This is a genomic window from Dyella sp. C11 (assembly GCF_003121485.1).
Taxonomy (GTDB): Bacteria; Pseudomonadota; Gammaproteobacteria; order Xanthomonadales; family Rhodanobacteraceae; genus Dyella.
This window is the reverse complement of the sequence record NZ_QAVX01000010.1, coordinates 55921-152099: the sequence shown is the minus strand read 5'-3', so window position 1 is coordinate 152099 and position 96179 is coordinate 55921. Positions and strand designations below refer to the sequence as shown.

Below are 96179 nucleotides of genomic sequence, written 5' to 3'. Positions count from 1 at the left end.
CCACCCCCCTCCCCTGTGGGGAGCGGGAGCCAACGCGCCCCGGCTGACGTCACTTCCCCCCTCTCATCCATCCCCGACAGGCGGCCCCCCCTCACTTTCCGCTATTTTTCGATCCTTTACGCCAGCTGGCGCGACACGCCACCCCTTCGGGAGCCCGAGTGAGCATCAAATCCGACAAGTGGATCCGCCGCATGGCCGAGCAGCACGGCATGATCGAGCCGTTCGAGCCGGGTCAGGTCAAGACGCGCGACAACAGCAGGCTGGTGTCCTATGGCACCTCCAGCTATGGCTACGACGTGCGCTGCGCGCGCGAGTTCAAGATCTTCACCAACATCAACTCCACCATCGTCGATCCCAAGGCGTTCGATCCGACCAGCTTCGTCGACGTGGAAGCGGATGTCTGCATCATTCCTCCCAACTCCTTCGCGCTGGCGCGCACGGTCGAATACTTCCGCATTCCGCGCAAGGTGCTCACCATCTGCCTCGGCAAGAGCACGTACGCGCGTTGCGGCATCATCGTCAACGTGACGCCGCTGGAGCCGGAGTGGGAAGGCCACGTGACGCTGGAGTTCTCCAACACCACGCCGCTGCCCGCGAAAATCTATGCCAACGAAGGTGTGGCGCAGATGCTCTTCCTCGAATCCGACGAGGAATGCGAGACCAGCTACAAGGATCGTGGCGGCAAGTATCAGGGCCAGCAGGGCGTCACCTTGCCGCGCACCTGAACCCATCGTTCGCAGTCCCTTGCGACGTCCGTCACGTTCAGCTGAATGGTTGCCTTCCGGGCGCCATGCGTGAGACCGGGGCGGCGCTACACTCATACCGTTAACTTTCGATGCATTGCAGGAGATCCGCATGACCCGTTTTTCCACGCTGCTCACCCGCGCGGGTGCAGCCATCCTGCTGGGCAGCATGCTGGTGCTGGCCGGTTGCCACCGCGGCAGCTCCAAGGATGAAGTGCGCACCGCGGACATGAAGAGCCAGTTCGACGCGGTGATCCAGGCTTACAAGAGCGGCCAGTTCATCGTCGACGGCGCCGTGCTGTCTGCGCTGGATACCGGCAGCCACTTCGCTTACCTCAAGGACCAGGGCAAGCTGCCCAAGACGGTCCTGCTTGAGCCCAGCGACGACTCCAAGGTCCGCAAGCAGCACCTGCAGTACATGGCGCGCCTGCAGATCGACTACGGCTTCACCGTGTATTACGACGATGGCGGCACGCTGAAGAAGATCAGCGTGGTCGACACCAAGGCTCGCGACCTGGAAGACTACAAGGCACCGCCGAAGGCTGCCGATGCGCCTCCGCCGCAGCAGCACATGTAACTGGCGATCCAGACAAAAAGCCCGCGACCATCGCGGGCTTTTTGTTTGCGTTCAATGAGCCTGGTCGCTCAACCTGACAACGCGTCGTGCAGGCGTTGCCGCAACGACACCAGCTGTTCTTCCTCATAGGGCATCGCTGCACCGCTGCCCCAGACAGGTCCCGGCCACGCGGCGTCGCCTTCGCGTCGACCAACGACATGGATGTGCAACTGGCGGACGATGTTGCCGAGTGCTCCCAGGTTGAGCTTGTCGAAGGGAGCCAGCGAGCGGAGGGCTTCCGATGCCAGGGTGACTTCCCGCCACAGCATGGCCTGGTCACCCGGCAGGAGATCGCAGATTTCCGTCATGCCGGACATGCGGGGCACAAGAACCAGCCAGGGGAATCGCGCGTCGTTCATCAGCAACACGTCGCACAGCGACAGCGAGGCGACGTGTTTCGTGTCGTTCTGCAGGCGGGCATCAAGCGTGAAAGACGTATCGCTCATTCGCCGTGCGCCAGGTGCTTGTCGAAGAAGGCCAGCGTGCGTTCGTAGGCAAGTTTTGCGCTGGCCTCGTCGTACTGGTGGCCGACATCGCGATTGAAGGCGTGACCCGCTGGGTAGGTATGGACGTCCATGTGCGGGAGCATCTGGCGATGCTTTTCGACGGCTTCCGGTGGAATGCTCTTGTCCTGCTCGCCGAAATGGAACATCACGGGTGCGCGCAGCTTTTCGCCAAGGAAGGGCAGGTTGCGTGCGCCGTAATAGCTCACCGAGGGCAGGCCAAGTCGCAGCGCTGCAAGTAGTGCCACGGTGCCGCCCCAGCAGTAACCCACCGTGCCGATACGGCCCGACGAGGCAATGGCTTCGGCGGCGCTGGCGACATCTTCCACGGCTCTGTCGAGACCAAGCTCGGTGACCAGCTCCTTTCCCCGCGTCATGCCTTCTTCGTCGTAAGCGAGCTCGACGCCCGTCTCAAGATGGTCGAAGAATGCCGGTGCGATAGCCGTGTATCCCGCCTGGGCAAAGCCGTCCGCCACGCGGCGGATGTGATCGGTCACCCCGAAAATCTCCTGGATCACCACGACGCCGCCCTTGGGCTTGCCTTCCGGATGCACGAGATACGCGCTTATGCATTGCATCCGCGTGGTGTTGAGATTGATGGTCTGGCCCATGACTCGTGCTCCTGCGGCTGCAAAATCCCATTTTAGCCATTCAGGAAGTCAAGCCGGCGTCGCGCAAAGGTGTGGGATATAATGCTCTGTTTTCCGCATAGTTACGGTCACCACGCCATGTCGCAGGTCTCGCCCAAAGTCGGTTTCGTCAGTCTTGGTTGCCCCAAGGCGCTGGTGGATTCCGAACGCATCCTCACCCAGCTCAAGGTGGAGGGTTACGAGATCGTGCCCAGCTACGGCGCTGCCGATGCCGTGGTGGTGAATACCTGTGGCTTCATTGATGCCGCCGTGCAGGAGTCGCTGGATGCCATTGGCGAAGCGCTGCACGAGAACGGCAAGGTCATTGTTACCGGCTGCCTCGGCAAGCGATCGGAGCTCATTCGCGAAGCCTATCCGGACGTGCTGGCCATTACCGGTCCGCAGGATTACGCCAGCGTGATGCAGGCCGTGCATTCGGCGTTGCCGCCCAAGCGCAATCCGTTGCTCGACATTATCCCGGATACCGGCATCAAGCTGACGCCGAAGCATTACGCGTATCTCAAGATTTCCGAAGGCTGCAACCACCGTTGCAGCTTCTGCATCATCCCGTCGATGCGTGGCGACCTTGTGTCGCGTCCGGTGGACGAGGTGCTGCTGGAAGCCGAGCGCCTGGCGAAGGGCGGCGTGAAGGAGCTGCTGGTGATCTCGCAGGACACCAGCGCCTACGGCGTGGACGTGAAGTACGCCGAACGCCAGTGGCGCGACAAGAGCTATCGCACGCGCATGACCGAGCTGTGCGAAGGCTTGTCGGAGCTGGGTGTGTGGACGCGACTGCACTATGTCTACCCGTACCCGCACGTGGACGAAGTGATGCCGTTGATGGCGGAAGGAAAAATCCTTCCGTACCTGGACATTCCGTTCCAGCATGCGAGCCCGCGCATCCTCAAGCTGATGAAGCGCCCGGGCAACATCGACAAGACGCTGGAGCGCATCCGCAACTGGCGCAAGGTGGTGCCGGATCTGACCATCCGCAGTACGTTCATCGTCGGTTTCCCCGGCGAGACGGATGCCGAGTTCGAAGAGCTGCTCGACTTCCTGCGTGAAGCCGAACTCGACCGCGTTGGCGCGTTCGCCTATTCGCCGGTGGAGGGCGCCAAGGCGAACGAGCTGCCGGGCCAGGTCTCCGATGAACTGAAGGAAGATCGTCTTGAGCAGTTCATGGCGGTACAGGCGGAAATCTCCGCCGCCAAGCTGCAGCGCAAGATCGGCCGCACACTGAAGGTGCTGGTGGACGAGGCGGGCGCCAACGGCGCCGTGGCTCGTTCCGCTGCTGACGCGCCGGAAATCGACGGCGTGGTGCATATCGCCAACGGTCAGTTGCTCAAGCCGGGCCAGTTCGTGGATGTCGTCGTCGAAGACGCCGATGATCATGACTTGCACGCGCGCCTGGCTGGCTGATTCGCGGTGGCGTGATGCGTTACATCGCGCCTGCACGGGACAACGTGGAGCCCGGCGTGTTTTCCCGCTGGCCGTTGCGCGGCTGGCCGGAATACAACACATGGATGCAAGGCGAGCGTTGGCCATCCATCGATGAACTCAACGCGGCGCTGCCTGTGGGGCAGCGCGAGCGTTTCGTGGCGCAAACCACTTCCTTGCTGGATGACGGGCTTCACTACGAGCAACGCATCGCCGAGTGTGGCCGCATCGCCACGCGCGAGGCCAACTGGCACGACCTGTTCAATGCGTTCGCCTGGCTGCGTTATCCCTCGCTCAAGCGCGCGTTGAATGCGCGGCAGATGGAAGAGATCGCCATCATGGGGCCACGCGATCGTTCGCGTGCCCAATATGCGCTGACGCATTTCGACGAGGCGGGTGTCATCGTCACCCTGCGCGATCACGCGTTGCTCGCGCTCTGGGATGCCCACGACTGGTTCGACCTGTTCTGGCGCGAGCGATCAGCATGGTCAGATGGGCGAGCCGTGGTGCAGGTGTTTGGGCACGCATTGCTTGAACACGCGTTGTCGCCGGGAAAGTTGCTGGTGGGCAAGGCGCTGGTGTTTCTTGATGAACAAGACAGCGGCGACGTCGTCGCGCACTGCGCCCAGGCCATCCGCGATGGCGCTGCGCTGCAAGACCCGCTGGACCTGCGTCCGTTGCCGCTCTCCGGCTTGCCCGGCTGGCATGTGGACAGCGAAACCGAAGCGTTTCATCGTCACACCCCCTGCTACCAGCCACGCCGTGAAGGGCGTGCCTATCCGGTGCCGGTAGCGCTCCCGGCCGGCGTTACGAACCTGCAACAAATTGCGACAACGCCCCAATCGCGCTAAAACACCCCCAGCGGAGCACGGGGAGCGGGCATGGATATGGCTTGTCGGATGCGCTGTGGGCAGAGTCGGGCAGGGTGGCTTCGGGCCGTCTGGTTGGCCTGTCTACTGCTACCGATCCTGGCCACGCATGCTGACGAAGTCGTACCGCCGCCGGCAGGTACGCCCATTCACTTCGGCATTCTCCCCATCGGCAGCGCAGCCGAATCCCGCGAGCAGTGGCGTCCCCTGCTGGAAGACCTGGAACGTCGTCTCGGCCATCCGGTCACCACCGTGTCCGTCAGCAGCTATGCGGGACTTTCCGGCGCCATTGGCGACCAGCGCGTGGACATCGCCTTTCTGTCGGGGCGCCTCGCCATTGAAGCGGTCGAACACCAGCACATGAGCGTCGTCGCGCAATTCGTGCGCAACGACGGGGTGAAGGGCAACACCGCCATGCTGATCGTCCGCGCGGACAGCCCCATCCATTCGCTGAAAGACCTGCTCGGCAAGCCGGGACACTGGCGCTATGCGCGCGGGGAGACCTTGTCGGTCACCGGTTACGTGGCGCCTGAAGCGGAAGTGTTCGCGCCCCGGGGACTGAATTCCGATACGTTCTTCGCCAACGTGCGCGTCGGCAATCACCAGAACAACGCACTCGCGGTCGCCAATGGGGAAGTGGACGTGGCGGCCTGCAATAACCCGGACCTTGACCTGTTCCGGCGCAATTTCCCCGAGGAAGCAGGGCAGTTGCGCGTGATCTGGCGATCCACGCTGATTCCCTCCGGCGTGCTGGTGGTTCGCGATGGCCTGGCCGAGCCGTTGCGCACCCAGCTCATCGATTTCATGCGCGGCTATGGGCGGGCGCCGGGTGCGGCGGGGGAGCGTGAGCGCGCGAATCTTGCCCGGGGTCCTGACCTGGCCGGCTTTGCGGTGGCCGACAACGACGTGTTGCGGCCCTTCATCGACATGGAATTCCGGCTGATGCGCGAGCAGGCCGAGCACGGCCGCTGGGTGACGGATCAGGCGAAGGTCACGCGCCTCAAGCAGATCGATGTGGACTATCAGCACGCGCTGAAGCAACTTCTGCACGAATGAGGTGTCATTCAGACACCCTTGTGTACTGCCTTTTGCCGGCCTGACCGGCTCCGGAGATTGTCCATGTCTGTTTTCGACCGTTGCCTGTCCGCGTGCCGTGTGGCCGCTATCGCCCTGGTGCTCACCGTTGCGCCGCAGCTTCACGCACAGGCGGCGCCGCCGGGTCTGCCGGAGGCGGACAAGCAGCAGATCAAGGAATACACGCTGACGGATGACGTGTTTGGCCGTCTCGCCGCCGCCACGCGCGAGGCGCGCACCGCGGGCATCCAGCCGCAGGCGTCACCGGACGCCAGCAAGGTGCACAGCCTGAATGACCTTGCCAACCAGGCCATGGCGGCCGATCCACGCATTCCCGTGCTGGTGAAGAAATATGGCTTCACTCCACGCGAATTCATGCTCGCCAACATCGCGCTGATGAACGCCATCATGGCCGTGCAGGCGCGCAACGATCCCGCGTTGTCCGGCAATCTCAACCAGGCCTGGGTTAACGCGGACAACATCCGTTTCGTCGAGTCACACCAGAACGATGTGAAGGCGCTGATGAGCGGTCAGTAATCGACGGCGACGATGACGAAGCGGGTGCGGCCACCGGGCAGCTCCGCTTCGAATTCGTCGTCCAGTCGTGTTTTCAATACCGCGCGGGCCATGGGCGAATCGATGCTGATCCAGCCCAGCCGCGCGTCCGTTTCATCCGGTCCCACGATGCGATAGATCACGCTTTCGCCGGAATCGGTGTTCTCCAGCTCGATGCGGGCACCGAAGAACACGACCTCGCGGTCGGCGGGCGATCCCTCGGCCACCTTCAGCGAAGGAATGCGCTTGCTGAGATAACGCACGCGGCGATCGATCTCGCCAAGCTGCTTCTTGCGGTAGGTGTATTCGGCGTTCTCGGAACGATCGCCTTCGGCGGCCGCGGCTGCCAGCGCTTTCACCACTTCCGGTCGCAACGTGTGCCACAGGTGATCCAGCTCGGCCTTCAGCTTCTCGAAGCCCTCGCGGGTAATGATGGCGGTAGAAGAGGGCGAGGGTGGGCGCCAGCGGCTCATGCGGGAATCGTTCCGGTGCGTTGCAGGAGGCGTCGATTTTAGCGGGCTTGGGTGGCGCCTGCGCTTTTCTGCAGGCGTGACGCGAGTGCGACCAGGGCACGGTGCATGGGGTGCTCCGGCCACGCCGCGGCGAGCTTGCCGAGCAGTACCACGGCTTCCGCGCGCTGGCCAAGGCGTTCGGTCATCTGGTTCGCAGCAAGCAGCCCCATGCCCGGGCATTCAAGCGAACGTGGCCAACGACGCAGAAAACCCCGACAAAGCTTGAGCGATAGTTGCGTCATGCCTGCGCCGGCGGCCTGGTCGGCCAGCTCGACAACGATGTCGGGTGCGTCGGGGAAAAACTCGGCATCGATGTCCAGGCATTCGGTGAGCACGCCCAGTGCGCGTCGTGGCTCGCCCTGGGCCATGAGCGCCGCGATCCACAGGTGTCCGTGTTCGAGCAGGCCTTCCTTCAGGCCCTCTCTTTGCAGCAGGTCGCGATAGGCCTGGTGCAATGACGTGGGCGCACTGCGGCCCTGCATGCGTTCGACCAGCATGCCGATGGCGGCACGCCGATCGACGGTGGCCATCTCGCGCACGGCGATGAGCAGGCGCTCGTCCTCGTCCTGGCCGGCCTCGCGCATGAGGACGTCCGCTTCCGGTTGCAGGTCGAAGCGTTCGTGATGGCGGTGAATCATCACGCCCATCAGGTGCAGGTTGAATATGATCAGGTAGGTGTAGCCGAATGCGAACAGCGGCTGCGACAGGGTGTGAGCCATGCCGGCCTGCATCAGTGACGGCAGCATGATCAGCGCGCCGGTGATGACGTTGATCAGCACGGGAATGAAATATCCCGCGCCAAGTCGTCCTATCACGGCTTGCCATTTCAGGGGATTGAAGGCCGATGCGGTGTCGCCATCGAAGGCCAGCGACATGTCGATGGCGGGCAGTGTGAGCGCGAAGAACAGTACCGATGGCCAGAACATGGGCGGGTACAGGGCTTTGCATGCCACGCACAGGATGACGACAAGCATGTGCACCATCGTGAGCGACCAGCCCGCGGCGGCGTTCTCTTCCACGCCCACATCCGGTGGTTCCGCAAATCCGTTGGCGGTGTGCACCAGGCATGCTGCTGCGTAACGCCAGCGCGCCAGCCACAGCACGAAACTCAGGCCCGTGCCGATAACACCGGGCAGTAGGGTCAGGCACTGACCCACGGCCAATATCACGCAGACTGCCAGTGCTCCGCCGCGAAGTGGATACGTCAGGCCAGCGGCAAAGCGTTCGGAAAGCGGCACCTTGGACGACGTGGTTTGAATGCGTGGCATGCCGTCAGTGCATCGACGAATGGCATGTCATGAAGCCGTGGTTCTCAAGCCAGCCACCGCTGAAGTGACGGCAGAGCAGCCGTCCCGTGGAGCCGTTGGCATAAAGCAACATGAGTACCACCAGCACACCGACAAGAACGATCGCCACGACGCGTACATTGGACATCGGCTTCATGGCACTCAGCGCTTGCCGCCGAAGATGCTGCCCAATACACCGCGCACGATTTGCTGACCCAGCCGCGAGCCGACGGCACGACTGGCCGACTTGGCCATCGCCTCGATCATGCCCTGGCGACGGTTGGTGCCAAGCAGTGCATCGCGCACGCTGTCGGTCCAATCGGGACCTTCTTTCGCGGGAGCGCCTGCCGGGCTTTGCTTCGCGATCACCTGCGGATCGGCTGCTTTGTCGGAAGCGCGCCTGGCCAGGATTTCCGCCGCCGATTCACGATTGATCGCCGTGTCGTACTTGCCGCCTACCGGTGAGCGTTGGCGCACCGTCGCGCGCTCGGCATCGGTAATGGCGCCGATACGTGCCGTGGGCGTGCTGACCATGACGCGCTCGACCGGCGAGGGCACGCCACCATCGCGCAGCGTCGAGGCCAGCGCTTCGCCCACGGCCATCTGGGTGATGGCTTCGCTGACGTTGATCTTCGGGTTGGCCACGAAGGTTTCCGCCGCGGCTTTGACGGCTTTCTGGTCGCGCGGCGTGAATGCACGCAGCGCGTGCTGCACGCGGTTGCCGAGCTGGCCGAGGATATTGCCCGGCACGTCGTCCGGGTTCTGCGAGCAGAAGTAGACGCCCACGCCCTTGGAGCGAATCAGGCGAACCACTTGTTCCACGCGCTGCAGCAGTGCAGGCGGTGCATCATCGAACAACAAGTGCGCCTCGTCGAAGAAGAACACCAGCTTGGGTTGGTCCAGATCGCCCACTTCCGGCAATTGCTCGAACAGTTCCGACAGCAGCCACAACAGGAACGTGGAATACAGGCGCGGCTTGAGGATGAGCTGATCGGCGGCCAGCACGTTGATGACGCCGCGACCGCTCATGTCCTGGCGCATCAGGTCTGACAGCTCCAGCGCGGGCTCGCCGAAGAACTGGTCGGCGCCATCCTGTTCCAGCTTCAGCACGGCGCGCTGGATCGCTGCGATGCTCTGCGTGCTGATCAGGCCGTAATGCGTGGAAATATCCTTCGCGTTTTCGCTGGCGAAACCCAGCAGTGCGCGCAGGTCCGGCAGGTCGAGCAGCAGCCAGCCCTGGTCGTCGGCCACCTTGAAGATCACTTCGAGCACGCCTTCCTGCGTGTCGTTGAGCTCAAGGATGCGACCGAGCAGGGTAGGGCCCATCTCGCTGATGGTGGCGCGCACCGGATGACCGAGCTTGCCGTAGATATCCCAGAAGATCACCGGGTTCGCCTGCGGCTTCCAGTCGGTGAGCTTGAGCTTTTCCAGGCGCGCCTTGAGCTTGTCGCCGGGTTCCGCGGCGGCCATCGACAGACCGGCGAGATCGCCCTTCGCATCGGCGAGGAAGCAGGGCACGCCCAGCTTCGAAAAACCTTCGGCCAGCACCATCAGCGAGACCGATTTGCCCGTGCCGGTGGCGCCCGCAATCATGCCGTGCCGGTTGCCGTAGCGAGGGTCCAGGCTGACGCTGGTGCTGTCGTTGCGGCCGATGAGGATCTCAGTCATGGCGTTCCATCCGTTGGGTACGCGTTGATTGTAGCCAGCCCGCGTCTTCTTGCGTCTTCACATGAGCATGACGGTACAAGCCCTCACGCCGATGCGATTTTTCCGGTTGAGTCGATGCCATGACGCGCAGTAAGGTCGCCCTTTCGGTTTGGCAGTGACGTCGTCCATGGTTTTCCCCGCCGTTTCCCGTTCGCTCCGCCTCGCGCCGCTGGCCGGTGCCCTGCTCATGCTCGCCGCCTGCTCCAGTGGTGGCGGCACCAAACCCGGCACCGCCACGCCGCAGGCCAATCAGCTGTACGCGCAGCTGGACCAGGCCAGCAAGGGTTACGAAACGGCATTGGCGCAAGCGCGCGCGGGCAACACGCAGGCCTCGCAGCAGACGCTCACCACGGCGCTGGACCAGTTGAAGAATGCATCCGCGCATTGCCCCTCCACGCCGGGTTGCGATCCGCAACGTTTCTTCTCCGTCTTCGATCGCCTGTTGCGCCTGAAGGATGGCAACTTCGATCTGGGCGATGACATGGGCGCCAGCATGGGCGATGACCTGCCCGAAGGCAGCGACGCCGGCAAGACGGGCGCGGCCAGCCTGCCCGAGGCGCAGCGCAGCGTGACATTGCTGCGTGGCCAGCAGCTGTCGCAGCTGATCGCCATGAATGGCCCGGTGAAGGCCGCGCTGGAGATGTGGCTGACGCAATGGCGCGGCAACCTGATGGACGCCTACGTGAACTATCAGTTCCTGCGTTACCAGATGTGGCCTGAATACCAGAAGCAGGATCTGCCCGAGGCGTTGCTGTTCGGCATCCTCGCCAAGGAATCCGGCGGCAAGGTGCATGCGGTGTCGCGCTCGGGTGCCGCTGGCCCGCTGCAGTTCATGTACGCCACGGGCCTGCGTTTTGGGCTCAACACCGAGGACGGTTTCGACTCGCGCTTCGATCCCGCGGAATCCGCGCGAGCGAACGCGGAATACATGGACGAACAGCTCAAGGCGTTCAACAACAACCTGGAACTCACGCTTGCCGCCTACAACGGCGGTGAAGGCCGCATGCGCCGCCTGGTGGGCGACAACACGTCCGTGAGCCTGTACGACCCGACCATCTACAACCAGCTCTCGCAGGAAACGCGCGATTACGTGCCGTCCGTGCTGGCGGCAGCGTGGTTGTTCCTGCACCCGGAGAGCTACAACCTGCGCTTCCCGCACGTGGATGGTGCGCAGGGCAGCATCGTGCTGAAGCGTCCAGCATCGCTTACCGAGCTTACGGTGTGCCTTGGCTCCGCCGCCGGCATGCAGGATGGCTGGTTCCGCACGCTGCGCAATCTCAACCCGCGCCTCGATCCGCAGGTGAGCCAGCCGACCGGCGTTCGCATCATGGTGCCGAAGGTGCTGGAGAAGCCGTACGAGGCGCGTTGCACCAACGGTCCATGGCCGATTCTCGCGAACGACCTGCATACCGCCGTGATTCCGGTGGTGCCGCCGTCGCCGCCACCGCCGCCGGCCAGTTCGTCACGCAGTTCGTCGAGCTCGCGCACGCGCAACTACACGGTCAAGCGCGGCGACACGCTCACCAGCATCGTCAGCAAGGTGAGCTGTTCGTCGGTGCAGGAAGTGTCGGAGATGAACGACCTCAAGCATCACCAGATCAAGCCGGGACAGGTGCTCAAGCTGCCGACCTGTCGTTGACCGGACCCAGCCTGATACAAGAAACGAAAACGCCGCCCACAAGGCGGCGTTTTTTATTCGTCATTCCGGCGCAGGCCGGAGGCGTTTTTCAACGGCCGAAGGGCCGGTCATCCAGTAGCGATGGCGTTGGGCCATCGCGATGGACGTCAGCCGAATACTCAGAACTGCGTCGACTGGATTGCAGCTTGCGCCGCAATGACGGCGAAGAGATAAGCGGCTATTCGAAGGCTCGACCGATTAAGCGGCAGCCGGCGCCTGCATCCAGTCCCGCATCGGGTCGGCGCGGTGGTCTTCCTTCAACTCGCGCAGCAGGCGCATCAGGTCGCGGTGGTGCGGCTTGATGTTCTCGTGCGGCGTGTTCTTCGTTTCGTGGTACGCCACGGCCAACCACAAGGCGATGCCACGCATGGCGACCTCGGCGTTGTCCGAGCGTGCACGGGCGAGGCCGATGTCGGTGCCCTGGCCCCAGGGCAGGTAGCGCTCTTCGGGCGGCGTGCCGTACAGGTGCGGAAAGTCGGAGCGGCCGGCCTGGCCGATCTCGCGCAAGGCCATGGTGCCGAGGCGGGCGCGGCTGCGCTTGGGCAGGGCGTGGATCTGGCGCTCGATCTCGCGGAACTGCCTGGCGAGCTGGCGGCCGCGGTTCATGGCGATGAGTCGGGTGACGATGCGCATGGGCTTCCTCGGTCTGGCCTGGATATGGCGCTCGCACACGGCGCCGCCGGGCGAGGAGCATAGCCGCGCCCGGCGGGGGTGATGCGCCAAAAAGGTCACAAAACGACGAAACGCGTCACTCGCCGCGTCAAGATTTTGACGCAGCGACTCAGTGGGCCCGTTGCGTACCCAGGTGCTGGCCTACCTGCACGGGCTGTGCCGAGGCGAGCGCGTCCAGCTCGGTGGTGCCGTCCGGGAACAGCAGGATGACGGTGGAGCCCATGTTGAAGCGGGCCATTTCCGCGAAGCGGTCCAACGTAATGTTCTGGCCAGCGAAGGACTTGCGGCGGATGGACGACGCATAGGGCGGGATCACCAGCCCGTCCCACACGGTGGCCACACTGGAGACGAGGATGGCGCCGACCATCACCACCACGAAGGGTCCGTGCTCGCCGTCGAAGTGGCACACGAGGCGCTCGTTGCGCGCGAACAGGCGCGGAATGGCTTCCACCGCGAAGGGGGCCACGCTGAAGATGCGACCGGGCACGTGCACTGTTTCGCGCAGCGTTCCCTTCAGCGGCATGTGCACGCGGTGATAGTCGCGCGGGGACAGGTAGATGGTGGCGAACTGGCCGTTGCGGAACGGCACGGCGCTCGCCTCGTCGCCCAGCAGCTCGGCGGCGGTGTACTCCTGGCCCTTCGCCTGGAAGATGCGGCCGTCCACGATCTTGCCCATCTGGCTGATCTTGCCGTCCGCCGGGCAAAGCACGGCCTTCGGGTCCGGATCGGCACGGCGCGCATCGGCCCGCAGCTTGCGGGTGAAGAACGCATTGAAGTGCTGGTAGGCCAGCGGATCGGGCTGCGCCGCCTCGGCCATGTTGACCTGGTAGTTGCGCACGATCGTGGAGATCAGGAAGTTCTTCCACGGCTTGAACGTCCAGCGCGTGGCCCAGTAGACCACTCGCGACAGCGCGCGGTGGGGCAGGATGTATTGCAGGAGTACGTTGAAGGTCATCCGCCAAGTATGAATGAAGCGCGGGCCGATTACGCCCTGCGCTGCATCGTGGCCCTTTGCCGGCCTCCACGGTCCCAGCGGCTATACTGTGCGACCCCTCGACGCCCAAGTGCCCGCCGTGACCCACGAACTCGCCTCCATCATCGATTTCATCCGCTACGGCGCCAGCCGCTTTTCGGCGGCCGGGCTCACGTTCGGGCACAGCCACGACAACCCCATCGACGAAGCCACGCACCTGGTGCTGGCCAGCCTGCACCTGCCGCCGGATATTCCGCCGGCCTATGGCGCAGGCCGCCTGACGACGGAAGAGCGTGAGCGCGTGCTGGCGTTGATCGAGCGTCGCGTGAACGAGCGCCTGCCGGTGGCCTACCTGGTCGGTGAAACCTGGTTTGCCGGCCTGAAGTTCAAGAGCGACCGTCGCGCCCTGGTGCCGCGTTCGCCCATCGCCGAGCTGATCGAGTCGGGCTTCCAGCCATGGCTGGATCATCGCCATGTGGAGCGTGCGCTCGACCTTTGCACGGGCTCGGGCTGCATCGGCATCGCCATGGCGGAATACAACCCGGAATGGCAGGTCGACATCGTCGACATCAGTGACGACGCGCTGTCGCTGGCGCGCGAGAACATCGTGTTCCAGCACGTCGAAGGCCGCGTCGAGGCGGTGAAGTCGGATCTGTTCAACGGCCTGAAGGGACGTCGCTACGACCTCATCGTGTCGAACCCGCCATACGTCACAGAAGACGAATACGCCGCGCTGCCGGGCGAATACAGTCACGAGCCCAAGCTTGGCCTGACCTCCGGCGAAGACGGCCTGGACATCTGCGTGCGCATGCTCAATGAAGCCGCCGATTACCTTACCGAAGACGGCCTGATGATCGTCGAAGTGGGCGAGAGCGAGCGCCAGCTGGTCGAACTGCTGCCCGAAGTCCCGTTCGTGTGGATCGAGTTCAAGGTGGGCGCGATGGGCGTGTTCGCGCTGGAGCGTCGTGACCTGATCGAGCATGCGGACGCCATTCGCGCCGCTGCCGACGCACGCAAGGGCCGCTGAGTCGATGGAGCTGGCGACAGCGCGGTTGCGTCTCGATGCCTTGCGCGCGAGTGATGCGGCGGCGCTGTTTGCCTATCGCGCCGATCCCGATGTATCCCGGTATCAAGGCTGGCGTCCGGCTTCGCTGGATGAGGCTGAGAGTTTCATTCGCAACCAATCGCACGCAGCGGCGCCTTCGCACGGCCAGTGGTTCCAGCGCGCCATTCGTCGGCATGACGAAGATGCGCTGATCGGCGATCTTGGTTTCTGCCTGTCGGACGACGGCCAGGCGGAGTTCGGCATCACGCTGGCGCCTGGCGCGCAGGGCAACGGCTTTGCCCGTGAAGCGCTGCATAAGCTGTTCGATGAGCTGTTCGGCAGGCTAAACGTCCATCGCGTGCACGCCTCGGTCGATCCGCGCAACACGTCCAGCATGGCCTTGCTGAAGGCCCTGGGCATGCGCCAGGAAGCCCATTTCCGCGAGAGCCTGATTTTTCGCGGCGAATGGGTCGATGACGTGATTTTCGCCGTGCTGGCGCGCGAATGGCCGGAAATCGCCGGAATGGGCGCAGGAATTGCTGCGTCGCGGTAAGCTGTGACGGTTTTCCCGCAGACGACCGAGCCCTCGTGTCCAGCAACTCTTTCGGCAAACTCTTCACTGTCACCACGTTTGGCGAGAGCCACGGTCCGGCCATTGGCTGCGTGATTGATGGCTGCCCGCCGGGCTTGCCCATCGCGGTGGAGGAGTTCCGTGCCGACCTCGATCGTCGCGCCACCGGCAAAAGCCGTCACACCTCGCAGCGTCGTGAGGCGGACGAGGTGGAAATCCTCTCCGGCGTGTACGAGGGCAAGACCACGGGCACGCCCATCGCTTTGCTCATCCGCAACACCGATCAGCGCAGCAAGGACTACGGCAACATCGTCGAGACCTTCCGCCCCGGCCACGCCGATTACACCTATTGGCAGAAATACGGCATTCGCGACCCGCGCGGTGGTGGTCGTTCGTCAGCGCGCGAAACCACCATGCGCGTGGCCGCGGGCGTGATCGCCAAGAAATGGCTGGCCGAGCGTCACGGCGTGCGTGTGCGCGGCTACCTCGCGCAGATCGGCGACATCACGCCCGGCTCGTTCGACTGGAACGTGGTGGAGCAGAATCCGTTCTTCTGGCCGGACGCGCATGAAGTGGCCACGCTGGAGTCCTACATGGATGCGCTGCGCAAGTCCGGCGATTCCGTGGGTGCTCGCGTGAACGTGGTGGCCGACAACGTGCCGCCGGGTTGGGGCGAGCCGATCTACGGCAAGCTCGACGGCGACCTGGCGTCGGCGCTGATGTCCATCAATGCGGTAAAGGGCGTGGAGATCGGCGACGGCTTTGGTGTCGTCGAACAACACGGCAGCCAGCATCGCGATGAAATGTCGATGGACGGCTTTGCGTCCAATCATGCGGGCGGCATTCTCGGTGGCATCAGCACGGGGCAGCCCGTGGTGGCGTCCATCGCGCTCAAGCCGACCTCGAGCATCCTGATTCCCGGCCACAGCGTGAACCTGGCGGGTGAACCCGTCGATGTGGTGACCAAGGGTCGCCACGATCCCTGCGTCGGCATCCGCGCCACGCCCATTGCCGAGGCGATGATGGCGCTGGTGCTGATGGATCACGCGCTCCGCCATCGCGCCCAGTGCGGCGATGTCGGCGAAGTAAGTCCCCGCATTCCCTGATAACCGCCGGTCCGCCCGTCGGGCTGGCGCAAGACACGAAGTAGACGTTGATGACCGCCAAACCGAAAGTCTGGGTTTCCCGCCCGCTGTTTCCCGATGTGCTGGCCCGCCTCGCCGAATATTTCGATGTGGATGCGGAGGCCGTGGAGCGTCGCCACACGGCAGATGAGCTCAAGAACAAGCTGGCCGGTGTCGACGCTGCGCTGGTGGGCTTGGCCGATCGCATCGATGCGACGGTGCTGGAAGGCAATACGCGCCTGAAGATGGTGGCCAACCTGGGCGTGGGCTTCAACAACCTCGACCTGGATACGCTGACCCGCCACGGCATCCTGGCCAGCAATACGCCTGACGTGCTGACCGAGAGCGTGGCCGACTTTGCCTGGGCGCTGATGCTGGCGGCGGCCCGTCGCGTGGGTGCGTCCGAGCGTTGGCTGCGGGCGGGGCACTGGCCGGGCAGCAACCAGCGCTTCGACGACTGGCTGGGCCTGGACGTTCACGGCCGCACGCTGGGCATTCTTGGCATGGGCCGGATCGGGCAGGGCATTGCGCGACGCGCGGCCGGCTTCGACATGAACGTGCTCTATCACAACCGCTCGCGCCTGCCTGAGATGCTGGAACGCGAGTGCAAGGCCACCCTGGTGGGCAAGGACGAGCTGCTGCGACGGGCCGATTTCCTGGTGCTGGTGCTGCCGTTCACGCCCGAGAATCACCACGCCATCGGCGCGCCCGAACTGGCCCGGATGAAGCGCTCTGCCGTGTTGGTGAACATCGCCCGCGGCGGCATCGTGGACGACGCCGCGCTGGCGGCGGCGCTGCGCGAGGGCACCCTGGCCGCGGCCGGGCTGGACGTGTTCGAGGGCGAGCCGCAGGTGCATCCGGACCTGCTCGCGCTCGACAACGTGGTGCTGAGCCCGCACATTGCCAGCGCCAGCGAAGAAACCCGCCGCGCCATGGCCAACCTGGCAGCGGACAATGTGATCGCCGCCCTGGGCTTTGGCGAGGCGGCTGGCAACCCGCCGACGCCACTCAATCCGGCGGTATTGGCACGGTGGTCCGCACATAAAGCGTGATGACATTCACGCCCATGCGTGCCGCAGGTTGTTTTGCGCGCCGCCCCGGCTAGATTTCCGCTGATGCGGAGGCCGGAGCGGTTTTCCGACCCCTCCAACCGAAAAACGGGACATGAGCAAGAAGAGCAGCTACAAGGTGGCAATGGTCGGCGCAACGGGCGCCGTGGGTGAAACCCTGCTGGCCATCCTGGCCGAGCGTGATTTTCCCGTCAGCGAGCTTGTGCCGCTGGCGAGCGAGCGTTCGGCCGGTGAGAAAATCACCTTCGGCGGCAAACAGGTCACCGTACAAAACCTGGCCGACTACGACTTCACCGGTGTCGACATTGCGTTCTTCTCGGCCGGTGGCTCGGTGAGCCGCGAGCACGCGCCGCGCGCCGCCGCGGCAGGCGCCGTGGTGATCGACAACACCTCCGAATACCGCTACCAGGACGACATTCCGCTGGTGGTGAGCGAGGTGAATCCCCACGCCATCGCGCACTACACCACGCGCGGCATCATCGCCAACCCGAACTGCTCCACCATGCAGATGCTGGTGGCGCTGGCGCCGATCCATCGCGCGGTGGGCATCGAACGCATCAACGTGGCGACCTACCAGTCCGTCTCCGGTGCCGGCCGCAGCGGCATGGAGGAACTGGGCAAGCAGACCTCCGCGCTGCTCAGCTTCCAGGATGTGGAAACCAACAAATTCTCCAAGCAGATCGCGTTCAACGTGATTCCGCACATCGACGACTTCCAGCCCAACGGCTACACCAAGGAAGAAATGAAGATGGTGTGGGAGACGCGCAAGATCTTCGAAGACCGCACCATCCAGGTGAATCCCACCGCCGTGCGCGTGCCGGTGTTCTATGGCCACTCCGAGGCCGTGCACATCGAGACGCGCGAGAAGATCACCGCCGAGCAGGCGCGTGCGCTGCTGGAACAGGCCGAAGGCGTGGTGGTCATCGACGATCGCAAGCCGGGTGGCTATCCCACGCCGGTGACCGACGCTGCCGGCCAGGACCCTGTCTTCGTGGGCCGCATTCGCGAGGACATCTCGCACGAGCGCGGCCTGGACATGTGGATCGTGTCGGACAACATCCGAAAGGGCGCGGCGCTCAACGCCGTTCAAATCGCAGAACTTCTCATCAAGGATTATCTGTAATGAAGCATGTGCTGACCGGGTTGGTGATGTGTGCACTGGTGTTCGCTGTACCTGCCCGGGCGGCACAGCCGTCTGCAACACCGGCTTCGCAGGCCGCCGACCAGAAGCAGCTCGATCAGCAGATCGAGAAGCAGCAGGCGACCGTGAAGCAGCTGCAGGGCGACGTGGCGCGTGAAGAGGGCAAGTCCCACGACACCGACGCCAAGCTCAAGCAGCAGGACCAGGCCATTGCCGAGCTCCAGGCCCAGCTGAAGGCCCTGGGCGCGGCGCCCCAGCCGAAGGGGCATTGAGGTAGCAGGCGGTGACCGGGAGTCCATCCTGGTCGCCGTCCCACGAGAACAAGTTCCGGCAAGGTGCTGTAAATACTGATCAACGCTATTGTTGATTGGCTTGTATCTAACTAAAGTGACGCATCGTTCAGGTGCTGCCGTCATGCGGTGCACCGATAAGAAACGTCACGGGGTCGTTCGGGGGAAAACACGATGAATCGTTCGTTGAAGCTGTCGATGCTGTTGGCGCTTGCCCTCGGCAGCAGCCAGGCAGCCGCACTGGAACTGGGCCAGATCCAGGTGAAATCCGCCCTCGGGCAGCCGCTGCTGGCCGAAATCCCCGTCAACCCCGCCAGCCCGGAAGAGCTGCAGAACCTGACCGCCCGGCTGGCTTCCTCCGAAGACGCCGCCCAGGCCGGCGTGGCGGCAGGCCCGACCGTGCCGCTGCAGTTCGCCGTGGTGGACGGTGCCAACGGCAAGAAGGTGATCCGCATCACCAGCGCCGCTCCCGTCAACGATCCCTATCTGGACCTGCTGGTCGAAGTGAACAACGCCTCGGGCAAGAGCCTGCGCGAGTTCACCATCCTGCTCGATCCGCCGAACAGCGCCGCCAGCAGCGTGCCGACCACGCGCGCGCCGACGCAGTCCACCGGCAAGTCGTCGCGCCATGCGGCTGCCACGCCGCCGGCCGCCGCCAGCACCGAAACCACGGCCGCCGCACCGGCGCCTGCCGCCGAACCGAAGCCGGCCAAGCCCGCTCCGGCGCCGCGCGCTGCGGTCACCGGCTCCGTCACCGTGGAGCGTGGCCAGACGCTGTCGGCCATCGCCCATGAATCCGCGCCGCAGGGCGTGGACATGAACCAGATGCTGATCGCGCTGAAGACCGCCAACCCGGACGCCTTCTACCGCGACAACATCAACGCGCTGAAGAGCGGCGCCGTGCTGCGCGTGCCCTCCAAGGACGACGCCATGGCCATGGCCGTGGCCGCCGCTGCCGCCGAAGTGCATCGCCAGAACAGCGACTGGCGCTCGGGCGCTGCCCGCACGCCGACCACCGTGGCCGACGCCGGCACGCGCGCCAATGCATCCTCCGCACCGGCCACCGGTTCGACGGGTGGCGACCACCTTGCCATCGTTCCGTCGAAGGAAGGTTCCGACAACGCCGCGGGCCGTGGTGGCAGCAAGGCCGACAAGGCCGCCGCCGCGGCTGGCATGGCGGCGCTCCATCAGGATCTGCTGCGCAGCCAGGAAGCGCTCACCTCGCTGACCAAGCAGGGTGACGAGCTGAAGTCGCGCCTGAAAGACCTGGAAGACATCAACGGCAAGAACGAACGCCTGCTGTCGCTCAAGGACAACGAGATCGCCGAGCTGCAGAAGAAGCTCAGCGATGCCCGCAAGGCCTCCGGCCAGCCGGCAGCCGCAGCGACCGCAGCCATGGCTGCCGCCGCCAAGGCAGCTTCGGCGAAGACCGCCGAGCCCGAGACCGTGGTCAAGGCCAACGAGCCGGTTACTGCGCCCGCAGCTGCCGCCAGTGCGCCGGCGACCGCCGCCGTTACCCCGGCCGTGAGTGCCAGCGCCCCGGCGCATGCCAGCTCCGCACCGGTGGTTGCCGCCAAGCCGGCCCCGGCGAAGCCCGTTGCCATGCCAGTGACCAAGGCGGCTCCGGTGGCCGACGAAGAACCCTGGTTCATGCAGACGTGGGCATGGGGTGCCGGTGCAGCCGTCATCGTGCTCGGCCTGCTCGCTGCCATGCGTGGTCGCAACCGCAAGACCGCGGCGCCTGCCGCCGGCGCGGCCGGCGGTTCGTCGCTGGCAGATCGTTTCGGCACCATCCCCAACGATGGCGCCGGCAGCGCCGACCCGGACCAGGACGAGCTGCTCGACCAGCTTGCCGAACATCCGGATGACATCGGCCTGCACCTCGAACTGGTCAGCCTCTACTACAGCCGCCGCGACGTCGAACATTTCGAGGCTGCCGCTGAAGCCATGCATGCGCACGTTTCCGATCCGCAGCAGCCGGAATGGGTCGACGTGATGCACATGGGCGAGGACCTGGTGCCGGAGCATCCGCTGTTCTCCCATGGCGTGCCCCACGTGCACACTGGTGATGAGCACGAAGCGCTGGACCGTTTCGACCTCGACAGCTATGCGAACGATCACGACGGCATCCCGCCGATTCCGACGCCGGCCGTCTCGCACGCGCCCAAGGTCAGCGGCTACCACTTCGATTTCGACCTGACGCCACGCCCGAACCAGTCGTCCGCTGCCGCCCCGGATGCCCTGGTATCCAAGGAAGCGGAAGTGGAGCACGACGTCGAGGCATCGAGCTGGCACTTCGAAGAGCCGGAAGGCGAGGAAGTGACGGCGGAACAGCCGGCGCATCTTGATCATGGCAACAGCCACGGGCTGGAGCTCGAGCAGGGTCTTGGCCACGATTTGAGCCACGACCTGGGCGGCCATTTCACCGACGATCCGGTGGACACCAAGCTCGACCTGGCTCGCGCTTACCTGGACATGGGCGACCCGGATGGCGCGCACGCCATGCTGGAAGAGGTCATGCACGAAGGTACGCAGATGCAGAAGGACGTGGCCAAGCGCTTGCTCGAAAGCATCCGCTGATCCCGTTTTCCTGGGCATCTCCATCACACGGGCCGGCTTTTGCCGGCCCGTGTGCGTTTGGGGCCTGCTAACCTTTGCAGCTTCCGCTGGCTGCTTTTCCTGGTTTTCATGCGCATTGCTCTGGGTATCGAATACGACGGCACCGAGTTTTCCGGCTGGCAACGACTCAGCCATGGCGAAACCGTGCAGGGCGCGCTGGAGCGGGCGCTTTCCTTTGTGGCTGCCCATCCGGTGGAGGTGATCTGTGCCGGTCGCACCGATGCCGGCGTGCACGGGCGTTGCCAGGTGGTGCATTTCGACACCGAGGTGCAGCGCGACATGCGCAGCTGGGTGCTGGGTACCTGTTCCAATCTGCCGGGCACCGTGGCCGTGCTGTGGGCGCAGCCGGTCGAGCCAACGTTCCATGCGCGGTTTTCCGCGCGCAGCCGGCGTTATCGCTATCGCATCCTCAACCGCCAGGTGCGCGCAGCGCTGGATGCCCGCTACGTCACCTGGGAACGCTTGCCGCTCGATGCCGAACGCATGCACGAGGCGGCGCAGGCGCTGGTCGGTTTGCACGACTTCAGCGCCTTCCGCGCCATTTCCTGCCAGGCCGCGCACGCACGCCGCGAAGTGCTGGCGGTGAGTGTTCGACGTGAGGAGGAGCAGGTGATCATCGAGATAGAAGCCAATGCGTTCCTGCATCACATGGTGCGCAACATCGTGGGTTCGCTGCTGCCGATTGGTCGCAACGAGCAGCCCGTGAGCTGGATGCGCGAACTGCTGGAAGGTCGCAAGCGCGACGTGGCCGGGCCGACCGCGCCCGCGTCGGGGCTCACCTTCCTTGGCCCGCGCTACGAAGCGCAGTGGGGCCTGCCGGCCGAGGTGAGCCAATGACGCGCATCAAGTGCTGCGGCATGACTCGTACCGAGGACGCCTTGCTGGCGGCGCAGCTCGGTGCAGATGCCATCGGCGTGGTACTGACGGCGCGCAGCAAGCGTCGCGTGGATATCGCCAAGGCACGGGACATCGTGCGAGCGATGCCGCCATTCGTCACAACCGTGGCGTTGTTCATGGATGACGACGCGGCGCTCGTGCACGAGGTTATCGCTGCCGTTCAACCCGACGTGCTGCAATTTCACGGCAGCGAATCCGACGCATGGTGCGCGCAGTTCGGGCGGCGTTATCTCAAGGCCATCGCCATGGGCGAAGGGGCCGCAGCCTTGCCGGCATTGCGGGATTTTCCCGGCGCCAATGGCTTGTTGCTCGATGGCCACGGCCTGGGCGAGGCCGGTGGCAGCGGCAAGACCTTCGACTGGTCGCTGATGCCGAAAGACCTGGCGCAGCCGCTGATCCTGGCCGGTGGGCTCACACCCGCCAATGTCGCCGGCGCCGTTCGCATGGCACGGCCGTGGGGCGTGGATGTGGCCAGCGGCATCGAGTCGGCACCGGGTATCAAGGATTCACGCAAGCTGGCGGATTTCATCGAAGCCGTGCGTCGAGCCGATCAGGAATAGTCACAGCACTGACCCGTGTGTTTTCCACAGCCTGTGTGGACGCACATGGGAAAACGCTGTGAATAAGTGATCTATCTGCCTGATGGCAAAGGCATCGCGACGCGATGGCGCGTGAATGCTCACGTCGCGCTCTCGTCCTCCAGTGCGCACGGATGCACCGCCACCCGCACCCAGGCGTCGTTGTTTTCCACAGCGCATGTGAATGCACCTGGGAAAACGCTGTGGATAGGTGTGCTATCTCACTGATGATAAAAGCGCTGCGACGCGGTGATGCGTTATTGCGCAGTGCGTGCGCTGTGATGCATCCATCGCCTGTTCAACCACGAACAGACGTCAGCCCTGCTGATCGTTGAAGGCCGCCTTCAGCCATTCGGCCAGTTGTTCGGCGCGGGCGTCGGAAATTCGCGATGGCGTGGCAAGAATCCATTGCGCACGCACGTCCTGAAAACCCCAGGGCGCCACCAGTCGTCCGGACGCCAGGTCGTCAGCTACCAACGGCTCGGGCGCAATGGCGATGCCACGCCCCGCCACGGCCGCTTCGATCATGTGATACAGGTGCGGATAACCCTGTTCGAGCTTCAACCGCTTGAATGGCAGCCGCACGCTTTCGGCCCAGCTCGACCATGCGTCGGGGCGCGACAGCGTGTGCAGCAGGGATTGCTCCTGCAGCGTTACCGGGCGACTGCGCACGAGGCGATGCGCCTTGGCAAAGCCGGGACTGGCTACAGGCCCAATGCGTTCGCTAGCCAGCGGATAGACGCGCCATCCCGGTGGCCAGGGCGCTTCGCCCGCCATGATGGCGGCGTCCAGTCCGTCCAGCGATTCGTCGAAGGTGGTTTCCTGCGGGCGCAGGTGCAGATCCAGGTCGGGCAGTTCGGCCATCAGGCGTTCGAGACGCGGAATCATCCAGCGGGCAAGCAGGCTGACCGGGCAGCCCAGCACGAAGGGGGCGTGGGCCTTGCCGGCACGCAGTTCGTCGCAGGTTTCGCGAAGCTGGGCGAAGGCCGCCGTGCTGGTGTCGCGCAATCGCTGGCCGGCAGGTGTAAGCGCCAGGCCACGTCCCTGGCGCTGGAACAGCGACGTGCGCAGGTCCTCTTCCAGTGCGCGAATGTGGCGGCTCACCGCGCCGTGGGTAACGTGCAACTCCGTCGCGGCGCGGCTCACGCTACCCAGGCGGGCGGCGGCCTCGAAGGCGAGCAGGGCGTTGAGCGAAGGCAGGGCGCGCGGCATGGAATGTGTGAGTTTTCCTGACGGGTGCCGGCCATCATATCGCTTTTGGCCACAGGGGCTTTGGGGTACGTTGTGCGGCGTTTCCTGTGACTTTTCCCGAGTGTCGCCCATGAGCAAGATCGACTTCAGCGCCTACCCCGACGAACACGGGCGCTTTGGCAACTACGGTGGCAGCTATGGCGCCGAAACCCTGATGGCGCCACTGGCCGAACTCACCGAGGCCTACCTGCGCCTGCGCAAGGACCCCGAATTCATTGCCGAGCTGGATCGCGACCTGACGTACTACGTGGGCCGCCCCAGCCCCGTGTACTACGCCGAGCGCCTGAGCCAGCACGTGGGTGGCGCGCGCATCCTGCTGAAGCGCGAGGATTTGAACCATACCGGCGCGCACAAGATCAACAACACCATCGGCCAGGCGCTGGTGGCCAAGCGCATGGGCAAGCCGCGCATCATCGCGGAAACCGGCGCGGGCCAGCACGGCGTGGCCAGCGCCACGGTGGCTTCGCGTTTCGGTCTGAAGTGCGTGGTCTACATGGGCGCGGTGGATATCGAGCGCCAGAAGATCAACGTCTACCGCATGAAGCTGCTTGGCGCGGAAGTGGTGCCGGTGACCTCGGGCTCGAAGACCCTGAAGGACGCGCTCAACGAAGCGATGCGCGACTGGGTCACCAACGTGGCCGACACGTTCTACATCATCGGCACCGTGGCAGGCCCGCATCCGTATCCGCTGATGGTGCGTGACTTCAATGCCATCGTCGGTCGCGAGGCACGCGTGCAGGTGCAGGAACAGTTTGGTCGCTTGCCCGATGTCATCACCGCGTGCGTCGGCGGCGGCTCCAATGCCATCGGTTTGTTCCATGCGTTCCTCAACGACGAAGGCGTGCGCATCGTGGGTGCGGAAGCGGCGGGCGAGGGCATTGCCACGGGACATCACGCGGCATCGCTGGCGGCCGGTCGCCCGGGTGTGCTGCACGGCAATCGCACGTATGTGTTGTGCGACGACAACGGGCAGATCACCGAAACGCATTCCGTGTCAGCGGGGCTCGACTATCCGGGCGTGGGTCCGGAGCACGCGTTCCTGAAGGACGCCGGTCGCGCCGAGTACGTCGGTGTCACTGATGACGAAGCGCTGGAAGCCTTCCATTTGCTGGCGCGTACCGAAGGCATTCTCGCCGCGCTGGAATCCAGCCACGCCGTGGCGCAGGCGATCAAGCTGGCGCGCGAATATCCAAAGGATGGCCTGGTGCTATGCAACCTGTCCGGTCGCGGTGACAAGGACGTGCACACCATTGCTGCCCGCGAAGGAGTGCAGGTATGAGCCGCATCGATCGCCGCTTCGCCCAACTGAACTCCGCCGGCCGCACGGGCCTCATTCCGTTCGTCACGGCGGGTGATCCGTCGCCGCAGCACGCCGTGGCACTCATGCATGCGCTGGTCGACGCCGGTGCCGACGTGATCGAGCTGGGCGTGCCGTTTTCCGACCCCATGGCCGATGGCCCCGTGATCCAGCATGCGAGTGAGCGCGCCATTGAAAAGGGCGTGGGATTGCTCGATGTACTCGGCTGGGTGAAGCAGTTCCGCGCGCGCGATGCGGACACGCCCATCGTGCTGATGGGTTACCTCAATCCCATCGAGATCCACGGCTACGAACGCTTCGCTGGCGAAGCCGTGGAGGCCGGCGTGGATGGCGTGCTGCTGGTGGATTGCCCGCTGGAGGAATCCGCCGTGCTGGCGCCTTTGCGCAAGGCCGGGCTGCAGCAAATCCTGCTGGCGGCACCCACCACCGCACCCGCGCGTATGGTGCAGTTGTGCGGGTCGGCCGAGGGTTTCCTGTACTATGTCTCGTTCGCTGGCATTACCGGTGCGGCGCGATTGAGCACAGGCGACATCGCGACGCGCGTGGCCGATATCCGGTCCAGGTCGAAAGCGCCGGTGGCCGTTGGGTTTGGTGTACGCGATGCGCAATCGGCCAAGGCCATTGCGGATTTCGCGGATGCCGTGGTGATCGGCAGCGCGCTCGTGGAGCGCCTGGCCGGTGCGGAAAGTGTCGATGACATCACCGCGCGGGCGAAGGAGTTTCTGGCGCCCATCCGCGCCGCGCTGGATGCGCATTGAGGACACGTCGCGTTTCATGACGCGGCGTCGCGTCATGAACGTTTGAGGTGTTGCGATGAATTGGCTCCAGAAAATCATGACTCCCCGTGCCCGCACGGAAGCCACCGGTAACGCCGGCAAGGGCAAAGTGCCCGAAGGCGTCTGGGAGAAGTGCGGCGGTTGCGGCACGGTGCTTTACCGTCCGGAGCTGGAACGCAACCTGATGGTCTGCCCCAAGTGCGGACACCACCACAACATCGAGGCGCGCGCGCGCCTGGAAACGTTGCTGGATCCCAACTCCACCCAGGAACTGTGGGCCAGCATGGAGCCGAGCGATCCGCTCAAGTTCCGCGACACCAAGAAGTACCGCGATCGCATCATTGCTGCGCAGAAATCCACCGGCGAGAAAGATGCGCTGATCGCGATGAGCGGTCGCCTGAAGGGTCGCCCGCTGATGGCCGTGGCCTTCGAGTTCAGCTACATGGGCGGCTCGATGGGCTCGGTGGTCGGCGAGAAGTTCACGCGTGCGGCCGAACGCGCACTGGCCGATCGCAGTGCACTGGTGTGCTTCTCCGCTACCGGCGGTGCGCGCATGCAGGAGTCGCTGTTCTCGCTGATGCAGATGGCCAAGACGTCCGCGGCGCTGGCGCGCATGCGCGATGCCGGCGTGCCGTACATCAGCGTGCTGACGCACCCGACCACGGGTGGTGTGTCGGCAAGCCTTGGCATGCTGGGCGACATCAACGTGGCCGAGCCGAAGGCACTGATCGGTTTTGCCGGTCCGCGCGTGATCGAGCAGACCGTGCGCGAGACGTTGCCGGAAGGCTTCCAGCGCTCGGAATTCCTGGTCGAGCACGGCGCCATCGACTTGATCGTCGACCGCCGCGAAATGCGCGACAAGCTGGCTGACCTGCTGGGCATCATGATGAAGGCTCCGCAAGTCGCCTGATCGGAATTCGCACATGCATGATGAAGACAGCGCCTCCGGGCGCTGTTTTTTTATGCGCGAAGTTCTCCACAGCTCATGTGGATGCAGCTTGGAAAAGCTTGTGGATAGGTGTGCTATCCCACTGATGTCAAAGAGGGCGCGACGTGCTGGTGTGCAAATGCGCAACCGTCGTGCGTGGACATCACGCCCCGATTGAAATGGCACCGATGCGCATGCGATGAAATCAATGGCGCGTTCTTTCCGATGCGACGCTGCCTGTTTTCCACAGCACGTGTGGATTTCCCACGCATAACCCTGTGGACAAGCACGATATCGGCCTTTGTCGACAGACACTTGCTACGTGCTGCTGATTTACTGATCAGCACATCGATGTTTTCCACAGCGCTTGTGGATGCGAAAGGCGCAAACCTGTGGAAAAGTGCCCTAACGTTCTGTCGCGCAAGGTGATCGCGACATCGTGATCACTTCTTGCCCAGCGTTGCAGGCAAGTGCTCGCCCCATGTTTTCCACAGCCAATGTGGACGCGTGCGGGAAAAGCTTGTGGATAGGTGTTCTATCTCACTGATGTCAAAGCAACCACGACACGCTGCTGCACAAATGTGCAGCGCGTATCAGGCAAGCAGCGCGTGGAACGGCAGCAGCCACAGCGACAGCGCGCCGAGTGCGCCGCCGATGGCGGTGGCAGCAATGACATCGCTCGGATAGTGCAGCCCCAGGATCACGCGCGAAGCAGCCACCAATCCGGTGAACGCGAGCAGCAGCGGTGCAAGCAGCGGATACCAGGCAAGCGCGACGACGGTGAAGCTCACCGCCTGCAGTGTGTGCCCCGAGGGGAAGCTGAATTCGTCCAGCGGCGGCACATGCGCGATCACGCCGGGGCAGGCGCGGAACGGGCGAGGGCGACGCGTCCAGCGCTTGAGCAGGCGGTAAAGCAGCAGGGCGGTGAGGCCGGTGATCGCCATCTGCGACGCGGCAAACAGGCCGCGCCGTCCATCGACGAGCGCAAGCACGGCCATCAGCGAATACCAGAACACACCATCGCCAAGACGGCTGATGATGCCGAAAAAGACACCGACAGCGCGGCGTGTGCCCCAGCGATTCGCCGCCACGCACATGCGGCGGTCAATGGCGAAACGCGGGCCCGTGCGAAGGTCAGGCGTGTGCAGCGGCGGCATGGTGCTCATGCGTGTTCTCCTCGGCCAGTTTACGCAGCAGGTTTTCGAACTCGTTGATCACAGCGTCCGGTGAAAGGTTGGCGATGCTCGCGTGTGCGGCACGCCCCATGTGGCGGATCAGGCTGGCGTTGGACGCCAGCAGCACGGTGGAATCGATGAAGGCCTTTTCATTGCCGGCATCGATGCGATAACCGTTCTGGCCGGTGTGCAGGTGCTCGCGCGCCGCACCTTCTTCGTAGGCCACCACCGGCAGGCCGGAAGACAGCGCTTCGAGGATCACGTTGCCGAAGGTTTCGCTGAGGCTGGGAAACGGGAACAGATCCGCGCTGGCGTAGTGCTGTGCGAGCGCGTCGCCGCGCTGCATGCCGGCGAAGATGAAATCGGGATTGGCTTCCTGCAGCGCAGCGCGTGCCGGGCCATCGCCCACCCACACGTACTTCGCGTTCGGCACCTGCTGCTGCGCGGCGCGGAAGGCGCGCACGGCGAGATCAAGGTTCTTTTCCGGTGCGATGCGGCCCACATAGAGGATCACCGGCGTGTTGCCGTCCACGCCCCAGGATTCACGCATGGCCACGCTGCGATGGCGGGGATGAAACAGGCGCGTATCCACCGCACGGCGCAGCAGTTTTGCGGTGTCCACGCCCAGCGCGGTGAGCTCGGCGGCGAGTGCTTCCGTAGGCACCAGCGTTGCCGCCGCGCGCTGGTGGAAGTTGCGCAGATAGTTGCGCACCACGGGTGTGAGGAACCCGACGCCGTAGTGATCGGCATACGCATCGAAGCGTGTGTGGAAACCCGTGGCGGTAGGAATGCCCATGCGCCTGGCCGTGCGAACGGCCGACCAGCCCAGCGGGCCTTCGGTCGCCACGTAGATGACGTCCGGACGCAGCCGCGACCAGCGCTTGCGCAGCGCACCGCCGGCGGGAAGGCCGAAACGCAGGCCGGGATAGCGGGGAAGCGAGGCGCCACGTACTTCAAGCGTCACGATGCCGGGCTCGTCCTTGAAGGGTTGCTTCTGGCGGGGACGAATAAGGTCGACCGTGTGCCCGTGCGACGCGAGTCCGGCGGCGAGGCTATGAACGGTCAGTGCCACGCCGTTGATTTCGGGTGGATACGTTTCGCTGACAATGCCGATGCGCACTAGGACATACCGTTTGCTGGCCCGGCGTAGGTTCCTCCGGCGGCGTTGCGGGTCCGTGGCGTATGTATGACGCGTGCGTGACGGTGGTAACAGTCGCAGGCATGCCCAGGCGACTTGCACGCCTTCGCGGGTACACTCGGGAAACTTGTCATTGCGGAGAAACGTCGATGAAGCGCTTTCTGCTTGCTGTAGCACTCGCCGGCCTGACGGGCGGCGTCATGGCCGCCGATGCCCCGGGCCTGCCTGTCACCAAGGCACCGGCAGGCGCCGAGGTCTACATCATTTCACCCAAGGATGGCGCCATCGTCGGCCAGGAAGTCACCGTGCAGTTCGGCCTCAAGGGCATGGGCGTGGCACCGGCAGGCGTGAAGAAGGACGGCACCGGCCATCACCACCTGCTGGTGGACGTGAAGGACCTTCCGGCCGCCGGCCAGCCCATTCCGAAGGACGACCAGCACCTGCACTTCGGCAACGGCCAGACCGAAACCACGCTGAAGCTGGCGCCGGGCAAGCACACCCTGCAGCTCGAGCTGGCTGACGAGAACCACATCCCGTTCGATCCGGCGATCGTGTCCAAGCCGATCACCATTACCGTGAAGTGATATCGATGGGGCGCCGGGCCGACGCTCAGCGCCCCAGGAACACCGACACGCCCAGGCTGACCATCCACAGCTCGGCGTGTCCTGCAATGCGTGCACGCACGCCACCGTCGAGCTGTACGCGGCGATTCACCTGCCAGGCCACGCCGGTGCCTGCCTCGGTGCCGCTGCGCTCGCCGGTCTCATGCACCTGCGCGAGTTCCACATAACCCACCGTGGCCTTGTTGAGCACGTGACTTTCGTTGACGGCGAGCGTGGTCTGGCCGTCGCTGCCTTGCCGGGTCTGTTCCAGGTAGGCACCTACGCCGTCGTTGTCCGTGACCTGCCAGTTGAGGTCGAAGCCGAGCAGGTACTGGCGCTGGTCGTTGCGCACCTCGCGCGCGCCGTCGGTGAATTCCACGCTGCCAAGGAAGCCCCCCGTCACCTTGGCATCGGAGGGGTTGGGGGCAAACTTGAGGGCGAGGATCGTGTCGCCATGGCCCTGGCCCCATGTATCAAGACCCGGTCCGGTGGTGTGGATGGCGTTGAAGGGTGACGTGCCGAGCTGGGCTTCGAAAGGGCCGCCCAGGCCCACGCGTATCAGGCTGTCGGTGGTGTACTGGGATTGCATCTGGCCGCCGCCCAAGTTGTCGCGCGTCCAGGTGGGCAGGCCTTGTTCGATGGTCACGTCGCCAGGGCGCAGCACCACGGGCGTGAAGCCCAGTCCCGGGCGGTCGTAGCCGGGGTTGGTGTTGTCGTCGTCCGCCAGGGCAGGGCGCGCGCCGATGGCGCAGCCCAGTGCGGCCGCAAAAACGGCCCAGCGCAGCGCCGTGTGCGTCCTTGGTCGGTTCTTGCCACCGTATCGGCTAAAATTCCGCACTTCCTTATCGTCCCCGTTCAAGCAGCCCATGACCGTCCGCACCCGTTTCGCTCCCAGTCCCACCGGTTTCCTGCATATCGGCGGCGCCCGCACGGCGCTGTACTGCTGGCTGGAGGCGCGTCGCCGTGGCGGCGAATTCGTGCTGCGCATCGAGGACACCGACCGCGAGCGCTCCACCGAGGAAGCCGTGCAGGCCATCCTTGATGGCATGAACTGGCTTGGCCTCACGCACGACGAGGGTCCGGTTTACCAGACTGCGCGTCTTGAGCGCTACAAAGAAGTGGCCGACCAGCTGTTGAAGGCTGGCCTGGCGTACTACGCGTATGAGTCCAAGGAAGAGATCGAGGCGATGCGCGAGGCTGCGTATGCCAAGGGCGAAAAGCCCCGCTACAACGGCTATTACCGCGACCGCAACGAGCCCTACCGCGATGATCCGAACCGCGTCATGCGCTTCAAGAATCCGCTGGAAGGATCGGTGGTGTTCGACGACAAGGTGAAGGGACGCATCGAGTGGGCCAATGCCGAACTCGACGACCTGGTGATCTTCCGTTCCGATGGCTGGCCGACCTACAACTTCGCCGTGGTCGTGGACGACATCGACATGGGCATCACCGAAGTGATCCGCGGCGACGACCACGTGAACAACACGCCCCGCCAGATCAACATCTACAATGCACTCGGCAAGCCCGTGCCGGAGTTCGCGCACCTGCCGATGATCCTTGGCCCCGATGGCCAGAAGCTCAGCAAGCGCCACGGCGCGGTGAGCGTGATGCAGTACCGCGACGACGGCTTCCTGCCGCACGCGCTGCTCAACTATCTCGTGCGCCTTGGCTGGTCGCATGGCGACCAGGAAATCTTCTCCGAAGAGGAGATGGTCAAGCTGTTCGACGTGTCCGACGTCAACAAGGCGGCCTCGCGCTTCGACGTCACCAAGCTGTCGTGGCTCAACCAGCATTACCTCAAGACGGAAGAGCCCACGGTCATCGCACCGGAATTCGAGTGGCACCTCACGCAGGCCGGCATCGACTTCAGCAAGGGACCGAACCCGGCCGACGTCATCGTCGCGCTGCGCGATCGCGTGCAGACGCTGAAGGAAATGGCCGAGCGCGCCAAGATCTGGTACGGCCCGATCACCGAATGGGACGACAAGGCCGTCGCGAAGCATCTGCAGAACGACAGCGCCATCGCCGTGCTCGAAGAGGCCAAAGGCCTGATCGCGAATGTCGAGTGGAAGCCCGAACCGATCCACGGCGTGATCGAGCAGGTCGCCGCCAAGCTGGAGCTGGGCATGGGCAAGATCGCGCAGCCGCTGCGCGTGGCCATGACCGGCACGCAGGTGTCGCCGTCGATCGATCACACCATCTACCTGGCCGGCCGCGACGAGGCGCTCAAGCGCATCGACGACGCCATCGCCAAGGCGAAGGGCTGATCATTCCTTCCATGCGCGGCCACCACTGAACCGCCATGGACGAATTGCTCGCCAAGGCCACGCAAGGCGTCGATCCGGATTCGCCCGGCGCCTTCCTGCACATCTTCATGAACCTCATGGGGCTGGTGCCCTGGGGCGCATTGTTCTGGTGGAGCGTGTTCTTCCTGGCGGTTGGCGCGCTGGTGGGCTGGTGGCGCGGGCGCACGGTGGAAGGCATCGTGTGGGCCGCCGTGCTCGGGCCCATCGGCTGGATCGTCGTGTTCATGAAGCCGCGCCCCAGTGTGCCGCCACCGTTGCCGCGCCGGCGCTGAACAGATGCTTGCGATGGCTTGTCGCAGGCCTCACATAAGCGTCGGTGTATGATGGCTTCCGAGGTGAATCCGTTGAGCCATACCGCTGACAAATCGCACGCGCACCACCACCATGATCACGACGACGCGCAAAGCTTCGTTCGTGCGGTGGAGCATGCCAGCGAAGAACGTGGCTTGCGGCTCACCCCGTTGCGCAAGGAAGTGCTCGAACTGGTCGCCGCCGCGGGCAAGCCCGTGAAGGCGTACGACCTGCTCGACCAGCTGCGCGAACGCCATGGCAACGCCGCGCCACCCACGGTGTATCGCGCGCTCGACTTCCTGCTCGAGCACGGCTTCATCCACAAGCTGGAATCCATCAACGCGTTCGTCTCCTGCCATCACCCGGCCGAGGCGCACCAGGTGCCTTTCCTCATCTGCGACAACTGCTCCAGCGCGCAGGAAGTGTGCGACGAGCGCGTGGCCGAGCTGATTGAGGCCCAGGCCAAGTCGTTCGGATTCCGCCCCCAGGCGCAGACGCTGGAAGTGCACGGCCTCTGCAAGAACTGCCGCAACAGCTGACCGCCCGCCGATCTGAACGGCCCGGGCAGGGCAGGCTTGCGTTCGTGGCGTTATAATGTAACATGCGTCGAACTGGCCGCCCCGGCCTGGCATGTGCTCCGCTCCGCTCCGGTCCCCGATCCGATGGATGCTCCCCGACAGAACAAGAACCGCTGGTGGTCCCTGGCTGACAGGGTAGGCGCAACCGCGTCTTTCCTCTGCGCCATCCACTGCGCTGCGCTTCCCTTCGTGCTGGCATTGCTGCCGTTTTTCGGCCTGGGTTTTCTCGCCGATCACGCGTTCGAGCGCGGCTTTGTCATGTTCGCCTGCGCGCTGGCCCTGATCAGCCTGATCAGCGGCTATCGCCACCACCATCGTCCGTTGCCCCTGTTGCTCGCCTTGCCCGGGCTTGCGCTGCTCATCATTGGCGTCACCTTCGCCGAGAAGTATTCCGTGGGCCTGCACAGCGTGCTGGTGACATGCGGTGGCCTGCTTGTGGCGGGCGCGCATTTCGTCAACCTGCGCACGCACCGTGCGATGCACGTGCACGGCCCCCAGTGTGCGCACTGACATCGCGGCGATTGCCGTCGTGATTGTGTAACGGGCTGGGTGATTCCTAGCATTCGCGCCATGAGTTCCACGCACGCGCACTCCCACGATCATCACGGCCATGACCACGACCACGGTCATGCGCACGGCCACGACCATTCGCACGCCAACGTCAGCGGCAAGGAAAAGAAGCTGATTTTTGCCTTCGTGCTCACCACGCTGATGATGGTGGTGGAGATGGTCGGCGGTTTCTGGTCGGGTTCGCTCGCGCTGGTTGCCGACGGCGGCCACATGTTGATCGATGCGTTGGCGTTGCTGCTTGCCATCGCCGGCGCATGGTTTGCGCGCCGGCCGGCGGATGCCCGACGCACGTATGGCTATGGCCGCCTGGAAGTCCTGGCCGGTTTCGTCAATGCGCTCACCCAGTTCGTGCTGGTCGCCTTCATTGCGTATGAAGCGGTGACGCGGCTGTTCGAACCCACGCACATTCTTTCCGGGATGATGCTGGTCGTCGCGCTGGTCGGCCTGGTGGTGAACCTGCTGGTGCTGAGCACGCTGCACGGGCATGCCCACGATGACGTGAACCTCGCAGGTGCCACATTGCATGTGATCGGTGACCTGCTGGGTTCCGTCGCCGCCGTGGTGGCCGCATTGCTGGTGCGCTGGATGGGCTGGAACTGGGCCGACCCGGTGCTCTCGCTGCTGGTGTCGCTGCTGATACTCAACAGCGCGTGGCGCCTGTTGCGCCGTTCCTCGCACATTCTGCTGGAAGGCGTGCCCGAGGGCATGAATACCGATGATGTCGCGCAGGCGCTGCGCGGTGCGGATGCCTCCATCCGCGATGTGCACCACCTGCATGTGTGGCAGCTGGCTTCGGGCTCGCGCATGGCGACCTTGCACGCCGAGCTACACGACGGGGCGAGCAGCGGCACGGCGATCCGGGCGATCAACCAGCTGCTGGCGGAGCGTTTCAGCATCCAGCACGTCACGGTGCAGATCGAGTCCGAACCCTGCCCGGACGAGATGCGCGATTGCGCCGGGCCCGGTTGCCGCTGACTATTGCGCTTTGGGCGGTCGCTGATACGATGAACGGCCGTGTTCACCCCAACGAATCAAGGAGTTCCCCATGGGTAAGGGCGATCGTAGGACCCGTCGTGGCAAGACTTACCGTGGCAGCTACGGCAACAGCCGCTTGCACTCGCTGCAGCCGGCCGTCGCTGGCAAGTCGACCGTGACCAAGCCGGCTGCCGCCAAGAAGGCCGCGCCGAAGAAGAAGTCGGCCTAAGCCGCCTGACGCTTCGAAGAAAAACCCCGCTCCGGCGGGGTTTTTTTATGGATGGGATCAGCCTGCCGGGGATGACTCGGCGCCGCCGACAAACACCTTGCGCAGGGCATGCGTGCCGCCGATCCAGTAGCACAGCTCGGCCGGCTGGTTCAGGTTCCAGACGGCGAGATCCGCCCGCTTGCCGGCTTCCAGCGTGCCACGGTCAGTGAGACCCAAAGCCTTCGCTGCGTTGACGGTGACACCGCGCAACGCTTCCTCCGGTGTGAGACGGAACAGCGTGCACGCCATGCCGGCGGCCAGCCGCAGCGAAAGCAGCGGCGAGGTGCCCGGGTTGCAGTCGGTGGCTACGGCCATGGCCACGCCGTGCTCGCGCAATCCGGCGATGGGCGGAAGTTTCGTCTCGCGCAAAGCGTAGAACGCGCCGGGCAGCAACACGGCGACGGTGCCGGCAGCGGCCATGGCGCGAATGCCGTTGTCGCTGAGGTATTCCAGGTGATCGGCGGACAAACCGCCATGACGCGCCACCAGTGCCGCGCCATCGAGATCCGACAGCTGCTCGGCATGCAGCTTTACCGGCAAGCCCAGTTGCGCGGCCTTGTCGAACACGCGGCTCGTTTCGGCGTAGGTGAATCCGATGTTCTCGCAGAAGGCGTCCACCGCATCGACCAGCCCTTCGGCCGCCAGGGCGGGGAGCATCACGTCGCACACCAGGGTGACGTAGTCGTCGCAGTTGTCGCGGTATTCCGGCGGCAGTGCATGCAGGCCAAGGAACGTGGTGCGCACGGTGATGCCCAGCGCCTTGCCAAGTCGCCGCGCGACGCGAAGCATGCGGCGCTCGGTGTCCAGATCCAGCCCGTAGCCGGATTTGATTTCCAGCGTGGTGACGCCGTCGGCCATCAATGCGTGTGCGCGCGGCAAGGCTTGTGCGAACAACTCGTCTTCACCGGCGGCGCGCGTGGCTTTCACCGTGGAGACGATGCCACCGCCAGCGCGCGCGATCTCTTCGTAGGTCGCACCGTTTAGCCGCATGTCGAATTCATGCGCGCGATTGCCACCGAACACGAGATGCGTGTGGCAATCGACCAAACCCGGCGTCACGACGGCACCAGCCAGATCCTCGACGTGGGAAGCCAGCGACGCGGGATCGCCGGGCAAAGCATCCTGTGGCCCGACCCACGCGACAAGACCGTCATGCAGGGCGACGGCGCCACGTTCGATCAAGCCATACGGCGCATCGCCGGCAAACGTGGCGAGTGTGGCGTTGGTGAGCAGGTGATCCCAGCGTGGCGTCATGAAGGTCGATGATCAGGTGAGGAGGCAGCAGCATCCGGTGCATCGCTGGCCGGCGGAATCGGCGTGGCCGGATCTTCCACCATCGGGCGTTCGGCGACGGTTTCGTCGGCGTCGCCATGTTCGGCGGCGCGACGGGCGAGTTCGGCCTCATAGCCTTCGATGAGTTTGTCGCCCAGCGCGCGGTAAACAGGCTTGCGCGAGAGCAGGGCCGACATCGCGCGTGCCAGCAGGCAGGTGGCCATGATGGGCAACACCATCTGCTGGTTGTCGGTGAGCTCCATGGAAATCACGGTCGCCGTAAGCGGTGCCTGCGTGACGCCAGCCAGATAACCCGCCATCGCCAGCAGCACGACGGCCGACGTGTCGACACCGGGAAGCATGGCACTGAGGTTGTTGCCCAGACCCGCACCCACCGCCAGGGCAGGCGAGAAGATGCCACCGGGAATGCCCGCCCAATACGAAGCGATGTTGCCGAAGAACTTCAGCACGCCGACGCTCATGACGGTGTCGGAATGGCCTTGCAGGATGTCCTTGGCCTGCGCGTAACCCGTGCCGTAGAGGCCGGTGTGCGTGAGCTGGCTCAAGAGCACCAGCGCCAGGCCGCAAGCTGCGGCGAAGGCCACCGGCTGGCGCGCGCGCATTCGGCCCACGAAGCCGCGGAAACCCGTGTCACTCGGCAGAATCAGCCGCGCGAACAGGCCGCCGGCCAGCCCGCACACGATGCCGGTGGCCAGCACGGCCCACCATGCCTTGCCCAGCGGCAGGCCGATGTCGAAATGACCGAAGTACGCGTAGTTGCCAAGGATGCCCAGCGACACCAGGCCTGCGACGAAAACGGCGGTGAGCAGGATGCCGCTCATGCGGTGCTCGAACGAGCCGCTCATTTCCTCGATGGCGAACACGATGCCGGCGAGTGGCGTGTTGAACGCGGCAGCGAGGCCCGCTGCCGCGCCGGCCAGGATGAAGCGCCCAGCAGCGGCGGGTTCGGCGAAGCCGAAGCGGCGACCGAGCGTGTAGAGCAGGCCCGCACCCACGTGCACCGTGGGTCCTTCGCGTCCCACCGATGCACCGCCCAACAGCGCGGCGAGCGTCAACGCCATCTTGCCCACGGCGATGCGCAACGACAGCAGGCTTTGCCGGAAACCTTCGTCTTCAACCTTGAGTGCGGCAATGGCCTGAGGAATGCCCGAGCCACGCGTGGGCTTGAGCACGCCACTGGTGAGCCAGGCGAGCACGGCGAAGATGGTGGGCGTGATCAGGAACGCCCAGAAACGGTTGTGATCGACCACGCGACGAAACACATCCGACGCCCAGTCCGCCGCCTGGGCAAAGCCGATGGCAGCCAGGCCCACCAGCACCGCGCCGCCCCAGAACAGCACACGGCGGCGCCATTGCACGGGCGAGAACAGGTCCGAATCGGTCAGCTCCTGGAAACGTCCTGCCATCTTTTTCGCCGGGTTGGGATGCTCGTCTTGAGGACCACTCACGAGGAAGCCTCGGACTTGCGGGTCCAGCGCGTTTCGTAGAGATCGAAGCGACGGTCCTTGAGGTTCTGTACCGCGCCGGCGTTGCGTGCGCGTGCCAGGCTTTCAAGGTGAAGGTCGGCGAACAGCACGGTTTCGATGTTCGGCGTGGAGTCGGCCGCAATGCCGTCGCGCGCGAACGGGAAGTCGCTGGGCGTGAGGATGCAGCTCTGCCCGTATTGAATGTCGAAATTGTTCACGCCGGGAAGATTGCCCACGTTGCCGGAAAGTACGACGTAACACTGATTCTCGATGGCGCGCGCCTGCGAGCAGTAACGCACGCGCAGATAGCCTTCGCGCACGTCCGTGCAGAACGGCACGAACAGGATCAATGCGCCCTGGTCGGTGAGATGACGCGCGACTTCGGGGAATTCGGAGTCGTAGCAGATCATCACGCCGATGGGTCCGCAGTCGGTCTGGATGGTGGCTGCGGTGTCGCCACCGGTAATGCTCCACACCGTGCGCTCGCTGGGCGTGGGGTGGATCTTTTCCTGCTCGTGGATCGAACCGTCGCGCAGGCACACGTAGCAGACATTGTGGATGTCGCCGTTGGCCTGCTCGGTGGGATGCGAACCTGCGATGATGTTGATGTTGTAGTGCACCGCCAGCCGGCTGAAGAGTTCCTTCACCTGCGGCGTGTACTGGCTGAGCTTGCGGATGGATTCGACCGGCGAGAGTTCCTCGTTCTCGATCGACAGCAGCTGCAGCGTGATCAGCTCGGGGAAGGTGACGAAGTCCGCGTTGTAATCCGCCGCGATGTCGGTGAAGTACTCCACCTGCGTGGCGAATTCGTCAAAGGAACGGATGCGTCGCTGCTGGTATTGCACGGACGCCACGCGCACCAGGTCGGGCAAACGCTGCGTCGAGGGGATCGACGGAATGTCCGGATGATCCAGCAGTTGCGGATTGCGCCACACCAGGTGCGCGGCATAACCCAGCGATTCATAGTCCGAAGGCACATAGCCGCGCAGCAGGCCGATCACTTCGAATTCGTTGCTGAGCTGGAAGCTCAGCGTGGGATCGCGGCGCTTGCCTTCGGCCACCGCCTGCACATACGCATCAGCGCTGCCATAGCGGTGCAGGTTGCGCGCCAGTCCCGGCATGCGGCCGCCGAAGACGATGCCGCGCAGCTTCAGGTCGGTGCACACGCGCTTGCGCGCCTGGTACAGGCGCTGGCCGATGCGCATGTTGCGGTAGTCCGGGTGCACCACCACTTCCATGCCGTAGAGCCAGTTGCCGTCGCGGCGATGGCGCGAGGCCATGCCGCCGCCGGTAATCTGCATCCACGTATGCGGCGCCAGCGCGGCTGCCTCGTCGATGCGGAAGGTGGCGCAATAGCCGACGACCTTGCCTTCGTACTCCACCACGAACTGGCCTTCGGGAAAGTGCGTTTGCTGTGAGCGCAGCATTTCCGCCGAATGCCCCCACTCGGGGGTGTAGACGCGTGCGGTGAGGTCGACCAGTGCGGGCACATCGGCGGGCTTGGCCTGCCGGACCAGCAGCTTCGGAGTGTGTTCCTGATTTTTCTTGGCCATTTCCACATTATGCCGCACGGATGTGAACGGGGCGGCGTGGCGTTGGCTTCATGGCAACGCATGGCGGTTAAACTCGTGGCTTGTCCCCCAGGAGCCGCCCCATGGCTGCCACCATTCCCACCCGCTATACCGCCGACCGTCTGTGGACACCGCAAGGCTGGACGCAGGATGCACAGCTGGAAGTCGACGACGGGGGCGCGGTGCGAAACGTGGGGCAGGGCGAGGGCGAGCGCCTCGGTCGATGGGTGGTGCCAGGCATGCCCAACCTGCATTCGCATGCATTCCAGCGCGCGATGGCCGGTCTTGCCGAACGCAAGGGCAAAAGTGACGACAGCTTCTGGACCTGGCGCGAAACCATGTATGCATTCGCCGCCACCGTGGGGCCGGATGAATTGCAGGCCATTGCCGCGCAGCTCTACGTGGAGATGTTGAAGAGCGGCTACACGCAGGTGTGCGAATTCCACTACCTGCATCACCAGCCCGATGGCACGCCTTACGCCCAGCCGGAAGCCATGTCGCTTGCCCTGATCGAGGCAGCGCGCGAAACCGGTATCGCACTCACCCTGTTGCCGGTGCTGTACATGACGGGCGGCTTCGATGGGCGCCCGCTCACGCCGCGCCAGCGTCGCTTCGGGCACGACGTGGATGCGTACTTGCGTTTGCTTGAAACCTTGCGCGCGCACGAAGGCGACAAGCTGCGCGTGGGGATCGCCCTGCATTCGCTGCGTGCGGTGCCGGAGGACGCATTGCGCCAGGTGCTCGCCGTCGACGGACCGCGAGGCGGACCCATTCATATCCACATCGCCGAGCAGATCGGCGAAGTGCAGGATTGCCTCGCTACGCGTGGTGCCCGACCCGTGGAGTGGCTGTTCGATCACGCACCCGTGGACAAGCGCTGGACCCTGGTGCACGCCACGCATCTGAGCGAGAAGGAAGTGGCGCAGATCGCACGCAGTGGTGCCGTTGCCGGCCTGTGTCCCACCACGGAAGCGAACCTGGGTGATGGCCTGTTTCCGCTGGCGGATTTCATCGACGCGAACGGCACGCTGGGTATCGGTTCCGATTCCCACATTTCCGTATCGCCCGTGGAAGAGTTGCGCTGGCTCGAATACGGCCAGCGGCTATCCACGCGCCACCGAAACATTGCGTCCCGTCATCAGGGCGACAGCGTGGGCGAAACGCTGTGGCGCGCGGCATTGCGTGGCGGCGCTCAGGCATCGGGACTACCCATCGGCGAACTGCGTGCACAGTCACGGGCGGATTTGCTGGTGCTGGATGATCGCGCACCGCTGCTCGCCGCACGCGACGAGCGCTCGCTGATCGACAGCTTCCTGTTTGCCGGCAACGTTCCGTTGGTGCGCGATGTCATGGTGGGTGGCGAATGGGCGGTGCGCGGTTTCACGCACCGCGACGAAGACCGTATTGCCGCACGCTATCGCACCGTGATGGAAAAGCTCGCGCGGCAGCACTGAAGCGCAAGCGTGCCGTCAGCATGAATGGCAGCTGCGATTTGCATGAATCGCAGCCATCGGTTTCCGGCGATGTCGTCGACCAACATCCAGCGCCAGCGTTTTCCGGGTCAAGTCCACCCGAAGGAGAATGCCCATGCGTCGACTCATGCTGATCGGTCTCGGCCTCGCCGTCATGTTCAGCGCGAGCCTGTCACTCACTGGCTGCGTGGTGGTTGCACCGCGGCCGCACTATGCCGCACGCGTCTGGGTGCCGGCCTATTACAGCGGCGGCGTGTACGTATCCGGTCACTGGCATTCCTGATGCGTTGTCAGACGGTGACAGCGACAACGGTGCCCTGTGCAATGGCGCATAGCATTTCCGCGCCGTCCTCGTCGACGGCGATCACATCGCACAGGCACACCGCCTGACGCTTTCCCTTTCCCTTGGCGTGGGCTCGCGCGATCAGGCGCGAGCCTTTCGCCGGCCTGAGGTAATTGATCTTGTACTCGGACGTAAGCGCATCGCCACCCAGCGCGAGCCCGCCCGCGAACGTGATCGCGTTGTCGGCGAGATAACTCAACACGCCCCCGTGCACGAAGCCGTGCTGTTGCTTGAGATGATCGACGATGGCCAGGTGGATCTCCGCATGTCCGGGGCCGCATGCGGCGAGCGTCGCACCGATGAAGCGGCTGAAGGGCTGCGCGTCGAACACCTGCCGGGCAAAGGCCTGCATGTCGTCCATGGGAACTCCGTGCAAATCGATCAGGAAAGGCTGGCGATGTGCTGGCGCATGTGTTCGATGAAGACGCGCAGCTTGGGCGGAACCTGCAGCCTGCTGGGATAGTAGAGATAGATGCCGTCGAACGGCGGCAGCCAGTCGTCGAGCACGCGTTCCAGCCGTCCATCCGCCAGCGCGTCGGTCACCGAGATTTCCAGCATGTACATCAGGGCGATGCCATCGAGGGCGGCGCGGATGGACAGCGCCGGATCGTTGGTGGTGATGGGGCCGTCCACATCCAGCTCAAACCACTGGCCCTTTGACTTGCCGGTAGGTTGCGCAAACTCCCAGCGATAGATGGCGTGGCTGCCCAGCCGAAAGCGCACGCAGTCGTGGTGGGCCAGGTCGCGTGGCTCGCCGGGTCGTCCGTGGCGGGCGAAATAGGCCGGTGAGCCTGCCACCACGGCACGCTGTCGCCCGCCCAGCGGGATGGCCACCATGTCGCGCGCCAGTCGCTCGCCCAGCCGGATGCCGGCGTCGAAGCCTTCGGTGATGAGGTCCGTCAGCCGGTTTTCGACGTGAATGTCGAGCCGCACGTCGGGCCATGCCTGCATGAAGGAAGCAAGGCAGGGTGCAATCAGGTGATCCAGCACCATTTGCGGCAACGCGATGCGCAGGGTGCCGGCCGGGCGATCGCCGTGCTGGCGCATGGCCTCGATGGCCTCATCGATGTCGTTGAGTGCGGGCGAGATGCGTTCCAGGAACGTCTGGCCGGCTTCCGTCAGGCCAACCCGCCGCGTGGTGCGGTGGAGCAGGCGCACGCCCACGTGGTCCTCCAGCTGGCGCAGCGTCTGGCTGAGCGCGGAGGCGGTGACTTCCAGCTCCGCCGCAGCACGGGTAAAGCTCCCGTGGCGGGCAATCAGGCGAAAGGCACGCAGGGCGGTGGTGTGATCCATTGATTAGCCGTGCTTAATAAAGCATGCACAAGATGCGGATTTTTCCGAGTAATGGCAAGGAGCAGACTTCACCCATCCGCTCCACTCATCCATCTACGGGAGTTCGCCATGTCACTCGACACCTATTACACCCTCGGCCGTTCCGGCCTTCGCGTCAGCCGCCTTGCCCTGGGCACCATGACCTTTGGTGACAACTGGGGTTGGGGCGCAGCAGAGGACACCGCCCGCGCCATGTTCGACCGCTACCTGGAAGCCGGCGGCAACTTCATCGACACCGCCGATCTCTATACCGACGGCGCCAGCGAAGAACTGCTGGGCAAGTTCGTCGAAGCCAGCGGCACGCGCGACCGCGTGGTGCTGTCCACCAAGTTCACCTACAACGGCCAGCCCGGCAATCCCAACTCAGGCGGCAACGGCCGCAAGAACATCATGCGCGCGGTGGACGCGTCGCTGCGCCGGCTGCGCACGGACTACATCGACCTCTACATCCTGCACACGTGGGATCGCCTTACGCCGGCCGAAGAGGTGATGCGCACGTTCGATGACCTGGTTCGCGCGGGCAAGATCCGCTATGCCGGCCTGTCCGATGTGCCCGCGTGGTACGCCTCGCGCGCGCAGACCTTTGCCGAGGCGCACGCGCTCACGCCGCTGGTGAACCTGCAGTTGGAATACTCGCTGGCGGAGCGTCATATCGAGCATGAATTCGTGCCGATGGCGACCGAGCTGGGCATGGGCATCACGGCATGGAGCCCGTTGGCAATGGGCCTGCTGTCGGGCAAGTACAAGCCCAGCGAGACCGGTGGCGAAGGCGAGGGCCGCCTGCAGAAGATCGCCGGCATGCCTGGCTTTGACCGCTTCACCGAGCGCAACTGGACTATCGTCGCCGCACTCGAAGAGGTCGCCGTGGCGATGGGCAAGCCGATGGCGCAGGTGGCGCTCAACTGGGTGGCCACGCAGCCGGGCATCGCTTCCGTGATCATCGGTGCGAGCAAGCTGGTGCAGCTGGATGACAACCTGGCCGCGCTGGCTTTCGATATTCCCGCCGAGCTTCGCGCTCGCCTGGACCAGGCAAGCGCACTGGAGCCGACGTTCCCGTACTGGTTCTTCGGCGACGTGCAGCAGTCGCGCATTCATGGCGGCGTGGCGGTGGGCAGCAAGCCCAGCAGCTACGCGCCGCCGGTCTTCGTGCCTGCGCTGCAGCAGGCTGGCTTCAAGACCGACTGATCCATGTGGAAGGGAGCCCGCCCTGCCAACGACAGGTAAGGGCGGGGGCCTGCCGTCGCGGGCAGGGCGAGCTCCTGACCACCAAAAAAGAACGGCGCCGGCATGCAGGCCGGCGCCGTGTTTCTTGCCTGCGCCCGAAGGCGCCGTTGTTGCTTATGACGTCGTCCGAACTATTACTGGGCCGAGCTGGAGCCGGCCGGGTGCGTGGCCTTGAACTGTTCCCACTGCTGGTGACGGGCTTCACGCTGGGCCTTCAGCGTGGCCAGCTGGGACTGCTGCGCCGGGGTCAGGATGGCGTAGACCTGGGCGCGGATGGCGGCACGCTGTTGCACGCGGGCCGTCATCGCGGCGCCTTCGGCCTGGGCAAGGGCGGTAGCCGCAGCCTGGTAACCCGAAGCGTTCGGGGCCATCTGTTCGAAGGCTTCACGCTGCTGGTGCAGCGCCTCGCGCTGGGCCTTACCCTGCGAGAAGGAGGTCTGCATGATCTGCTTGATGCTGGCCTTCTGCGAATCGCTCAGGTTCAGCTTGCTGTACGCCTCAAACGCGCCGTGGCCATGACCGTGGCCGCCGTGCGGGCCGCCGTCTTGCGCGGAAGCGATGGCGAACGGAGCGAGGGCAACAGCGGAAGCGAGCACCAGAGCGAGAGAGATGTTCTTGCGCATGGGGATTACCTGTGTCGTTGTGGAGTGGTCTTGCGTGGTGCCTATTTGACGACAGCGCTATGTGTATGTTCTTTGCGGGAAGGTAAAGAAGGGTAAAGCCGGTGGAGACCGCCTTTGTGCCCCGATTGAATGGTCACCTCGCAAGAAATCATTCCCCCGCACATGCCCAGAATCCTCATTGTTGACGACGACCGCGCGCTGGCAGAGCTGCTGGCCGAATACCTGCAGCGCGAAGGCTTTGTGGTGGACGTGGCGCATGACAGCGACAGCGGCCTCGCCCAGCTTCACAATCCCTCCACACGACCGGACCTGCTCATCCTCGACGTGATGATGCCGGGCCGCGACGGCCTGGAAACCCTGCGCGAAGTGCGGCTCAAGCATCGCTTGCCGGTGATCATGCTGTCGGCCAAGGGAGAACCGGTGGATCGCGTGATCGGGCTGGAGCTGGGTGCCGATGACTACCTCACCAAACCCTGCCTGCCGCGCGAGCTGCTGGCCCGCGTGCGCGCGCAGTTGCGCCGCAATGCGCCGGTCAGCGCAGGCACCTTGCAGGTGGGTGTGTTGCGGCTGGAGCCCGGCGAACGTCGTGCTTATGTCGGGGAGCAGGAACTCACGCTCACCGGCGCGGAATTCCAGTTGCTGCTGGCATTGGCGCAACGCACGGGTGAACTGGTGGACAAGGCTACGTTGACGCGCATGGCGCTGGGGCGTGAACTGGAGCGCTTCGATCGCAGCATCGACGTTCATGTGAGCCGTCTGCGCCATAAGCTGGCGGAAGCCTCGCCACAGGCGCCGCGCATCGACTCCGTGCGTGGTGCGGGCTACAGCCTTGTGGCGGGTGGCGCGTGAGTCCCTTCAAGAGTTCGCTCTACTGGCGCGTGCTGATCAGCTTCTGCGCCGCCAACCTGCTGGCGCTGGGACTGGGCATCTTTCTCACGCAGAGCTTCATCGAATACAGCACGGCGGTGGAGATCAACTGGTCCGCGCTCGCGCAGGGGGCTGACCAGGCCTACGAAGCGGGTGGTTCCGCGTCGCTCACCGAGTGGTCGCTGCAGCAGCGCCGCGAAGGCATCGAGGCGACGCTGTATGAAAACGGCCAGGCGCTGTCGCCCATGCGCATGCCGCCGTCGGTGCAGGAATCGCTGCACACCTGGCTCGATGAAAAGCGCGACGTGGTGCTTCAGCCGTGGCCCAACCTTTATCTCGCCGTGCAGCAGGTGCAGGGCAGTGACGGTCATACACGCCAATTGGTGGCGCTGAGCCGCACGCATTCGCGACTGCGCCAGCAGACGCGACAGACCATCTTCCTCGCCATCCAGGGTGGCCTGTCGCTGCTGTTCATCGGCTTCGTCGGCTGGTGGGTAGCGCGCAGCGTGGCCAAGCCGGTGGAGGCAATCAGTCGCGCCACACGGCGCATGGCATCGGGGGAACTGTCCGCGCGTGTGGATCTGCCAGGACGGCGTGCACCTGAAGAACTGACCCAGCTCGCCAGCGATTTCGACGCGATGGCCGAACGCATCGGCGCGCTGATCGCGCACGATCGCAGCGTGCTGCAGGATCTCTCGCACGAATTGCGTTCGCCGCTCGCACGCCTGCATCTGATTCTCGACCTTGCCCAGCGCAGCGCGACGCCGGAAGAGGCTGCGCGTTACTTCCTGCAGGCCGAGCAGGAAATCGGCCGCCTCGACACCATGACCGGCGAGATGCTCGCGCTGTCGCGGCTGGAAGGCGGCATTCCCGGTGTGAATCGCGAGCCGGTGGACGTCGCCGAGCTGCTGCGCGAATGCGTGCGCCGCGCCGATGTGGAAGCAGGCGCGCGCCACATTGCGCTGAACCTCGCCGATGGCGGCGCGGCGATTGTCTCGGGCAACGCACTGTTGCTGGAGCGTGCATTCGACAACCTCATCGCCAACGCCATCAAGTTCAGTCCACAGGGCGGTCGCGTTGATCTCGCTGCGGAAACGACGGACGGCAAGGTCGATGTGTCGGTACGCGACAACGGTCCGGGTGTGCCCGAAGGCGAGCTGGGTTCACTGTTCCGCCCCTTGTTTCGCGGCACCAATGCGTCGCGCGCCGACGGTCACGGCCTTGGCCTGGCCATTGTGCAGCGTGTGGTGAAAGCGCACGGCGGCGACATCCACGCCGAGAATGCCGACGGCGGCGGCCTGCTCGTGCGTTTGCAGTTGCCGCTGGCGCCCCAGGGCTGATTGAGCCGGGCCATCGCCGCAGATGGCCTTCGAAAACGCCCGCGTGTCTGCGACACTCGATAGCCCGATGTCTTGAACAGGCTGCCTGGCATGCGCTCCAACGCTGTCGCCGCGGTGGGACTGGCGCTGTGCGCGGCGCTGTTCTTCACCATGACCTACGTGCTCAACCGCAGCCTTGTCGCTGGTGGGGGCCACTGGGCGTGGGCGGTGATTCTTCGCTACTTGATCACGTTGCCGTTGTTGACCGTGGCGTTGCCGTGGCAGGGCGGCCTTGGCGAGCTGCCGCAGGAACTGCGTCGTTATCCACGCACATGGCTGCTGTGGAGCGCCGTGGGCTTCGTCCTGTTCGGCCTGCCATTGACCTGGGCGGCGAATAGCGGGCCGTCGTGGCTGGTGGCAGGCAGCTTCCAGACCACGGTGTTGGCAGGACCGTTGCTGGCGCCCTTCATCTATCGCGACGCGCGCAGGCACCTGGCATGGCGCAGCGTGGCCATTGGCGTATTGATCGTGGCGGGCGTGTTTTCGCTGCAATGGGGCCACGCACAAGGGCAGTTGCGCACCAGCGACTGGCTGGCCATGGCGGCGGTGGTGTTTTCCGCGTTCATGTATCCCCTCGGCAATCGCATGGTGTTGTTGCACCTGGAGAGCAGTGGTGCGCGCATCGGGGCCACGCAGCGCGTGTTCGGCATGACGCTGTGCAGCTGGCCGCTGTGGCTGGTGCTGGCCGCGGTGACCTGGGGGAGGGTGGGGCCGCCGGGATGGCGCGAAATCCTGTTGGCGGGTGGTGTTGCGTTGTCGTCGGGCGTCATCGCCACGGTGCTGTTCTTCCGCGCCACCGACATGGTTCGCACCGAACCGACGGCCCTCGCCGCGGTGGAAGCCATGCAGGCCGCGGAACTGCTGTTTGCCACCGTGATTGGCGCGACCTTGCTGGGCGAATCCTGGCCGCACGGTTTTTCTGCGCTGGGCGCATTGATGATCGTGGTGGGCATTGCGCTGTTTGGCTGGGTAAGTGGCCGATCCGCAGCGGGACATGTGGAAGAAGTGCGCACGCTGCGCACCGACCGCGGCGCCTGACGCGCACTGCTGCCCCTTTCGGAACTTGCCCCTTTCCATCCCGTCGGGTTAAACACGCTGCTTCGGCGGCGCAAGAGCCGGCTTTTCGGCTATATGGGGGGGACATGGGGCATCGGAACAGTGCTGGGATCGTGGCGGGTGCGGTGCTGGGCGCGGCATTCGTCGGATATGCGCAAACGCCCCTCTCCCAACAACCGTTGCGCTGGAGCGCCGATGCGCTTGGCAACCATCGCTATCTCGTCAAGGTTGATGCGGCTGCGCCCGCCGTGCGCGTGGTGATTCCGTGGCGTCGCCGCGATGCCCACCCGGAAAACGTGGCAGTGGTTGTCGCCGCGCCCGACGGCGCCGCCGTCGCCAATGTGTTGCGCGGGCATATCGACCAGGCCAGCGGCGAGCTGGTGTTCGAAGCGAAGCCGGCCGGCACCTACGCGATCTACTACCAGCCCTATCTCAGCAAGGGACGCAGCAACTATCCCACCGTGACCTACGCCGCACCGAAAGACACGGCCGAGGCGAGCTGGGCGAAGAAGACAGGCGATGCGAAACACTGGTCGCACCTGCCGCAGGCAACCGTGCTGCGCTATGACGCCGTCGATGATTTCGACGCGTACACCGACATGGAGCGCACCGCAACGCCGGATGAAGTGCAGGCACTGCTGGCGAAGCATCCTTCCGACGCATGGCTGCTGTTCCCGGAAACGCGATCCAACCCCGTCCGCATGTTCGATGCGTTGCCTGAGCGTTGGGCAACGCGCGGCCCTGGCGGCGCGTTCAGCGATACGGCCCGGCGTGGCGAGTACCTGAGCTTCCAGATCGGCGCCTGGGCACCGCGTTCGCCGATCAACAATGTTCGCGTGAATTTCAGCGACCTCCACGCCGATGACGGTTCCACGCTGCCTGCCAGTGCGTTGACGTGCTTCAACCTCGGTGGCATCGGCTACGACGCCAAGCCCTTCACGACGCGCGTGGATGTGGCACAGGGCCGTGTGCAGCCATTGTGGATGGGGCTTGACGTGCCCGCTTCCGCGAAGCCCGGCGTGTATCGCGGCGAAGTGACGGTGTCGGCGGATAGCGTCGCCGCACAATCGATCCCCCTGGTGATCACGGTGGGCGACGGTGAAGCCGTTGCGCATGGGGACGACGATCCGTTCAAGCTCACACGCCTGCGCTGGCTCAACTCCACGCTCGCGCAGGATGATTCGGTGGTGAAGCCGCTTACGCCGATTGAAACGCGCGGCGACACGCTGGACATCCTTGGGCGCGAGATCAGGTTGGACAGCAGCGGTCTGCCGCGCCAGATCAGCAGTCGTTTTGACGAGCGCATGACGGGCTTCGCGCCGGCATGGAAACCCATGCTCACTGCGCCCATCCAGCTGATGGTCGAGGACGGCACCGGGTCGCACGCGCTTGCGGGTGCGCATGCTCCGCAAGTCCAGTCGGATGGCCCGGGCAAGGTTCACTGGCAGGTGGCGGCACAGGCCGGTGCGTTGCAGGGCAATGTGGACGCCAGCCTGGAGGCTGACGGCACCCTGGTCTATGCGGTGGCACTGACGGCCAGACAGGATGTGTCGTTGCGCGACATTCGCCTCTCCGTTCCCCTGCAGCGCGATGTCGCGCAATACCAGTTGGGTCTCGGGCGGCAAGGTGATCTCGCGCCGGCGGACTTCAGCTGGACGTGGAACGTGCAGAACAACCAGGACGGCGCGTGGGTGGGTTCGGTCAATGCAGGCCTGGAATTCCATCTGCGCGATGAAAACTATCGGCGTCCACTCAATACCAACTTCTATCACCAGCAACCCTTGCGCATGCCAGTGTCATGGGACAACGGTGGAAAAGGCGGCATCCATCTTCACGGCAGCGGCAAGGCGTATCTCATTGAGGCCTTCAGCGGCCCGCGTCAGATGAAAGCCGGCGAAACGCTGCACTACGACATCGTCATGCGCGTGACGCCGTTCAAGACCATCGATCCGGCGAAACATTTCGCCGAGCGCTTCTTCCACAAGTACGGCGATCTCGACGCCATCAAGGCCGATGGCGCGAATGTAGTGAATATCCATCACGCCACGCCGATCAATCCGTGGATCAACTACCCGTTCCTCGAACCGGCCGCCATGCGCGCTTATGTCGATGCCGCGCATCAGCGTGGCATGCGGGTGAAGATCTACGACACGGTACGTGAAGTCAGCGACCGCGCACCGGAACTGCCGATGCTCGAAAGCCTGGGTCACGAGGTGATCAGCGCGGGCAACGGTGGCGGCTTCTCGTGGTTGCAGGAGCACCTGGACGGTGACTACATCGCCGCGTGGCACGTGCCGGAAAACCGCGATGCTGCCGTCATCAACGCGGGGCAGAGTCGCTGGCACAACTACTATATCGAAGGGCTGGACTGGCTTGCGCGCAACGTGGGCATCGATGGCCTTTACCTCGATGACGTGGCCTACGACCGCACCACCATGAAGCGCGTGCGCAAGGTGCTGCAGGCGCATCGCCCCGATCCATTGATCGACCTGCACTCGGCAAGCCAGTACAACCCGCGCGACGGTTACATCAACAGCGTGCTGCTGTACATGGAGCTGTTCCCGTACATCGATCGACTCTGGTTTGGCGAGGAGTTCGATTACGAAAAGACTTCGCCCACGTATTGGCTCACCGAGATTTCCGGTATTCCCTATGGCCTGATGGGTGAAATGCTGGAACACGACGGCAACCCATGGCGCGGCATGCTGTTCGGCATGACCAATCGCCTCGGCTGGTCGCCGGGCAGTGATCCGCGCGGGCTGTGGACACTGTGGGATGCGTTCGGCATCGAACAGGCCGAGATGATCGGCTGGTGGGTGCACGACACCCCGGTGAAAACGAATCGCGACGACGTGCTCGCGACCAGCTACGTGCGCAAGGGCAGCAAGACGCTGATCGCGCTTGCCTCGTGGGCACCGGACAAGGTGGATGCCAGACTGATGATCGACTGGAAGGCACTTGGCCTGTCGCCCTCGAAAGTGACGTTGCATGCCCCGGCGATCGCGGGCTTCCAGCCGGAAGCCGTGTTCAAGCCAGGCGATGCCATTCCCGTGCAGCCCGGCAAGGGCTGGTTGATCGTGGTGGAGTAACGACGATGCGTGCAGGTTGGAACAAGGTTGCCCGATGGCTATGCGTGGGCGTGCTGGCTGCTTCATCGGTGGCGCATGCAGCATCGGAGCAGGCGCCGGCTCCCGAAAAACTTGTCCTGGAAGCGAAGGCGTTTGCGCCCGAATCGATCAAGGTCACGGTGTATCTGCCACCGGATTACGCGACATCGGGCAAACGCTATCCCGTGCTCTACGCCAATGACGGCCAGGACATGGAGGCGGTTGGTCTGCAGCCGACCCTGGATGCCCTGTACGCACGGCATGCCATCGCGCCGGTGATCGTGGTTGCCGTGGACATGCTGAAGGATCGCGCGTCCGGCTATGGCCTGTTCGACCGCGCCCGTCGACAGAGTGTGGTGGGCGGTTCGCGCATCGGGCCCATTGGGGCCAGGGCTTATGACTATGCCGCGTGGGTGGCGGGCGAACTCGTGCCGTATATCGACGCCCATTACCGCACGCAGCCCGATGCCAGGGGGCGTACCGTACTGGGCTGGTCGCTGGGTGCGCTCAATGCGTTCTGCCTCGGCTGGGAATACTCGGACGTCTTTGCGCAGGTCGGTGCGTTCTCGCCGTCGTTCTGGCTTGCTGCGGATCGCACTGATGCGAACACCGTGGAAAACACGCGACTGGCGCAGGCGATGGTGGACCGGGCAGGGCAACGCAAGCCGCTGCGGTTCTGGTTCGCTGTCGGCGGCCGCGAGGAGACCAACGACCGCAATCACAACGGCACCATCGATGCCGTCGAAGATGTGCAGGACTTGCTGACCGGTTTCACGGCGCCGGACGGCACGCATCGTCGTGGCCTTCGCGATCTCGGCTATCGCGTCGACATGGACTACGCGGCACATCCATCGCGCGATGACGACGTGGCTTACGAGCTTTTCCCCGATGGCGAACACAACCAGGCAACGTGGAAGCGGATGTTGCCGGTGTTTCTCGTGTGGGCTTACGGCTCGCCGTGACATCTCACGGCGGGCCCAGTCTCAGCCTGCGACAACCGCCGCGAACGGCACATGCGCCACGACGCAGTTTCGGCCCTGCGTCTTGGCGCGATAGAGCGCGGCATCCGCGCGCGCGATCAGGTCGTCGGCCGTATCGGCGGGGCCGGTAAGGCTGGAGACGCCCATGCTGATCGTGGTCTGCAAGCTGTTCCCGCGCGCGTGCACGTGCAGCGTTTCGATGGCGCGGCGAATGCGCTCGCCCACGGCCATGGCGTTGTCCAGCGTCGTGCCCGGCAACATGGCCACGAATTCCTCGCCACCGTAGCGCCCCAGGCTGTCGGTGGGCCTCAGTTCGTCGCCAATCGTTTCGGCCACGGCGCGCAGGCAGGCATCGCCGGTCTGGTGTCCATAGCGGTCATTGACGGACTTGAAGTGATCCATGTCCAGGAAGATGAGCGCCAGCGGCTGGTGCTGCAGGCGAGCGTGCAGCACGGCCTCCTGCAAGCGACGAACCAGGGCGCGCCGGTTAAGCACGCCGGTCAGCGCGTCGTGGTCTGCCAGATGATGCGCCATGTCGCGTTCGCGGCGTGCGCGTAGCGACAGGTCGGCCAGTCCAATGGTCACCACCACGCTGCAGAATGCCTGTGCAAACGGCAGTCCGTATTCCAGCCAGCGCGGCAGGTCGAGCGACAGCAGCACCTGGCTCAGCCTGAGCACGGTAAGCATGACCTGCGGAAGCCAGGCGACCAGGAAAAAACGCGCTTGTCGACCATGGCGCGTGGTGGCAAGAATCACCGTGCCAAGCGCCCACAACGACGACAGGATGAACCAGACGTTGTACGTGCTGGCCAGCAGATGCATGCGTTCGGCGAACGGAAAGCACAGCAATACCGCGATGACGGGGTAGGGCCAGCGAGCAAGGCTGAGCACGCGGGCAGGGCGCGGCGTGATGGTGCGCAACTCGCAGAATTCCAGGATGAAGGACAGCAGTAGGGGCGCACTGAGCACGGTGAACAGCCACGGTGCATGCGTACCCAGCGGGACCAGCAGCGACGCACCCGGCAATTCATACATCTCGCCGCTGATCAGCAGCTGGTTGAGCAGCTGGCAACCCGTATAGCCGATGAAGTAGAGAAGCACGCGATCGCGCAGCACCAGCCACAGGCAGAACGCCGCGAGGATCATGGTGAACTGCACGCTGGCGTAAAGCGTGACCAGGCGAACGTGCGTCAGGTCTTGCGCCTGATACGTCGCCATGTCGGTAAGGTCGGCGCGAATGCGGCGCGTGAAGCTGTCCGCGGCAATGCGCACGTAGATGGGTTGGTTCGCCTGCAGATCGTGCGGAAGTTCCAGTGCCAGGTGGTGACGGGAAAAGCGCGCCTGCTCATCCGTTTGTGCAAACCACAATTCGCGCGGGCGATAGCTTGGTGGCGCGAAGACGGTAATGCGGATGTACATGGCGCCGGTAAAGCTGAGCACCGGCGAGCTCGATTCATTCCAGTCGTGGTCGATGGAAAGGCGATACCAGCGTTGCGTTTCCACGGCGTTGGGTGTGTGCGTGGTCGGGCTGGGTGTGAAGCTGGCATCCATGCCACCGTGGATGACCTGCTCCGGCAGTGGCGCGGGCTTCAATGGCGCAAGCGCAGCCACCTGCAGCGTGGGCAGGCGGGAAGGCATGGGTGCAGCATGTGCGGTGAACGCAACGAACAACGCGCATATCCACGCGACGACCACCACGACGGGTTCGCGAAACGACATATCCCCCCTTGTCTGCCGGTCCCCTGTTACCGGCCATCGGGGGTGGTCCATCCTTCGGACGTCGCCCCGGCGCCTTTATGTATCACGTTCCCCTCGTGATATGGACTTTTTGTCAGGTCCGGGCGCCTTTTGGCCTTGCAACCCCTTTCCTGAGCGAGCCGCGGGTCGAACACAATCGCGGCAAGTCTTATGCTTGTACCCCTGCAGTATCGAGGCGTCAGCAACATGGCAAGGCGGGAAAGCGCGGAACCGGTGTCTCGTCCAGAACATCGGCGGGATACGGAAGAACTTGAGACGAGCGACTTCATCCGCCACGGCACGCCTGCCTTTCGCCGAACCAACATGGCGCTTTTCGCGGCAGGGCTGGCCACCTTCGGGTTGCTGTATTGCACGCAGCCGTTGATGCCTGAATTCAGCAGGGACTACGGCGTCAGTGCCGCGACGGCTGCGTTGTCGCTGTCGTTGACCACGGGTGTGCTCGCCTTTGCGATGCTGTTTGCCGGCGGCGTGTCCGACGCCTGGGGGCGCAAGACGGTGATGACCGCATCGCTGGTGTCCTCCGCGGTGATCGTGCTGCTTACGGCGCTGGTGCCGGACTGGCACATGTTGCTGATCTTGCGCACGCTGCTTGGCCTCACCCTGAGTGGCCTGCCCGCCGTGGCGATGACTTACCTCGGCGAAGAAATGCATCCCGATTCGATCGGGCTGGGCATGGGCCTTTACATCAGCGGCAATGCCATCGGTGGCATGGGCGGCCGACTGGTGGCCGGCGTGCTGGCGGAATTCGTGGGATGGCGCATTGGTGTTGCCACGGTGGGTGTGATCGGGCTGGTCTCGGGTCTCGTCTTCTGGCGAAGCCTGCCGCCGTCGCGCCATCACGTGCACCGGCCGTTTCATCTGGGTGCATTGATGCGCCGCTTCGGTGCGGCTCTGGGCGATGCCGGCCTGCCATGGCTGTTCGCCGAAGGCTTCCTGCTGCTCGGTGCCTTCGTCACGCTCTACAACTACATCGGTTATCGCCTGCTCGCGCCACCTTACGGGCTGAATCAGGCAGTGGTCGGCGCCATCTTCAGCGTGTATCTCATCGGAACCTTCAGCTCCGCGTGGATGGGCCACCTGGCGGGCAAGCTGGGGCGGCGCAAGGTGCTGTGGACGGCGTTCGCCCTGATGCTGCTGGGCCTGGCGCTCACGGTCACCAGGCCGCTGGTGTTGATCGTGCTCGGCATCGTGGCGGTGACGTTCGGGTTCTTTGGCGGCCACTCCATCGCCAGCAGCTGGGTGGGCCGCCGCGCGGGCAACAACAAGGCGCAGGCGTCGTCGCTTTATCTCTTCTCGTACTACATGGGTTCCAGCCTGGCGGGTGCGGCGGGCGGCCTGTTCTACGCCTCGCACGGCTGGAACGGCGTGGCGACGTTCGTCGGCGTGCTGCTGGTCGCCGGCTTGCTGATCGCGTTGCGCCTGTATCGCCTGGCGCCGCTGGTCAGTCCGGCGAAGCCGGAAACCGAACCGCCGATTCCCCAATAGGGTCCATGATGAAAATCGATTCGCTCGACCACCTCGTGCTCACCGTGGCCGATGTCACGGCAACCAGCGCGTTCTACGTGCGCGTGCTCGGCATGCAGGAAGTGACATTTGGCGAAGGCCGCAAGGCGCTGGTGTTTGGCGCGCAAAAGATCAACCTGCATCCGCACGGGAACGAATTCGATCCGAAGGCGCGACACCCCACGCCAGGTTCGGCAGACGTATGCCTGCTGACGTCATCCACGCTCGCCGAGGTGATCTCGCATCTTGAAAGGCAGGGCGTCGATATCGAGGAGGGCCCGGTCAAGCGCACGGGTGCGCGCGGGCCGATCGAGTCGGTCTATTTCCGCGACCCGGACGGCAACCTGATCGAAGTCAGTCGGTACATCGACTGACCTGCGTCGCAGGAGCGCGTTGCACGCTCCTGCGGCAGGCGAGACGCCTTACTGCGCGTCCGGCTTCAGCATGTCCTTCACGGCGTTGTAGTCACCATCGTTCTGCGCCGCCGGTACATCCAGCAGGTGCGTCATCAGCGGATAGACGTCCACGTTCGGGAACGACGGCACCTGCGCGCCTTCGCGGAAAGCGGGGCCATGCGCGATGAACAGGGCCTGCATCTGCGGCGCCTGATTGTCGTAGCCGTGGTCGCCTTGCGACTGCTTCTTTTTCTTCGCCAGGTAATCGCTGGTGGAAATGCGCCAGCCCACATCGGCCAGGCAAAGCAGCTGCGGCACGCGCGGGTTGCTGCCGTAGGCGAAGCGTTCCGGCACGCGGGTCTTGTCCCAGCACGTCATGTGTTTCTGCGGCTTTTCCAGCGAGGCTTCGATGCGGGCGAAGTCGTAGCCCGGCTTGGGGTTGAAGCCCGCGAGCACGCCGGTAGCCACTACATCCACATGCTTGATCGGGATGAGCTTGTCCACCACCACGACATTGCGTGACGGCGCCGGCGCCATGCCGTGATCGGCCAGCACGATCATGTTGATGCGGTCGAGCAGGCCGCGCTTTTTCAGGCCGTCGACCAGGCGCGCAAGAGCGGCGTCGGTGTGGGAGATGGCTTCGTTGACCTGCGGCGAATCGGGGCCGAAGTCGTGGCCGGCGTGATCCACTTCGTCAAAGTACAAGGTGATGAACTTGGGCCGCTCGGCCACCGGAAGATCCAGCCACGACAGCACCTGGTCGACGCGCTCCGTCGCCGTGACATTGCCGTCGTACGGCTTCCAGAAACGCGGATGTTCGCCGTGGATGTCGGCCTCGGAGCCGGGCCAGAACATGGTGGCGCTGGTCATGCCGTTCTTCTGCACGGTTTCCCACAGCGGCGTGCCTTCACTCCACCAGCGGCCGTTGCTCACCGCATCGCGATTGCCGAGCGAGAACTTGCCAAGCACCGGATCGCTCATCGTGTTGTTGACGATGCCATGGTGATCAGGGCGCAAGCCGGTGACGATGGTGTAGTGGTTGGGGAAGGTCAGCGACGGAAACGACGGCTGCATGCCATCGGTGGCATGCACGCCATGGTCGGCCAGCGACTGCAGCGTGGGGCTGAGGCCACGCGAGAGATAGTCGGTGCGATAGCCGTCGATGGAAATCAGCAACAGCGGCGCGGGGGCCGCCTTGATGGTTGCTGCCTTCGGTGCCGAAGGCGCGGATGACGCCGTGTTCGTGGACGTGTGCGAGGGTGTGGCACAACCTGCTGCTACCGCGATGAGCGTGCAGAGCAGCGGGCGAAACAAGATCTTCATACGCAATGGCTTAGTATCGATACAAAGGCCGTATGATCGCCCAGGCGTATGACCATTACACGTCTTTTCTTTTACGCGACGCTCGTCGCTTGCATGGCATCGCCCGTCATCGCGGGCGCGCAGAGCGTGCCTGCCAGCGCATCCAGAAGTGTAAAAGCGGATCGCGCTGTCGTTGCGACGCCCGCTTCGCAAATCCATGCGTCTTCATCGCACGACACTGCGAAGGCACCTTCGGCGTCGAAGGGCAGCAAGCCGGCGCCCGCTCGCGAGAACTACACGCTTTCGCACGGGGCGCATCGCCTCGACTCCTACCAGAACGCCGTCACGCCGCCACCGGTGGCCACGGATCGCTGATGAACCTGCGCAAGTTGCCAGCGCGCGTAGTCAGCGTGCGCGGGCGATATCTGCCGGCACGCCGAACAGATCACCTTCGTTGACCTGGCTTTCCAGCGACAGCAGGAAACGCTTGGTCGGCAAGCCTCCGCCGAAACCGGTCAAGCTGCCGTTGGCGCCGATGACGCGATGGCAGGGCAGGATGATGGGCAGCGGATTTCGTCCGTTGGCCGCACCCACCGCACGCATGGCTTGGGGGTGATCGATGCGTCGTGCGAGCTCGCCATAGCTGATGGTGGTGCCATACGGAATGCGTGCCAGCTCCCACCACACCTGTTGCTGAAACGGCGTGCCATGCGGACGCAGCGTCAGGTCGAAGTGCTGGCGTTCGCCCGCGAAGTATTCATCGAGTTGTCGCCTGGCCTCGGCCAGCGGTTCGCGTGAACGCACCCAGTTCTCGTCCGGCGTGCGCTGCTGGCGGCCGGTGGAAAACCACACTTCGCGCAGGCCTGTGTCGTCCGCCACCAGCATCAATGTGCCGATGGGGGTGGGCATGTTGTCGTACCAGAGGGTTTCGCTGGACATCACGCTGCCTTCGTGTTGGTCGGCTTGGCGGCGTCCGAGGCGCTGCGCCACAGATGCATCACGGAATACGCCCGCCACGGACGCCACGCTTCCGCCAGTGATGTCAGCGCTCTCGTCGACAGCTCCGGACCATCACCTGCCGCTGCGCGACGCAGGATCAGATCGGCGGCAGGGAAGGCATCGGGATGACTGAGCGCGCGCATCGCCATGTAGTGCGCGGTCCATTCGCCGATACCCGGAAGCGTCACCCAGCGTTCGACGAATTCATCCAGCGGTTGTTCGCTGCGGAAATCGATGCGTCCATCGAGCAGGGCCTGCGCCACGCCACGCACGGTGGCTGCACGTGCAGTGGTAAGGCCTACGGCGCGCAGGTCGGCGTCGACCAGCGCTTCCGGCCCGGGAAACAGTCGCTCAAGTCCCGGAATAGGCGATACCACCGGCGTGCCAAAGCGCTGCACGATGCGTATCGCAAGCGTGCGCGCGGCAGCCACGCTCACCTGCTGTCCAAGAATGGCGCGTACCGCGATTTCAAAACCGTCCCAGCCACCCGGCAGCCGCAACCCTGGCCGCTTGCGCAGCAACGGTCGCAACACGGGGCTTTCCTTCAGCGCATCGCCGATGGAACGCGGATTCGCATCCAGATCGAACATGCGTCGCAGCTTGCCGACCACGCCGAGCATCTGCGCCGGTTGCGGGCAATGCAGTTCCAGTCGCAACGCGTGGTCGCCTTTGGGCCATGCGCTCAGGCGCAGCCAGCCCGGCGCATCGGGTGCGCCGAACACACGCGCGTAGCTGTGCTCATCCACATGCTCCACCCCGGGCAGGGCGCGCCCACGCAGGAACGCAAGGATGGCTTCGAAATCGTAAGGCGGCCGGTAGCCGAGCCGCAGCGTGATGGCATCCGGTGTGGCTGCGCTGGGATGGCGACGCAAGTCGCGCGGCGCCATGCGGTTGGCTTGAAGGAACGCGGCATTGAAGCGGCGCAGGCTGCGAAAACCGGACGCCAGCGCCACATCCGTCACTGGCATCGTCGTTTCGGTGAGCAGCTGCTTGGCAAACAGAAGACGGCGCGTGGTGTGCACGCTGATCGGCGGCGCACCGAGGCGATCCACGAACACGCGACGCAATTGGCGTGCACCAAGGCCCACGCGTTCGGCCATGTCGTCCACGGACAGCTCATCGAAAACGCCGCTGTCCATCAGCTTCAGCGTGCGGGCAATCACGTGATCGCCGCGCTGCCACGCATCGTTGCCGGGAGCGAGTTCCGGACGGCAGCGCAGGCAGGGACGAAAACCTGCCGCTTCCGCCGCCGCCGCGCTTTCGTAGTAGCGAACGTTTTCAGGCTTCGGCGGTGGCGCCGGGCATACCGGCCGGCAATAGATGCGCGTGCTGGTGACCGCCGTGAAAAACAGCCCGTCGAAGCGGGCGTCGCGGCTCAGGCGCGCCTGCTCGCAGGTCTTGTCGTCCGGGATCAGCTGGTCGTGGATGGATGTCATGGGACAAGGCTAGCACCGCGTTCCCGGGCTGACTCGCCGTTTTCGGACATCAATACCCGTCGGGCTTTCCGTGCATGGTCGCAAGCGAGGCGAGATCGGAAGAGCATTGTGTTCGCCGCCCCGCTTCAAAGTCCGACACATCCTTCGCCGTCGCGGGGCGACCTTCATCGCCGCCATCGAACATCACGCGCCACGTTCCATCGGTGCCGCGATGCCATACGGTGCTGAACGCGATCAGCGTGTAGTGCGGGTTCGCGTTCGGCGCGAGGTTTTCGAGCAGCGCAGGTCCGCTGGACAGCACGATGTTCGGGTCGCCCGCCTGGATCACGATCGCCGGATACCAGCGTACGCGCAGGCGTTTGCCTTCGATCAAGGGTTTCCATTGCTCCACGATGGTGGCCCGGCCGCGCTGCGGATGCGGCGTGTTCGCTGCAAAAACGGCGTCGGTCTCGATGTGCTGGGCGAACGCTGCCGCGTCGTGTTGCTCCACCGCGTGGGCGAACGAGAGCTCTCGTTGCCAGACGGCGCAGCGCGGCGTATCCGGCGCGGGCGTTTGCGCATGGCTGGCCGACGCAGCGGCGGAGGCGGCGAGCAGAACCAGGGAACGCAGCATGGGCATGTCTCCGTGGCGGGGGCTCAAGCATGTCCTTGCGGCGCTGGCGCACAACAGTGCCGGAAGGCCGCCCGGCCGGGCTTTGCCGCAGTGCGGTTTGCGGGCGTCGTCGCGCCTCGCCACAATCGGGTTTTCCCCTGGCTGTGACGCTTCCCATGACCGCTCCCACCCTTATCGACACCACCCGCACCATCCGCGCGCCGCGCGGCGCTGAGCTGACCTGCAAGAGCTGGCTCACCGAAGCGCCGTACCGCATGTTGCAGAACAACCTCGACCCGGAAGTGGCCGAGAACCCGGCCGAGCTGGTTGTTTACGGCGGCATTGGTCGTGCGGCGCGCAACTGGGAATGTTTCGACGCGATCCTGCGGGCGCTGCGCGAGCTCAACGACAACGAGACGTTGCTGATCCAGTCCGGCAAGCCGGTGGGCGTGTTCCCGACCCATGCCGATGCGCCGCGCGTGTTGCTGGCCAATTCCAACCTGGTGCCGGCGTGGTCCAACTGGGAGCACTTCAACGAGCTCGATAAGAAGGGCTTGATGATGTACGGCCAGATGACGGCCGGCTCGTGGATCTACATCGGTTCGCAGGGCATCGTGCAGGGCACGTACGAGACGTTCGTGGAAATGGGGCGCCAGCACTACAACGGCAGCCTGAAGGGCAAATGGATTCTCACCGCCGGCTTGGGCGGCATGGGCGGCGCGCAGCCATTGGCGGCCACGCTGGCGGGCGCCTGTTCGCTCAATATCGAATGCCAGCAGAAGAGCATCGATTTCCGCCTGAAGACGCGTTACGTCGACGAGCAGGCCACCGACCTGGACGACGCGCTCGCACGCATTGCCAAGTACACGGCTGCCGGCGAAGCCAAGTCCATCGCGCTGCTCGGCAACGCCGCGGAAGTGCTGCCGGAACTCGTGCGTCGCGGCGTGCGCCCCGATGCCGTCACCGACCAGACCAGCGCGCACGATCCGGTCAACGGTTACCTGCCGCTGGGCTGGACGGTGGACGAGTGGTTCGAGCGTCGCAAGAGCGATCCGGCCGGCACGGCAAAGGCTGCCAAGCAGTCGATGAAGCAGCATGTGGAAGCCATGCTCGCGTTCCATGCGCAGGGCATTCCCACCTTCGACTACGGCAACAACATCCGCCAGATGGCGAAGGACGAAGGCCTGGCGAATGCCTTTGCGTTCCCGGGTTTCGTGCCCGCGTTCGTGCGTCCGCTGTTCTGCCGCGGCGTGGGTCCGTTCCGCTGGGTGGCGCTCTCGGGCGATCCGGAAGACATCTACAAGACCGACCAGAAGGTGAAGGAGCTGATCCCCGACGATCCGCACCTGCACCGCTGGCTGGACATGGCCAGGGAGCGCATCAGCTTCCAGGGCCTGCCGGCGCGCATCTGCTGGGTGGGCCTGGGGCTGCGCCACAAGCTGGGCCTGGCGTTCAACGAAATGGTGCGCAACGGTGAATTGAAGGCACCGGTGGTGATCGGTCGCGATCACCTCGATTCCGGCTCCGTTGCCAGCCCCAACCGCGAAACCGAAGCTATGCGTGATGGTTCGGATGCGGTCAGCGACTGGCCGCTGCTCAACGCCATGCTCAACGTGGCCGGCGGTGCCACGTGGGTGTCGCTGCACCACGGCGGTGGCGTGGGCATGGGTTACTCGCAGCACTCGGGCGTGGTCATCGTATGCGATGGCAGCGAAGCGGCCGACAAGCGCATCGCGCGCGTGCTGTGGAACGATCCGGGCACGGGCGTGATGCGTCATGCCGACGCCGGCTACGAGATCGCCATCGAGTGTGCGAAAGAGCAGGGGCTGAACCTGCCCATGCTGTAACGCGTGACGGAGCCTGGCGCGCTGCGCCGGGCTCCGGTTGTCCGCAGCCGGGCAGGTGGCTGCCCCGGGATTGCCACATGCCGCTGCAAGAGTGTCCGGCGGTTACCGACACGCAGGGATTCCCCATGTTTCTCCCGCAAGCACGCCGCGCACTGGGCGCGGCCGTTTTCGCCATCGCGTGCCTCGGTGCATGGCCCATGTCTTCGATGGCTGGCCCGGCAGTGCCCGGCGATTCACTTCAGCAAGCATTGGATGCACTGGCGCAACGTGCCCAGCCGGCGACGCTCGGCGTGGCGGTGCTGGACTTGTCCACGGGAGCATCCGCGCATGTGAATGCGGGCCGCGACTTTCCCATGATGAGCATGTTCAAGGCGCCGGTGGCCGCTGCGGTGTTGTCGCGCATCGATGACGGGTCGATGTCGCTGAAGCAGTCGGTAACCATCACACGCGACCAGGTGCAGGGCGGCTCGGCCATTCCTTCGGTCGGTGCGCATTTTCGCGGCGAGCGTATGACGTTCACCGTCGAACAGCTTTTGAAAGCGGCGGTGACTGAAAGCGACAACACGGCCGTCAACGCATTGATACGCGCCGTGGGTGGCGCTTCGGTAGTCACGGGTTATCTGCATGCGCACGGCATCAACGGCATGCGGGTGGACATGGACGAGGCCGGCGTGGCGCAGGTGTTCGAAGGCTTGAGGCCGGGCGAAACACCGCCTGCCTGCGAAAGTGCCGAAGCGGCGCGGCAACGTTATCGTCGGGGTTACGAGGCGTTCCTGGCCGATCCGCGCAATCGTTCCACGCCGGAAGCCGCCATCGATTTCCTGCACAAGCTGGTGAAACAGGAGTTGCTGTCACCCGCTTCAACGCAACGCCTGCTGGCGATGATGGCGGCGCAAACCATTCCCAACCGGCTTCGCGCGGGGCTTCCTGCGAATGTCCGTTTCGCCGACAAGACCGGTACTTCGGCGTCGTTCGAGGATCGCCGTGGCGCATTCAACGACATCGGCATCATCACCTGGCCCAACGGACACACGGTGCTGGTCGCGGCCTTCCTGATGGACTCGCCCATGACGGACAAGGCGCGCGACGCGCTGTTTGCCGACCTTGCGCGTAACGTGGTGAGCCATACGCAGCCCTGATCCCCGGTCGGGCCGTTGGTGGTGCCGCACGCCCGCGGCGCGCATCATGTCGCCACATCCCACGAGGAGTGCGACATGCCGGTCGAACTGAAGATGTTGGGTTGGTCGACAGTACTGGGCCTGGTTTACCTGTGCTTTGCCGCGGTGCTGATGACTGGACAGCGAGGCATGGCCTGGAATGCCAGCAACCGCGACGGCGCGTGTACACCGCTGACGGGCATGGCCGCGCGCGCCGAGCGTGCCCAGCGGAATTTCCTGGAAACGTTTGCCTTCTTCGCTGCCGCGGTACTTGCCGTATTGGTGGGGCAGTGCACCAACAGCACCACCGCGCTCGGAGCGGAGCTGTATTTCTGGGCTCGCCTGGTCTACCTGCCGGTCTACGCGATCGGCATTCCCTATGTGCGCACGCTGGTGTGGATGGCGTCGGTGGCCGGTTTGATCATGGTGTTGTCCGGCCTCATCGGCGCCCACTGAGCCGGTTTCAAACTCCTGGGCGGGCAGGTTGCCATGGCTCGCGTGGACGTCCATTTGTCCTGTCCTGATGAGGAGCGGGCCTGGCCCGGGGCGTCAAAAGTCCGACGTCCGCCAATATTTTGTCGCCATTTTTATGGCAGGCAGGCCCGCCGGGAACGTCATATAACTTTTGTTTTCTTCAGTCATGTCAATGCCTTGTGCCCGTCTTCGCGAACGGGTCTGAGGCGGAGCGTTCGCAAGGCATCTCCAGCGTGACCACACTGCAGGTCCGGCGCAGCGTGCGCCGGACCGCCGGCAGGGTCCGGCGGAATTCCCTGATTGACTGGAGAAACTGCATGAACACCAACACTGTACGCACCGGCTCGCTGACCGAACTGTCCAGCTACCCGAAATGGGCACGTGACATGATCGAGGCCTGCGAACCCGCCCGCCGGAGCGTCCGCGATCACGTGATGTGGGACATGATGGCCGATGGCAGCATCGACCTCTCCACCATGCGCAACTTCATGGTGGGCACGTGGTCGCTGATCGAGCAATTCCCCTCCTTCATGGCGTTGAATTTGCTCAAGACGCGTTATGGACGCAGTGCCGGCGACAACATGGCCCGGCGCTGGCTGGTACGTAACATTCGTGTCGAGCAGAACCACGCGGAGTACTGGCTGGACTGGGCCGAGGGTGCAGGCGTGTCACGTGAAGAAATCATCGACGGCATGCCACCGCGCGGTACGCAGACGGCGGCGGAGTGGTGCCACGACGTGTGCGGCCGCGACACGCTGGCCGCCGGCATCGCTGCCACCAACTACGCCATCGAAGGCGTCACGGGCGAATGGTCCCAGAAGGTGTTTGACAGCGTGGCCTATGCCAACAGCCTGCCGGCGACTGGCCGCAAGTCGACCCTTCGGTGGCTTCAGCTTCACGCCGCCTATGACGATACTCATCCCTGGGAGGCGCTGGAGATCGTTTGTACCCTTATGGGTAGCCAGCCGGCCCCGGAGGAAGTGGAGCATGTGCGCGAGTGCATCGAACGCAGCTACGTGAGCCTGCACTACGGCCTCGAGCGCTGCCTGATGCGCCACCCGGTCGGCGAAATGGAAGAGCAGGCCGCGTAAAGGAGGTCTTGTCGTCGACACGGTGACGGGACGCGATGTAGCTTTATGGAGTGGTCGTGTAAAAGGACGCCATGGATTTGATCCGTAGCACCTCGCCAAGACCGCTGTCCCGACGCTTGAGGCCACTGGCCTATGGGCTGGTGGCTGTCATCGGCTTGATTCTCATGCTTACCTGGGGAGCCCTCCAGGTCCAGGTCACTCTCGCCGGTTTTCTCAACGGCGAGAGTGTCTGGAGCAAGGCCCAGAAGCAGGCGGTGGTCGACCTGCTCGGCTATGCGCAGACCGGCGACCCCGCACGCTTGGCCGCTTACCGCAAAAACTACGAGCTGCTTCGTTCCGACGGCTGGGCGCGCGACGCCATTGCCTCGGGTCATTACGACAGCGGCCAGATTCACCAGGCCTTTCAGCGCGGCAAGATCCTGTCGCAGGCCGAACCCGGCATGATCTTCATGCTGCGCTGCTGCACGGCGGCACCCCACATGGGCGAAGCCGTGAAGCTGTGGCGCGAGGCGGACCGTCCGCTGACCCAGCTCGACGGCGTGGCCACCGAGCTGCGCGATGCCTACGGCCGCGGCCAGCCCGATCGCCCATGGCTGCAATGGCAACTGGACCGCATCAACGGCCTCAATTCCGAGCTGGAACCGCTGACCAACGGCTTCTCGCTGGAAGTGGCGCAGGGCGCCATCTGGCTGGGCAAGGTGCTGTTTGCCGCCGTATTCCTGACGGCGTTCGTGGCTTCGCTGATCTGGTTGCGCATGGCGCAACGCATCCTGACCAGCATCCGTGGCACGGAAGAACGCTACAGCCTGCTGTTCAATAGCGCCGCCGACGCCATTCTCATGGTGGACGAGGAAAGCGGTCGCATCCTTGAGGCCAACCGCACCGCCGCGCGCTGGATCGGTCGCGAACTGGACGACCTCACCGGCAAGGAAATCGCGGATTTCTTCGCGCCGTTGCTGCATCGCGCCGATGGCGCCGTTACCGGCGAACTGCGCGGGCCAGGCGACGAGCTGCGTCCCGTCGAAATGCGCAGCAGCGTCACGCATTGGGGTACGCGCAGCGTGCGCCAGTCGATCCTGCGCGACATCACTGAACGCGTGAACCTGGAACAGCAGCGACGCATTGCTTCCGAAGCGCTGGCCGGCATTGCCGAAGGCGTGATCATTGCCGACGCCGAGCGACGCGTGACGCGCGTGAACGCTGCGCACATCCGCATGACCGGCTTCACCGTGCAGGCCTTGCAGGGCGTGCGCTTCGACGACCTGCGCAACATGGCCGACGGATCGCCATTGCCTGCGTCTGTGTGGGACGTGATCGAGGCGGAGGGCAACTGGGTCGGCGAAGTGCGCAGCCGGCGCCTGGATGGCACCAGTTATCCCGAGCTGTTGAGCATCAGTGCCATCCGCAACCCGGAAGGCCTGGTGCAGCACTACGTGGCCGTCATCAACAACATCAGCGCGGCCAAGGCGAACGAGCAGCGCCTGCAATACATGGCCGCGCACGACACGCTGACCGGCCTGGCCAACCGCGCCGAGTTCGAGCGTCGCTGCGTGCAGGCCGTGACGGTCGCCGAGCGCGAGCGCGGCATGGCGGCGGTAATCTTCATCGACCTGGACGCGTTCAAGGCGGTGAACGACAGCTACACGCACGCCATCGGCGATCACCTGCTGGTGAAGGTGGCCGAGCGTATCGCCTACGAACTGGGCGACCACGGCGTGGCGGGGCGCATCGGCGGCGACGAATTCACCGTGCTGGTGCCGGACCTGCATTCGCGCGAACAGGCCAGCGCGCTGGCCGGCCGGTTGCTCACCACGTTGTCGGCACCGTTTGCCGTGGGTGATTACGAACTGGCGCTCAGCGCGAGCATCGGCATTGCCTGTTTTCCGCTGGACGGCACCGATGTGCCCACCCTCATCACCAATGCCGACGCGGCCATGTACGCGGCCAAGACGGAAGAGCGCAACGCGTTCCGCTTCTACTCGCCGCGCATGCAGGCGGATGCACGTCGCCGCATTGCGCTCGCGTCCGAACTGCGCAAGGCGCTGGCCGAGTCCGAGTTCCGCCTGATGTACCAGCCCACCATCGAAATGCGCACCGGTCGCATCGTGGCGGTGGAAGCGCTGCTGCGCTGGCATCACCCGCTGCGCGGACTGATTTCGCCGGGCGAGTTCATTCCCATGGCGGAAAAGCTGGGTCTGATCCGCCGCATCGACCAGTGGGTGCTCAATGCTGCGTGCGAGCAGATGTCCTTGTGGGACAAGGCGGGCCTGCCGCCGTTGCGCATGGCGGTGAACGTGTCCGCCAACTGGTTCGGGCAGGCCAACTTCGTCGACGAGATACGCGCGCTGCTGGAATCACGCCGCCTGGCGCCGGAACGCCTGATGCTGGAAATCACCGAAGGCGCCATCCTGCGCCTGGGCGAGGAAATGGAGCGCGTGCTGCACGCATTGCACGCGCTGGGCGTGGGTGTGGCCATCGACGATTTCGGCACCGGCTATTCGTCGATGAGCTACCTGAAATTGCGCGCCATCGACTATCTGAAGATCGACCAGAGCTTTGTCGCCGGCCTGCCCGAAGACAGCAGCGACGGCGCCATCGTGGAAGCCATGCTTACGCTGTGCCGCCGACTGGACATCAGCCCGATTGCCGAAGGCATCGAAACGGAAGAACAACACCGCTTCCTGTTGCGCGCCGGTTGCACCGAAGCGCAGGGTTTCCTCTATTCGCGACCCGTGGAGCCGGAAGTCATCGCGCAGCTGATCGCACCCGATCGCCGCCAGAACTCCCACTTGCGGCTGGTGCCTCCCGAGGCTTCCTAGCGGGTGCCTTCGAGGTGTGGCGCACCGCATGCAACACGGTGCGCCACAGGGGCGATCAACGGGCTCGCAACAACCTCATGCCAGCCTGCGGCTGGCTGATTCCTCGTACCGATAGCGCACCGCACGATTCGCGCCAGCCGTGATGGTCGGCCTCGCACGCATCGATGATTCGCCCGTCCCTGCATGCCGTCCCTGATGTGTTGCATGCAGAGTCACACGCCGCCGTCCGTGGACAACGTGGTTGTCACCTAAGCGGGTCGAAAGTGCGGGTGGCGCGGTGCCGTGCGGGTGCCGTGTCAGGTTCGCCCTATGCGAACTGTCGGGGATGAAAGCGAGGTAGCCGTCTTGCAGGAAAGACGCGCGTGCGCGTGCCGTATGATCCGGCGTAGCCATGATCAACTCCTTGTTAGTTGTTGATGGTCAGCGGGTCGTATGGGGTTCCAGCCCATGCGACCCGCGCTACTCACAGCATTGCTGCTGGCCGCTCGCAAACCCCGTCCGAAGACCCTGCGAGCAGCACGACCACCATAACAAGCTTGCGACCACGACTATGTAGGGTTTCGTGCAGCATTCCTTGTGGAAATGCATACACACGAAGTCATCGCAGGCATGTCGCTCAGTGCAGCGTCACGCTTACCACTTCGCGATCGGGCTGATACAGCGTCGGGAACTGCTGCTTGAGGTGCACCACCTTCGGTGCATCGTTGATCACGATGTAAGGCTCGTCAGGATGACGCTTGGCGTAGTCCTGGTGATAGGACTCGGCCGGGTAGAAACCCTTGAGCGGCACCACCTGCGTCACGATGGGATCGGCAAACGCGTGCGCGGCGCTCAGTTGCGCGATGTACGCGGTGGCGATGCGCTTCTGGTCGTCGTTGCCGTAGAAGATCACACCGCGGTATTGCGTGCCCGCATCGGGGCCCTGGCGATTGAGCTGGGTGGGGTCGGTGGCGACGGAGAAGTACACCTTCAGCAACTGGCCATAGCTGACCTTGGTGGGGTCGTAGACGATCTTCACGGACTCGGCATGGCCGGTGTCGCCGTCGCTGACGCGATCGTAATCGGCCGTGCGGGCGTCGCCGCCGGAATAACCGGCCCATACTTTCTTTACGCCCTTCACGTGCTCGAACACGTCCTGCAAGCCCCAGAAACAGCCGCCAGCCAGCACGGCAACCTGGTCGCCCTGAGGCAGTGCGGCGTCCACGGTGGGGTCGGGAAGCGGGGCGCCGTCGTTGCCGGCGCTGGCGAGTGTGCAGGCGCCCAGGCCCGTCATGAGCATGGCGCTGGCGATAAGGGCAGGGAATAGCTTGAAGCGGCGGATGCGCATACGGAAACGCTCCATCGGTAGGGTGACCTGGCCACCACGGTGTGGCGGCTTCTGCCTATGTATTCGCCGCCGGGCTGCGTGGGGTTACCTCCATCCTGCCAGCCGGCGCGGGGCCGCGCGCGAAGGCCGCGGCAAGGCGGTGTTATGGTTCGGCCTTCCGGGCCGGGGGCTTTGCCATGTCACACACGCTCGATCTCGACGGTTACCTGCAGCGCATCGGTTTCGTCGGCGACCCCAGGGCCGACGTGGCGACGCTGCGGGCACTGGCCGTGGCCCATATTGCGGCCATTCCGTTCGAAAACCTGGACCCGCTGACGGGCACGCCGGTATCGCTGGATCTGGCGGCCATCGAAAACAAGCTGGTGAAGAACCATCGCGGCGGTTACTGCTTCGAGCAGAACGGCTTGTTCCTCGCTGTGCTCAGGGCCATCGGTTTCGATGTGACGGGGCTTATTGCCCGCGTGTTGTGGAACCAGCCGGAAGACGCGGAATCGGCACAGACGCACATGCTGCTGCGCGTGGAAGTGGGGGGCGAAAGCTGGCTGGCCGATGTGGGGTTTGGCAGCATGGCGCTGGGTGGCGCATTGCGCCTGGTCGTGGACGAAGCGCAGCCCACGTCATTGGAACCGTTTCGTCTTGTCTCGGATGGTGTGCAATGGCGTACGCAGGCGCTGGTGCGCGACGAGTGGCGCACGCTCTACCGGTTTCGCCTTCAGCCCGCTGAAGCGATCGATTACGTGGTCGGCAACCACTTCACCTCGACCTATCCCGAATCCCATTTCCGTCACGGACTGATCGTGGCGCGAACGCTGGCGGATCGACGCATGGGCCTGCGCAATCGGGAATTCGTAGTGCATACGCTGGGGGAGGAGTCCGTGCGCCGCACCTTGCAGCACACGGACGAGATCAAGCGCGTGATCGAAGAACAGTTCGGCATCCGGCTGCCAGCATCGTCCTTGCTGGATGCCAAGCTCGACGCGTTGCCGATGCCTGAAACGAGCTGATCAGTCCAGCCCGCGCACGTGGATGACAAAGTCTTCCAGTTGCACCACCTGGCCGACGTGGATCTTGCAGGTCTTGCGCAGCTCCTGTTCGCCATCGACGTAGACGATGCCGCTGGCCACGATGGCCTTGCCTGCGCCGCCGCTGTCGCACAACCCCACCAGCTTCAGCAGCTGATTGAGTTCCACGTATTCGCGGTCCAGTTCGATTTCCAGTTCTTGCATGTCGGTATGGGTGCTCAGGCTTCAGTGTCGTCGAAGGCGCTTTCGGGCAGCGCGATGAATACGAAAAACGGGGCGTCGGCTTCCTGCCAGTAGTCCACGGCTTCTTCCAGGATGTCGAGCAGCGTGTCGAAGTCGTCTTCGTTGCGCTCGCGCATGTCTTCGGCGCGGTCGAACAGCAGGATGTAGCCGCTGGCTTTCAGCCACGAAAGGTCGCGCATGCTGTCGGCCAGCGCATCCCAGTTGCGGCCGAAGTCGGCCGGCAGTTGCAGCGCCTGGGTCAGGCGGTCGAACAGCGCTTCGTGGTCGGTGTAGTCGGCAAGGCTGACGCGGCACACGCGCAGGCCCTGCATGCCGGCGGCTTCCGCCAACGGTTCGAGGTCTTCGCTGGTGACGAAGAAAATGCCGCCATCGTCGGCAGCGCCGAAGTCGAGATCAAATTGCGCGCTCATCGGGATACCTCGAAGGAACGGAACGTACGGTAGTGGTCATCGGTGTAGTAATAGATCTGCGGCGGCGTACCACCGGTAATGATGCGGCGTGCGCCACGGTAGTCGAGCCCCGGCGTATCCACCGTGTACTCGTGGTAGTAGCCCTCGGGCTTGGCCGGCAGGCGGCCTTCGCGATTCTGGAACACCACGCCGTCTTGGCGATGTTCGAATGGTCCGCCGCTGGCGATGCGACGCAGGATATCCGCGGCTTCGGGCGGCAGGAACGAAGGCAGGGTGCCCGCATCCGCCGTGCGCGGCGTTGAAATTCCGGGTGCCGTGGCAGCGGGCCCTGGTGTGGGTTCCGAGGTATGCCGCCCCCACAAGAACGCGGCGACGGCCAGCACGACCAGCAGAAGAACAGGTTTGAGTGCACGCATCGCGAATGCCTCGCCAAAGTGTTGCGAGTTTAGGGCTTCGGCAGCGCGCTGGCACGCCAGCGTCAGCCGGCGTCGTCGACCCGCTGCTGCAACGCCATGGCAGCGGCGGGATTGCGTTCCTTGGCGCTGCTGATGAAGTAGATGAAGACGTCGCGTGGCGATGCGGTTTTCAGCGTGGGCGCCACGTGCGGCAGTTCCGGCAGATCGTTACCGTCGGCCCAGGCGCGGGCGCGCGTCGTCCACGCAGCCAGGTCGTCCGGTGCGTAGCCGCTTTCGATGTGCGATTCGCTGCGCATCAGTCGCGCGTACGCGAAATCGCCGGTCAGGTCGGCCAGCGAGGGGTACTGCGGCGAATCGGTGAATACGGTCGGAATGCGGTAGGAGCGCGCAAGCTCCACGTAGCCTTCGTCGAGAAAGCTGCGGTGTCGCACTTCCAAAACATGGCGCATGGGCTGGCCATTGAGTTCGCGCGGCAGCAGATCGAGGAACGCAGCCAGGTCGTTGGCATCGAACACGCGCGATGGCGTGAACTGCCACAGCACCGGCCCCAGCCGATCGCCGAATTCAGCCAGGCCGCCAAACACGAAACCATCGATGCCGCGGCCTGCATCGGCCAGGCGCTTGGTCTCGGTGACATAGCGCGGTGCCTTCAGCGAGAACACGAAGCCGTCCGGCGTTTCGGACGCCCATTTCGCGTAGGTTGCCGGTTTCTGCGCACCGTAGTAAGTGCCATTGATCTCGATGGCGCGCAGGTGGCGGCTCGCGTATTCCAGCTCGCGTCGCTGCACCAGGCCGGACGGATAGAAGTTGTTGCGCCACGGCGCGAAATTCCAGCCGCCAATGCCCACGCGTACACGTGATGCCGGACCTTGGGCAGGGGCGGACGAGAACAGGTCGCTGGGCATGGGGAAGGCCTCGCAAAAGGACCGGCATGATGCCACGGCGAAGGTGAAGGAACGCGTGCGAACCGTGCCAATGTGGGAGCTCACTCTGTGCGCGACTCGGGCCCCCGCAGTCGCGCACAGGGTGCGCTCCCACAGTCATGGGTCCAGTGGCAGGTGATTGAGATAGGGACCGCGGGCGGCCATGAATGCCGTGGGCGTCATGCCGGCGAAATCGCGAAATTCATGCACAAGATGCGCCTGGTCGCCGTAGCCGCCATCGATGGCAACGGCGCTCCAGTTCACTGACGATGAGCGATACACGGCATCCACCACGTAACGAAAACGCATCAGTCGCGCATAGCGTTTGGGACCCATGCCCACCTGTCGGCGGAACAGGCGTCCGAAGCGATATTCGGAAAGTCCGGTGTCACGCACCAGTCGGCCGATACGCGCCACCTGCGGCCTGGCGCCCATGTCCGCCAGCGCGTAGAGCACTTCGGGCGCAAGCTGCGGCATGCGCATGTGCGCGAGCAGCCATTGTTCAAGCAGGGCCAGCCGTCGATGCGGGCAGGGCGTGTCAAGCAACCGCTCGCGAAGTTGGTGGGCACTGCTGCCGAAGATGTCTTCCAGCCCGATGTCACGATCCACCAGTGCTTCGTGATCTTCCCCAGTGAAGGCGTGCGCGCCGCCGGGACGAAACACCACGCCCAGCACGCGCACCTGCTCGGAGGTATCGATGATCTGGCTGCGCAGGCACGGGCCGCCGATGACCGATGCGGCCGAGCGCACGCAACGCCGTTCGACATCGTCGCTGTAGACGCGCGTTTCGTTCTCGTGAAGGTTGATGATCAGCGCCGCGCCCGGTACCGGCAGCACGCGTTCAAGGTGATGGGATGCCGGTGGCATGTCCCAATCCCACAGGCGGGACACGAGCGCATCGAGGGGTGGCGCGGGCTGGAGAACGTGGAAACCCATCGGCTGACTCCGGGTGACATCCGGAGTCTAGGCCGATGGCATACGCCTGTCAGGTTTTCTGGCCGGGAAATATCGTGGTCGACGGCGCAGGTGCCGTGGAAGGGTCGGGATGCATGCTGCGCACCACCATGTCCTGCGGCGTGGTGAGCGGAAGATCGGCCTTGCGCAGGCGGTCGATGATCTCGAACAGCAGGTCGCTCTTCACCGTGCCGGCGTCGCGCGGATTGCTCACATAGGCCGTGCACACGAACATCATCGAACCCGAATCGATGCTGTCGAGGATCACGCTCGGCGACGGCGCATTCAGCGTCACCGTGTGGTTGCGCAGGATGTCGAAGATGATCTGCCTGACCTTGCTGGCATCCGTGCTCAGCGGCATCGGCAGGCGGATCTGCACGCGACCTTGCGCGTTGGCCAGCGTCACGTTGCGCACGTTCTGCGTGATCAATTGCGAGTTGGGCACGATGACGATGGAGCGGTCGCCCTGCTGGATTTCCGTGGCACGCACATTGATGCGCTTGATGTCGCCTTCCACGCCGCTCAGGCTCACCCAATCGCCGACCTTCACAGGACGCTCGGCCAGCAGGATCAGGCCGGAGATGAAGTTCTGCACGATCGCCTGCAGGCCGAAACCGATACCCACCGACAGGGCACTGGCGACCCAAGCAATGCTCTGCACGTCCACGTTGAGCGCGCCGAGCACCAGCAGGAACACCATGATGCCGCCGACGTAGCCCAGCAGCGTGACAATGGACATCTGCATGCCCTTGTCCAGCGACGTCTTGGGCAGCAGCTTGTTGCTCAGCCACAGCTTGATCTGGCGAACGATGATGCCGCCCACCACCAGCGCCATCAGGGCGCGGGCAATGCTGGTCGGGTTGATCTTCAGCGAACCCAGTTCGAGCGCAGTGAAGAAATGCGTGCCGCGATCCACCAGCTCGGTGGGGCCGGCGCCATAGGGTGCGAGGATCAACGGGATGGCGAACAGCAACAGCAGTGCACGGCCGACGCCCGAAAGAATGGTGGCGCTCTGTTCAAGGCGGGCCGGATCGACGCCGAAGTTCTGTTGCAGACGCTGGCCCGTATGCGAATCGGGCGTGATCAACGATTCGCAGAGATCGTTGATCAGGTGCATCAGCACATAGAGCGCGGAAATGAGGAAGCCAGCGCGGATCATCTGGCGGGCCACATAGAAGCCGGCCGAGATATAGCCCGTCACCACGGCCAGCAACGTGGCCAGCATGGCGAGCGATGCGCACAGGACCACCATGCCGACCCACAACGGACGCTTGGCCGGGGTTTCGCCGCTGGCAAGCATGGCGCGCCGCGCGCGGCTCATCAGCACCAGCGCGTAGGCGACCAGGCCGCCGATCACGGTGGCGACCAGCGCATTGGCGGCCATGGTCGTGGCCAGGCTGGCACCGATGCTGTTGGTGACGCGTTCGATCACGCCCAGCAGCAAGGCGCTGTAAGCCATCAGCGTGGGGAACGGCCACAGGCGCTTGGCCAGGTCGTCGGAGATCGGCGGCAAACGCCAGGAGGGGTGTCGCACCATCAACAGCGCGCGCCCCAGGCCCGCCATGGTGGCGATGATCACCATCAACCGGACCAGCGGATGCACCAGGTCGTCCAGGTCCTGGTCGAACACGCCGTTCCAGTTGAACGCCAGATAGAGCAGCCAGGCGGAAACGCCGTAGATGAACGTCGTGCCTACCGTCACCAGCACGGCCATGACGCTGCGGCGCAAGTGACCCGACGGCAGGTAGCGCGCCGCCTTGTCCAGCATCTGGTGTTCGAGTACGCGACGACCGCCTGCCAGCAACGCGATGGCAGCCAGCAGGCAGCCGATGAAGGGAACGCGATTGTCGGGTTGCCATGCCTGCGCGGCGGCGCCCTTGATCGATTGCCACAACGCGCTGAAGGCGGCGCGATCCGCCGGTGCGTTCTGCGCGAGTCGACTCCAGAACGTCGGACTCAGCGGCGATGCGCTGCGTTGACTTAGCTGGGTCTGGAACAGGTTGCGGCGCATCGCGGTGATGCTCGTCACCTGTTGCTGGGCTTCCTTGCTGATCAGCTTGGCCTGCGTCACCTGGCCGGTGAGGTCGGTCTGATCCTTGAGCAGTTGCTTGCGCTGGCTTGCGACTTCCGGTGCTTCAGCCGGTGCGCCTTTTTCCGGTGCGGGGCCGAGCACATCGATCTTCGCCTTCAGCGCATCGGCTTGCGGCGTGAGGCTTGCGGTGAGTGCGTCGGCCTGCTGTTGCACCGATTGCGCCTTGGTGCGCGCGGTGGAGAGCATTTCATCGGTCAGCTGTTTGCTGGCGAGCGTCTGCTTGATCTGGTCGAGCTGCGCATTCAGCTGGTCGGGCGTGGCCAGTGGCGCCTGCTGGCTCTGGCCGTTGTTTTGCGCGTCCTGCGCGAATACGGAAGTGACGCCGCCCATGGCGACAACGAGGATCAACAGCAGGCGAAAAAGAATAGGCATGCGGGGCATGATCCGGACCGACCCTGAACGGGTCAATGAATAAATGCCTTGACGCGCCCTTCAGCGGCGCGCATTCACGCTTTCGTGATGACGATATCCATCGATATGGCTCGCGCCGTGCCGCCGTGGGACGGCGATGTAGCCAAGGCGCGCAGGCTTCAAACGGAACTGGCGGCTCAACTTCGGCTGGTGGACGACTATCCGCCGTTGCACCACGTGGCCGGCGTGGATGTGGGTTTCGAAGACAACGGCGCGGTGACGCGTGCAGCAGCGGTGCTTTTGGATGCCAGGACGCTGGCGCCCATCGCCGAGGTCGTATCGCGACAACCTACGCGCATGCCGTATATCCCCGGGCTGCTTTCGTTTCGCGAATTGCCCGCCTTGCTGCAAGCGCTCTCGGAACTGCCGAAGACACCGGACATGGTGTTCGTGGACGGGCAGGGCGTGGCACATCCGCGACGGCTTGGCATTGCCGCGCACCTGGGCGTGGTTACCGGCTTGCCGACGGTAGGCGTGGCCAAATCCATTCTCGTGGGCGTGCACCAGGAAGTGGGGCCGCATCGTGGCGATCGCCAGCCGCTGGAATACAAGGGCGAGGTGATCGGCTGCGTGCTTCGCAGCAAGGACAAGGTTCGACCGCTGATCGTGTCGCCGGGATATCGCGTGAGCATGTCGACCGCGCCCGAACTGGTGATGGCGTTCGGGACAACATATCGCTTGCCGGAACCGACGCGCCTGGCCGACAAGCTGGCATCGCGTCGGTGAGTGGATCGGTTCAGGAGCCTCGCTCGGGCACCAGTCGAAAGCCGAAAGCGGCTGCCAATCGGGTGACCGCAGCCAGGGCATCCAGGTTTCGCGAGGTGGACTCGACGGACGTGCCCAGTCGCCAGCGCGCTCGTGCATGCGCGACCGGACGCGAACTGGCCAGCCCGTGCTGTTCCAGTTCGCGCAGGAAACGGTAGACCGTGCCCAGGCTGGTACGTGGTTCGAGCGATTGCGCGCGTTGCAGGACGGCCACCGCATCGCATTCGTCGCCCGCGGCTTCCAGTACCTGCCAGATCGCCACGCGAGGTGGCGTCGCGCGCAAGCCCACCTGCGCCAGCAGTTGATGCACATCGGCCGGCGCGGTGGGCATGGCCTCAGGCATCCTTGCGGCCCTTGACGATCTCGTCCGCAGCCTTCTGGATGATGTCGCGGATGCGCTTCACTTCGTCCGCATTCCACGGACCGCCATGCATGAACAGCGCGCGCTTGAGGTTGTGCATTGCTTCACGCAGGGCCATGGGTGCAGCCGCGCGGGCGAACATCTTCGCGGTCTGTTCCATGCGCGACATCACCGCGTCCACCGTCTCCTTGTTCTCGGCGAGGAAAGCGTTGCCGGCATCGGTGATGGTGTAGAGCTTCTTGCCGTCGTCGTTCTGCACGCTGGCGTGGCCCAGCTCTTCCAGCAGGGTGAGCGTGGGGTAGACCGCACCGGGGCTGGGGGCGTAGGCGCCATCGAACATCTCCTCGATGGTGCGGATGAGTTCATAGCCGTGGCGCGGCTGCTCGGCGATCAGGGCCAGCAGGATCAGCTTGAGGTCCCCGTGGCCGAACACGCGTCCGCCGCGGAAGCGCCCGCCCATGCCGCCGAAGCCGCCGCCTTCACCCTCGTCGTCGCCGAAACCGCGGCCAAAACCGCGTCCACGGCCACGGCCGATGGCCTCGCGCATCCAGGCCTCGCGGCCTTCGAAACCGTCCCGGCAATGGCCGTGGCGGCCGTGGTGGGAATGGTGGTGATCAAAGAAATGACGAAATCCCATGACTAACTCCGATATATCGTAAGTAACAGTCTTAAGATATATCGTGAGTTTTCGGGATTGCAAGTGCCCGGCGAGTTTTTCGTTCTCTTGTGGGAGCGCACCCTGTGCGCGACGGGCAGGGCGCGGCGTCGAGGTTTCACCCGTCGCGCACAGGGTGCGCTCCCACAGGAAGGCCTTTGCTTACCTTGAAACTGCCTTCGCATGCCTTCACCCCAAAGACATCGCACCCGCTACCCTGCGCACCCCTCCCAAGGACGACCCCCATGCTCTTCCGCTGGTTCGAGTCGCTGATCGACGCGTTCAAGGAACCCGTCGACGGCATGCCGCCGCAGTCGGTGTGGCGCTTCTATGTGTTCTACCTGCGCCAGGTGTGGCCGGTGTTTGCGGCTGCGCTGGTGGTGGGGTTTGGCGTGGCGCTGGTGGAGGTGTCGCTGTTTGGCTTTATCGGCAGCATCGTGGACATGGCCAAGGGTGCGCCGGCGGCCGATTTCTTCCGCGTGCATGGCAACGAGCTGTTGTGGATGGGCTTCGTGGCGCTGATCGCACGCCCCGTGCTGATTGGCCTGCACGATCTGCTGGTGAACCAGGCCATCGTGCCGAACCTGACCAATCGCATCCGCTGGCAGAACCATCGCTACGTCATTCGCCAGAGCCTGGGCTTCTTCCAGAACGACTACGCCGGCCGCATCGCCAACCGCATCATGCAGACCTCGGGCGCGCTGCGTGAATCGGCCGTGCAGATCGTGGATGCCATCTGGTACGTGGCCATCTACACCGGCAGCGCCATCGTGATGTTCGCCAAGGCGGATGTCTGGCTGGCCGTGCCGTTGATCGTGTGGCTGGTGCTGTATGTCGCCACGTTGCGTTACTTCGTGCCGCGTACCAAGGAGCGCTCGTGGAAGCAGTCCGAGGCGCGCTCGCGGCTGATGGGCCGCATCGTCGACGGCTACAGCAACATCCTCACGCTCAAGCTGTTCGCGCATACGCAGCGGGAGGAACAATACGTCGCCGATGCGATGGGCGAGCAGATCCAGCGCATGCGTTCCATGACGCGCCTGACCACCGCTCTGGACGCCACCATCACCACGCTCAATGGTTTCCTGATTGTCGGCACGTCGGCGCTGGCGTTGTGGCTGTGGAGCCAGGGCAAGGTGACGGTGGGTGCCATTGCGCTCAGCACCGGCCTGGTCATCCGCATCAACAACATGTCCGGCTGGATCATGTGGGTGATCAACGGCATCTTCGAGAACGTGGGCACCGTGCAGGACGGCATCGAGACGATTTCCAAGCCACGCACCGTGCAGGACCGCGAAGGCGCCATGCCGTTGGAAGTCGCCGAAGGCGGTGTGCGCTTTGACGACATCCATTTCCATTACGGCAAGAAGGGCGGGGTGATTTCCGGCCTCAACCTGACGGTGCGCGGCGGCGAGAAAATCGGCGTGGTAGGGCCGTCGGGCGCGGGCAAATCCACGCTGGTGAACGTGTTGCTGCGCCTGTATGACCTGGAAGGCGGCCGCATTCTCATCGATGGGCAGGACATTGCGCAGGTAGCGCAGGAAAGCCTGCGGGCGCAGATCGGCGTGGTCACGCAAGATACCTCGCTGTTGCATCGATCCATCCGCGACAACCTGCTGTACGGCCGCCCCGACGCCAGCGAGGCGCAGGTGATCGAGGCCGTACGCAAGGCGCGTGCGGAGGAATTCATCCCGCAACTGGTGGATGGCGAAGGTCGTGTCGGTTTCGACGCCCACGTGGGCGAGCGCGGCGTGAAGCTCAGCGGCGGGCAGCGCCAGCGCATCGCCATTGCGCGCGTGCTGCTGAAGGACGCGCCCATCCTGATCCTTGATGAAGCCACCTCGGCGCTGGATTCGGATGCGGAGGCGGCGATCCAGGACAGCCTGGAAGTGCTGATGCGCGGCAAGACGGTCATCGCCATCGCGCATCGCCTCTCCACCATCGCGCGGATGGATCGCCTGGTGGTGATGGACAAGGGCGAGATCGTTGAAACAGGCACGCACGCGGAATTGATTGCCCGAGGCGGTTTGTACGCGCGTCTGTGGCAACGACAGACCGGTGGTTTCGTCGCTGCGGAAGATCCTGCGGAAGACAGCGCGCTGGCCTGATGCCTGCATGGCCGATGCGTGCCGCATCAGTCGTTGCCATGGCTCAGAATACTCGTGCTGCGATTGAAGCTTTATTTGCTGTCCATTTCACGGCCCAGGCCGCAGCATCGTCTTCCCCGCCCCATCCCGGAGTCGCGACATGCCTACCGAACGCGCCTTGGCACGCGCGCGCAAGGACAAGCGCGAAGGCAAATCGGCCAGTACGCAGGCCGGAGAGTTTGTGCGTGAGGAAATCGAGCGCATTCGCGACGGCGTGCATGGCGCGCGATCTCCCGAGCAGGCCATCGCCATCGGGTTGTCGCACGCGCGTCGCGCCGGCATAGCCATTCCGGAAAAGCAGGGCGGCAAGGTCGTGCGCAAGAAACCGGCTTCGAAGAAAACATCGGCCAGCAAGGTCGCCACGGCGCGTCGAAGTCGCGCAGCCCTGAATGCGCTCAAGCGCGAGGGCACAGCTTCAGTATCGACCGCGGCGCTTTCCGAGCATGCACGGGAAGTTGCGGCAGAACGTTCGCCCGCTGAACGTTCCGCGGTGGCGCGCAAGGCCGTGCGGACGAAGGGGCCGGCCAAGCGCAAGGCATCGGCCAAGAAGGCGGCACGCACTCGCGCCACCAATCGGGCTACCGGCGCGGCTCGCGCCGCACGCACGCGCACCATGCGCGCACGCGGGCGTGGCGGCTGATCAGCGGTCGAACACCAGAAGTGTGGATGTTGCCGAACCGTAGAGCTTGCCTGCGGCGTCGATAAGACTCGCCTCGGCAAAGGCCACCCGGCGGCCGATGGTGCGCACGCGACCTTCGGCGCGCACGCGGCCGGTGTCACGCGTCATCGCCTTGTGGAACACGATTTTCAGTTCCAGCGACGTGTAGGCCTGCTCCGCCGTAAGCTTGGAATGCACGGCGCAACCGCAGGCGGAGTCGAGCAGGGTGGCGAAATAGCCGCCGTGCACGATGCCCATGGGGTTGTAGGCATGCGCACCAGGCATGCCCTCGAACGCCGCGAAGCCGTCGCCGACATCCACCAGGTCGAAATCCAGCGAGTCGCCAATGCCGGGCCGCTGTCCCGAGGCGATGAACGCGCGCAGCTGCTCAAGCCCATTCAGGCCGTGACCGATCTCGGTGATCATGCTCACGAGGCAGACTCCAGTCCCAGGCGCGCTTTCAGCGCATGACTTGAATCGGCGAGGATGGCGTCGGAGCGCTTCGCGTCGGGTTCGATGCGGGCAAGCGACAACGCACCCACCAGTTCCGACACCGTGGAACGCGCCAAGGCCTGCGGATCGGCGTAACCCATGGCGTCGAGCCGCTCAGCCATGGCATCACTCAGGCGTCGTGCGCCGTCGGCGAAGAGTGCGCGCGTTTCCTCGGGAAGGCGCGGCAGGTCCGATGCCAGTGCAGCCATGGGACAGCCGGCGCCACGCGTATCGCGATGCTTCTTGGACAGGTAAAAATCGATGTACGCGGAAAGCCCTGCGGCGGGCTCGCGGCCTTCCATCTCGTGCTTCAGGCGCGCCCGCGACTGCTCGAACATCTGCTCGATGGCAGCGGCCACCAGTTCATCCTTCGATTTGAAGTGCGCGTAGAAACCACCGTGGGTGAGGCCGGCCTCCGCCATCACGCTGGCCACGCCGATGCGATCCGGGCCTTCCTCGCGGATGGCCTTGGCGGCGACTTCCAGCACTTTGCTGCGGGTTTTCTGTTTGTGTTCGGCGTCGTAGCGCATGACGGCTCCACGTAATTCGTATGATATCAATCATACTATTGACAGCCGGCATCGCAAGTGCGTAGTGCCATGGCGATGCCGGCTGTTCATGCGTGTGAAACCGTCGGGCGCCTAGACCTGAGGCGGTATCGACGAAGACGGCGGTTCAACGACTTCCACGACAACCGGCGCAACGGCGGGTGCGAGCGGTTTGCGGGGAAACGTCATGCTCGCCAGCACGTCATCGCGACGGATCAGGCCGTGATACAGCGCGGCGCCCATATGTCCCAGCACGGTCAGAAACAGCAGGTACGCCAGATAGCGATGTGTGAGACGCAACCAGGCGAAGGCTTCGAAGTTCGCGGACATCAGCGGTGGCAGATGCAGCGAGCCACCCAGTGAAATGGGGTAGCCGCCTGCGGACAGCATGGCCCAGCCCACCAGGGGCAAGGCAAGCATCAAGCCGTAAAGCAACCAGTGAGAGGCATGGGCCATGAACTGCATCAGTGGTGGCATGCCCGCCGGCAGCGGCGGCGGAGGATGGCGCCAGCGCACGCCAAGGCGGATAAGCGCCAACACGAAGATGGTGGCACCCAGCGGCTTGTGGATGGCCAGCAACCATTCGTGTTTCTCGGAGACGGTGGACACCATGCCCACGCCGATAAACAGCATCGTCAGGATCAACACGGCCATGAGCCAGTGCAGCAGGCGCGCCAGCGGATGAAAAGCGTTGGAGGTATTCATCACGGGTGCTCCGAAGGCGAAGTGGCGCGTGCCGTGCCAGGGACATGGGCTTCCTCGCTGGTGCGTCGCAGGTACGACACCGCATAGGCGGATGAGCGTGCGGGCAGCAGCGGGTCGTCGGAGATCTCGATGCCCGGCGGCAAGATGGTCGGGTCGTAATTCACGTCGCGGCACGGGCCGCTGTCCTGCGGCTGTTCGCTCTCGATCACGAGGGTACCCGCATCGACCGTGGGACGGTCGGCTGGCCACACCTTCGTGGCATCGTTGGTCGGGTCGCCCGGTTCGCCAAGCGTGACGATCAGATGCCAGCGCAGCGGACCTTTCGCCATGCGTTGCTCGATGTCCTGGGCGAGATAGTTGGGATCACCCGCCTGCGGACCGGTGCCGGCGTCGTCCGGTGCCTCCGGCGTTACTTTCCAGCGCACCGGATGGCGCTTGCCGCTGGCATCGACGAAATAGAAAGCGTTGAGCGCTTCGTACGTCTCGGTGACGAAACTGGCCGACGGTTTGGCCGTCTTTATCCAGCTGAGGAAAGCAGCGGTTTCCGGGTGCGCCGCGAAAAACGCGCCCGCGCGTTTCGGATCGGGTTTGCCGGTGGCCGGGTCCGGGCGCGTGGCCACCACCTGATCGTAAAACGCTTGCGGCGTCGCCACGGGAAACACCGGCATGCTGTTCATGCCGGTGCGCCACTGCTGGCCGTTGGGCAGTGAAAAGCGCAACGCAAAGCTGCGAATGGGAACGCTGCTGTCAGGCGCGTAAGGGTTGCCGCCGGGCAGGGCGAAGCGCCCCACGACGGGCGTGCGACCCGGCGCGAATACGCTCGAACTGGAATACGCAGACGCAGCACCATTGCCTTCGAAATAACCCGACACGCACACGCCTTTGGCGTGATTGCGTCGATAACCGGGGAACACGCCGCTATTGGCCTGCAGCGCATTCACGATGCCGCGCGAGCTCAGGCGCTGCGGCGTAAGCCATCCCGCGACATAGGCAAAGGCGAGCGCGAGCGCTGCCACGGCGAGGCCGATCACCGCCCACCTCCCAAGCAGGTTCGACGGCGGCTGAAGGGACGGGTCGGTCATACGGCACTCCCTGAGTGGCAGATTGGATGTTCTGACTTCGTCCGGCGGCCCCTGGGGGTTACACCGCGCCCTGCACGCGTCCCCACGCGTGATCAGCATAGGCCGGTGCGGGGTGAAGACGACGCCTTTACGCAACGCTTGACTCTAGACCTTGATCAAAGGTCTAGACTTGTGGCCATGACTACCTCCGACACCTCCATGACCATCGGTGCTGTCGCTCGCCGCGTCGGCGTCGCCATCGACACCATCCGCTATTACGAGCGCGAGGGTTTGCTGCCCGAGCCGCTGCGGCGAGCGTCCGGCTATCGCACGTACGACGAAGGCGCCGTGCGACAGCTGCGTTTTATCCGGCGCGCGAAGGACCTGGGTTTCACGCTGGAGGAAATTCGCGACCTGCTGGCGCTGTCCGCGGATCGCAAGCGCGGCGTGAAAGCGGTGAAGCAGCGTGCCGAAGAACGCCTTGCGGCCATCGATGAGCGCATCGCCGAGCTCACGCGCGTGCGCAACGGCCTGGAGCAACTCATCGATGCATGCCCGGGGCACGGTTCGCCGGCGCAGTGCCCGATCCTGAAGGCGCTTACTGATCAGGAGGACCAGGCATGAGCGAGGAAAAGCACGCCTGTTGCAGCGCCAAGGAAGCGCAACCGGCAGCCGTGGAGGCGACGTCGTGCTGTGGTGGTGGCAATTCGGCGACGCATGATCATCACCATCACGCGGGCGCCCACGATCATCACGCGCCTTTGCACCACGACGCATCGGCCGTGAAAGATCCGGTGTGCGGCATGACGGTTGACCCGGCCACGGCGAAACACACGGCGCAACACGAAGGGCAGTCGTTCTACTTCTGCGCAGCGCGCTGCAAGGAAAAATTCCTCGCCGATCCGATGCGCTACCTCAGCCCCGCCGTCGAGGAACCTGTCGTCGCGGGCGCCATCTACACCTGCCCGATGCATCCCGAGATCCAGCAGGTTGGGCCGGGCCATTGCCCCAAGTGCGGCATGGCGCTGGAGCCGATGATGCCGAGCCTGGACGAAGACGACGGCCATGAACTGCGCGCCATGTCGCGTCGCCTCGGCCTGCTTGCCGTACTGACGGCACCGGTCTTCGTGCTGGCCATGGGGCCGCATCTTTTCGGCTGGCATCTGCCGGCACCGTGGCACGTTGTGGCGGCCTGGGTGGAAGCCGTGCTGGCCACCATCGTGGTGATTTGGGGCGGCGCGCCGTTTTTCGCGCGCGGCGGGCATTCGCTCAGGCCGTGGTCACCGAACATGTACACACTGATCGCGCTGGGCACCGGCGTGGCCTGGTTGTACAGCGCCATCGCCTTCCTCGTGCCCGGGTGGTTCCCCGCCGGCTTCCGCGACATGCACGGTCGCGTGGGCGTGTATTTCGAATCCGCCGCTGTCATCGTCACGCTGGTAACGCTGGGCGATTTCCTTGAACTGCGTGCGCGTCGCCGCACGGGCGCGGCGCTGAAGGCGTTGCTGGGGCTGGCACCGAAGACCGCGCATCGCATCGACGCGGATGGCAGCGAACACGATGTGCCGCTTGAATCCGTGCATGCCGGCGACAACTTGCGTGTGCGGCCCGGCGAAAAGGTACCGGTGGATGGCGTGGTGCTGGAAGGCAGCAGCCATGTCGACGAATCCATGCTCACCGGCGAGCCGCTGCCAAACCGCAAGGCCAAGGGCGATCACGTGACCGGCGGCACCGTGAACCAGGACGGCGCGCTGCTGATGCGCGCGGAAAAAGTGGGCGCGCAGACCATGCTCGCGCAAATCGTTTCGCTGGTGGCGCAAGCCCAGCGCAGCAAGGCGCCCTTGCAACGCGTGGCCGATCGCATCGCCGCGTGGTTTGTCCCCGCAGTGGTGGCGGTGGCCGTGCTGGCGTTCGCGCTGTGGGCATGGCTGGGGCCTGATCCCAGACTCGCCTACGCGCTGATCTCGGCCGTCTCCGTGCTGATCATCGCGTGCCCGTGCGCGCTCGGTCTCGCCACGCCCATTTCGATCATGGTGGCCAGCGGTCGTGCCGCGCAGAACGGCGTGTTGTTCCGCGATGCCGCAGCTATCGAATCGTTGCGCGACATCGACATGCTCGTTGTCGACAAGACCGGCACGTTGACCGAGGGCAAGCCCACGCTCAAGACCGTCGTGAGTCTGGGCGATGTGCCGGGTGAGCAGTTGCTGGCGATGGCCGCGGCGCTGGAACGGCTCAGCGAGCATCCGCTGGCGCGGGCCATCCTCGATGGCGCGAAAACACAGGACATCGCGGTGCCGCTGGCTTCGCACTTTCGCACCGTCACGGGGGCGGGCGTGGAAGGCGAGGTCGATGGGCATGCGGTAACGCTTGGCAATCATCGCCTGCTGTCCAACGCTGGCGTTTCGCTCGACGATGGCGTGGCCGCGCGCGCCGACGCGTTGCGTGGCGAAGGCGCCACCGTGATGTTCCTCACGGTGGACGGTGCGCTCGCAGGGCTCATCGCCGTGGCCGACCGCATCAAGCCGAGCACGCCACAGGCGCTGGCCGAACTGCGCGCACAAGGGCTGCGCATCGTCATGCTGACCGGCGACAACCTTGCCACCGCAGGAGCCGTTGCCAGCGTGCTCGACATCGACGAGGTGCACGCCGACATGTCGCCTGCCGACAAGGCCGAGGTGATCCAGCGATTGCAGGCGCAAGGGCACCGCGTTGCGATGGCGGGCGATGGCATCAACGATGCCCCCGCGCTGGCCGTCGCCCATGTCGGCATCGCCATGGGTGGCGGCACCGACATCGCCATGGAAAGTGCGCAGGTGACGCTGGTGAAGGGGGAACTGCAGGCGATCCTGCGGGCGCTGGTGCTTTCCCGTGCCACGGTTCGCAACATCCGGCAGAACCTGTTCTTCGCCTTCGTCTACAACGCCGTGGGCGTGCCGCTGGCCGCCGGCCTGCTGTATCCGCTGCTCGGCATCATGCTGTCCCCGATGGTGGCGGCGCTGGCGATGAGCCTGTCGTCGGTATCCGTGGTCGGCAATGCACTGCGACTGCGCCGAACGCCCTTGTGATGGTTGTCACCCGCGATGCCTGACGCCGTGCCCTGCCTCGACAACGGGGCAGGGCGGATGATTTGCCTGCACCGATGGGGTGCGGGAGGACGTCATCATGAACACCATCATCAACGACGCACGCAGCACCCTCGAAAAGCACATGCCCCTGCTGCTGGGCCTGCTTATCGCCTTGTTGGCCGGCCGCATGCTGAAGAAGATGTTCTGGACCATGTTCGGCATGTACTGGGCGCTCAAGGCCACCGGCATCCACTTCTGATGCCGGTCGCGCTCAAACGGGCCTGCAGCGGGTGATCACGGCGGCACCATTGCTTTAAGCTGTGCGCCCCGTTTCCCCGGAGGCCGCCATGTCCGCCAGCGTTGCCCTTGTTGCCCGTTACTACGACGCGTTCAATCGCGGGGACTGGGAAGGCATGCTTGATTGCCTTGCCGATGACGTGGCCCACGACATCAACCAGGGCCATCGCGAAACGGGCCGCGACACGTTCCGCGCGTTCCTGCAACGCATGAAGCGCAGCTACCGGGAAGAACTCCGCGATGTCGTGCTGATGGCAAGCACCGACGGTTCGCGCGCCGCGGCCGAGTACGTGGTGCACGGCCAGTACCTTGCCGATGACGAAGGTCTGCCGCCGGCCCATGGCCAGCGCTACGTGCTGCCGGGTGGCGCGTTCTTCGACATCCGCGACGGTCGCATCGCACGCATCAGCAACTACTACAACCTGCAGGACTGGATCGCCCAGGTGTCCGGAAGCTGAGCGTGAGCGTGCGCATCCTCACCAGCGTGGGCGAAGCCGTCAGGCCGCATCTGGACGCGTTGGCCCGTCTTCGCATCGCGGTGTTCCGCGACTACCCGTATCTCTACGACGGCGACATGGCGTACGAGCAACGCTACCTCGAAGCGTATGCGTGCTCGCGCCGCAGCGTGTTCGTGCTGGCGCTGGACGGTGACCATGTCGTGGGCTGTTCCACCGGCATTCCCCTGGTCGACGAAACGCCCGCCATCCAGCAGCCGTTCGTGCAGCGCGGCATGGTGCTGGGTGAGGTCTTCTATTTCGGTGAATCCGTGCTGTTGCCGGCGTATCGCGGGCAAGGCATCGGCCATCGCTTCTTCGATGCGCGCGAGCATCATGCGCAGTCGCTGCACGGCTATCGCTGGACGGCTTTTTGCGCCGTGGAGCGTGCATTGGACGATCCTCGCCGGCCCGACGACTACCGGCCCAACGACGCGTTCTGGATCAAGCGCGGCTACCAGCGCCAGGACAACATGTTCTGCACGCTGGACTGGACCGAAACCGGCGCCGACCAACCCACGCCCCATCACCTGCGTTTCTGGCTGCGTCCGCTGGATGCCTGAGCACCTTTGCCCATGACCCGTACTCTCGACGAATGGTTGACCTACCAGGAACGCGTGAACGTGCGCAGCATCGAGCTTGGCCTCGATCGCGTACGCGACGTGTGGCAGCGCATGGGCGCGCCGGCGATCGCCCGTCGCGTCATCACCGTGGGCGGCACCAACGGCAAGGGTTCCACCGTGGCCATGCTCGAGGCCATGCTCACGGCAATGGGCCAGCGCGTGGGCTGCTACACCTCCCCGCATCTACTGCACTACAACGAGCGCATCCGCATCGATGGCCGCGACGCGAGCGATGAGATGCTGGTGGCCAGCTTCGAACGCATCGAGGCGGCGCGTGGGGATATCCCGCTCACGTACTTCGAATTCGGCACGCTGGCCGCACTCGATCTTTTCGCACGAGCGGCGCTGGATGTCGCCGTGCTGGAAGTGGGGCTGGGCGGACGCCTCGATGCGGTGAACATCATCGACGCCGATGTGGCGGTGATCACCACGGTCGATCTTGATCACATGGACTGGCTGGGGCCGGATCGCGACACCATTGGTGTGGAGAAGGCCGGCATTGCGCGGGCAGGGCGCCCGGCCATTGTGGGTGAATCCGAGCCACCCGGCGGCTTGCTGCAGGCGCTGGTGCGCATCGGTGCCAGCATGGAGCGCGCCGGCATGGACTTCAGCGTTGAGCGCGAGCCTGCCGGCTGGCAATGGCGCCATCGCGACGGGCTGACCCTTTCGCTGCCCGATCCGGCGCTCACCGCTCCCGTGCAGTACGCGAATGCAGCCGCATCCATCGCGGCGCTGCATGCGTTGCAGCGGATCGATCCCGTATTGGCAGGCCGCGATCTGGCGACGGCCGCGGCCACCGGCGTGGCCACCGCACGCGTGGCAGCCCGCCTCCAGGTGTTGGGCGGCGATCCCATGCTCGTGGTCGATGTGGGTCACAACCCGCAGGCGGCGCGCGCCCTGGCCGAATGGCTGGACGCGCGCCCCGACATGCCCGTGCACGCCGTGTACGGCGCGCTTGCCGACAAGGATGTGTCGGGCGTGATCCGGGCCCTGGGTTCTCGCATTGCGCATTGGCACCTGGCAGGACTCGAACGCGATACGCCGCGTGGCTTGCCGGCCCAGGCGCTCGCCGAACGGCTGGTGGAGGCGCTGCCGGACGCACGCTTCGACATCCACGCCGACGTACCGGCTGCGCTCAAGGCCGCGAAAAACGCGGCGAATGCCGGCGAATGCGTGCTCGCCTTCGGTTCCTTTTTCGTCGCCTCGGCCGTACTTGCTGAATCGACTGGACCCGAAGCGGCCTGAGCGGCGGCCCGGACAGGTATAATCGCGCCCGTTCTCGCACCCCCTGTTTGGAGCCCGTCTTGAAAACACGTCTGCTGGGAGCTGCCGTTCTCATCGCGCTGGCTGTGCTTATCGTGCCGATGTTCATCTCCAGCAATCCGCCGACCACGAGTGGCGACGAATCGGTAAGCCTGGCGATTCCGCCGGCACCGGATCGCGACCTGCAGACCAAGACCATGAGCCTGACGCCGGGTGCGTCGCCGTCATCCACGGCGGCACCGGCGCCCAAGCCGGCCGTACCCACGCCGACCGCCAGTGCGGCGCCGGTGGGTTCCACCGATCAGCTTGCCACGGTGAATATCGGTTCCAATCGTCCCAAGGACGTGGAAACCGACCCCACCGCGGGCCAGAAGCCTGAACCCACCACGGTGACGCGCCCCGGCTCCAGCGCCGCGCAGCCGATGATTCCGGTTCAGGGCAAGGGCGCGGCTAGCGTGACGGGCAGCGCCACCACCACGGCAGCTGCGACCAAGCCGACCGCCGGCACGCCGGCCGTTCCGGCGCAGGCCGAACCGGCGGCAGCACCTGCCACGGCAGCCCACGGTGCGTACTCGATCAATCTCAGCGCCTATGCGTCGGAATCCAGTGCGCAGAACCTGATCACCCGCGTGCGTGGCCTGGGTTATCCGGCCAATGGCCGCGCCATCAACCAGGGTGGCAAGGCGCTGACCATGGTGACTGCGGGACCGTTTGAATCCCGCGCCGCGGCGGAAGCCGCCCGCCTGAAGATCACGCAGACCATTCCGGGTGCCCCGGCGCGCCTGGAAAGCTCGGCTTCCACGCCGACGCAGGACGACGCGCCTGCCGCGAAGCCCGCTGCCGCCGCGGCCAATACCGCCGCCTCGTCGTCGCGCGCCGGTGGCTGGGCCGTTCAGGTGGCTGCCATGGGCAGCCAGGGCGATGCCAATGCGCTGCGCGACAAGCTGCGCGCCAACGGCTTCGATGGCTACGTGGACACCGTGAACGCCAACGGCAAGCAGCTGTGGCGCGTGCGGGCCGGCCCGCAGACGCAGCGCGCCGATGCCGTGCGCATCCGCGACCAGATCAAGAGCAAGCTGGGCGTGGACGGCAACGTCGTCACCGCTCCGTGAACTTCAACCTGAACCTTTCACGGTGCTGACCCGGGGAATTGGGCCGACTACATCATTCTTGCCGTCCTGGGCGTCTCGGTCTTGATCGGGCTGTGGCGTGGCCTCATTTCCGAGGTGTTGGCACTGGCCATCTGGATTGCCGCGTTCTGGGTGGCCTGGACATTCGGCCCCAGCGTGGCGGGTTATTTCGAACACAGCATCTCGCTGCCTTCGGCGCGGATTCTGGTGGGTTACGGCATTTGCTTCATCGTCGTGCTGATCCTGGGTGCGCTGCTGCGCTTCCTGGTGAGCAAGCTGGTGGAAGGCACTGGGTTGTCCGGTACCGACCGCCTGCTGGGCATGGTGTTCGGTTTCGTGCGCGGCGTGCTGCTGGTGACGCTTGCCGTGTTCCTGCTCGGGTTCACCGCGTTCACGCGGGACCCGTGGTGGCACGATTCGGTGTTATTGCCGCAGTTCAAGGGAATGGCTGCGTGGCTGGGTGAGCGCGTGCCGGACAACGTCCGCCACTACCTCAATCCGCAGCCTCTGCTGGACCATTTACCCGCCTTGCCGGCGGGCGTGCCGGGCGCTTCCCCAGCGACTGGACACGAAACCCATCCCGCGGCCGCTACCACGACCGCCTCGGCAACGACTTACTAATTACAGGCTTTCAACCATGTGCGGAATCATCGGCATCGTCGGCACCAGTGAGGTCGCCGCGTCCCTCTATGACGGTTTGACCGTGTTGCAGCACCGTGGGCAGGACGCTGCCGGCATCGCCACGGTGGACGGCTCGCGCCTGCGCCTGCACAAGGGCAACGGCCTCGTGCGTGACGTGTTCAGCCAGGGCCCGATGAGCGGCCTGCGCGGTCGCATCGGTATCGGCCATTGCCGTTATCCCACGGCCGGTTCGGAAGGCTCGACCGAGGCCCAGCCGTTCTACGTGAACTCGCCCTACGGCATTGCGTTCGCGCACAACGGCAACCTGGTGAACACCGAGCAGCTGCGTCGCGAAATGTTCGAAGACGACCGCCGCCACATCAACACCGATTCCGATTCCGAGGTGCTGCTCAACGTGCTGGCGCACGAGCTGCAGATCCAGGACCGCATGGCGTTGACGCCGGACCACATCTTCAAGGCCGTCGCCGGCGTGCACCAGCGTGCGCGTGGCGGTTATGCCTGCATCGCGCTGGTGCTGGGCTATGGCCTGCTGGCGTTCCGCGATCCCAACGGCATCCGCCCGCTGGTGCTGGGCGAGCGTGTCACGCCGGAAGGCCGCGAATACGCCGTGGCCTCCGAGTCGGTGGCGCTGGATATCCTCGGCTTCAAGCGCCTGCGCGACGTGGAGCCGGGCGAGGCGGTGATCATCACCGACGACGGCCAGCTGTTCTCACGCCATTGCGCCGAAGGTGCCACGCATGCGCCGTGCATCTTCGAATACGTGTACCTGGCTCGTCCCGATTCGATGATCGAGAACGTGTCGGTCTACAAGGCGCGCCTGCGCATGGGCCAGAAGCTGGCGGAAAAGATCCTGCGCGAGCGTCCGGACCACGGCATCGATGCGGTGATTCCGATTCCCGATACCGCGCGCACCGCCGCGTCGGCGCTTGCCGAAGCGCTGGGCGTGCCGTTCCGCGAGGGCTTCGTCAAGAATCGCTACATCGGTCGCACCTTCATCATGCCGGGGCAGGGTGAGCGCGTGAAATCCGTGCGTCGCAAGCTCAATCCGGTGGAGCTGGAATTCCGCAAGAAGAACGTGCTGCTGGTGGACGACTCCATCGTGCGTGGCACCACCTCGCGCCAGATCATCCAGATGGCACGCGATGCGGGCGCCAAGAACGTGTTCTTCGCTTCCGCCGCGCCGCCGGTGCGCTACCCGAACGTGTACGGCATCGACATGCCGGCCGCCTCGGAACTGGTCGCCGCCGGCCACACCGAGAAGGAAGTGCAGCAGATGCTCGGCGCCGATTGGCTGATCTACCAGGATCTGCAGGATCTGGTGTGGGCGGTGCAGGACGGCAACGAGAACCTGAAGAATTTCGACACCTCGTGCTTCTCCGGCGAGTACGTCACCGGGCTGGATCAGCAGTATCTGCAGCAGATCGAAATGCTGCGCTCGGACGACGCCAAGGCCTCCCGCCGCAGCGCCTGATGCTCTAGCTCCCTCTCCCCTCCGGGGAGAGGGCTGGGGTGAGGGGCGGGTGCTCGCCGAACTCTCCCATGACGACCAACCTCCACACCGCCGCCAAGCGCTGCCTCGACGCTACAGACCCGGCGGAAAAGCTGCGCCTGACCCACGCTGCGTGGAACGCCTTCCTGGCAGGCGAGTTGCAGCCCGATCCATCATCGCCGGCACCCGAACCCATCACCGCACCGGGTCGCCCCGAGCTCCCACGCCTCGTGCCACAGCGCCAGGTACCGCATCGCGGCCTTGGCAGCGCTGAAGGCCGCGCGGCGCTGGTGCACGCCGTGGCGCATATCGAATTCAACGCCATCAATCTCGCGTGGGATGCGGTTTACCGTTTTCGCGACAAGCCGCGCGACTATTACCGCGACTGGGCCAGCTGCGCGCACGACGAGGCGCGCCATTTCGCGATGCTGTCCGAACGCCTTGCCGAACTTGGTCATGCGTACGGCGATTTCGACGCGCACAACGGCCTGTGGGAAATGGCCGAGAAAACCGCGCACCACGACACCGCACGCATGGCGCTGGTGCCGCGCGTGCTCGAAGCACGTGGCCTGGACGTCACCCCCGGCATGATTGATCGACTGCTTTCGGTAGGCGACGAGCGCACGGTGGAGATCCTGCGCGTAATCCTGCGTGAGGAAGTGGCGCACGTCGCCGCCGGCACGCGCTGGTTCCACCATTGCTGTGAGCGCGACGGCGTCGATGCGCGCGACACCTTCCTCGATCTGCTTCGCGACTACATGGGCCGCAACTTGCGTGGGCCGTTCAATCGACCGGCCAGACTCGAAGCAGGATTCGACGAAGAAGAACTGGATCGCCTGACCGCGCTCGCACTGCAGTCCTGAATATCGGGCTTCTGTTGCGCCTGGGGCGAAGAGCCCGGAAATCAGGCCATAAAAAAGCCGGCGCTAGGCCGGCTTTTTCATCGAATTTTGGTCGGGGTGACATGATTCGAACATGCGACTTCTACGTCCCGAACGTAGCGCTCTACCAGGCTGAGCTACACCCCGTGGGAGCCGCGTATCTTAATGACAGCCCGGGGCCTTGGCAACAGTTTGTGAAAAAAATTCTTCACGAATGTGTATGCGACTGTCGCAGCACGGATGAGGAGGGCCTGAGGGCGGCCTTCTGCTAACCTATGCGGCTCTGTCGGACATGTCGCCAACGGGCGGTTGGCCGGCTTCTTTACACCGCTTCATACCGCTTAGCAGAGGACTTCATGGCGCTTACCCAGGCCCGCACCATGCCCGGCGTGCTCGAGCTGCTGCCGCTCGACCAGATCGCGTTCCAGCGCATGCTCGACGTGATCCGCCGCAATTACGAGCGCTTTGGCTTCCTGCCGGTGGAAACGCCGGTGATGGAATTCTCCGACGTCCTGCTGACCAAGACCGGTGGCGAAACCGAGCGTCAGGTGTACTTCGTGCAGTCCACCGGCGCGCTGAACAACGCCGAGAAGGGCGATGGCGTGCCCGAACTGGCGTTGCGCTTCGACCTTACCGTGCCGCTGGCGCGCTACGTGGCCGAGCACGAGCACGATCTGTCGTTTCCGTTCCGTCGCTACCAGATGCAGCGCGTGTATCGCGGCGAGCGCGCCCAGCGCGGCCGCTTCCGCGAGTTCTACCAGTGCGACATCGATGTGATCGGCAAGGACAGCCTGTCGGTGCGCTACGACGCCGAGCTGCCCGCGGTCATCTATAGCGTGTTCCGCGAACTCAACATCGGCGCGTTCACCATCCAGCTCAACAACCGCAAGCTGATGCGCGGTTTCTTCGAAAGCCTGGGTGTTGTCGACAGCGAACAGCAGACGCTGGTGCTGCGCGAAGTGGACAAGCTGGACAAGCGCGGCGCCGATTACGTGCGCGATACGCTCATGGCCGAGCCGTTTGGCCTGAGTGCCGAAACCGCGCAGAAGATCCTGGACTTCGTGCAGGTGCGCTCCACCTCGCTGCAGGATGCCTACAGCAAGCTCGACGCGCTGGGCGCCGGTCCGGAAGCGATGGAGCAGGGCCGCGCGGAACTGAAGGAAGTGCTGGGCCTGATCCATGCCTTCGGCGTGCCCGAGTCGCATTACGCACTGAATCTCTCGATTGCGCGCGGCCTGGACTACTACACGGGCACCGTCTACGAAACCACGCTCAACGATCACCCGCAGATCGGCTCGATCTGCTCGGGCGGTCGCTACGAGAACCTGGCCGGCCAGTACACCAAGTCGCACCTGCCGGGCGTGGGCATTTCCATCGGCCTGACGCGTCTTTACTGGCAGCTTCGCGATGCCGGCCTGATCGGCACCGCGCGCAGCACGGTCGACGTGCTGGTGACGCAGATGGACCCGGCGCAGTTGCCGGCCTACCTGGAAGTGGCCAGCGAACTGCGCGGTGCCGGCATCTCCACGGAAGTGGTGCTGGAAGGCGGCAAGCTGGGCAAGCAGTTCAAGTACGCCGACCGCGCGGGCATCCGCTTCGTCATCGTGCTGGGTGAGGACGAGCTCGCCAAGGGCGTCGTCACCGTGAAGGACCTGCGTCGCGAGGACCAGTTCGAAGTGTCGCGCGCGGAACTCATCAAGACGCTTCGCGTCGAACTGGCGCAGGCCGACATCGGCGCCTGAGCGACGATTCGCTGCATCCCCGCCGCCGCCGAATAGTGCGGCGGTTGCACCACACAACTTGATCTGACATGGCCCGTCCGGGCTGGAGCCAAGCATGACTGCAAAGACCATTCTCCTGGACGGCAACAGCCTCACACGCGAGCAGCTCGTGGCCGTGGCCCGCCAGGGGCTGCGCGTGGAGCTGGACGAAACGCAGCTCAAGCGCGTGCAGCGCGCCGCCGATTTTCTTGCGGACAAGGTGAGCTGCGGCGAACCCACCTATGGCGTCACCACCGGCTTCGGCAGCAATGCCGACAAACTGCTGGGCGCGCACCGTCTGCGCGATGAGTTGCCGGGAGGTAACCCCGACAAGCCGGGAGGCACGCTGCTGGAAGAACTGCAGCACAACCTGATCACCACGCACGCCGTGTGCGTCGGCAAGCCGTTCGCGCCGGATGTGGTGCGCGCGATGCTCGTCATTCGCATCAACACGCTCATGCGTGGCCACTCGGGCATTCGCGTGGAGACGCTGAAGGCGCTCACGGCGATGCTCAACGCCGGCATCGTGCCGGTAGTGCCCGAGAAGGGCTCGGTGGGCGCCAGTGGCGATCTTGCGCCGCTCTCGCATCTGGCCATCGTGCTGCTGGGTGGCGGCGAAGCGTTCTATCAGGGCGAGCGCCTGCCGGGCGCCGATGCGCTGAAGCGCGCCGGACTTGCGCCGATCCGTCTCTCCTTCAAGGAAGGTCTGGCGCTCAACAATGGCACGGCGCAGATGCTGGCGACGGGCACGCTGGCGCTGGACGACCTGGAACACCTGCTGGAACTGGCGGACCTTGCCGCGGCGATGACGCTCGATGCGTTCGCTGGCCGCAGCGGCGCGCTGCGTCCGGAAGTGCACGCGTTGCGTCCGCATCCAGGTCAGGTTGATGCCGCAGCGCACGTGCGTGAGCTGCTCGTCGGCAGCACGCTGGTGGATATTCCCTATCACCTGGTGCCGCGCTTCAAGCAGTGGACGGCCGAAGCCTGGGCTGATCCGTCGGACCAGGCCCTGACGTTCGACATCGGCTGGGATTGGGTGCCTGCCAACCAGCGTCACGGTCGCGAGGCGTTCTATGCGCGCTTCCTGCCGTTCAAGGGTGGCAAGAAGCACCAGCCGCAGGATGCCTACTGCCTGCGCTGCATGCCGCAGGTGCACGGCGCCGTGCGCGATGCATGGGCACAGGCTTGCCGCGTGATCGACATCGAACTCAACTCGGTCACCGACAATCCGCTGATCTTCCCGGATGCCGAAGACGCGCAATTCATCGAAGAGCAGGTGATCTCCGCCGGCCACTTCCACGGCATGCCGTTGGCGCGGGCAATGAGCTACGGGAAGGCCGCCATTCCGGTGCGGGCCTCCATTTCCGAGCGTCGCCTCAACAAGCTGGTGGAGCCTTCGACCAACGATCGCCTGCCTGCCTTCCTTACCGGCAACGAAGACGGCACCGATTCGGGCTTCATGATCGTGCAGTACACCGCCGCGGCATTGGTGAACGACCTCGCCACGCGCGCGCATCCGGCCAGCGTGTATTCGGTGCCGACCAGCGCAAATGCGGAAGACCACGTGTCCATGGGCGCAAATGAAGCCCGTCACGTGCTCGACATGATGGAAGACCTGGGCTACGTGATTGCACTGGAGCTCTACACGGCAGCGCAGGCACTGGATTTCCGCCAGGCCATGCTCAATGCAGCGAGCCGCCTCGCATCGCGCGGCGACTGGCAGGCATTGGCCGGCAAGGTGTCGAATGCACCGCGCGAAGATCACGCGCACTACGCGCAGTTCGTCGAGGAAGTGAAGCAGCTCACCACGGCGCTGGCCAACGTGGGTGATTTCCACGCAGGCGAGGCCGTGCGAAAGGCGCACGAATCGTTGCGCAAGCACATCGGCTTCATGGCGCGCGATCGCGCTATGGATGGCGACGTGCGCACCGTCTGCGAGTTGGTGAGGCAGCGGGTATTTGCGAAGTAACCGAAAAGGGCCGCGAAAGCGGCCCTTTTACTTTGAGAGAATGGGGCTAGATCGAGTCGCCCACAGGGTGGGCTCCCACAGAAAAAGCTGCGAAGCGCGGTGAGCGGCTGACGAAGTAATGAAAAGGGGTCTCGAAAGCGACCCTTTTCTTTGAGTGGTTCTGCCAGCTAGAGGCCCCAGCGGCGTGTCGCCGTTTGTGCGGGAGCTCATCCTGTGGGCGACTCAATCCGGCGAACGGCTTGCCCGCCAAAGCTTCCGTGCCACCCATGCCAGCCACAGCAGTATCAGAACGATCAGCGCTTTCTGCGTCAGGCCGGGCGGCAGGCCTTTCCATAGTGCCAGCACCCACATCTGCACGAAGGCGAGCCACGCCAGCACGATGCCCGCGCGTTGATGCGTGTGCTCATTGCGCCGCAAGCGCATCGACAGCAACACCATGCCGGTAACCAGGCACAGGAAGGTGGTTTGCGCCGCTTCTCCATGGATCAGGCGCGCCAGGTCTTCCTGTGGCGTGTGCTCGTAGAGCAC

95 protein-coding genes and 1 tRNA gene (1 of these 96 running past the window's edge) are annotated in these 96179 nt (G+C 64.7%); 58 read left to right on the top strand and 38 right to left on the bottom strand.

Translation table 11 applies throughout. The features are described 5' to 3' along the window. The first annotated feature begins 158 nt into the window (after positions 1-158). Together dcd and DK366_RS11760 are read left to right on the top strand one after the other, a co-directional pair. The gene (gene dcd / locus DK366_RS11765) at positions 159-725 is read left to right on the top strand and encodes a dCTP deaminase (protein WP_109125743.1); all 567 of its coding nucleotides are present in this window, start codon (positions 159-161) and stop codon (positions 723-725) included. Between the two features lie 130 nt (positions 726-855). Next, positions 856-1320 carry a hypothetical protein gene (locus DK366_RS11760; RefSeq protein ID WP_109125742.1) on the top strand — a complete coding sequence of 155 codons (465 nt, stop codon included), beginning with the start codon at positions 856-858 and terminating at the stop codon, positions 1318-1320. Positions 1321-1388: 68 nt separating this feature from the next. Here DK366_RS11760 and DK366_RS11755 read toward each other — a convergent pair whose 3' ends face one another. After that, a complete protein-coding gene (locus DK366_RS11755) occupies positions 1389-1805 on the bottom strand; it encodes an HIT family protein (protein WP_109125741.1) in 417 nt (138 codons plus the stop codon). Further along, positions 1802-2473, bottom strand: coding sequence for a dienelactone hydrolase family protein (locus DK366_RS11750; protein ID WP_109125740.1), 672 nt, complete (start codon positions 2471-2473; stop codon positions 1802-1804). Before DK366_RS11750 ends, DK366_RS11755 begins: the two co-directional genes overlap by 4 nt. Positions 2474-2590: 117 nt before the next feature. Between DK366_RS11750 and rimO the strand changes: the two genes are divergently transcribed. The 4 genes from rimO to DK366_RS11730 all read left to right on the top strand — a co-directional run bounded on the left by rimO (position 2591) and on the right by DK366_RS11730 (position 6408). Continuing rightward, a complete protein-coding gene (rimO, locus tag DK366_RS11745; protein ID WP_109125756.1) occupies positions 2591-3910 on the top strand; it encodes a 30S ribosomal protein S12 methylthiotransferase RimO in 1320 nt (439 codons plus the stop codon). Between the two features lie 14 nt (positions 3911-3924). After that, a complete protein-coding gene (locus DK366_RS11740) occupies positions 3925-4779 on the top strand; it encodes a DUF3025 domain-containing protein (protein ID WP_109125739.1) in 855 nt (284 codons plus the stop codon). Positions 4780-4872: 93 nt separating this feature from the next. Then, the gene (gene phnD / locus DK366_RS11735; protein WP_109125738.1) at positions 4873-5853 is read left to right on the top strand and encodes a phosphate/phosphite/phosphonate ABC transporter substrate-binding protein; all 981 of its coding nucleotides are present in this window, start codon (positions 4873-4875) and stop codon (positions 5851-5853) included. Positions 5854-5916: 63 nt separating this feature from the next. Continuing rightward, positions 5917-6408, top strand: a complete 492-nt coding sequence (locus tag DK366_RS11730; protein ID WP_109125737.1) for a hypothetical protein — start codon at positions 5917-5919, stop codon at positions 6406-6408. Here DK366_RS11730 and greB read toward each other — a convergent pair. The 4 genes from greB to DK366_RS11715 are packed head-to-tail and all read right to left on the bottom strand — an operon-like array spanning position 6402 to position 9892. Beyond that, positions 6402-6899, bottom strand: a complete 498-nt coding sequence (greB, locus tag DK366_RS11725; protein ID WP_109125736.1) for a transcription elongation factor GreB — start codon at positions 6897-6899, stop codon at positions 6402-6404. The genes DK366_RS11730 and greB overlap by 7 nt on opposite strands. Positions 6900-6937: 38 nt before the next feature. Beyond that, positions 6938-8206 carry a hypothetical protein gene (locus DK366_RS11720; RefSeq protein WP_109125735.1) on the bottom strand — a complete coding sequence of 423 codons (1269 nt, stop codon included), beginning with the start codon at positions 8204-8206 and terminating at the stop codon, positions 6938-6940. Between the two features lie 4 nt (positions 8207-8210). Next, entirely contained in the window at positions 8211-8381 is a 171-nt protein-coding gene (locus DK366_RS21215; protein ID WP_157956508.1) for a hypothetical protein, read from the bottom strand. Positions 8382-8386: 5 nt separating this feature from the next. After that, positions 8387-9892 carry a helicase HerA-like domain-containing protein gene (locus tag DK366_RS11715; RefSeq protein ID WP_109125734.1) on the bottom strand — a complete coding sequence of 502 codons (1506 nt, stop codon included), beginning with the start codon at positions 9890-9892 and terminating at the stop codon, positions 8387-8389. 166 nt (positions 9893-10058) lie between these two features. Here DK366_RS11715 and DK366_RS11710 point away from each other — a divergent pair, with 166 nt between their 5' ends. After that, positions 10059-11570: a transglycosylase SLT domain-containing protein gene (locus tag DK366_RS11710; protein WP_109125733.1), complete on the top strand. Its 1512-nt coding sequence runs from the start codon at positions 10059-10061 to the stop codon at positions 11568-11570. 237 nt (positions 11571-11807) lie between these two features. Here DK366_RS11710 and DK366_RS11705 read toward each other — a convergent pair whose 3' ends face one another. After that, entirely contained in the window at positions 11808-12242 is a 435-nt protein-coding gene (locus DK366_RS11705; protein WP_109125732.1) for a hypothetical protein, read from the bottom strand. A 148-nt stretch (positions 12243-12390) separates the two neighbouring features. Then, complete coding sequence (gene asd, locus DK366_RS11700) at positions 12391-13236, bottom strand: archaetidylserine decarboxylase (RefSeq protein ID WP_109125731.1); 846 nt, start codon at positions 13234-13236, stop codon at positions 12391-12393. A 118-nt stretch (positions 13237-13354) separates the two neighbouring features. On the opposite strand from asd, the gene prmB reads away from it, so the two are divergent. From prmB to DK366_RS11655, 9 genes are all read left to right on the top strand, one after another. Beyond that, positions 13355-14281 (top strand): 50S ribosomal protein L3 N(5)-glutamine methyltransferase, encoded by a 927-nt coding sequence (gene prmB, locus DK366_RS11695; RefSeq protein ID WP_109125755.1) that lies wholly within the window; start codon positions 13355-13357, stop codon positions 14279-14281. Further along, positions 14235-14852 carry a GNAT family protein gene (locus DK366_RS11690; RefSeq protein ID WP_232821016.1) on the top strand — a complete coding sequence of 206 codons (618 nt, stop codon included), beginning with the start codon at positions 14235-14237 and terminating at the stop codon, positions 14850-14852. Before prmB ends, DK366_RS11690 begins: the two co-directional genes overlap by 47 nt. Before the next feature lie 35 nt (positions 14853-14887). After that, on the top strand, positions 14888-15976 hold the full coding sequence (gene aroC / locus DK366_RS11685; protein ID WP_109125729.1) for a chorismate synthase: 1089 nt from the start codon (positions 14888-14890) through the stop codon (positions 15974-15976). 50 nt (positions 15977-16026) lie between these two features. Further along, the gene (locus DK366_RS11680; RefSeq protein ID WP_109125728.1) at positions 16027-17046 is read left to right on the top strand and encodes a D-glycerate dehydrogenase; all 1020 of its coding nucleotides are present in this window, start codon (positions 16027-16029) and stop codon (positions 17044-17046) included. Positions 17047-17158: 112 nt separating this feature from the next. Continuing rightward, entirely contained in the window at positions 17159-18187 is a 1029-nt protein-coding gene (locus DK366_RS11675) for an aspartate-semialdehyde dehydrogenase (RefSeq protein ID WP_109125727.1), read from the top strand. After that, positions 18187-18477, top strand: a complete 291-nt coding sequence (locus tag DK366_RS11670; RefSeq protein WP_109125726.1) for a hypothetical protein — start codon at positions 18187-18189, stop codon at positions 18475-18477. Before DK366_RS11675 ends, DK366_RS11670 begins: the two co-directional genes overlap by 1 nt. A gap of 192 nt (positions 18478-18669) precedes the next feature. Then, on the top strand, positions 18670-21075 hold the full coding sequence (locus tag DK366_RS11665; RefSeq protein ID WP_109125725.1) for a FimV/HubP family polar landmark protein: 2406 nt from the start codon (positions 18670-18672) through the stop codon (positions 21073-21075). A 108-nt stretch (positions 21076-21183) separates the two neighbouring features. Next, positions 21184-21951, top strand: coding sequence for a tRNA pseudouridine(38-40) synthase TruA (gene truA, locus DK366_RS11660; protein WP_109125724.1), 768 nt, complete (start codon positions 21184-21186; stop codon positions 21949-21951). After that, the gene (locus tag DK366_RS11655; RefSeq protein WP_109125723.1) at positions 21948-22571 is read left to right on the top strand and encodes a phosphoribosylanthranilate isomerase; all 624 of its coding nucleotides are present in this window, start codon (positions 21948-21950) and stop codon (positions 22569-22571) included. Before truA ends, DK366_RS11655 begins: the two co-directional genes overlap by 4 nt. 333 nt (positions 22572-22904) lie before the next feature. Here the strand turns inward: DK366_RS11655 and DK366_RS11650 are convergent, their stop codons facing one another. Continuing rightward, complete coding sequence (locus DK366_RS11650) at positions 22905-23801, bottom strand: LysR family transcriptional regulator (protein ID WP_109125722.1); 897 nt, start codon at positions 23799-23801, stop codon at positions 22905-22907. Between the two features lie 109 nt (positions 23802-23910). Between DK366_RS11650 and trpB the strand changes: the two genes are divergently transcribed. The 3 genes from trpB to accD are packed head-to-tail and all read left to right on the top strand — an operon-like array spanning position 23911 to position 26844. Next, positions 23911-25119 (top strand): tryptophan synthase subunit beta, encoded by a 1209-nt coding sequence (trpB, locus tag DK366_RS11645; protein ID WP_109125721.1) that lies wholly within the window; start codon positions 23911-23913, stop codon positions 25117-25119. Next, complete coding sequence (trpA, locus tag DK366_RS11640; protein ID WP_109125720.1) at positions 25116-25916, top strand: tryptophan synthase subunit alpha; 801 nt, start codon at positions 25116-25118, stop codon at positions 25914-25916. The genes trpB and trpA overlap by 4 nt, the downstream gene beginning before the upstream one ends. A gap of 55 nt (positions 25917-25971) precedes the next feature. Beyond that, a complete protein-coding gene (gene accD, locus DK366_RS11635) occupies positions 25972-26844 on the top strand; it encodes an acetyl-CoA carboxylase, carboxyltransferase subunit beta (protein WP_109125719.1) in 873 nt (290 codons plus the stop codon). 611 nt (positions 26845-27455) lie between these two features. Here the strand turns inward: accD and DK366_RS11630 are convergent. Beyond that, positions 27456-28028: a phosphatase PAP2 family protein gene (locus DK366_RS11630; protein WP_109125718.1), complete on the bottom strand. Its 573-nt coding sequence runs from the start codon at positions 28026-28028 to the stop codon at positions 27456-27458. Next, the gene (locus tag DK366_RS11625; RefSeq protein WP_109125717.1) at positions 27997-29157 is read right to left on the bottom strand and encodes a glycosyltransferase family 1 protein; all 1161 of its coding nucleotides are present in this window, start codon (positions 29155-29157) and stop codon (positions 27997-27999) included. Before DK366_RS11625 ends, DK366_RS11630 begins: the two co-directional genes overlap by 32 nt. A gap of 167 nt (positions 29158-29324) precedes the next feature. Here DK366_RS11625 and DK366_RS11620 point away from each other — a divergent pair, with 167 nt between their 5' ends. Next, positions 29325-29759 (top strand): DUF4399 domain-containing protein, encoded by a 435-nt coding sequence (locus DK366_RS11620; RefSeq protein WP_109125716.1) that lies wholly within the window; start codon positions 29325-29327, stop codon positions 29757-29759. Positions 29760-29784: 25 nt separating this feature from the next. Here DK366_RS11620 and DK366_RS11615 read toward each other — a convergent pair whose 3' ends face one another. After that, the gene (locus DK366_RS11615) at positions 29785-30615 is read right to left on the bottom strand and encodes a transporter (RefSeq protein ID WP_232821015.1); all 831 of its coding nucleotides are present in this window, start codon (positions 30613-30615) and stop codon (positions 29785-29787) included. Positions 30616-30643: 28 nt separating this feature from the next. Between DK366_RS11615 and gltX the strand changes: the two genes are divergently transcribed. The 6 genes from gltX to DK366_RS11585 all read left to right on the top strand — a co-directional run bounded on the left by gltX (position 30644) and on the right by DK366_RS11585 (position 34726). Continuing rightward, a complete protein-coding gene (gene gltX / locus DK366_RS11610) occupies positions 30644-32044 on the top strand; it encodes a glutamate--tRNA ligase (RefSeq protein WP_109125715.1) in 1401 nt (466 codons plus the stop codon). Between the two features lie 35 nt (positions 32045-32079). Further along, positions 32080-32355 (top strand): hypothetical protein, encoded by a 276-nt coding sequence (locus DK366_RS11605; RefSeq protein WP_109125714.1) that lies wholly within the window; start codon positions 32080-32082, stop codon positions 32353-32355. Between the two features lie 48 nt (positions 32356-32403). Next, a complete protein-coding gene (locus tag DK366_RS11600) occupies positions 32404-32913 on the top strand; it encodes a transcriptional repressor (protein WP_109125713.1) in 510 nt (169 codons plus the stop codon). A 123-nt stretch (positions 32914-33036) separates the two neighbouring features. Further along, positions 33037-33462, top strand: a complete 426-nt coding sequence (locus DK366_RS11595) for a MerC domain-containing protein (protein WP_109125712.1) — start codon at positions 33037-33039, stop codon at positions 33460-33462. 60 nt (positions 33463-33522) lie between these two features. Beyond that, on the top strand, positions 33523-34497 hold the full coding sequence (locus DK366_RS11590; RefSeq protein ID WP_109125711.1) for a cation diffusion facilitator family transporter: 975 nt from the start codon (positions 33523-33525) through the stop codon (positions 34495-34497). Positions 34498-34567: 70 nt separating this feature from the next. After that, positions 34568-34726 carry a 30S ribosomal protein THX gene (locus tag DK366_RS11585; RefSeq protein WP_109125710.1) on the top strand — a complete coding sequence of 53 codons (159 nt, stop codon included), beginning with the start codon at positions 34568-34570 and terminating at the stop codon, positions 34724-34726. A 57-nt stretch (positions 34727-34783) separates the two neighbouring features. Here DK366_RS11585 and hutI read toward each other — a convergent pair whose 3' ends face one another. Genes hutI through DK366_RS11570 form a run of 3 tightly spaced genes read right to left on the bottom strand, consistent with a single transcriptional unit; the run spans position 34784 to position 39077 of the window. After that, complete coding sequence (gene hutI, locus DK366_RS11580; protein ID WP_109125709.1) at positions 34784-36019, bottom strand: imidazolonepropionase; 1236 nt, start codon at positions 36017-36019, stop codon at positions 34784-34786. Beyond that, positions 36016-37464 carry a chloride channel protein gene (locus DK366_RS11575; RefSeq protein ID WP_109125708.1) on the bottom strand — a complete coding sequence of 483 codons (1449 nt, stop codon included), beginning with the start codon at positions 37462-37464 and terminating at the stop codon, positions 36016-36018. Before DK366_RS11575 ends, hutI begins: the two co-directional genes overlap by 4 nt. A 38-nt stretch (positions 37465-37502) precedes the next feature. After that, on the bottom strand, positions 37503-39077 hold the full coding sequence (locus DK366_RS11570) for a bifunctional GNAT family N-acetyltransferase/carbon-nitrogen hydrolase family protein (RefSeq protein ID WP_109125707.1): 1575 nt from the start codon (positions 39075-39077) through the stop codon (positions 37503-37505). Between the two features lie 101 nt (positions 39078-39178). Here DK366_RS11570 and DK366_RS11565 point away from each other — a divergent pair, with 101 nt between their 5' ends. Next, a complete protein-coding gene (locus tag DK366_RS11565) occupies positions 39179-40549 on the top strand; it encodes a formimidoylglutamate deiminase (RefSeq protein WP_109125706.1) in 1371 nt (456 codons plus the stop codon). A 133-nt stretch (positions 40550-40682) separates the two neighbouring features. Then, entirely contained in the window at positions 40683-40850 is a 168-nt protein-coding gene (locus DK366_RS21210; protein WP_157956507.1) for a hypothetical protein, read from the top strand. A gap of 7 nt (positions 40851-40857) precedes the next feature. Here the strand turns inward: DK366_RS21210 and DK366_RS11560 are convergent, their stop codons facing one another. Further along, a complete protein-coding gene (locus tag DK366_RS11560; protein ID WP_109125705.1) occupies positions 40858-41271 on the bottom strand; it encodes a PaaI family thioesterase in 414 nt (137 codons plus the stop codon). A 20-nt stretch (positions 41272-41291) separates the two neighbouring features. Beyond that, positions 41292-42203: a LysR family transcriptional regulator gene (locus DK366_RS11555; protein WP_109125704.1), complete on the bottom strand. Its 912-nt coding sequence runs from the start codon at positions 42201-42203 to the stop codon at positions 41292-41294. 108 nt (positions 42204-42311) lie between these two features. Between DK366_RS11555 and DK366_RS11550 the strand changes: the two genes are divergently transcribed. Next, positions 42312-43427, top strand: a complete 1116-nt coding sequence (locus tag DK366_RS11550; RefSeq protein WP_109125703.1) for an aldo/keto reductase — start codon at positions 42312-42314, stop codon at positions 43425-43427. A 173-nt stretch (positions 43428-43600) separates the two neighbouring features. Here the strand turns inward: DK366_RS11550 and DK366_RS11545 are convergent, their stop codons facing one another. After that, positions 43601-44089 carry a Spy/CpxP family protein refolding chaperone gene (locus DK366_RS11545; protein ID WP_109125702.1) on the bottom strand — a complete coding sequence of 163 codons (489 nt, stop codon included), beginning with the start codon at positions 44087-44089 and terminating at the stop codon, positions 43601-43603. 162 nt (positions 44090-44251) lie between these two features. On the opposite strand from DK366_RS11545, the gene DK366_RS11540 reads away from it, so the two are divergent. The 5 genes from DK366_RS11540 (at position 44252) to DK366_RS11520 (ending at position 51460) form a co-directional block, all read left to right on the top strand. Further along, positions 44252-44938, top strand: coding sequence for a response regulator transcription factor (locus DK366_RS11540; protein ID WP_109125753.1), 687 nt, complete (start codon positions 44252-44254; stop codon positions 44936-44938). After that, positions 44935-46296: a HAMP domain-containing sensor histidine kinase gene (locus DK366_RS11535; protein WP_109125701.1), complete on the top strand. Its 1362-nt coding sequence runs from the start codon at positions 44935-44937 to the stop codon at positions 46294-46296. Before DK366_RS11540 ends, DK366_RS11535 begins: the two co-directional genes overlap by 4 nt. 90 nt (positions 46297-46386) lie before the next feature. Beyond that, on the top strand, positions 46387-47373 hold the full coding sequence (locus tag DK366_RS11530) for a multidrug resistance efflux transporter family protein (RefSeq protein ID WP_109125700.1): 987 nt from the start codon (positions 46387-46389) through the stop codon (positions 47371-47373). 104 nt (positions 47374-47477) lie between these two features. After that, entirely contained in the window at positions 47478-50480 is a 3003-nt protein-coding gene (locus DK366_RS11525; RefSeq protein WP_109125699.1) for a glycoside hydrolase domain-containing protein, read from the top strand. A gap of 5 nt (positions 50481-50485) precedes the next feature. Next, the gene (locus tag DK366_RS11520; protein ID WP_109125698.1) at positions 50486-51460 is read left to right on the top strand and encodes an alpha/beta hydrolase-fold protein; all 975 of its coding nucleotides are present in this window, start codon (positions 50486-50488) and stop codon (positions 51458-51460) included. A 21-nt stretch (positions 51461-51481) separates the two neighbouring features. Here DK366_RS11520 and DK366_RS11515 read toward each other — a convergent pair whose 3' ends face one another. Continuing rightward, positions 51482-53197 carry a GGDEF domain-containing protein gene (locus tag DK366_RS11515; RefSeq protein ID WP_198651519.1) on the bottom strand — a complete coding sequence of 572 codons (1716 nt, stop codon included), beginning with the start codon at positions 53195-53197 and terminating at the stop codon, positions 51482-51484. A gap of 342 nt (positions 53198-53539) precedes the next feature. On the opposite strand from DK366_RS11515, the gene DK366_RS11510 reads away from it, so the two are divergent. Both DK366_RS11510 and DK366_RS11505 read left to right on the top strand, forming a co-directional pair. Then, the gene (locus DK366_RS11510) at positions 53540-54721 is read left to right on the top strand and encodes an MFS transporter (RefSeq protein ID WP_109125696.1); all 1182 of its coding nucleotides are present in this window, start codon (positions 53540-53542) and stop codon (positions 54719-54721) included. A gap of 8 nt (positions 54722-54729) precedes the next feature. Next, positions 54730-55113 carry a VOC family protein gene (locus DK366_RS11505; protein ID WP_109125752.1) on the top strand — a complete coding sequence of 128 codons (384 nt, stop codon included), beginning with the start codon at positions 54730-54732 and terminating at the stop codon, positions 55111-55113. Between the two features lie 48 nt (positions 55114-55161). Here DK366_RS11505 and DK366_RS11500 read toward each other — a convergent pair whose 3' ends face one another. Beyond that, entirely contained in the window at positions 55162-56457 is a 1296-nt protein-coding gene (locus tag DK366_RS11500; RefSeq protein WP_109125695.1) for an ectonucleotide pyrophosphatase/phosphodiesterase, read from the bottom strand. 93 nt (positions 56458-56550) lie between these two features. On the opposite strand from DK366_RS11500, the gene DK366_RS11495 reads away from it, so the two are divergent. Then, positions 56551-56811, top strand: coding sequence for a hypothetical protein (locus DK366_RS11495; protein ID WP_157956506.1), 261 nt, complete (start codon positions 56551-56553; stop codon positions 56809-56811). A gap of 30 nt (positions 56812-56841) precedes the next feature. On the opposite strand, the gene DK366_RS11490 is transcribed toward DK366_RS11495, so the two are convergent. The 3 genes from DK366_RS11490 to DK366_RS11480 are packed head-to-tail and all read right to left on the bottom strand — an operon-like array spanning position 56842 to position 59484. After that, on the bottom strand, positions 56842-57375 hold the full coding sequence (locus DK366_RS11490) for a methylated-DNA--[protein]-cysteine S-methyltransferase (RefSeq protein ID WP_109125751.1): 534 nt from the start codon (positions 57373-57375) through the stop codon (positions 56842-56844). Next, complete coding sequence (locus DK366_RS11485; RefSeq protein WP_109125693.1) at positions 57375-58871, bottom strand: DNA-3-methyladenine glycosylase 2; 1497 nt, start codon at positions 58869-58871, stop codon at positions 57375-57377. The genes DK366_RS11490 and DK366_RS11485 overlap by 1 nt, the downstream gene beginning before the upstream one ends. A gap of 49 nt (positions 58872-58920) precedes the next feature. Next, positions 58921-59484 carry a DUF4440 domain-containing protein gene (locus DK366_RS11480; RefSeq protein ID WP_232821014.1) on the bottom strand — a complete coding sequence of 188 codons (564 nt, stop codon included), beginning with the start codon at positions 59482-59484 and terminating at the stop codon, positions 58921-58923. A gap of 155 nt (positions 59485-59639) precedes the next feature. Here DK366_RS11480 and hutU point away from each other — a divergent pair, with 155 nt between their 5' ends. The 5 genes from hutU (at position 59640) to DK366_RS11455 (ending at position 66851) form a co-directional block, all read left to right on the top strand. Beyond that, positions 59640-61310 (top strand): urocanate hydratase, encoded by a 1671-nt coding sequence (gene hutU / locus DK366_RS11475; protein ID WP_109125691.1) that lies wholly within the window; start codon positions 59640-59642, stop codon positions 61308-61310. A 77-nt stretch (positions 61311-61387) separates the two neighbouring features. Continuing rightward, positions 61388-62449 carry a class A beta-lactamase gene (bla, locus tag DK366_RS11470; RefSeq protein ID WP_232821013.1) on the top strand — a complete coding sequence of 354 codons (1062 nt, stop codon included), beginning with the start codon at positions 61388-61390 and terminating at the stop codon, positions 62447-62449. A gap of 75 nt (positions 62450-62524) precedes the next feature. Then, positions 62525-62923, top strand: a complete 399-nt coding sequence (locus tag DK366_RS11465; RefSeq protein WP_109125690.1) for an MAPEG family protein — start codon at positions 62525-62527, stop codon at positions 62921-62923. Positions 62924-63258: 335 nt separating this feature from the next. Continuing rightward, complete coding sequence (locus DK366_RS11460) at positions 63259-64032, top strand: iron-containing redox enzyme family protein (RefSeq protein WP_109125689.1); 774 nt, start codon at positions 63259-63261, stop codon at positions 64030-64032. A 71-nt stretch (positions 64033-64103) separates the two neighbouring features. Next, a complete protein-coding gene (locus DK366_RS11455) occupies positions 64104-66851 on the top strand; it encodes an EAL domain-containing protein (RefSeq protein ID WP_232821012.1) in 2748 nt (915 codons plus the stop codon). A gap of 616 nt (positions 66852-67467) precedes the next feature. On the opposite strand, the gene msrA is transcribed toward DK366_RS11455, so the two are convergent. Beyond that, positions 67468-68178: a peptide-methionine (S)-S-oxide reductase MsrA gene (gene msrA / locus DK366_RS11450; RefSeq protein WP_232821011.1), complete on the bottom strand. Its 711-nt coding sequence runs from the start codon at positions 68176-68178 to the stop codon at positions 67468-67470. A gap of 176 nt (positions 68179-68354) precedes the next feature. Between msrA and DK366_RS11445 the strand changes: the two genes are divergently transcribed. Further along, complete coding sequence (locus DK366_RS11445; protein WP_109125687.1) at positions 68355-69182, top strand: arylamine N-acetyltransferase; 828 nt, start codon at positions 68355-68357, stop codon at positions 69180-69182. Here the strand turns inward: DK366_RS11445 and DK366_RS11440 are convergent, their stop codons facing one another. The 6 genes from DK366_RS11440 to DK366_RS11415 all read right to left on the bottom strand — a co-directional run bounded on the left by DK366_RS11440 (position 69183) and on the right by DK366_RS11415 (position 74610). Further along, positions 69183-69404, bottom strand: a complete 222-nt coding sequence (locus DK366_RS11440) for an RNA-binding S4 domain-containing protein (protein WP_109125686.1) — start codon at positions 69402-69404, stop codon at positions 69183-69185. A gap of 14 nt (positions 69405-69418) precedes the next feature. After that, the gene (locus tag DK366_RS11435; RefSeq protein WP_109125685.1) at positions 69419-69853 is read right to left on the bottom strand and encodes a barstar family protein; all 435 of its coding nucleotides are present in this window, start codon (positions 69851-69853) and stop codon (positions 69419-69421) included. Continuing rightward, a complete protein-coding gene (locus tag DK366_RS11430) occupies positions 69850-70269 on the bottom strand; it encodes a ribonuclease domain-containing protein (RefSeq protein WP_109125684.1) in 420 nt (139 codons plus the stop codon). Before DK366_RS11430 ends, DK366_RS11435 begins: the two co-directional genes overlap by 4 nt. A gap of 62 nt (positions 70270-70331) precedes the next feature. Further along, complete coding sequence (locus DK366_RS11425) at positions 70332-71174, bottom strand: DUF72 domain-containing protein (RefSeq protein ID WP_109125683.1); 843 nt, start codon at positions 71172-71174, stop codon at positions 70332-70334. Between the two features lie 135 nt (positions 71175-71309). Beyond that, positions 71310-72128, bottom strand: a complete 819-nt coding sequence (locus DK366_RS11420; protein ID WP_109125682.1) for a helix-turn-helix domain-containing protein — start codon at positions 72126-72128, stop codon at positions 71310-71312. Positions 72129-72177: 49 nt separating this feature from the next. Next, positions 72178-74610: a DUF3772 domain-containing protein gene (locus DK366_RS11415; protein ID WP_109125681.1), complete on the bottom strand. Its 2433-nt coding sequence runs from the start codon at positions 74608-74610 to the stop codon at positions 72178-72180. An 87-nt stretch (positions 74611-74697) separates the two neighbouring features. Here DK366_RS11415 and nfi point away from each other — a divergent pair, with 87 nt between their 5' ends. Then, entirely contained in the window at positions 74698-75375 is a 678-nt protein-coding gene (nfi, locus tag DK366_RS11410) for a deoxyribonuclease V (protein WP_232821010.1), read from the top strand. A 10-nt stretch (positions 75376-75385) separates the two neighbouring features. On the opposite strand, the gene DK366_RS11405 is transcribed toward nfi, so the two are convergent. Both DK366_RS11405 and DK366_RS11400 read right to left on the bottom strand, forming a co-directional pair. Then, positions 75386-75745 carry a transcriptional repressor gene (locus tag DK366_RS11405; RefSeq protein WP_157956505.1) on the bottom strand — a complete coding sequence of 120 codons (360 nt, stop codon included), beginning with the start codon at positions 75743-75745 and terminating at the stop codon, positions 75386-75388. A gap of 4 nt (positions 75746-75749) precedes the next feature. Further along, positions 75750-76412, bottom strand: coding sequence for a PadR family transcriptional regulator (locus DK366_RS11400; RefSeq protein ID WP_109125679.1), 663 nt, complete (start codon positions 76410-76412; stop codon positions 75750-75752). Positions 76413-76675: 263 nt separating this feature from the next. On the opposite strand from DK366_RS11400, the gene DK366_RS11395 reads away from it, so the two are divergent. Together DK366_RS11395 and DK366_RS11390 are read left to right on the top strand one after the other, a co-directional pair. Then, positions 76676-78535, top strand: coding sequence for an ABC transporter ATP-binding protein (locus tag DK366_RS11395; protein WP_109125678.1), 1860 nt, complete (start codon positions 76676-76678; stop codon positions 78533-78535). A gap of 139 nt (positions 78536-78674) precedes the next feature. After that, a complete protein-coding gene (locus DK366_RS11390) occupies positions 78675-79214 on the top strand; it encodes a DUF6496 domain-containing protein (protein ID WP_109125677.1) in 540 nt (179 codons plus the stop codon). On the opposite strand, the gene DK366_RS11385 is transcribed toward DK366_RS11390, so the two are convergent. The 4 genes from DK366_RS11385 to DK366_RS11370 all read right to left on the bottom strand — a co-directional run bounded on the left by DK366_RS11385 (position 79215) and on the right by DK366_RS11370 (position 82059). Then, a complete protein-coding gene (locus tag DK366_RS11385) occupies positions 79215-79658 on the bottom strand; it encodes a PaaI family thioesterase (RefSeq protein WP_232821018.1) in 444 nt (147 codons plus the stop codon). A gap of 2 nt (positions 79659-79660) precedes the next feature. Continuing rightward, a complete protein-coding gene (locus tag DK366_RS11380; protein WP_109125675.1) occupies positions 79661-80254 on the bottom strand; it encodes a TetR/AcrR family transcriptional regulator in 594 nt (197 codons plus the stop codon). A 111-nt stretch (positions 80255-80365) separates the two neighbouring features. Beyond that, a complete protein-coding gene (locus tag DK366_RS11375; RefSeq protein ID WP_109125674.1) occupies positions 80366-80977 on the bottom strand; it encodes a cytochrome b in 612 nt (203 codons plus the stop codon). Further along, positions 80977-82059, bottom strand: coding sequence for a catalase family peroxidase (locus tag DK366_RS11370; RefSeq protein WP_109125673.1), 1083 nt, complete (start codon positions 82057-82059; stop codon positions 80977-80979). Before DK366_RS11370 ends, DK366_RS11375 begins: the two co-directional genes overlap by 1 nt. Before the next feature lie 177 nt (positions 82060-82236). On the opposite strand from DK366_RS11370, the gene DK366_RS11365 reads away from it, so the two are divergent. From DK366_RS11365 to DK366_RS11325, 10 genes are all read left to right on the top strand, one after another. Then, entirely contained in the window at positions 82237-82662 is a 426-nt protein-coding gene (locus DK366_RS11365) for a MerR family transcriptional regulator (protein ID WP_109125672.1), read from the top strand. Beyond that, positions 82659-85103, top strand: coding sequence for a heavy metal translocating P-type ATPase (locus DK366_RS11360; RefSeq protein ID WP_109125671.1), 2445 nt, complete (start codon positions 82659-82661; stop codon positions 85101-85103). The genes DK366_RS11365 and DK366_RS11360 overlap by 4 nt, the downstream gene beginning before the upstream one ends. A gap of 97 nt (positions 85104-85200) precedes the next feature. Then, positions 85201-85362, top strand: coding sequence for a hypothetical protein (locus DK366_RS21410; protein WP_198651518.1), 162 nt, complete (start codon positions 85201-85203; stop codon positions 85360-85362). Between the two features lie 88 nt (positions 85363-85450). Then, complete coding sequence (locus DK366_RS11355; RefSeq protein ID WP_109125670.1) at positions 85451-85858, top strand: ketosteroid isomerase-related protein; 408 nt, start codon at positions 85451-85453, stop codon at positions 85856-85858. A gap of 2 nt (positions 85859-85860) precedes the next feature. Further along, complete coding sequence (locus tag DK366_RS11350) at positions 85861-86457, top strand: GNAT family N-acetyltransferase (RefSeq protein WP_109125669.1); 597 nt, start codon at positions 85861-85863, stop codon at positions 86455-86457. A gap of 12 nt (positions 86458-86469) precedes the next feature. Beyond that, the gene (folC, locus tag DK366_RS11345) at positions 86470-87762 is read left to right on the top strand and encodes a bifunctional tetrahydrofolate synthase/dihydrofolate synthase (RefSeq protein WP_109125668.1); all 1293 of its coding nucleotides are present in this window, start codon (positions 86470-86472) and stop codon (positions 87760-87762) included. Positions 87763-87821: 59 nt separating this feature from the next. Further along, on the top strand, positions 87822-88892 hold the full coding sequence (locus tag DK366_RS11340) for an SPOR domain-containing protein (protein ID WP_109125667.1): 1071 nt from the start codon (positions 87822-87824) through the stop codon (positions 88890-88892). 51 nt (positions 88893-88943) lie between these two features. Then, positions 88944-89531 (top strand): CvpA family protein, encoded by a 588-nt coding sequence (locus DK366_RS11335; RefSeq protein WP_109125666.1) that lies wholly within the window; start codon positions 88944-88946, stop codon positions 89529-89531. A 16-nt stretch (positions 89532-89547) separates the two neighbouring features. Continuing rightward, positions 89548-91023 carry an amidophosphoribosyltransferase gene (gene purF / locus DK366_RS11330; protein WP_109125665.1) on the top strand — a complete coding sequence of 492 codons (1476 nt, stop codon included), beginning with the start codon at positions 89548-89550 and terminating at the stop codon, positions 91021-91023. Between the two features lie 68 nt (positions 91024-91091). Further along, complete coding sequence (locus DK366_RS11325; RefSeq protein ID WP_109125664.1) at positions 91092-91904, top strand: ferritin-like domain-containing protein; 813 nt, start codon at positions 91092-91094, stop codon at positions 91902-91904. Between the two features lie 88 nt (positions 91905-91992). On the opposite strand, the gene DK366_RS11320 is transcribed toward DK366_RS11325, so the two are convergent. Next, a tRNA-Pro gene (locus DK366_RS11320) sits at positions 91993-92069 on the bottom strand. A 209-nt stretch (positions 92070-92278) separates the two neighbouring features. Between DK366_RS11320 and hisS the strand changes: the two genes are divergently transcribed. Both hisS and DK366_RS11310 read left to right on the top strand, forming a co-directional pair. Next, positions 92279-93664: a histidine--tRNA ligase gene (gene hisS / locus DK366_RS11315; protein WP_109125663.1), complete on the top strand. Its 1386-nt coding sequence runs from the start codon at positions 92279-92281 to the stop codon at positions 93662-93664. Positions 93665-93758: 94 nt separating this feature from the next. Then, entirely contained in the window at positions 93759-95651 is a 1893-nt protein-coding gene (locus tag DK366_RS11310) for an aromatic amino acid lyase (RefSeq protein ID WP_109125662.1), read from the top strand. 222 nt (positions 95652-95873) lie between these two features. Here the strand turns inward: DK366_RS11310 and DK366_RS11305 are convergent, their stop codons facing one another. Next, positions 95874-96179: the 3' portion of a DUF998 domain-containing protein gene (locus tag DK366_RS11305; RefSeq protein ID WP_157956504.1), read on the bottom strand. The gene runs 264 nt beyond the window's last position; only the last 306 of its 570 coding nucleotides appear in the window; its start codon lies off the right edge, out of view; it ends in the stop codon at positions 95874-95876.

Excerpts from the sequence above, each read along its gene's own strand:
- msrA (WP_232821011.1), bottom strand. The coding sequence starts at position 68,178 with ATGCGCATCCGCCGCTTCAAGCTATTCCCTGCCCTTATCGCCAGCGCC.
- hutU (WP_109125691.1), top strand. The coding sequence starts at position 59,640 with ATGACCGCTCCCACCCTTATCGACACCACCCGCACCATCCGCGCGCCG.
- DK366_RS11605 (WP_109125714.1), top strand. The coding sequence starts at position 32,080 with ATGGACGAATTGCTCGCCAAGGCCACGCAAGGCGTCGATCCGGATTCG.
- asd (WP_109125731.1), bottom strand. The coding sequence starts at position 13,236 with ATGACCTTCAACGTACTCCTGCAATACATCCTGCCCCACCGCGCGCTG.
- DK366_RS11650 (WP_109125722.1), bottom strand. The coding sequence starts at position 23,801 with ATGCCGCGCGCCCTGCCTTCGCTCAACGCCCTGCTCGCCTTCGAGGCC.
- DK366_RS11495 (WP_157956506.1), top strand. The coding sequence starts at position 56,551 with ATGGCATCGCCCGTCATCGCGGGCGCGCAGAGCGTGCCTGCCAGCGCA.
- DK366_RS11575 (WP_109125708.1), bottom strand. The coding sequence starts at position 37,464 with ATGGCAGGACGTTTCCAGGAGCTGACCGATTCGGACCTGTTCTCGCCC.
- DK366_RS11490 (WP_109125751.1), bottom strand. The coding sequence starts at position 57,375 with ATGTCCAGCGAAACCCTCTGGTACGACAACATGCCCACCCCCATCGGC.
- DK366_RS11715 (WP_109125734.1), bottom strand. The coding sequence starts at position 9,892 with ATGACTGAGATCCTCATCGGCCGCAACGACAGCACCAGCGTCAGCCTG.
- hisS (WP_109125663.1), top strand. The coding sequence starts at position 92,279 with ATGGCGCTTACCCAGGCCCGCACCATGCCCGGCGTGCTCGAGCTGCTG.
- DK366_RS11550 (WP_109125703.1), top strand. The coding sequence starts at position 42,312 with ATGTCACTCGACACCTATTACACCCTCGGCCGTTCCGGCCTTCGCGTC.
- gltX (WP_109125715.1), top strand. The coding sequence starts at position 30,644 with ATGACCGTCCGCACCCGTTTCGCTCCCAGTCCCACCGGTTTCCTGCAT.
- DK366_RS11560 (WP_109125705.1), bottom strand. The coding sequence starts at position 41,271 with ATGGACGACATGCAGGCCTTTGCCCGGCAGGTGTTCGACGCGCAGCCC.
- DK366_RS11760 (WP_109125742.1), top strand. The coding sequence starts at position 856 with ATGACCCGTTTTTCCACGCTGCTCACCCGCGCGGGTGCAGCCATCCTG.
- accD (WP_109125719.1), top strand. The coding sequence starts at position 25,972 with ATGAATTGGCTCCAGAAAATCATGACTCCCCGTGCCCGCACGGAAGCC.
- DK366_RS11690 (WP_232821016.1), top strand. The coding sequence starts at position 14,235 with ATGCGGACGCCATTCGCGCCGCTGCCGACGCACGCAAGGGCCGCTGAG.
- DK366_RS11590 (WP_109125711.1), top strand. The coding sequence starts at position 33,523 with ATGAGTTCCACGCACGCGCACTCCCACGATCATCACGGCCATGACCAC.
- DK366_RS11555 (WP_109125704.1), bottom strand. The coding sequence starts at position 42,203 with ATGGATCACACCACCGCCCTGCGTGCCTTTCGCCTGATTGCCCGCCAC.
- DK366_RS11620 (WP_109125716.1), top strand. The coding sequence starts at position 29,325 with ATGAAGCGCTTTCTGCTTGCTGTAGCACTCGCCGGCCTGACGGGCGGC.
- DK366_RS11595 (WP_109125712.1), top strand. The coding sequence starts at position 33,037 with ATGGATGCTCCCCGACAGAACAAGAACCGCTGGTGGTCCCTGGCTGAC.
- DK366_RS11370 (WP_109125673.1), bottom strand. The coding sequence starts at position 82,059 with ATGACCGACCCGTCCCTTCAGCCGCCGTCGAACCTGCTTGGGAGGTGG.
- DK366_RS21215 (WP_157956508.1), bottom strand. The coding sequence starts at position 8,381 with ATGAAGCCGATGTCCAATGTACGCGTCGTGGCGATCGTTCTTGTCGGT.
- DK366_RS11355 (WP_109125670.1), top strand. The coding sequence starts at position 85,451 with ATGTCCGCCAGCGTTGCCCTTGTTGCCCGTTACTACGACGCGTTCAAT.
- DK366_RS11380 (WP_109125675.1), bottom strand. The coding sequence starts at position 80,254 with ATGCGCTACGACGCCGAACACAAACAGAAAACCCGCAGCAAAGTGCTG.
- trpB (WP_109125721.1), top strand. The coding sequence starts at position 23,911 with ATGAGCAAGATCGACTTCAGCGCCTACCCCGACGAACACGGGCGCTTT.
- DK366_RS11670 (WP_109125726.1), top strand. The coding sequence starts at position 18,187 with ATGAAGCATGTGCTGACCGGGTTGGTGATGTGTGCACTGGTGTTCGCT.
- DK366_RS11755 (WP_109125741.1), bottom strand. The coding sequence starts at position 1,805 with ATGAGCGATACGTCTTTCACGCTTGATGCCCGCCTGCAGAACGACACG.
- folC (WP_109125668.1), top strand. The coding sequence starts at position 86,470 with ATGACCCGTACTCTCGACGAATGGTTGACCTACCAGGAACGCGTGAAC.
- DK366_RS21210 (WP_157956507.1), top strand. The coding sequence starts at position 40,683 with ATGCGTCGACTCATGCTGATCGGTCTCGGCCTCGCCGTCATGTTCAGC.
- nfi (WP_232821010.1), top strand. The coding sequence starts at position 74,698 with ATGACGATATCCATCGATATGGCTCGCGCCGTGCCGCCGTGGGACGGC.
- DK366_RS11485 (WP_109125693.1), bottom strand. The coding sequence starts at position 58,871 with ATGACATCCATCCACGACCAGCTGATCCCGGACGACAAGACCTGCGAG.
- DK366_RS11565 (WP_109125706.1), top strand. The coding sequence starts at position 39,179 with ATGGCTGCCACCATTCCCACCCGCTATACCGCCGACCGTCTGTGGACA.
- DK366_RS11520 (WP_109125698.1), top strand. The coding sequence starts at position 50,486 with ATGCGTGCAGGTTGGAACAAGGTTGCCCGATGGCTATGCGTGGGCGTG.
- purF (WP_109125665.1), top strand. The coding sequence starts at position 89,548 with ATGTGCGGAATCATCGGCATCGTCGGCACCAGTGAGGTCGCCGCGTCC.
- DK366_RS11390 (WP_109125677.1), top strand. The coding sequence starts at position 78,675 with ATGCCTACCGAACGCGCCTTGGCACGCGCGCGCAAGGACAAGCGCGAA.
- DK366_RS11325 (WP_109125664.1), top strand. The coding sequence starts at position 91,092 with ATGACGACCAACCTCCACACCGCCGCCAAGCGCTGCCTCGACGCTACA.
- DK366_RS11400 (WP_109125679.1), bottom strand. The coding sequence starts at position 76,412 with ATGGGATTTCGTCATTTCTTTGATCACCACCATTCCCACCACGGCCGC.
- DK366_RS11600 (WP_109125713.1), top strand. The coding sequence starts at position 32,404 with ATGATGGCTTCCGAGGTGAATCCGTTGAGCCATACCGCTGACAAATCG.
- hutI (WP_109125709.1), bottom strand. The coding sequence starts at position 36,019 with ATGACGCCACGCTGGGATCACCTGCTCACCAACGCCACACTCGCCACG.
- DK366_RS11465 (WP_109125690.1), top strand. The coding sequence starts at position 62,525 with ATGCCGGTCGAACTGAAGATGTTGGGTTGGTCGACAGTACTGGGCCTG.
- DK366_RS11405 (WP_157956505.1), bottom strand. The coding sequence starts at position 75,745 with ATGCCCACCGCGCCGGCCGATGTGCATCAACTGCTGGCGCAGGTGGGC.
- DK366_RS11480 (WP_232821014.1), bottom strand. The coding sequence starts at position 59,484 with ATGCTGCGTTCCCTGGTTCTGCTCGCCGCCTCCGCCGCTGCGTCGGCC.
- DK366_RS11415 (WP_109125681.1), bottom strand. The coding sequence starts at position 74,610 with ATGCCTATTCTTTTTCGCCTGCTGTTGATCCTCGTTGTCGCCATGGGC.
- DK366_RS11665 (WP_109125725.1), top strand. The coding sequence starts at position 18,670 with ATGAATCGTTCGTTGAAGCTGTCGATGCTGTTGGCGCTTGCCCTCGGC.
- DK366_RS11585 (WP_109125710.1), top strand. The coding sequence starts at position 34,568 with ATGGGTAAGGGCGATCGTAGGACCCGTCGTGGCAAGACTTACCGTGGC.
- DK366_RS11435 (WP_109125685.1), bottom strand. The coding sequence starts at position 69,853 with ATGAGCGCGCAATTTGATCTCGACTTCGGCGCTGCCGACGATGGCGGC.
- DK366_RS11360 (WP_109125671.1), top strand. The coding sequence starts at position 82,659 with ATGAGCGAGGAAAAGCACGCCTGTTGCAGCGCCAAGGAAGCGCAACCG.
- DK366_RS11365 (WP_109125672.1), top strand. The coding sequence starts at position 82,237 with ATGACTACCTCCGACACCTCCATGACCATCGGTGCTGTCGCTCGCCGC.
- DK366_RS11440 (WP_109125686.1), bottom strand. The coding sequence starts at position 69,404 with ATGCAAGAACTGGAAATCGAACTGGACCGCGAATACGTGGAACTCAAT.
- DK366_RS11385 (WP_232821018.1), bottom strand. The coding sequence starts at position 79,658 with ATGATCACCGAGATCGGTCACGGCCTGAATGGGCTTGAGCAGCTGCGC.
- DK366_RS11675 (WP_109125727.1), top strand. The coding sequence starts at position 17,159 with ATGAGCAAGAAGAGCAGCTACAAGGTGGCAATGGTCGGCGCAACGGGC.
- DK366_RS11500 (WP_109125695.1), bottom strand. The coding sequence starts at position 56,457 with ATGAAGATCTTGTTTCGCCCGCTGCTCTGCACGCTCATCGCGGTAGCA.
- DK366_RS11505 (WP_109125752.1), top strand. The coding sequence starts at position 54,730 with ATGAAAATCGATTCGCTCGACCACCTCGTGCTCACCGTGGCCGATGTC.
- DK366_RS11375 (WP_109125674.1), bottom strand. The coding sequence starts at position 80,977 with ATGAATACCTCCAACGCTTTTCATCCGCTGGCGCGCCTGCTGCACTGG.
- DK366_RS11630 (WP_109125718.1), bottom strand. The coding sequence starts at position 28,028 with ATGAGCACCATGCCGCCGCTGCACACGCCTGACCTTCGCACGGGCCCG.
- DK366_RS11540 (WP_109125753.1), top strand. The coding sequence starts at position 44,252 with ATGCCCAGAATCCTCATTGTTGACGACGACCGCGCGCTGGCAGAGCTG.
- DK366_RS11525 (WP_109125699.1), top strand. The coding sequence starts at position 47,478 with ATGGGGCATCGGAACAGTGCTGGGATCGTGGCGGGTGCGGTGCTGGGC.
- DK366_RS11530 (WP_109125700.1), top strand. The coding sequence starts at position 46,387 with ATGCGCTCCAACGCTGTCGCCGCGGTGGGACTGGCGCTGTGCGCGGCG.
- DK366_RS11430 (WP_109125684.1), bottom strand. The coding sequence starts at position 70,269 with ATGCGTGCACTCAAACCTGTTCTTCTGCTGGTCGTGCTGGCCGTCGCC.
- rimO (WP_109125756.1), top strand. The coding sequence starts at position 2,591 with ATGTCGCAGGTCTCGCCCAAAGTCGGTTTCGTCAGTCTTGGTTGCCCC.
- DK366_RS11445 (WP_109125687.1), top strand. The coding sequence starts at position 68,355 with ATGTCACACACGCTCGATCTCGACGGTTACCTGCAGCGCATCGGTTTC.
- DK366_RS11740 (WP_109125739.1), top strand. The coding sequence starts at position 3,925 with ATGCGTTACATCGCGCCTGCACGGGACAACGTGGAGCCCGGCGTGTTT.
- bla (WP_232821013.1), top strand. The coding sequence starts at position 61,388 with ATGCCGCTGCAAGAGTGTCCGGCGGTTACCGACACGCAGGGATTCCCC.
- DK366_RS11720 (WP_109125735.1), bottom strand. The coding sequence starts at position 8,206 with ATGCCACGCATTCAAACCACGTCGTCCAAGGTGCCGCTTTCCGAACGC.
- trpA (WP_109125720.1), top strand. The coding sequence starts at position 25,116 with ATGAGCCGCATCGATCGCCGCTTCGCCCAACTGAACTCCGCCGGCCGC.
- DK366_RS11460 (WP_109125689.1), top strand. The coding sequence starts at position 63,259 with ATGAACACCAACACTGTACGCACCGGCTCGCTGACCGAACTGTCCAGC.
- DK366_RS11570 (WP_109125707.1), bottom strand. The coding sequence starts at position 39,077 with ATGGCCAAGAAAAATCAGGAACACACTCCGAAGCTGCTGGTCCGGCAG.
- DK366_RS11455 (WP_232821012.1), top strand. The coding sequence starts at position 64,104 with ATGGATTTGATCCGTAGCACCTCGCCAAGACCGCTGTCCCGACGCTTG.
- DK366_RS11730 (WP_109125737.1), top strand. The coding sequence starts at position 5,917 with ATGTCTGTTTTCGACCGTTGCCTGTCCGCGTGCCGTGTGGCCGCTATC.
- DK366_RS11395 (WP_109125678.1), top strand. The coding sequence starts at position 76,676 with ATGCTCTTCCGCTGGTTCGAGTCGCTGATCGACGCGTTCAAGGAACCC.
- DK366_RS21410 (WP_198651518.1), top strand. The coding sequence starts at position 85,201 with ATGAACACCATCATCAACGACGCACGCAGCACCCTCGAAAAGCACATG.
- DK366_RS11750 (WP_109125740.1), bottom strand. The coding sequence starts at position 2,473 with ATGGGCCAGACCATCAATCTCAACACCACGCGGATGCAATGCATAAGC.
- truA (WP_109125724.1), top strand. The coding sequence starts at position 21,184 with ATGCGCATTGCTCTGGGTATCGAATACGACGGCACCGAGTTTTCCGGC.
- DK366_RS11425 (WP_109125683.1), bottom strand. The coding sequence starts at position 71,174 with ATGCCCAGCGACCTGTTCTCGTCCGCCCCTGCCCAAGGTCCGGCATCA.
- DK366_RS11515 (WP_198651519.1), bottom strand. The coding sequence starts at position 53,197 with ATGTCGTTTCGCGAACCCGTCGTGGTGGTCGTCGCGTGGATATGCGCG.
- greB (WP_109125736.1), bottom strand. The coding sequence starts at position 6,899 with ATGAGCCGCTGGCGCCCACCCTCGCCCTCTTCTACCGCCATCATTACC.
- DK366_RS11655 (WP_109125723.1), top strand. The coding sequence starts at position 21,948 with ATGACGCGCATCAAGTGCTGCGGCATGACTCGTACCGAGGACGCCTTG.
- DK366_RS11705 (WP_109125732.1), bottom strand. The coding sequence starts at position 12,242 with ATGCGCATCGTCACCCGACTCATCGCCATGAACCGCGGCCGCCAGCTC.
- DK366_RS11510 (WP_109125696.1), top strand. The coding sequence starts at position 53,540 with ATGGCGCTTTTCGCGGCAGGGCTGGCCACCTTCGGGTTGCTGTATTGC.
- DK366_RS11310 (WP_109125662.1), top strand. The coding sequence starts at position 93,759 with ATGACTGCAAAGACCATTCTCCTGGACGGCAACAGCCTCACACGCGAG.
- DK366_RS11545 (WP_109125702.1), bottom strand. The coding sequence starts at position 44,089 with ATGCGCAAGAACATCTCTCTCGCTCTGGTGCTCGCTTCCGCTGTTGCC.
- DK366_RS11420 (WP_109125682.1), bottom strand. The coding sequence starts at position 72,128 with ATGGGTTTCCACGTTCTCCAGCCCGCGCCACCCCTCGATGCGCTCGTG.
- DK366_RS11680 (WP_109125728.1), top strand. The coding sequence starts at position 16,027 with ATGACCGCCAAACCGAAAGTCTGGGTTTCCCGCCCGCTGTTTCCCGAT.
- DK366_RS11710 (WP_109125733.1), top strand. The coding sequence starts at position 10,059 with ATGGTTTTCCCCGCCGTTTCCCGTTCGCTCCGCCTCGCGCCGCTGGCC.